96 protein-coding genes, 1 tRNA gene and 1 pseudogene are annotated in these 113,000 nt (G+C 35.6%); 32 read left to right on the top strand and 66 right to left on the bottom strand.

The genetic code is table 11. The features are described from left to right. The 3 genes and pseudogenes from DOS84_RS18205 to DOS84_RS18195 form a co-directional block, all read right to left on the bottom strand. Positions 1 to 1,631, bottom strand: a pseudogene (locus tag DOS84_RS18205) (hypothetical protein); the annotation flags it as partial. A 10-nt stretch (positions 1,632 to 1,641) separates the two neighbouring features. Beyond that, a complete protein-coding gene (locus DOS84_RS18200) occupies positions 1,642 to 4,839 on the bottom strand; it encodes an RHS repeat protein (protein ID WP_124020663.1) in 3,198 nt (1,065 codons plus the stop codon). A gap of 77 nt (positions 4,840 to 4,916) precedes the next feature. After that, positions 4,917 to 6,587, bottom strand: coding sequence for a T9SS type A sorting domain-containing protein (locus DOS84_RS18195; RefSeq protein WP_111411524.1), 1,671 nt, complete (start codon positions 6,585 to 6,587; stop codon positions 4,917 to 4,919). A 458-nt stretch (positions 6,588 to 7,045) separates the two neighbouring features. Here DOS84_RS18195 and DOS84_RS18190 point away from each other — a divergent pair, with 458 nt between their 5' ends. After that, positions 7,046 to 7,786, top strand: a complete 741-nt coding sequence (locus DOS84_RS18190; RefSeq protein WP_111411523.1) for a hypothetical protein — start codon at positions 7,046 to 7,048, stop codon at positions 7,784 to 7,786. 263 nt (positions 7,787 to 8,049) lie between these two features. Here DOS84_RS18190 and DOS84_RS18185 read toward each other — a convergent pair whose 3' ends face one another. The 8 genes from DOS84_RS18185 to DOS84_RS19005 all read right to left on the bottom strand — a co-directional run bounded on the left by DOS84_RS18185 (position 8,050) and on the right by DOS84_RS19005 (position 24,204). Continuing rightward, a complete protein-coding gene (locus DOS84_RS18185) occupies positions 8,050 to 10,581 on the bottom strand; it encodes a glycoside hydrolase family 31 protein (RefSeq protein WP_111411532.1) in 2,532 nt (843 codons plus the stop codon). 105 nt (positions 10,582 to 10,686) lie between these two features. Next, entirely contained in the window at positions 10,687 to 13,350 is a 2,664-nt protein-coding gene (locus tag DOS84_RS18180; RefSeq protein ID WP_111411522.1) for an alpha-L-rhamnosidase-related protein, read from the bottom strand. Between the two features lie 340 nt (positions 13,351 to 13,690). Then, positions 13,691 to 15,451, bottom strand: a complete 1,761-nt coding sequence (locus DOS84_RS18175) for an endo-dextranase (protein ID WP_111411521.1) — start codon at positions 15,449 to 15,451, stop codon at positions 13,691 to 13,693. Between the two features lie 68 nt (positions 15,452 to 15,519). Beyond that, a complete protein-coding gene (locus tag DOS84_RS18170; RefSeq protein ID WP_111411520.1) occupies positions 15,520 to 16,992 on the bottom strand; it encodes a SusE domain-containing protein in 1,473 nt (490 codons plus the stop codon). Between the two features lie 11 nt (positions 16,993 to 17,003). Continuing rightward, entirely contained in the window at positions 17,004 to 18,485 is a 1,482-nt protein-coding gene (locus tag DOS84_RS18165) for a RagB/SusD family nutrient uptake outer membrane protein (RefSeq protein ID WP_111411519.1), read from the bottom strand. A 12-nt stretch (positions 18,486 to 18,497) separates the two neighbouring features. Beyond that, positions 18,498 to 21,521 (bottom strand): SusC/RagA family TonB-linked outer membrane protein, encoded by a 3,024-nt coding sequence (locus tag DOS84_RS18160; RefSeq protein WP_111411518.1) that lies wholly within the window; start codon positions 21,519 to 21,521, stop codon positions 18,498 to 18,500. Positions 21,522 to 21,740: 219 nt separating this feature from the next. Then, positions 21,741 to 23,360 (bottom strand): DUF6377 domain-containing protein, encoded by a 1,620-nt coding sequence (locus DOS84_RS18155; RefSeq protein WP_111411517.1) that lies wholly within the window; start codon positions 23,358 to 23,360, stop codon positions 21,741 to 21,743. A 649-nt stretch (positions 23,361 to 24,009) separates the two neighbouring features. After that, positions 24,010 to 24,204 carry a hypothetical protein gene (locus DOS84_RS19005; RefSeq protein ID WP_124020662.1) on the bottom strand — a complete coding sequence of 65 codons (195 nt, stop codon included), beginning with the start codon at positions 24,202 to 24,204 and terminating at the stop codon, positions 24,010 to 24,012. Between DOS84_RS19005 and DOS84_RS18145 the strand changes: the two genes are divergently transcribed. Further along, the gene (locus DOS84_RS18145) at positions 24,194 to 25,003 is read left to right on the top strand and encodes an ATP-binding protein (protein WP_111411515.1); all 810 of its coding nucleotides are present in this window, start codon (positions 24,194 to 24,196) and stop codon (positions 25,001 to 25,003) included. The two genes, DOS84_RS19005 and DOS84_RS18145, sit on opposite strands and share 11 nt — an antisense overlap. A gap of 492 nt (positions 25,004 to 25,495) precedes the next feature. Here DOS84_RS18145 and DOS84_RS18140 read toward each other — a convergent pair whose 3' ends face one another. The 6 genes from DOS84_RS18140 to DOS84_RS19420 all read right to left on the bottom strand — a co-directional run bounded on the left by DOS84_RS18140 (position 25,496) and on the right by DOS84_RS19420 (position 28,710). Further along, positions 25,496 to 25,711, bottom strand: coding sequence for a type II toxin-antitoxin system Y4mF family antitoxin (locus DOS84_RS18140; RefSeq protein ID WP_111411514.1), 216 nt, complete (start codon positions 25,709 to 25,711; stop codon positions 25,496 to 25,498). Positions 25,712 to 25,931: 220 nt separating this feature from the next. After that, positions 25,932 to 26,777 carry a nucleotidyl transferase AbiEii/AbiGii toxin family protein gene (locus DOS84_RS18135; RefSeq protein WP_243636405.1) on the bottom strand — a complete coding sequence of 282 codons (846 nt, stop codon included), beginning with the start codon at positions 26,775 to 26,777 and terminating at the stop codon, positions 25,932 to 25,934. Between the two features lie 97 nt (positions 26,778 to 26,874). Next, entirely contained in the window at positions 26,875 to 27,459 is a 585-nt protein-coding gene (locus tag DOS84_RS18130; protein ID WP_111411512.1) for a DUF6088 family protein, read from the bottom strand. Between the two features lie 173 nt (positions 27,460 to 27,632). Then, on the bottom strand, positions 27,633 to 28,025 hold the full coding sequence (locus DOS84_RS18125) for a metallophosphoesterase (protein WP_111411511.1): 393 nt from the start codon (positions 28,023 to 28,025) through the stop codon (positions 27,633 to 27,635). A gap of 205 nt (positions 28,026 to 28,230) precedes the next feature. After that, positions 28,231 to 28,449 carry a helix-turn-helix domain-containing protein gene (locus tag DOS84_RS18120; protein WP_111411510.1) on the bottom strand — a complete coding sequence of 73 codons (219 nt, stop codon included), beginning with the start codon at positions 28,447 to 28,449 and terminating at the stop codon, positions 28,231 to 28,233. 138 nt (positions 28,450 to 28,587) lie between these two features. Then, positions 28,588 to 28,710, bottom strand: coding sequence for a hypothetical protein (locus DOS84_RS19420; RefSeq protein WP_279386393.1), 123 nt, complete (start codon positions 28,708 to 28,710; stop codon positions 28,588 to 28,590). Positions 28,711 to 28,973: 263 nt separating this feature from the next. Between DOS84_RS19420 and DOS84_RS18115 the strand changes: the two genes are divergently transcribed. Further along, positions 28,974 to 29,885, top strand: coding sequence for a helix-turn-helix domain-containing protein (locus DOS84_RS18115; RefSeq protein WP_111411509.1), 912 nt, complete (start codon positions 28,974 to 28,976; stop codon positions 29,883 to 29,885). Positions 29,886 to 29,937: 52 nt separating this feature from the next. On the opposite strand, the gene DOS84_RS18110 is transcribed toward DOS84_RS18115, so the two are convergent. After that, positions 29,938 to 30,354, bottom strand: a complete 417-nt coding sequence (locus tag DOS84_RS18110) for a hypothetical protein (RefSeq protein WP_111411508.1) — start codon at positions 30,352 to 30,354, stop codon at positions 29,938 to 29,940. A gap of 108 nt (positions 30,355 to 30,462) precedes the next feature. On the opposite strand from DOS84_RS18110, the gene DOS84_RS18105 reads away from it, so the two are divergent. Both DOS84_RS18105 and DOS84_RS18100 read left to right on the top strand, forming a co-directional pair. Next, positions 30,463 to 31,995 (top strand): DoxX family protein, encoded by a 1,533-nt coding sequence (locus DOS84_RS18105; RefSeq protein ID WP_111411507.1) that lies wholly within the window; start codon positions 30,463 to 30,465, stop codon positions 31,993 to 31,995. Positions 31,996 to 32,116: 121 nt separating this feature from the next. Beyond that, positions 32,117 to 32,356 carry a hypothetical protein gene (locus DOS84_RS18100; RefSeq protein WP_124020661.1) on the top strand — a complete coding sequence of 80 codons (240 nt, stop codon included), beginning with the start codon at positions 32,117 to 32,119 and terminating at the stop codon, positions 32,354 to 32,356. Between the two features lie 339 nt (positions 32,357 to 32,695). On the opposite strand, the gene DOS84_RS18095 is transcribed toward DOS84_RS18100, so the two are convergent. The 10 genes from DOS84_RS18095 to DOS84_RS18045 form a co-directional block, all read right to left on the bottom strand. Then, entirely contained in the window at positions 32,696 to 33,232 is a 537-nt protein-coding gene (locus tag DOS84_RS18095; RefSeq protein WP_111411505.1) for an alpha/beta hydrolase family protein, read from the bottom strand. Between the two features lie 619 nt (positions 33,233 to 33,851). Next, positions 33,852 to 33,939, bottom strand: a tRNA-Ser gene (locus DOS84_RS18085). Positions 33,940 to 34,318: 379 nt separating this feature from the next. Further along, positions 34,319 to 35,452, bottom strand: a complete 1,134-nt coding sequence (gene ribB / locus DOS84_RS18080) for a 3,4-dihydroxy-2-butanone-4-phosphate synthase (protein ID WP_111411503.1) — start codon at positions 35,450 to 35,452, stop codon at positions 34,319 to 34,321. A 1-nt stretch (position 35,453) separates the two neighbouring features. Then, complete coding sequence (locus DOS84_RS18075) at positions 35,454 to 36,905, bottom strand: LptF/LptG family permease (RefSeq protein ID WP_111411502.1); 1,452 nt, start codon at positions 36,903 to 36,905, stop codon at positions 35,454 to 35,456. Positions 36,906 to 36,913: 8 nt separating this feature from the next. After that, positions 36,914 to 37,579, bottom strand: a complete 666-nt coding sequence (gene lolA1, locus DOS84_RS18070) for an outer membrane lipoprotein periplasmic chaperone LolA1 (RefSeq protein ID WP_243636404.1) — start codon at positions 37,577 to 37,579, stop codon at positions 36,914 to 36,916. 441 nt (positions 37,580 to 38,020) lie between these two features. After that, positions 38,021 to 40,462, bottom strand: coding sequence for a DNA translocase FtsK (locus DOS84_RS18065; protein ID WP_111411500.1), 2,442 nt, complete (start codon positions 40,460 to 40,462; stop codon positions 38,021 to 38,023). An 18-nt stretch (positions 40,463 to 40,480) separates the two neighbouring features. Then, positions 40,481 to 40,855, bottom strand: a complete 375-nt coding sequence (locus DOS84_RS18060; RefSeq protein WP_111411499.1) for a diacylglycerol kinase family protein — start codon at positions 40,853 to 40,855, stop codon at positions 40,481 to 40,483. A 9-nt stretch (positions 40,856 to 40,864) separates the two neighbouring features. Then, positions 40,865 to 41,362, bottom strand: coding sequence for a thiol peroxidase (gene tpx, locus DOS84_RS18055; RefSeq protein WP_111411498.1), 498 nt, complete (start codon positions 41,360 to 41,362; stop codon positions 40,865 to 40,867). A 132-nt stretch (positions 41,363 to 41,494) separates the two neighbouring features. Then, the gene (locus DOS84_RS18050) at positions 41,495 to 41,884 is read right to left on the bottom strand and encodes an OsmC family protein (protein WP_111411497.1); all 390 of its coding nucleotides are present in this window, start codon (positions 41,882 to 41,884) and stop codon (positions 41,495 to 41,497) included. A 5-nt stretch (positions 41,885 to 41,889) separates the two neighbouring features. Next, positions 41,890 to 42,771, bottom strand: coding sequence for a pirin family protein (locus DOS84_RS18045; RefSeq protein ID WP_111411496.1), 882 nt, complete (start codon positions 42,769 to 42,771; stop codon positions 41,890 to 41,892). Positions 42,772 to 42,883: 112 nt separating this feature from the next. Here DOS84_RS18045 and DOS84_RS18040 point away from each other — a divergent pair, with 112 nt between their 5' ends. The 3 genes from DOS84_RS18040 (at position 42,884) to DOS84_RS18030 (ending at position 45,869) form a co-directional block, all read left to right on the top strand. After that, positions 42,884 to 43,084, top strand: coding sequence for a hypothetical protein (locus tag DOS84_RS18040; RefSeq protein ID WP_111411495.1), 201 nt, complete (start codon positions 42,884 to 42,886; stop codon positions 43,082 to 43,084). Between the two features lie 47 nt (positions 43,085 to 43,131). Beyond that, complete coding sequence (locus tag DOS84_RS18035; RefSeq protein ID WP_111411494.1) at positions 43,132 to 45,546, top strand: heavy metal translocating P-type ATPase; 2,415 nt, start codon at positions 43,132 to 43,134, stop codon at positions 45,544 to 45,546. 86 nt (positions 45,547 to 45,632) lie between these two features. Further along, positions 45,633 to 45,869 (top strand): heavy-metal-associated domain-containing protein, encoded by a 237-nt coding sequence (locus DOS84_RS18030; protein WP_111411493.1) that lies wholly within the window; start codon positions 45,633 to 45,635, stop codon positions 45,867 to 45,869. Here DOS84_RS18030 and flxY read toward each other — a convergent pair. From flxY to flxA, 30 genes are all read right to left on the bottom strand, one after another. Next, complete coding sequence (flxY, locus tag DOS84_RS18025; protein ID WP_111411492.1) at positions 45,866 to 47,164, bottom strand: flexirubin biosynthesis putative acyl-CoA ligase FlxY; 1,299 nt, start codon at positions 47,162 to 47,164, stop codon at positions 45,866 to 45,868. The genes DOS84_RS18030 and flxY overlap by 4 nt on opposite strands. Further along, positions 47,161 to 48,831, bottom strand: coding sequence for a C45 family autoproteolytic acyltransferase/hydrolase (locus DOS84_RS18020; RefSeq protein ID WP_111411491.1), 1,671 nt, complete (start codon positions 48,829 to 48,831; stop codon positions 47,161 to 47,163). Before DOS84_RS18020 ends, flxY begins: the two co-directional genes overlap by 4 nt. A 16-nt stretch (positions 48,832 to 48,847) precedes the next feature. Continuing rightward, a complete protein-coding gene (locus DOS84_RS18015) occupies positions 48,848 to 50,365 on the bottom strand; it encodes a phytoene desaturase family protein (protein WP_111411531.1) in 1,518 nt (505 codons plus the stop codon). Between the two features lie 5 nt (positions 50,366 to 50,370). After that, positions 50,371 to 54,024, bottom strand: a complete 3,654-nt coding sequence (locus tag DOS84_RS18010) for an MMPL family transporter (RefSeq protein ID WP_243636403.1) — start codon at positions 54,022 to 54,024, stop codon at positions 50,371 to 50,373. Positions 54,025 to 54,061: 37 nt separating this feature from the next. Continuing rightward, positions 54,062 to 55,243 carry a DUF2062 domain-containing protein gene (locus DOS84_RS18005; protein ID WP_111411489.1) on the bottom strand — a complete coding sequence of 394 codons (1,182 nt, stop codon included), beginning with the start codon at positions 55,241 to 55,243 and terminating at the stop codon, positions 54,062 to 54,064. 16 nt (positions 55,244 to 55,259) lie between these two features. Next, positions 55,260 to 55,742: a hypothetical protein gene (locus DOS84_RS18000; RefSeq protein WP_111411488.1), complete on the bottom strand. Its 483-nt coding sequence runs from the start codon at positions 55,740 to 55,742 to the stop codon at positions 55,260 to 55,262. A gap of 34 nt (positions 55,743 to 55,776) precedes the next feature. Continuing rightward, a complete protein-coding gene (locus DOS84_RS17995) occupies positions 55,777 to 56,148 on the bottom strand; it encodes an ApeI family dehydratase (RefSeq protein ID WP_111411487.1) in 372 nt (123 codons plus the stop codon). 4 nt (positions 56,149 to 56,152) lie between these two features. Continuing rightward, the gene (locus DOS84_RS17990; RefSeq protein ID WP_243636402.1) at positions 56,153 to 56,752 is read right to left on the bottom strand and encodes an outer membrane beta-barrel protein; all 600 of its coding nucleotides are present in this window, start codon (positions 56,750 to 56,752) and stop codon (positions 56,153 to 56,155) included. 5 nt (positions 56,753 to 56,757) lie between these two features. Beyond that, positions 56,758 to 57,393 carry a flexirubin biosynthesis protein LolB2 gene (gene lolB2 / locus DOS84_RS17985; RefSeq protein WP_243636401.1) on the bottom strand — a complete coding sequence of 212 codons (636 nt, stop codon included), beginning with the start codon at positions 57,391 to 57,393 and terminating at the stop codon, positions 56,758 to 56,760. Then, entirely contained in the window at positions 57,371 to 58,006 is a 636-nt protein-coding gene (gene lolA2, locus DOS84_RS17980; RefSeq protein WP_111411485.1) for a flexirubin biosynthesis/transport protein LolA2, read from the bottom strand. Before lolA2 ends, lolB2 begins: the two co-directional genes overlap by 23 nt. Next, positions 57,996 to 58,769: a polysaccharide deacetylase family protein gene (locus DOS84_RS17975; RefSeq protein WP_243636400.1), complete on the bottom strand. Its 774-nt coding sequence runs from the start codon at positions 58,767 to 58,769 to the stop codon at positions 57,996 to 57,998. Before DOS84_RS17975 ends, lolA2 begins: the two co-directional genes overlap by 11 nt. Next, positions 58,766 to 59,830 carry a beta-ketoacyl synthase chain length factor gene (locus DOS84_RS17970; RefSeq protein WP_111411483.1) on the bottom strand — a complete coding sequence of 355 codons (1,065 nt, stop codon included), beginning with the start codon at positions 59,828 to 59,830 and terminating at the stop codon, positions 58,766 to 58,768. Before DOS84_RS17970 ends, DOS84_RS17975 begins: the two co-directional genes overlap by 4 nt. Before the next feature lie 9 nt (positions 59,831 to 59,839). Beyond that, entirely contained in the window at positions 59,840 to 61,042 is a 1,203-nt protein-coding gene (locus DOS84_RS17965) for a beta-ketoacyl-[acyl-carrier-protein] synthase family protein (RefSeq protein WP_111411482.1), read from the bottom strand. 145 nt (positions 61,043 to 61,187) lie between these two features. Then, positions 61,188 to 61,445 (bottom strand): phosphopantetheine-binding protein, encoded by a 258-nt coding sequence (locus tag DOS84_RS17960; protein ID WP_111411481.1) that lies wholly within the window; start codon positions 61,443 to 61,445, stop codon positions 61,188 to 61,190. Between the two features lie 2 nt (positions 61,446 to 61,447). Continuing rightward, the gene (locus DOS84_RS17955; protein WP_111411480.1) at positions 61,448 to 62,065 is read right to left on the bottom strand and encodes a 3-oxoacyl-ACP synthase; all 618 of its coding nucleotides are present in this window, start codon (positions 62,063 to 62,065) and stop codon (positions 61,448 to 61,450) included. Continuing rightward, the gene (locus tag DOS84_RS17950) at positions 62,065 to 63,195 is read right to left on the bottom strand and encodes a beta-ketoacyl-[acyl-carrier-protein] synthase family protein (protein WP_111411479.1); all 1,131 of its coding nucleotides are present in this window, start codon (positions 63,193 to 63,195) and stop codon (positions 62,065 to 62,067) included. The genes DOS84_RS17955 and DOS84_RS17950 overlap by 1 nt, the downstream gene beginning before the upstream one ends. Beyond that, on the bottom strand, positions 63,192 to 63,644 hold the full coding sequence (locus DOS84_RS17945) for an acyl-CoA thioesterase (RefSeq protein ID WP_111411478.1): 453 nt from the start codon (positions 63,642 to 63,644) through the stop codon (positions 63,192 to 63,194). Before DOS84_RS17945 ends, DOS84_RS17950 begins: the two co-directional genes overlap by 4 nt. Next, on the bottom strand, positions 63,619 to 64,902 hold the full coding sequence (locus tag DOS84_RS17940) for an ABC transporter permease (RefSeq protein ID WP_165830467.1): 1,284 nt from the start codon (positions 64,900 to 64,902) through the stop codon (positions 63,619 to 63,621). The genes DOS84_RS17945 and DOS84_RS17940 overlap by 26 nt, the downstream gene beginning before the upstream one ends. Continuing rightward, positions 64,892 to 65,644 (bottom strand): ABC transporter ATP-binding protein, encoded by a 753-nt coding sequence (locus DOS84_RS17935; RefSeq protein WP_111411477.1) that lies wholly within the window; start codon positions 65,642 to 65,644, stop codon positions 64,892 to 64,894. Before DOS84_RS17935 ends, DOS84_RS17940 begins: the two co-directional genes overlap by 11 nt. Before the next feature lie 17 nt (positions 65,645 to 65,661). Beyond that, positions 65,662 to 66,660: a BtrH-related acyltransferase DarH gene (gene darH, locus DOS84_RS17930; RefSeq protein WP_111411476.1), complete on the bottom strand. Its 999-nt coding sequence runs from the start codon at positions 66,658 to 66,660 to the stop codon at positions 65,662 to 65,664. After that, positions 66,660 to 67,064 carry a flexirubin biosynthesis protein DarG gene (gene DarG, locus DOS84_RS17925; RefSeq protein ID WP_111411475.1) on the bottom strand — a complete coding sequence of 135 codons (405 nt, stop codon included), beginning with the start codon at positions 67,062 to 67,064 and terminating at the stop codon, positions 66,660 to 66,662. The genes darH and DarG overlap by 1 nt, the downstream gene beginning before the upstream one ends. A gap of 7 nt (positions 67,065 to 67,071) precedes the next feature. Further along, the gene (locus DOS84_RS17920) at positions 67,072 to 67,542 is read right to left on the bottom strand and encodes a hotdog family protein (RefSeq protein ID WP_341537938.1); all 471 of its coding nucleotides are present in this window, start codon (positions 67,540 to 67,542) and stop codon (positions 67,072 to 67,074) included. An 11-nt stretch (positions 67,543 to 67,553) separates the two neighbouring features. Further along, complete coding sequence (locus DOS84_RS17915; RefSeq protein WP_111411474.1) at positions 67,554 to 67,994, bottom strand: hotdog family protein; 441 nt, start codon at positions 67,992 to 67,994, stop codon at positions 67,554 to 67,556. Beyond that, a complete protein-coding gene (gene darB / locus DOS84_RS17910; RefSeq protein ID WP_111411473.1) occupies positions 67,994 to 69,127 on the bottom strand; it encodes a dialkylresorcinol biosynthesis protein DarB in 1,134 nt (377 codons plus the stop codon). Before darB ends, DOS84_RS17915 begins: the two co-directional genes overlap by 1 nt. Positions 69,128 to 69,133: 6 nt before the next feature. Further along, entirely contained in the window at positions 69,134 to 70,039 is a 906-nt protein-coding gene (locus DOS84_RS17905; RefSeq protein ID WP_111411472.1) for an NADPH-dependent FMN reductase family protein, read from the bottom strand. Between the two features lie 301 nt (positions 70,040 to 70,340). After that, a complete protein-coding gene (locus tag DOS84_RS17900) occupies positions 70,341 to 71,222 on the bottom strand; it encodes an LpxL/LpxP family acyltransferase (RefSeq protein WP_111411471.1) in 882 nt (293 codons plus the stop codon). Between the two features lie 54 nt (positions 71,223 to 71,276). After that, positions 71,277 to 71,528 carry an acyl carrier protein gene (locus DOS84_RS17895; RefSeq protein WP_111411470.1) on the bottom strand — a complete coding sequence of 84 codons (252 nt, stop codon included), beginning with the start codon at positions 71,526 to 71,528 and terminating at the stop codon, positions 71,277 to 71,279. Then, positions 71,521 to 72,756, bottom strand: a complete 1,236-nt coding sequence (locus DOS84_RS17890) for a beta-ketoacyl-[acyl-carrier-protein] synthase family protein (protein ID WP_111411469.1) — start codon at positions 72,754 to 72,756, stop codon at positions 71,521 to 71,523. Before DOS84_RS17890 ends, DOS84_RS17895 begins: the two co-directional genes overlap by 8 nt. A 15-nt stretch (positions 72,757 to 72,771) precedes the next feature. Then, a complete protein-coding gene (gene flxB / locus DOS84_RS17885) occupies positions 72,772 to 73,503 on the bottom strand; it encodes a flexirubin biosynthesis SDR family reductase FlxB (RefSeq protein WP_111411468.1) in 732 nt (243 codons plus the stop codon). Positions 73,504 to 73,639: 136 nt separating this feature from the next. Then, positions 73,640 to 75,160 (bottom strand): flexirubin biosynthesis tyrosine ammonia-lyase FlxA, encoded by a 1,521-nt coding sequence (gene flxA / locus DOS84_RS17880; RefSeq protein WP_111411467.1) that lies wholly within the window; start codon positions 75,158 to 75,160, stop codon positions 73,640 to 73,642. Positions 75,161 to 75,363: 203 nt separating this feature from the next. Between flxA and DOS84_RS17875 the strand changes: the two genes are divergently transcribed. Then, positions 75,364 to 76,428, top strand: coding sequence for a class I SAM-dependent methyltransferase (locus DOS84_RS17875; protein ID WP_111411466.1), 1,065 nt, complete (start codon positions 75,364 to 75,366; stop codon positions 76,426 to 76,428). A gap of 103 nt (positions 76,429 to 76,531) precedes the next feature. Beyond that, positions 76,532 to 77,767 carry an NAD(P)/FAD-dependent oxidoreductase gene (locus DOS84_RS17870; RefSeq protein WP_111411465.1) on the top strand — a complete coding sequence of 412 codons (1,236 nt, stop codon included), beginning with the start codon at positions 76,532 to 76,534 and terminating at the stop codon, positions 77,765 to 77,767. 57 nt (positions 77,768 to 77,824) lie between these two features. Here the strand turns inward: DOS84_RS17870 and DOS84_RS17865 are convergent, their stop codons facing one another. Next, complete coding sequence (locus tag DOS84_RS17865; protein WP_111411464.1) at positions 77,825 to 78,598, bottom strand: hypothetical protein; 774 nt, start codon at positions 78,596 to 78,598, stop codon at positions 77,825 to 77,827. Between the two features lie 246 nt (positions 78,599 to 78,844). Between DOS84_RS17865 and DOS84_RS17860 the strand changes: the two genes are divergently transcribed. The 5 genes from DOS84_RS17860 (at position 78,845) to arsB (ending at position 82,142) form a co-directional block, all read left to right on the top strand. Continuing rightward, positions 78,845 to 79,279, top strand: a complete 435-nt coding sequence (locus tag DOS84_RS17860; RefSeq protein ID WP_111411463.1) for a hypothetical protein — start codon at positions 78,845 to 78,847, stop codon at positions 79,277 to 79,279. A gap of 104 nt (positions 79,280 to 79,383) precedes the next feature. Next, positions 79,384 to 79,716 (top strand): ArsR/SmtB family transcription factor, encoded by a 333-nt coding sequence (locus DOS84_RS17855; RefSeq protein ID WP_111411462.1) that lies wholly within the window; start codon positions 79,384 to 79,386, stop codon positions 79,714 to 79,716. 61 nt (positions 79,717 to 79,777) lie between these two features. Then, positions 79,778 to 80,248: a DUF6428 family protein gene (locus DOS84_RS17850; RefSeq protein WP_111411461.1), complete on the top strand. Its 471-nt coding sequence runs from the start codon at positions 79,778 to 79,780 to the stop codon at positions 80,246 to 80,248. A gap of 72 nt (positions 80,249 to 80,320) precedes the next feature. After that, positions 80,321 to 80,953: an arsenate-mycothiol transferase ArsC gene (locus tag DOS84_RS17845; RefSeq protein ID WP_111411460.1), complete on the top strand. Its 633-nt coding sequence runs from the start codon at positions 80,321 to 80,323 to the stop codon at positions 80,951 to 80,953. A 118-nt stretch (positions 80,954 to 81,071) separates the two neighbouring features. Further along, entirely contained in the window at positions 81,072 to 82,142 is a 1,071-nt protein-coding gene (arsB, locus tag DOS84_RS17840) for an ACR3 family arsenite efflux transporter (protein ID WP_111411459.1), read from the top strand. A 199-nt stretch (positions 82,143 to 82,341) separates the two neighbouring features. On the opposite strand, the gene DOS84_RS17835 is transcribed toward arsB, so the two are convergent. After that, positions 82,342 to 82,572 (bottom strand): HTH-like domain-containing protein, encoded by a 231-nt coding sequence (locus tag DOS84_RS17835; RefSeq protein WP_111411458.1) that lies wholly within the window; start codon positions 82,570 to 82,572, stop codon positions 82,342 to 82,344. 272 nt (positions 82,573 to 82,844) lie between these two features. On the opposite strand from DOS84_RS17835, the gene DOS84_RS17830 reads away from it, so the two are divergent. Beyond that, positions 82,845 to 83,141 carry a hypothetical protein gene (locus DOS84_RS17830; RefSeq protein ID WP_111411457.1) on the top strand — a complete coding sequence of 99 codons (297 nt, stop codon included), beginning with the start codon at positions 82,845 to 82,847 and terminating at the stop codon, positions 83,139 to 83,141. Positions 83,142 to 83,262: 121 nt separating this feature from the next. Here the strand turns inward: DOS84_RS17830 and DOS84_RS17825 are convergent, their stop codons facing one another. Further along, positions 83,263 to 83,814, bottom strand: coding sequence for a DUF4494 domain-containing protein (locus DOS84_RS17825; protein WP_111411456.1), 552 nt, complete (start codon positions 83,812 to 83,814; stop codon positions 83,263 to 83,265). A gap of 476 nt (positions 83,815 to 84,290) precedes the next feature. On the opposite strand from DOS84_RS17825, the gene DOS84_RS17815 reads away from it, so the two are divergent. Next, positions 84,291 to 84,713: a VOC family protein gene (locus DOS84_RS17815; RefSeq protein ID WP_111411454.1), complete on the top strand. Its 423-nt coding sequence runs from the start codon at positions 84,291 to 84,293 to the stop codon at positions 84,711 to 84,713. 459 nt (positions 84,714 to 85,172) lie between these two features. Here DOS84_RS17815 and DOS84_RS17810 read toward each other — a convergent pair whose 3' ends face one another. From DOS84_RS17810 to DOS84_RS17795, 4 genes are all read right to left on the bottom strand, one after another. Further along, entirely contained in the window at positions 85,173 to 86,756 is a 1,584-nt protein-coding gene (locus DOS84_RS17810) for an efflux MFS transporter permease (protein WP_111411527.1), read from the bottom strand. Between the two features lie 4 nt (positions 86,757 to 86,760). Further along, positions 86,761 to 87,813 carry an HlyD family secretion protein gene (locus tag DOS84_RS17805; protein WP_111411453.1) on the bottom strand — a complete coding sequence of 351 codons (1,053 nt, stop codon included), beginning with the start codon at positions 87,811 to 87,813 and terminating at the stop codon, positions 86,761 to 86,763. Positions 87,814 to 87,849: 36 nt separating this feature from the next. After that, entirely contained in the window at positions 87,850 to 89,220 is a 1,371-nt protein-coding gene (locus DOS84_RS17800; protein WP_111411452.1) for a TolC family protein, read from the bottom strand. Between the two features lie 234 nt (positions 89,221 to 89,454). Next, positions 89,455 to 90,273, bottom strand: coding sequence for a helix-turn-helix domain-containing protein (locus DOS84_RS17795; RefSeq protein WP_111411451.1), 819 nt, complete (start codon positions 90,271 to 90,273; stop codon positions 89,455 to 89,457). Positions 90,274 to 90,579: 306 nt separating this feature from the next. Here DOS84_RS17795 and DOS84_RS17790 point away from each other — a divergent pair, with 306 nt between their 5' ends. Then, entirely contained in the window at positions 90,580 to 91,014 is a 435-nt protein-coding gene (locus tag DOS84_RS17790) for an acyl-CoA thioesterase (RefSeq protein WP_111411450.1), read from the top strand. A gap of 22 nt (positions 91,015 to 91,036) precedes the next feature. Beyond that, the gene (locus DOS84_RS17785; RefSeq protein ID WP_111411449.1) at positions 91,037 to 91,426 is read left to right on the top strand and encodes a DUF1398 domain-containing protein; all 390 of its coding nucleotides are present in this window, start codon (positions 91,037 to 91,039) and stop codon (positions 91,424 to 91,426) included. Between the two features lie 69 nt (positions 91,427 to 91,495). Here the strand turns inward: DOS84_RS17785 and katG are convergent, their stop codons facing one another. After that, positions 91,496 to 93,718 carry a catalase/peroxidase HPI gene (katG, locus tag DOS84_RS17780; RefSeq protein WP_111411448.1) on the bottom strand — a complete coding sequence of 741 codons (2,223 nt, stop codon included), beginning with the start codon at positions 93,716 to 93,718 and terminating at the stop codon, positions 91,496 to 91,498. A 230-nt stretch (positions 93,719 to 93,948) separates the two neighbouring features. Here katG and DOS84_RS17775 point away from each other — a divergent pair, with 230 nt between their 5' ends. From DOS84_RS17775 to DOS84_RS17710, 13 genes are all read left to right on the top strand, one after another. Continuing rightward, positions 93,949 to 94,317 carry an iron chaperone gene (locus DOS84_RS17775; RefSeq protein ID WP_111411447.1) on the top strand — a complete coding sequence of 123 codons (369 nt, stop codon included), beginning with the start codon at positions 93,949 to 93,951 and terminating at the stop codon, positions 94,315 to 94,317. A 92-nt stretch (positions 94,318 to 94,409) separates the two neighbouring features. Next, entirely contained in the window at positions 94,410 to 94,775 is a 366-nt protein-coding gene (locus DOS84_RS17770; protein WP_111411446.1) for a VOC family protein, read from the top strand. A gap of 147 nt (positions 94,776 to 94,922) precedes the next feature. Next, positions 94,923 to 95,168, top strand: a complete 246-nt coding sequence (locus tag DOS84_RS17765) for a helix-turn-helix domain-containing protein (protein WP_424320181.1) — start codon at positions 94,923 to 94,925, stop codon at positions 95,166 to 95,168. A gap of 397 nt (positions 95,169 to 95,565) precedes the next feature. Beyond that, positions 95,566 to 98,073: a nitrite reductase large subunit NirB gene (gene nirB, locus DOS84_RS17755; RefSeq protein ID WP_111411526.1), complete on the top strand. Its 2,508-nt coding sequence runs from the start codon at positions 95,566 to 95,568 to the stop codon at positions 98,071 to 98,073. Positions 98,074 to 98,173: 100 nt separating this feature from the next. Then, positions 98,174 to 98,551 (top strand): nitrite reductase small subunit NirD, encoded by a 378-nt coding sequence (gene nirD / locus DOS84_RS17750; protein ID WP_111411444.1) that lies wholly within the window; start codon positions 98,174 to 98,176, stop codon positions 98,549 to 98,551. A gap of 161 nt (positions 98,552 to 98,712) precedes the next feature. Continuing rightward, the gene (locus DOS84_RS17745; RefSeq protein WP_111411443.1) at positions 98,713 to 99,300 is read left to right on the top strand and encodes a DUF4202 domain-containing protein; all 588 of its coding nucleotides are present in this window, start codon (positions 98,713 to 98,715) and stop codon (positions 99,298 to 99,300) included. A gap of 124 nt (positions 99,301 to 99,424) precedes the next feature. Then, entirely contained in the window at positions 99,425 to 101,176 is a 1,752-nt protein-coding gene (locus tag DOS84_RS17740; RefSeq protein ID WP_243636399.1) for a sensor histidine kinase, read from the top strand. Between the two features lie 293 nt (positions 101,177 to 101,469). Further along, positions 101,470 to 102,129 carry a response regulator gene (locus DOS84_RS17735; protein WP_111411441.1) on the top strand — a complete coding sequence of 220 codons (660 nt, stop codon included), beginning with the start codon at positions 101,470 to 101,472 and terminating at the stop codon, positions 102,127 to 102,129. A gap of 256 nt (positions 102,130 to 102,385) precedes the next feature. Continuing rightward, positions 102,386 to 103,864, top strand: coding sequence for an MFS transporter (locus tag DOS84_RS17730; protein ID WP_111411440.1), 1,479 nt, complete (start codon positions 102,386 to 102,388; stop codon positions 103,862 to 103,864). A 370-nt stretch (positions 103,865 to 104,234) separates the two neighbouring features. Beyond that, a complete protein-coding gene (locus DOS84_RS17725) occupies positions 104,235 to 105,623 on the top strand; it encodes a CmpA/NrtA family ABC transporter substrate-binding protein (RefSeq protein ID WP_111411439.1) in 1,389 nt (462 codons plus the stop codon). A 587-nt stretch (positions 105,624 to 106,210) separates the two neighbouring features. Next, positions 106,211 to 109,726 (top strand): nitrate reductase, encoded by a 3,516-nt coding sequence (locus tag DOS84_RS17720; RefSeq protein ID WP_111411438.1) that lies wholly within the window; start codon positions 106,211 to 106,213, stop codon positions 109,724 to 109,726. A gap of 89 nt (positions 109,727 to 109,815) precedes the next feature. Further along, positions 109,816 to 111,243: a rubredoxin gene (locus DOS84_RS17715; protein ID WP_111411437.1), complete on the top strand. Its 1,428-nt coding sequence runs from the start codon at positions 109,816 to 109,818 to the stop codon at positions 111,241 to 111,243. 484 nt (positions 111,244 to 111,727) lie between these two features. After that, the gene (locus DOS84_RS17710; protein WP_111411436.1) at positions 111,728 to 112,771 is read left to right on the top strand and encodes a tyrosine-type recombinase/integrase; all 1,044 of its coding nucleotides are present in this window, start codon (positions 111,728 to 111,730) and stop codon (positions 112,769 to 112,771) included. Positions 112,772 to 113,000: the final 229 nt, after the last annotated feature.

The following is a 113,000-nucleotide window of genomic DNA, read 5'->3' as shown; positions in this document are numbered from 1 at the left end:
CCAAAGGTATCTTTGTCACCATCGAGATACCATTTTGTATTCGGGTTTATATTGATATTGTTATCAACACAATCGGTATTGTTAAGGACGTATTTCACGGTTGACGTACTGGGATCACTACACTGGGTTAGGAAAGTTGAAATTGTCCCAAAGGTATCTTTGTCGCCATCCAGATACCATTTTGTATTCGGGTTTATATTGATATTGTTATCAACACAATCGGTATTGTTAAGGACATATTTCACGGTTGACGTACTGGGATCACTACACTGGGTTAGGAAAGTTGAAATTGTCCCAAAGGTATCTTTGTCGCCATCAAGATACCATTTTGTATTCGGGTTTATATTGATATTGTTATCAACACAATCGGTATTGTTAAGGACATATTTCACGGTTGACGTACTGGGATCACTACACTGGGTTAGGAAAGTTGAAACTGTACCAAAGGTATCTTTGTCACCATCGAGATACCATTTTGTATTCGGGTTTATATTGATATTGTTATCAACACAATCGGTATTGTTAAGGACGTATTTCACGGTTGACGTACTGGGATCACTACACTGGGTTAGGAAAGTTGAAATTGTCCCAAAGGCATCTTTGTCGCCATCCAGATACCATCTTGTATTCGGGTTTATATTGATATTGCTATCAACGCAATCGGTATTGTTAAGGACGTATTTCACGGTTGACGTACTGGGATCACTACACTGGGTTAGGAAAGTTGAAACTGTACCAAAGGTATCTTTGTCGCCATCAAGATACCATTTCGTATTCGGGTTTATATTGATATTGTTATCAACACAATCGGTATTGTTAAGGACATATTTCACGGTTGACGTACTGGGATCACTACACTGGGTTAGGAAAGTTGAAACTGTCCCAAAGGTATCTTTGTCACCATCAAGATACCATTTTGTATTGGGGTTTATATTGATATTGTTATCAACACAATCGGTATTGTTAAGGACGTATTTCACGGTTGACGTACTGGGATCACTACACTGGGTTAGGAAAGTTGAAACTGCCCCAAAGGTATCTTTGTCGCCATCAAGATACCATTTTGTATTCGGGTTTATATTGACATTGCTATCAACACAATCGGTATTGTTAAGGACATATTTCACGGTTGACGTACTGGGATCACTACACTGGGTTAGGAAAGTTGAAACTGTCCCAAAGGTATCTTTGTCGCTATCAAGATACCATTTTGTATTCGGGTTTATATTGATATTGTTATCAACACAGTCGTTCGAATTACGAACATACTGTACTCCACCAGCTATACTTGGATCCAAACACTGAGTTTTATTGTTCGCTCCAGATATCCCAAAGCCATCCTGATCCGAATCAAGATACCAAATGGTATTAGGGTTTATTGTAGCATCACCATCATTACAGTCAGATTCGTCTGCCACATATCCAATAGGTTTTGTATCAGCAAATATAACTGCATTGGGATTGGGATTTCCAAATCCATCATGATCTCCATCCCTATTCCATTGGTAGCAATAAGTACAGCCACCTTCAGGCGGTATATTCATCGGAGTTATTTGCACTCCATTCTTTATTTGAGTATGCCCTATAATCCCTATCATTATCAAAATGAAGCTAAATATATTTTTTTTCATCATTCTCATATTAATTTTTATAGTGATATTGATTTTGAGACAATATATTTCCTTGTGAATCTTTAACGAGACTTAAACGATTAGATTCATCGTATTCGTAATAAATGGTATTTCCCTTCGGATCTGTAATACTGCTTACTCCAATAAGTGGCTTGTATGTATAAGTTGTCACCATGGCATTCGGTAAACTGTTTCTAAAAACATTTTCATTTGTCGAATAAACAGCATTCGCCTGCTCATATGTGGCATTCTCGATTTTAGCAATCGGCTCTGTCTGGTTATAACCCCAAATAATAGAAACGGGCGTTCCATTTTCTAATGTATACTGCAATATATTTCCTTTGTTGTCATACTTGTCGTAAGTGATTTTTTTTTCTAATTGATTCGCAGTAGCGATAGAATTAGGAAATTTTGCAGCATAAACAAACTTCGGAAGCACTAAGCTATTTGTAGAATCATCTTTTGCAAAAACTGTTTTATTTTTAAAAACTAAAGTAGTTCCAGTATACTCTTCTGTAATAACAGGATTTGATATTCGATTTCCGGAAGCCAGTTCATCCATAAATGCTTCTCCCAGTAAATCAGGAGGATAAACATATTTGGTTTCTAAAGTTTCATTTTCACTATTAATACTTTCTCTTCTGGTTAATTGCGCATGATTAGGATTATCATAAAAATAATTAGTTTTATTTACTATTGAATCTTTACGAATGTCATTGGAATCATAAAAATAATCTGTTGTTTCATTTGATGCAAGATAATTCCAGTGTGAAGATATTACATTGTGCATAATGTCTAAATTTTCTATACTGTCAGGCTGCCCAGAGGAAAAACAGTCTAACTGAAAATTCTTTCTTACCGGGTAACTATATACTTCTTTGTTAATTCTAGTATCAGAAAAATAGTCATTGGTACTTTCTTTTAGATATAAAAAACTATTCGGGACATTCCCTTTTTTAAAATAAATTATTTTACTTTCTAATCCATTATTCCAACCTGAGTTTGTCTTTGATGAGTGATTAAAATCGGTTCCCGACAAGACCTCACCTGGTAGATCAGGATTTATAATGAATTGGTGATTTTCTCCTCCATTCAAAAACGCATCATCTCCATAGCTTATCGTAACATCTTTATAGTATACATTAGCTCCTTTATCATATAATGATAAAATACTGCTCGAAGTCAGAACCAAATTATTAACGTCAACATGACTGCACTGAATGCCTGTTTCACCAGTGCCATTACATACTATTCTTTTTGTACTCTGTGAGATGTAATAGGGGTTTCCGGATGAAATTCCCGAGGAAATATTTAAATTGGATAATGAAGAATAATAAAATCGTTTATAATTACTTTTATCGGTTGAATTATTTTCAATAAGATCGTTAACTGATTTTATCCTTATTCCTCCCGTAACAATATTATCTGACATAACATACGGCCGAGAATTATAGTATTCAAATTGAACTCCGCCGGCAGTACATCTTAAACTTGCTTTTAAACTAATTTTATAATTTTTATTCGCTTCACCAAAAAAGTAAAACTGACTGATCGAAATATTCTCCTTTAATATAATAGAGGTTCCTTCGTCAACAAAACCTGCACTTTGTGTTTCACTAAACAAATGCTCTAGACTATTATTTTCTATGTTCGTAACTGATAGGCTAGCTTGTGAATGGTCTGTATTCATACTGGCATCACAGGCATCGAGATTAAATTCGCCATAGCCTCCAACATTAACCATTTGACTAAAGGGCAGGTATATTGTTTGTTCACTTATCTTAATGGCATCCGGGGAAGTAGTGGTAGGACCTATATAAACATTCAGGACGCCTTCAATTGGAGATGGAGTAATTGTTTTTTGGCCTCGAAATGTATTAGCTTCATATTCAAATTCCGAACATCCTTTTGTTGGATAGCATATTTTTTTTAACATTCCAATTTTTGTGAAATTTACATCTGCTTCTTTATTGGCTTTGGTAAATTGTATGTCAGGCATATTTGGAACTTCAGGTACCAGGGTAGAATTGCTTCTTCCATTGTAATAGCCCCAATGATCCTGGCTTTTATCTAATCGCAGTGGGAATAGTTCGGGAGTTATATATTCAAAATTATACTGTTTGCTTATATCTTTGAAAACAATCTGTTTTAAGAAACTGCGCTTGTTGGCAGTTACTAAATAATTAAAATTAATTTCTTCAATTGTATTGCTCGAATTAGCAATAAGTTGTACTTTATTGATTTTTTTATTACCTCCTATCGAAACCTCTGGATCATTATCTGGATAATATAAAAAATTCAATACTCCATTCATGGTATTATTTGAAAATATTCTTGTAATGTGTTTACCATTAATAGACATACTGTGCGAGGTTATGCTTGTAAGTACTGGACCGTACTGATATGTACCACCATTATTTTCTACACAGTTTTCCTGAGTATAAGGATTGGATACAATTAATGCTTGCGATTGAGATGCAATAAAATTATAGTCATTATTTTCGTATTCTAAATAAATCTCATCACCTAACGGATGTTTCACACTGGTTAAGTACCATGAAGTTGTAGAAATATTTGGTTGTGAAAAACCTGCATTCTGAGCCCTGAACATGGTAGTTTCAACAGCATCAAAATAATATTTAATCCCGTCATTTGTGGTTATTATAAAGGAAGTATTCCCGGAATTAGTGATTTTTTCAATTGTAACATTTTGATTTTCTATCAAAACCGGATTTTGATTTTTATCTAAAACAAATTTTCCGGATAAATTATTAAAATTAAAGGAGAAAATGTCGGCTTCTGAATCTGCCCCGTCATTATTTCCAATATTATAAAAATAATCAATATCAACAGAGGTAAGTGTTCCGTCGTCTAAAATTGCATCATCGGGTATACTGACCGGAGAAATATTATTTTTTTCGTCTGCAACATCATTTACATTTCTGGTAATAATACCGCCTGCCGTCATATTCCATCCCAAACCAACACTTGAGGAAATATCGTCAACTTTAATCCCATTTGACCCATAAAATAATTTGATAGGCATAGACAGATTCTTTGTCGTATAGGTTAATAATGGAATGTCTATATTAGAGGTCCCGTTTACTAAACCAACCGGCACATTACCATAATTTCCCAATGAATATGCAGATGGCGAAGGAGGTACTATATTGGGCAGAAACTTGGTGGAATCATCTTGAGCTTTCATTTTTACTGACATAAAAGTTAGTAAAATACAAAACAAGATTATAATTGCATTTTTATTCATAATATTAATTACTATCATTATTTACTCCCTTTTTTAATCACTTTAACCCCATCCGTATGCACATTGGTCTTTATGTTAACCACATAGATACCTTCAGGATAACCAGTCAAATCAATGGGAACCGTTCGGCTGTTTATTTCAAATTGCTGCAACTGCCTTCCTAGTAGGTCATAAACGGATGCTGTGCCCTGCTCAAAATCGTAACCGATAATAATATTAGTAAAAGTGCTAGTAGGATTAGGAAAGGCTTCAATATTCACTTTAACCTCTTCCGGTTTTTTCTTGTCTTTCAATTTTACAACCCAAAAATCATTTCCTCCAATGGTCGAATTTTTATCTTTAGAGGATTTCGAATTGGAGGTTCCTGCCAGCAAATAACCACCATCTCTGGTCTCAATGAGTTTCCTCAAAATGTCTTCTCCTTTGCTTCCTACTGTCTTTTTCCAGAGTTCCTCTCCAGTATCACTTATTTTCAAAGCGATGTAATCATTTATTCCTTCCTTGTCCCCACTCACTTTCAATAATTGCAAACCTCCTTTCGTCCCCTGATCACTTTCACTTTGGGCATACCCACCAATCAGGAAAGTATGATCTTCGTTTTCTATCATTGAGGTTAAAATATCTACTTTACCAAAGTTGTAGGTCTTACTCCAAACTACATCACCTTTCTCATCCATTTTCAAAACCCAATAATCAGTACCATTACTCACAGTGCCTCCCTTAAAACTAAGTTGAGTTGTGCTATTGGAATTCCCACCTGCTATATAGCCACCATCTGTTGTTTGGTGAATTACATACAACTGATTATCCCCATTTCCTCCATATGCTTTTTGCCATTCGATCGTGCCCAAATTGTCAATTTTCAGTATCCAATAATCTCCAATTCCATTATTTTCTTCTGTTTTGTCTCCAGATCTAGATGAATTAGAATACCCGCCTAGAATATAGCCGCCATCTACGGTTTGTTCCATACTTCTTAGTACATCCGCATATTCACCTCCATACGTCTTTTGCCATTGCACAGCCCCAGTATTGTCAAGCTTTACAATCCAATAATCCATATTACCTCTGCACTTTTCGATTTTAGCTGTTAAATCAGGTTTAACATCAATTGTGCCTTTTTCCGTAATGTCTGTTTTAGGATTTAGGGTACTATTGGATGAACCTCCCAGCATATAACCACCATCACTGGTTTGAAAGGCACACAGCAATTCATCCTGACCGCTGCCTCCAATAGTTTTTTGCCACTGTTCTTCACCCTTGGCGTTGAGCTTGATAACCCAAAAATCGGTTATCCCTTTGCAGTTTTCTTTTTTGTTACCAATGGCTCCTTTTGGGGTTTGGGGACTGTTGGATGTACCGGCTAAAATAAAACCGCCATCTTTCGTGTTTTTGATGCTTTGAAGTAGATCAAAACCACTGCCTCCAAGACTTTTTTGCCAATCGAGATCGCCTTTTTCATTCATTTTCCACACCCAGTAATCCAAATCGCCGTGGTTATTCTCGCTCTTGTTTCCTGTTTTATCTGACAAGGAGCTTCCTGCCAGAATAAATCCATAATCGGCTGTGGCTTGGGCATCAAAAAGATAATCGGCATGGAGTCCTCCGTACGATTTTTCCCAAAGAATATCTTGGGATTGGGTAAGGCACGAATAAAAAAGTAATAGTAGAAGTAGTTTTTTTTCCATTGACTTGAATTAGAGTGTGATAGGATAGTAGTAACCGGTTTTTAGCAGGATATAACTGATTTTATGTTAATTACTTGTTAATTTTTAACAGAATCGGTGCAATACTAAACCTTCCATTTTACATACACAATACCCACTTTTAGTGATATTTCACTTAATAAAAATGTACAAAAAATAAAAAAAAACGGATAAATAACAAACTATCTTACTGACTATCAAATACATCAAACAAAAAATTATAATTCAAGGTATTTTAATTATAGAAAAACGTCCAACTCAAAAAAACGCACCTCTGTTTACTTTAACAATTCCCTTACTCAATTCCCGAATCCAACACCACACCTTTAGTTTCTACAAAGGATATGATATAATTTTGTTCATCCCGACAACTAAACATGCCTAATCTTCATAAACCTCTCTAACCTCTCCTCTCCACACTTACCCATCACTGCAATAAGATGAACAGCCAAATCCAACAAAAGCTAAAAACCATCTACCATATGCTGTTCGAAATGGCAATGGGGAATCTTACATTCAGGATACAAGGGGAAACAGACAATAATCAGTTGGATGAACTGATAACAATGCTAAATACCACTGCCACGAAAATGGAATTGGTAATCTCTCACTTGGACCATATAAACCCACATTACACCTACCAAGACTTAGTTCAGACCACAATTATTCTCGACAAAAACTTCATGATCAAGAGCTTCAGCAAAAATCTACCTACCCTTTTAGGATACAACCCCGCCAAGCTTTTAGAATTAGACTTCCGCGAAATACTGGCCAAACAATCCATTCCATTATGGGACACTATTAAAGCCGCAGCATCAAATAATAAAACAGTATCAGCAACCGTCCAATTCATATTCAGTACACAAAGCCAGCATTTGGTTCCTTCCCATTGTACCGTTACAAGACTATTGTACAGCAATAGGATTATCATCAGTACCATTACAACGATCTTTCAAGATATACTACCAGAAACCATTGCCAAGCCAAATGCGACTAACCAACAACAATCAGATGCTGTCTTGATTCAAAATGTCCACACCTACATTTTAAAAAACTTGGAAAACCCTTTACCCAGCACAAACGAATTGTCAAAAATGTTCAATGTAAACGAATACAAATTGAAAGACGCTTTCAGACATTTTTTCAACACAAGTATATATCAGTTTATAGATTGTGGATAACAATGACCTTTAGCATTCATTAGTTTGTGATTTTAGGAAAGGTAAAAACTTAACTTTAGATGCAACAGAACAATTTGTTTAATAAAATAATAAGTAAATTAGAATAAGAAAAGGTGTTTAACCTACTAAATAGAAAAACCATGAATGTGCAAACAAATTGTAGCTTAACTTACTCCCTACTACTTTTTTGCTTGCACATCCAATAAACTTAAATAACAATTGCCTTAAAAATTACTTCCTTAAAAACCTTACTTGCAATTGGGCTAACTTTTATCTCCCGAATTAATATTTATTTGGTAATCTTGACCATTATCCGGTAGTTTCACATAAATTATTCCCTTTTCTTCATCCCAACTAAAAGATAAACTTTCATAATCAACGAATCCCTTTGCATTTAAAACTTCTGGTTTCTCTTTTTTAATTTTTATGGAATTTACAAATACACTTTTAGGCTTACTGTTAGTATGCAATTTTATAATGAAATTTCGAGATCCTAAAGGTTTATAGCCCTTATCCTCTCTGGCACTTATATGTATTGCATAGCTTAATGAATTAGCAATGGCGGTAATTTTTGTTTTGCAAAAAATGCCCTTTTCATAATCCCTACTTTCTCCATCATCTTCATACAAAACAAAGGAAGATTCTTTACCTACTTTATCAGGATAAACATCAAAACTAACATGGTAATTAGGTTTTTCATGTATATATTGCATTATTGGCATACTAGGAATAATAGCCCCTTTTTTTACAAATAGGGGTATAACATCCAAAGGAGCTTCAACGGTTATCCATTGTTTTCCTTTATAAACACTTTTACCGTCATTATAATTAATCCACTCGCCTTCTGGTAAATAGAGTTTTTTAGTTACCGCTCCTTTTTCAACCACTGGAGCAACCAATAATTCGTCACCAAACAAAAACTGACCATTCAAATCAAAAGTTTCACTATCATTAGGATATTCCAGAAATAAAGCTCTCATTAAAGGCAAGCCTGTATCATGCGCTACCCTTGCATAGGTATAGATGTACGGAAATAATTGATACTTTAATTCAATGGCAGTTCGAGTAATATTCTCTACTTCAGTTCCAAAAACCCAAGGTTCAACGGCATTTCCTCCTTCGTGATGTGCTCGACTCAGCGGGTTAAAAACACCAAATTGCATCCAGCGAACATATAATTCCGACATGGCATCATAATCTTTGATATCACCACAATAACCTGAAATATCTGAAGTCCAAAAAGGAATAATTCCTAATCCTGCCGATAATCCAACTGGTATTTGATTCGCAAATTGATTCCATCCCTCCAGCACATTATTGCCATTTCCTGAATCACCTGACCAACCAAACGTATATCGTTGTAATCCTGCATATGCTGCTCTTGTCATTTGAAATACACGCTTATTGGGATTATGCTTGTAAAATTGTTCCGTTACGACCTTATCCCATGTAAAACCATATACATTATGGATCTCGTCATGCATCCCTAAATAATGTTTCATACTAAGTCGATCAGTAGCATCCTCGTTACTCCAGGCTGGCTCTCCCATGTCGGTCCAAAATCCCCGAACACCATCATTCAAAGGTTTTTGCTGATAGTCTCCCCACCAATCAGCTACGTCTGGTTTTGTAAAATCAACTACTCCACAATTCCCACCCCAAGGCCATGGCATATCATAACTTTTACCTGAGCGAATATCTTTAGCAAAATATCCCTTAGAATTGGCCTCTTCCCATTGTTTTTTATTTGTTTGAGAAATAACGGGATCTTGAGAGATTATCATTTTAAAACCTTGGTCTCCCAATTCTTTAACCATTTGTTTAGGATTTTGATAGTTGCTTTTCTTCCAGTCAAAATCCTGAAGTCCTTCAACCCAACCTATATCTTGATATATAATATCACAAGGAATTTTCCTTATTCTAAACTCAGCAGCGATTTCCCTGGCTTGAGTCTCACTTGTATAATTACCGCGGCATTGTGAAAAACCTAAAGCCCATTTAGGCGGCATAATAGGGTTGCCGGTAAGCGCTATATAATTCTGGATGATTTGTTTATAATCATTACCATACATAAAATAGTAAATCATTTCTCCAGCAGGAGCTTCAAATGAATAATACTCATTTGATTCACTGCCAAATTTAAACTCTGTTTTATAGGTGTTATCAAAGAAAATTCCATAATGATTGGTACTCATAAAAAACGGGATACTTTTATAAAGAGGGTCTTCATTTACACCATAGCACGGCTGATCACTATTCCACATTTTATAACTCTTTCCACGTCGGTTAAGAGTTCCGGATTTTTCTCCCAAACCAAAAAATTGCTCATCTGATTTTAATGTTTTATAACTCGCAATATGCTTATCATTTTTTACGAATCCTTTCTCATTGTAATCGCCAAACAGCAACTTTTGATACTTATCAAATACTTGTAATTTAAATGGTTTTTTATTTACCCTTATTCTTAATTGTTCCGTAAAAATTTCATAGGCAGTGGTCTCTTCATTAACATTAACATTACCCAACCAACCAAGATCTTCATTGATAACAGCAAACGATTGGTTATTACGCTTAAAATTACCATCGGTAGAAATCCAAACTTTTATTACCTGACCACTGCAGAATTGTAAAAGCACTTTTGCATTGTTCTCACAATTAAAAATCACTTTATTGTTGTTTATTAAATAAGAGGAACAGCTGCCAAGGGTCTGTCCCATTTTTTCAGTATTTTGTCCTCTTAGATTGATCTGAATCAATAAATGAATCAGAATCAAATAAATTGATATTTTTTTCATAATTCTAGATGCCTGTTTTTTTTTAATTATTTGCTGTAAAAAACTATATCTTTTAATAGTTTTAACTTCCATAAATACTCCTTACTCCTGAAACGTGAATTTATTTTAATGCACTTTGTACAATCGAATGTAATCAATCATAGCGCGGTTGACCTCTATATTCATATTGTTATTCCATTCTTCTAATACCAACTCCAAATCATTTTTGCCTTTTGTCAAATTAATTTTATGCGAATTGGAAAAGCCCCAATCCGACCATTCATTAGTTCCTCTTTGCGGGAATACCATCACACCAACATAATCCTTATTCAAATACAGAGAACGGACAGCACATTTGTTATCGGTATTCCAAGGCCCACTTCCATTTGAATATTTGATATCCATAAAGTATTCGCCGCTTTCTTCAACAACAATCGGAATACTTATTTTTCTGTTTTTATCCGTCGCAATCTCAACAAAACCTCTTCCTGAATAATTTACAAAGTTCAAATCGGATTTAACAGCAAAATCCTCTGGTTCAATAATTAATGGTTTCATTTTACTATATATCAATGGCTCGCTCAGGAAAGACTCCTGCCCTGCTGCATCTACTGCACTAACCGAATATTCAGCATAGCTGCCGTCTGGAATTTGATAAGTTGAAACTGCTGCTGTTTCTATGAGCTTTCCATTTTTATAAACGTTATATGCTCTTGCACCAGCATCATTTTTCCAGCTTATTTTATCTCCATTGAGCGCTGTAATAGGATTAGCCAAAGTGAATTTATTTTCGACCAGATTAACAGCATCGGCTGAAAAATCATTATTTTTCATTTTGATGTTTACAATGTGTTTTCCAGTAAATGCTGCCGGAATAATAGCTTTGGCAGCTTCTTTTCCATCAATCGTCACAGCTGCTATCTGGTTCCCAAATCCTTCCACAGTAATATCCAGAGCGGCATTTCGGTATTTAAAATTAGTAAGGCTTCTGATGCCCCCATAGTTTTTTGGAATTACCGGTTCAAATATTAATTGGTCTTCTTCAAAATGCATCCCCATAAAAATGCGGTACACCATCGAAAGATTTCCGGCCATACTCCAAAGCATACGGTGCGAATTGATTTCGGTTCCTTTGAAATCACCATTGTCTGCAACCATATTTTCGTAGTTGGTCAAAAATAAACCTGCGGCTCTGTATATCGAGGCCAGTCCATGATTTAATGCTTTTTCGTTTCCAACTTTAGCAGCAGCCAAATTCCAATAGGATTGGACAAATGGCCAAATAGCATTGTTATGATAGGGAGGAATACCCGGAATTTGAGGATAGATACAGGTTGCCCCATATTCGGTCAAAGGACTTTGGGATATAATCATTTTGCTTTGTTTTGCATCGGCAACATCGAATAAAACAGCCAAAGCCTCACCCAAAGCTTCATAACGCTTGGATTGTGTAAAGAAGCTTTTTCCATACAAATATTGAGCATAATAGCCTTTGTCCTCCATCCATAACTGCTTATTTATAGCATCCTTAATTTGGGCAGCAATGATATCATATTGTCCATGCGGTTCTCCCAACAAGGTTGCCATCTTGGACAAAATTTGATGCGTTTGGTAATGCACTACATTCGTTCCTAAATTTTGTGACACATAAATATCCATATTAGACATCCATTTTGGATAGGTTTGCTCTCTCCAATCCAGAAAAGATGATTCTCCACAATACAAATTGGTTTGCTTATTGCGAATGGTTTTATAATCATCCGCTGCAGAATTCTTTATGATTGTATACGCTTTTTGCAACCATCCTTTGTCTCCTGTTACTTTATAAATTTCCCAAGCTGCCAACGCCCATGTAGTTCGGTCTGAAGAAACTGGCCAGGCACCCCCTGATCCCGTATCCTGGATAATGCGGTCTCTTTTTACTTTTTTTAACAAACTTATTTTGGCTACTTCAGGCTCCAAATAAGCAAACGACAACAGAATACTATAACTGATATCCCTCGTCCAAACACCTGACCATTTTGCACCAGTTCTAAATGTACTGTCCGGTTCAATTGCTAATTTTGCTTCTTCTAATGAAAGATTATATAAAGCATCTACGATAGGTTGCTCTGAAATATATGTGGCTTTAGTTGAAATATCCTGGGTAAGCTTCCATGTTTTGTCCTCTGCTGGAATTAATGGATTCAATTTTAATTTTATTTCAAAAATACCGTCATTATCGATATCATTCATTTGCAGTCCGCGCTCTTCCAAATTTACAAAATCCCAGCTAAGCGGTAATGCACCGCCTGCAATAAATACCCCTTTGAAATCAGCCTGGGCAATTTTGGATCCGTCCTGACATTCATAAAATCCTTTCTCCTTGAATTGCTGAAAAACCGCTCTCATATCCAATTTAAAAGTAAATTCGGTATCTGCTTTTAAAATCCCTTTGGGCACATCTGTTTTATTCAATTGTGGTTGCCCAAAAACATACACCTCTGACTCTTTTTGATTCGTTATCAAAACAGTACGATCTATTCCTTGACCCAAATCATTGTCCTTTTCATTGATACTGAACTTGAATGAAATCAAATTAGAATAGGTCTCGTTTTCGGTACTTTTATAATTTGATTTAATCAAGGTGGGTGAAACTACTTCGGCAACATTTAGGCCCTGGATTACTTTATTGTTGTGTATGCTAAAACTTTTGGAATCATATAAAACAGAAGAATCGCTTTTACACGAAGCAACAATAACGGCAACAGCTAGCATTGATGTCACCAAATAATTAATATTTGTTTTCATGGGGTATTATTGTATCTGTTATTTTTTATTTATTTATATTAATTGTAGTTAATTTCCAGCAAAATATTCATTTACAAAGTGGAATCCTAAACAAATCATTCTTTAATTTATAACCCAGATTCAGTACTAAATTACCGCATCTAGGTTTGATAAAAACTGCCCATCTCCTCTTCGTCTTTCCACTTCAGAAAATAATGCCTTTCAAGTGATATTCATCAATTCAAATTTTCCATCTTTTACCCAAAAAAACTAACTTAAACTTTTGAATTTGGAAAGCTTTACAAAAAGAAACTAATTCTAGAACTCGAGAAGACAAGCAGTAAAGAACAAAGAATTAATCTTATTGATACTCAACTACTATCATCCCCCAGTATTGCAGCGATGGGAGTTTGAAAACCAGATAATTACCCACTTGACTAAAACTAAGTTCTTTTGAAGCACCCCCATCCAAATCAGGTGAAGCGTACCATACTTTAGAAACTGTTTGATTATTCTGCATATTCATAGTCAGATTCTTTTTAACCACAGGAACAGCTTGCTCACCATTTGTATCTCTCCAGTTCAAACTGTTTGCATTGGAAAAATTGACCAGATGAATAATTTGCTTATTTCCCACTTTTTTACCAACAACAGATACACTTGAAGCAACAGGAGGCCAACTATTCAAATTTACTTTTCCGTCTCCTGAAATTAAAACAGGATTATTGAAAGTTCCCCCATCCCTTAATAAATTCTGATAACCGACCAAGAAGTCGTAATATTTTGGAAGCTTTTTATTCAACTCCCCATCCATTTGTAAATTGTTATTGGGAAAGTATTCTTTTGCCAACATATGCTCTCCTAATTCTAAATGAGAACCCCCAAAAGCAAAAATTACCGCATCAGTCAACAATACACCCGGAGTATTAAAAAAACCAGTTCCATTTGCTTTATCATAATCCATGTAGGCCGCCAAAACTGTATTGAGTTTATTATCTGAAAGTGTATTATTTTCTTGAATGATTTCTGCTAAATCCTTGAAACCGTCTCGTGGTCCCCAAACCTCAGTATAAGCCACATCAACCGATGCGCTTAAAATATTCGACTGTCCATATTGTGCCACAGCATTAAGCATGTTTTTCTTGTTCGGGAATTTAGCCTTCAGATTTTTCAGAAAAGGAGTGAACGTTTCATTTACGGATACTGGATTACCGCTGTAATCGTAAACAGTCCCCCTGTCTCCCAGCTGATCCAAGTGCCAGCCGTCAAAATTCAGATGCTGGTAAATTACATTTGTTTTTTCAAAAATATAATTCTGCCAATCTGTATTGCCAGGATTAGTTACCAATATGTCGCTTTGCCATGAATCGGGCAGATCATGTTTATTGATGTTTACATGATTCTTATCATTAAACAAAAACCATTGACTTGACACGCCGTCAGTATTGTAATCGTCCCAAGCTCCGTAAAGTAAATTATAACTCATGGATGCCATATTGATTGTGTGTGCTTTATCAATATAATTTTTAACCGTACCAAAAGTTATCTGTCTGCCTGCAATGTCTAACCAGTTTAAAGCTGGACTGCTTCCATTCATTTTTAAAGGTGAATGATGTTTGTGTCCCCAATCGTAATACTGCAAAGCGTTAATATGGTATTTTTTTAGGTTATCAATTGTTGAGGCGATCTGACTGTCACTTATAGTCCCAAATTCAGATAAAAAGCCATATCGTGGAAATTTGGTCCAATCTGAGGATACGTCAACGGCAACCGTACCTATAATAACTTCAGCGCCGTCAACTGTTTTATACAACTCCACCAAATATCCTCTATAATCATCCGCTGGAGGAGTCCATGTCCAAGTCTTCGTCGTCAAAGGCTGCTCTGACAGAATTTTGTTCAAATATTTATATCTGATTGTACTATTTTCAGATAATTTATCTATACTGAAAGCGACAGCGTCACCGGGAGCATATTTTGCTTTATCTGTTTTAATTACTGCCTGTGTCTCCACAGAAGTTTCTTCGGGAGTGTAATTAAAATCCTTATCCTTATTATCGCAATTGACAAAAAGCAAAGCCAATAATAGGGACTTTACTATACTTGCATTTTTTTGTTTCATCTTTAACTTATATTTAAATTTTAGAATAGACCGGATCATTACTCTAATGACCCGGTCTTAAACTTTTATTATTGATGCACAATAGTCATCGACTGCGTATCTAGGTTGATCGTCATCTGATACAAACCTGCGTTGCCGGTCTGTAATTTCCATTTATTGTCCGGGCCATCACAACCATGGGTAACAATATAATTCCCATTCGATAAAGATTGATTTGCTGTAGCAGCATTGATCCAATCACCATCACACCAATCACCATAGAATTTTGAAACTTTAAATTCTCCAGTGGCGTTACTTTCACCCAATGGTCCGTTATATGTAAAATTACCATTACTGTATTCCATTGCAACCGGACTCGCAATGTTCCATCCGTTTGGACCACCATCACCAACGATGTATAAATTAACTTTTTGTATATGGATAGTGTTCGCTTGTGTATCCAACGTTATTTTATACCTACCCACATCAGATGCTGCTATTTTCCACTTATTATCCACATCACAGCCTGAATTCTGAGCAACAGCCGTTGAAGACAAAGCCTGCCCATTTGTTAACGGCCTGAACCATTCTCCACACCAATTCCCTAACGGACCTGCAAAGATTTTGAAATCTCCCTGCACAAAATTGGCTTCGTAAGTAAACACAAAAGGATTATCCACACTCTGCGTAAATGCCTGCGGAGAATCTACCGTCCAACCACTTGGTGAAGCATCCCCAACCATCCAAATTTGTGTAAATGAAGGGCCACTTATTGCTTCAATGACAATAGTCAATTTCAACAAATCTGCCGTGATTTTATATTGACCTCCCTGTGTAATTTGCCATTGTAAATCATCTCCACTTCCACCAATATTATGAACCATCATTGCATCGTCTGAAGCGCTTTTGGTATAAAAATCCTGACACCAACAAGCATCCCTGTTTATCGGTAATTTAAAAGATCCAGGGCTTAGGATTCCCTGATAAACGAATTTCCCTGGAGAGGATGTGGACGGAGTGAGCGCTATTGCTTTGGTTACATCCCAACCAGCCGAAGTGGCACTGCCTACTATATACAGCTCTTTTGAAACCGGCAAATACGGCGTGATTAAGAAAGAGGTAACAGCTACTTGGGGTGCAGCTGTTGACTTTGTAACGGTAGCCTTAATCCTTGCCTCAAACTTTTGGGATGTACCCGGAGTAATGCCAAATGTGTTCAACATAATAAAGTTGAGAGTCACCGCATTAATGGAAAACGAGAAATTATTGGTTCCCATCTCATATTCTAATGGCGTTGCAAAATTATTTCCTTCTTTATCAATCTGTAATACATAACTAATGGAAGCACTTGTCCCATAGTTGGTTCCTGTGGTCCAATTAAAAGTGAGGTTCTCGTTAGGTTTGCTTTCATCTAAAACCATTTCTGGACTGGAAACAGTCAATGCCAATTCATTATTGTTATTCAAAATAGGATCGTTAAAGGAATCCTCACAGGATGTATTCAGCAATGCTATAAACATAGCACCAAGAATGGTCAGCGTTCTTATAAATTTTTTTCTCATAATACTGTTTTTTAATAACCTGGGTTTTGGGTTAATTTTGGATTCTTATCTATTTCTATTTGAGGAATTGGAAACAATAAATGTTTTTGGATCGCATTGGTTTTTCCAATGGAATGAAGAAAATCAAGTCCATATTTGCCTTTATTCACACGGATCAAATCAAACCATCTTTGTCCTTCAAACGCAAATTCCATTCTTCGTTCGCGCAGAACGGCTTCCCTAAAATTGGCTTGACTTAGACCAGTTGCTATATCAGCCAAACCTGCTCTTTTCCTTACTCGGTTTAATGGAGCTTCAGCCAGTGCGGTTTGTCCCAACTCATTCAATGCCTCTGCTTTCATTAGCAGAATATCGGAAAATCGCAATATTGGAAAATTCAAAGGATTATTATCATAAGAAGGTGAAACACTTAGAGGAATCAAAAATTTTCTGACGTTATAACCAGTATACGAATAAGAAGCACTGTATGCCTTTCCATCAAATGAAGGTGATCCTTCATACAATACCGTTACATCTTTTCTATTGTCATTAGGTTCATACGAATCAACAAACTCCTGTGTAGGTTGATTCCAGCCGTAACCTCCTCCTACGAAATTACTACCCCTGGGCCCCATAAAAGTACTAGCCCATGATGCCTGATTTTCGTCACTCCAAAAACTGTAACCTCCATCACCTTCATATTGAACCTCAAAAAGAGACTCACGCGAATTTTCGGTAGAAGGATTAAAATTATCTCCATAATTAAGATTTAAATTAAATCCTAAACCTTCAATTTGTGTGGTTAAATCAACTACTTTTTGCCAGTTGTTGCCGAGCGTTAGATATACTTCGGCTAATTCCCCTAAAGCGGCTCCTTTATTGGCTCTTCCTATATCACTTCCACTATACTCACTTTTATTCGGTAATAATTCAGCGGCCTTTTCTAAATCGGCAATGATTTGCTGATAAATTAAATCTTTGGAAACCCTAACTGGAAATAAATCATCATCCGAACTTTGGGGTGCTGTGATTAAAGGCAAGTCCCCAAAATAACGCACCAAAACAAAATAATAATGCGCTCTCAAAAAATGGGCCTCTCCCAAACTACGATTCTTTATGTTTTTATCTATTGCTAAATCTGGAGCCACTTTTAAAACAATATTGGACATCAATATCCCCGGCCATGGCCCTCTCCAAATATCCAATACTCCCGCATTATCTGTAGTAGTGACAAAGTTGGACATGTCCTGAGTTTCAATTCCGTCAGATCCTCCTCCTGCACCCACGATGCTGTTACCTGCCATAATATCAGAAGTCCACATTCTAAGATTATATAATTTTGGTCTTTGCATCGGCTGATAAGCACCATTCACCAATGTGATCAACTCTTCTGCATTGGTTGGATAATTTGAAGTGTTTATCGTATCCAAAGGTGCTTTTTCCAAGAAATCATTGGAACACTGTGTACAAGCAAATATTACTAGTGCAAAAGCTATTTTTTTTAAAAATTTCATATTTTTTATTTATTAAAATCCAACATTTAAACCAAGTGAGATAGTAGTTGTCAATGGATATACATTATTATCAATTCCATTAGTAGAAACCTCAGGATCAAATCCCGTATAATCAGTGAATGTGTACAAATTCTGTCCTGACACATATACCTTTACATAATTAAAGATTTTCTTTCCTTGCAAATCCATCGGTATGTTATAAGAAAGAGTTACATTTTTAACTCTCAAATAAGAACCATCTTCAATGTATCTTGATGAAGCCCTGTTGTTGTTATTTGGGTCTCCATATACGGCTCTTGGCATACTGTTACTGGTGCCCGGGGCTGTCCATCGATCTAAAACAGCTACAGACTGGTTGGTGGTAATTGACATTGCCTCAGTGTAAAGTCGGTTGGCATTGAATATTTCATTACCATATACTCCTTGTAGATAAATACCAAGACTTAAACCTCCATAAGTAAAAGTATTATTCAATGATCCCGCAAAATCAGGATTGGGATTCCCAATAAAAGTTCGGTCAGCATCGGTAATTATACCATCATTATTAAGATCTTTGAATCGAATATCTCCGGGAGAAGTACTGTTACTTGGAGAAGTCCCTGGTACTTGAACTGCATGATCATCAATTTCAGTCTGCGTTTGGAAAACGCCATCCTGAACAAAACCATAGAAAACATTAACTGGATATCCTTCCTGAATTCTGGATACATTATAATTCAATCCTAAGCTTCCAGTAATCAAAGGCACATCGCCATTTAAATCAATTACTTTGTTTTTGTTAGTTGATAAAACAAGATCGCTAGTCCAAACAAATTTATCTTTTACAATATTCTTGGTATTAATTACTAGCTCAATTCCCTTATTTTGGATTTTCCCTGCATTAATGTAAGGCACATAAATATCTGAATAACCAGATGTAACTGGAACTGCTTGTGGAACCAACATACCATTGGTGTTTTTTATGTATCCATCCAAAACCACATTAATTCTATTGTCAAAAAAATTAGCGTCAATACCCACATTGAATTGCTCCTGTTCCTCCCATTTCACATTAGAATTTGGTAAAACAGTTGGAATGGCAGCACTTACATAATTGCCATTAAAATTATATTTGTACGTATTGTAATTGGAAGAAAAAGAATAATTACCTATTTCCTGGTTCCCTGTAATTCCATAACCCAATCTTAATTTCAAATCATTAACAACTTTTGATTTAAAAAAACCTTCGTTTGAAATCCTCCATGCCAACGATCCTGATGGGAACGTACCATATTTATTTCCTTCCCCAAATCTCGAAGAACCGTCTCTTCTAATAGTTGCAGTTACATAATACTTGCTTTTATAATCAAAATTTCCTCTTGCAAATGCAGAAAATATAGCCCATTCAGAACCACTTCCATGCAAAGTTGTTTGGTCAATTCCGTTGTTTAAAGTTTGCGTGCTCTCACTAGGAAAATTTTGAACTGAACCATTGATGTATTCAAATTTATTTTCTTGGGCGCTTGTTCCAACTACTCCCGTAAGATTAATTCCATTTTCAAAATTTTTATGATAAGTCAATGTGTTATCCCAAAGAAGAGTAACAGATTGGTTAGCCGATTCAAACAAATAGGCATTTTCACTACCTTTGGTGTCCCATTGATATGATGGAGCCCATGTTCTATTCTTCCAAAAATTGGCCTCTCCCCCTAAAAGTGTCTTAAACTTTAGGTCTTTCAAAAAAGTAAGCTCTCCAAACACATTCCCTTGAAAATTATATCCTTTGGTGTCATTATCAACTATTGTGGCTTTACCGATTGGGTTATCTACATCACCAGAGTAAAGCGGCTGCCCAACAGGACCGGAAAAATCACCGTCTTCTCTATAAATAGGCTGCGTAGGTAAAGAAGATAACGCGTTTTGAATACTATAATCCCCTTGCTTTTTCAAGTCATAATTTAATTTAATGCTACTCCCAAACTTTATATTCTCAGAAATTTTAGTGTCGCTATTGAACTGAGCAATGTATCTTTTATAATTTGTGTTCAAAATGATACCTTTCTGGTCAAAAACATTAAAGGAAGTGTACACTTTAGATTGATCATTTCCTGACATATAGGATAATGTATAACTATTCTGAAATCCTGCATTGAAAAATGCATCGACCCAATCGGTTCCTTTGCCCAAAGAACTAGGGTTTTGAAAATTCGGATTAGGGGTTAACCCTGCATTGGTAAGAATTTCGTTGTGAAGACTAGCAAATTGGGACGCATCCAAAACTTTCAGCATTTCCGTTGCTTGAGATACACCGGAAGACACATCAAAAGTTACCGATGCTTTTCCTATCACCCCTCTTTTTGTGGTGATAATAACCACACCATTAGCACCTCTGGAACCATAAATAGCTGTAGAAGAAGCATCTTTTAATACTTGCAGACTCTCTACGTCATTCATGTTGACCTGATTCAATCCACCATTTAAAGGCATTCCATCAACCACGATCAAAGGATCATTATTACCTATAGTCCCTGTCCCACGAATTCGAAATGTTGGATTGCTTCCTGGCTGACCTGAAGAAATAACCTGAACCCCAGCTGCACGCCCTTGAATAGCTTCTCCAATATTAGCTACGGGTTGTTTGGTTAAATCGGCCATTTTTACTGTGGATATCGATCCGGTGATATCCTTCGACTTCATTTGTCCGTACCCTATTACCACCACATTGTTCAAGGTTGTTGATTCTGGTGACAATTTAATCTGCAAAACATTTTTTCCTTCTGCTTTTACTTCCACAGATTTATACCCCATATAAGATACAATAAGAATACCATCATTCCCAGGAACTGAAAGAGTAAAACCTCCATCGAAATCAGTAAAGGTATTTACACTGGTGTCTTTGAGTGAAACGGTCGCTCCGGGAAGTGGCTTACCGTTTTCATCCACCACTTTACCGGATAGTTTAATTTTTCCGTCCTGGGCCATCATTAGAAATGATGAAAAAAGAAAAATTAAGGGCAATAGAACATTTTTTGTCCTATCAAATGAAATAATTTTCATAATACATTAATTTTGAGTTAGGTTAAAATAGCATTTGATTGTGTTAATAGAGAACACATTCAGTACAAAAATGCATAAATAACCTAGTGGGAATACCTTTCAAAAAAAACGTATAGAAAAACATGGACTGTTTTGACTTAAATTAAACAGTAGTTTATTGATTTATAGATATTTAATGTTTTTTAGCTTAAAAATATCATATAGAAAAAAGGGCTTTTTTTATAGTTTTAAAGTGGTGTTTTTGATTAATTTTTGATCAAAATCGTCCTTATTTATTACCGAATTGTTTCGGATTTTAGTTTTATATGCATAAATTGAATTTATAGAATACCCTAAAATCTGCGCTATAATTTCATTATGCGTAATTCCAAGTCGAATTAATGCATAAATTCTTAACTCTTTTGTCAAAAACTGTTCCTTGCTTAATTTAATTTTGTGCTCTTCTTTCATTAAGGAATTAAATTCTTCAATAAAATTTGGAAAAAGATTGATAAATGCCGTATCAAAATTTTCTAAAAGTTTTTCTTTTTCCCTTTTTAAATTATAATTGGAAATGCTACGTTTTACTTTTTCATAGTTTTCCTCTTCAACATGTTTTTTTACACTGGTCATAAAAGAATTAAACTTCTCAAAAATTCCGTCATACTGTGTAAAAAACAACCCCAAATATTCTTCCTTAATTTTATTTGCTTCCAAAAGCTGCTTATTTACTTGCTTTATTTCAACATTTTTAGATTTAATTTTCTCATTCACATTTCTTAATTCTATATTGGTGCTTTCGAGATTTTGGTGCGCATTTGCAATAATTTTCTTTGCTCTGTTTAGTTTTCTATTTTGTCTGTAGATAATAAAAACCAAACAAATGGCAAGAACTAAAAAAATGCTCACAATAATATACTGCCAATAAATTCGTTGCTTTTCCTTCTCCACAATTTGAAGAATTTGCTCTTCAATAAGTGGCAAAATAGCGCCCACTTGTATTTTACGCTGTTGCGCTCCATAAAAAATAGCATCTTCATTGGCTTTTTTAATAAGTAGAGATGCATTTTGAAGATCCCCTTTTTTAAATAACAGTTCGGAAAGCTTAATAATAGCAAGAGATTCTTTAGTTGCCGTTTCAATATCAAAAATTACCGCCTTCTTAAAATGAAAAATAGCTTTGTCATCTTTTCCTAGTTTCTTATACAAATCCCCCAACATATAATGAACCAAGGCTTGATCATGGGGTATGTTCTTTTTCTTTAAAAGAATATTAAACTCGTCAACAGCTTCTTGTAACTGGTTATTCATGGATTTGTTAAATGCTTTTAAAAAGTAATGAAAAAAATAACCATCTTCTGTTAAAGAAAGTGCTTTTTCTCTGTACTCATGCGCAAGTTCAACGTATTGCCTCTGAAAATAAGGAGTATTACTGTATTCAGCCATATCACCATAACAACGTCCTAATACCCCATAATAAAGACTACCATATGTTTGATCTCCAACACTAATTTTTAAAGGCTCTAAAAAATCCAATGCCTCTTTATACATACCTGAAGACACACAAATATCTGCTAAATTTATATTAGCCGTGGATATTAATGATTTATCCTTAATTTTTAGTGCTAAATTTTTAGATTGAATACCATAATAAAAAGCCGAATCTCGTTTAAAAAATTTAAATTGATAAAACATTTCTTCATTCAAACGATAACGAGACAACAAGTCATTTTTTTCTGTTTTCTTTAAAAGATTTTTGACGCTGTCAATCTCAAATATTCTTCTCTGATCAAATTTTGAAGAATTCTTTATAATTTGATCTAAATTTTTAAAAATGTTTTTTGTTTGACTAATTCCCATTGTCGAGGTCAAAAAGCAAACAATTATTATTTTTTTTAATAGGTACGATTCTCTCATAGCTTTATTCAATTAACAGGTAAATTAAAAATGAAATCCATTTATACGAACTTTTGAAAAAAAAATATAGCAACATTAAAGTACTATTTTCCTTTTAAATTCTAAAGCTTTATATTTATTAAACCAAAATTGACTTATGCCAATTTTAGTAGTGAAAATGAAAAAAATTAAGTTTATTGTATTTACAATTGGTTCTTTTAAAATACAGTGTGATTCGGGATATGGAGCAATCACGTTCTTTTTTATTTTAAAATATCGTATTGCCTTGTCTGCATCATAAATCAAAAAGTGAAAAATGGTTGGAGATAAAGTTCCTCTTTAAATTCCGTTCTTATATAAAATTTGTCAAGATACGATGCTCCGCCGTCAGACCATAAATAGTGATAGGTATCAATGTAGGTCTGTTTTGCAATTGCAAATCAAGTTGACTAGTTAGGCCTTCTTTTATAATAATCAATTGTCATTTTTTTTTGTTCAGTAAAGTTAATCAGGGTGTAAATTTATAACAATACTATTTGTCAGCTAAATCTATTTATAATAAATGATTTCAAAAACCAATAAATTTATACGATGAATAAAATAGCGTTAATAACTATTTCCTTCTGCTCACCATCATTACGAGGCACGAAGCAACCTCACTATCATCTGCTTTTTTTCTATTTGCTTCTTTCTTCTTGATTCTTTCCTCTTGATTCTTTCCTCCTGCCTTCTTTCCTCCTGCCTTCTTTCCTCCTGCCTTCTGCAATCGGGAAGGAATTTCTTTGGAATTTGTAGAAATGAAAGACAAACGATTAATTTATTCTGACCAAATTCTAAAACGGAATTTGCTTTATAATACCTCCGAAGCATTACAATTGGAACCTATAAAAAAAAGTCTTTCAAACACTGCTTTTTCTAAATTACAAAGTCGATTGAAATCCAAAAATATGAGTACAGGCATCACTGCTCTTTTGTATGGAGCACCTGGGACAGGCAAAACAGAAACCGTCTATCAATTGGCTAAAAAATTCAATCGCCCGGTTTTTAAAGTAGAAATTTCGGAAACCAAATCGATGTGGTTTGGCGAAAGCCAGAAATTGGTCAAAAAGGTTTTTACCGATTATTATAATTTCAAAAAAAAACACAAAACATGCCCGATTCTTTTGTTTAACGAAGCTGATGCTATCATTGGTAAAAGAAAAAATACAGGTTCTTCCCCAATAGCCGATACCGAAAATGCCATTCAAAATGTGCTGTTGGAAGAATTAGAAAACTTTGACGGAATTTTATTTGCTACTTCAAATTTAGTAGCCAATTTAGATGCTGCATTCGAGCGACGTTTTCTATTCAAAGTAAAATTTGAAAACCCAAATACAGAAAATGCTGCCGAGATATGGAGAAACAAATTACCCATTCTTTCTGTTAGTGAGGCATTTAAATTGGCATCGCAATTTTCTTATTCCGGAGGAGAAATGGAAAATATTGCCCGAAAATCATTAATGGATGAAATTATTTTTGGCACCAAGCCCGACTTTAAACGGATTCTTTCTTTTTGTGAAAATGAAAAATGGCGCAGTAAAAGCAGTGGAGTGCGGATTGGGTATTAAGTTTAGTTAAATCAATAGATGCTGCATTTTTATTAGCTAAAGGCTACCTTTTTTTAAACCTATAAATTACATTTTATCTCTTTGCTTTTATTTATGTGATTCGATTACCTATGGCTTCGAGGTCAGGAGACCTCGAAGAGCCAAAATTTTCCATTAGTATCGCTTTATTGAAGCAATAATTATGCTTTATTTTCCACTAAAAGACGATTATTGGGCGTTTTTTTCCATTATAAATGAATATTGGATAAATAGGGGCGTTTTTTCTATTAAGATATTTGATTCAACTACTTATTTTCACGGATTCACTTTTACTGTATTTCTTCATCTGAAATACTTGTGTAGATGTGGCCAATGGATGAACGATTCCGCACTGACCTATTGAAGGTTATAAATAAATCGGGATTGTTTTGAATGTGATTTTCATCGTACACCAATTCATATTCTCCACTATCTCACTCTCTTAAAGTGCCAGATTTAATGTTGTTTTTTTTACTATGGCTTGTCGCATAATTGTTTTCCGCTTATGGGACCTAAAACGTGCCCGAACATTTTCAGTACTTGATTTACTCTAGATAAACTTAAGTTGTCCTTACCTTGTTCAATCTTTCTGATAACCGTTAATGCTACACCAGCTTTCATGGCAAATTCTTCTTGTGTGAGCCCTGCTTGTTTTCGTCTCTTTTTCACAAAATCTGCTATTGCATTCATCTTATATGATTTTGCATATAAAAAAGAATAAAAATTGCAAATTATATGTAATTGCGTATAAAAATGTATATACTCGGCTTGTGTAGAAGTAGAACACATTGCTCTAGTACTCGTTTTACTTAATTCTCAACCTAGCTGGGGGAATGAATCCTATAACACAGTTAAATGTTAACTATTTATAATTCAGATGTGAATTACTATGTTTTTTTTTTTCGCTTTATTATAGCTTTTCAACCCACTTGCCAATCTCAGCAAGCATCTCGTCAAAATCCGGTTGCCCATTATAATAAAGTGCCGCTGTTTTTTCATATCGTTGTCTAAAACGATTCTTACGTTCCTTATCAGTTAATAGGAATGCCTCATTTTCTGCAATAGGAATATTGTAATCTGTTTTGGGAAACCTAGCCCTTTTGTGTATTTGGTATTCTTCTGTACCAATGAAGGTCTGAACCTGCTTATTTCCTAATAGGCTATATACGTCATAATATTGACGCATTAAGTTTTGGCGTTCTTCACCAGTTTCCTGTTCCTGCCTGAATTTAGTAGCTATCGTTTGTAATTTTTCTACAAAAGTATAACCAGGATGGTAACATGCGATCTCTTTTGCCCGATTGTCAATTATATCGACCTCTTGCTGAACAGCTTTATTGTAAGCCCATGAAGAAATAGTGAGACTATTGTTGGGAGTTACTGTATCAAAACCTGCCTCAAGTAAAATTCCTTCCTTGACACCATCTATTACTTCCGATATATCATCATAATACAACCTGATACCTCCACTGCGATAATATCTGGTATCGTCAAAGGCAGTGTCTCTTTTTACAGCTACAATCCCGTCTATTTTTATGTTAGCTGCCAGCCAATCATAGAAGTGTTTTTTAGCTTTGATGTTTGGTTCCTTCTCTTTTTTTGGATTCTCGTCTATACCCATTTCCGCAGGAGGTTTTATATGGATGTCGATATCTTCGGAAAAGCGTTGGATTATTTCGTAGCCTTTGGAGAGGGAAGTACCCCCTTTGAGTTCAAATTCATACCCCTGTTTTTTTAGTCCATATAAGGTATGCATTATCCAATAATCTTTTTCTATAAGACCAGGTTCAATGCCCAAGTCCTTACCTACAATTCGCAGCAATGCAGCGAAATCTTTATGGTTATGAAGGTAATCAGGCATAGTGGACTGCTATAAATGGTTCTAACAGTCTTTTTGTTTTGGCGTTCCCGTATTCCCTGAGCGAATACCTCAGTTTTTTAGTATCCATGGTAGTAGCCTTGAACCGTACTTTTTCGAGTACTTCTTTTGAATCTTCGGCGAGCTGATCCAAATTGTTGAGCAGGTCTACCAACAGAAATTCGGGTGTGGTCTTAAGTGGAAAATGTGGTTTTATCCTAAAAGAAAATATTTTCCCACCGAGATTGAAATCGCCATGGCGTTTGTGGTTATAAACGGTTTTACGGTTGTAGAGTTGTGTGGTTCCTACACCCAATGCATTATAAGCATTTAAGGAAGTAACCAAAAAGCGCTTGTCTTTGAGAAATGAGCGCACTAGCACTTCCTCTTCGGGAGGTGTTTCACCAAAGACGGTTAACTCAGGATAAAAGTAAAGTCCCTGCGAAAGCTTCTGCAAAGTCCCGTCCTTTACAAGCTCTTCAAGATGGCGGTCAACCGATTTGGACCATTTAGACAAATCAGCCCTGCGGTATACTTTTCCTCGTTTTAAATGTTTTTTTAATTCCTGTAACTTATTCATGGTTACAAAGTTAGTGAAATACCATTTAGTTGCAAGTATTTTTATTAAAAATTCATGCAAAATGTATTTTGTAAACCCTATGTGCTTGTCATAAATTCAGCATAATAGATGATTTTTTGTTTCATGCAGTGGGAGATTTTGAAGAGCAGATTATTATATTGGTATTTAGTAGTTTATATTGAAATCAAACGACTGTTATTGAAGTTTTCATTCTCCTTGTATTTTACATATCCCAATTGATTGGTTCTCAATTTTGTTTTGCCAATGCCAAAATCTTCTACGTTACAATGATGATGACCATAGATCCAATAATCGATTTCATTGTTTTCTATAACGGATGACATTTCAGTACCAAAAGCTTCATTTATGTCGGTATGGGCATATTTGACCGGATAATTGATAAAAGTGGGTGGGTGGTGGGTAACAACAATAGTTGAATTATTTGTTTTAGTTTGGAATGTTTCTTCTAGAAATAATCTGCTTTCCAGATGTAATTGATTGCAATCTCGGACGGTTAACACTACCAATGTCAAGAATCCTTTGGGTCTTAGGATCAATCTCGGCATCAACGAATGCAATAGAATCCACTGCTTTTGTTTTAAAAACTGGATTATATTTTTTTTCTCTCGTTTCTAAGTCAAAATTAAGATTTTACTCTTAACTCTCACTGTAAGCTAAATTGGTATATTGTAAAGTTAATCGGTAACCTTTTGATTTTGTGTAAATTTATGAAAAAAATTACTATTTAATTGACAGCAATGGTCAAACTCCTTACTCGCCATTTTTGAATAATTCTCTCTCATTTACGGGACCTAAAACGTGCCCAAACATTTTAAGTACCTGATTTACTCCAGATAAGCTTAAATTTTCTTTACCCTGCTCAATCTTTCGGATAACCGTCAATGCTACACCAGCTTTCATGGCAAATTCTTCTTGCGTAAGCCCTGCTTGTTTTCGTCTCTTTTTCACAAAATCTGCTATTACATTCATTTATATGTTTTTGCATATAAAAGTAATAAAAACCGCTTAATTATATGCTTTTAAATATAAAAAAGAATCAAATGCCTAATTATGTACTTGTATTTAAGTTGCTCGGGCCTAATAAAAACGCCATTCGCTACTTTTATCTTACCCTTCTTTCCTCTTTCCTTTTGCTTCCTTCCTCTTTCTTCCTTCCTCTTTCTTCCTTCCTCTTTCTTCCTTCCTCTTTCTTCCTTCCTCTTTCTTCTTTCCTCTTTCTTCTTTCCTCATTCAAAATTTAAACTCGAGCGACAGCGAACAGGCGAAGCAATTCAAAATAAAACACTTCCTTCCTCTTGCTTCCTTCCTCTTTCCTCTTGCTTCTTGCTTCTTTACTCTTGCTTCTTTACTATTCAATTCCCGAATCCAACACCACACCTTTAGTTTCTACAAAGGATATGATATAATTTTGTTCATCCCGACAACTAAACATGCCTAATCTTCATAAACCTCTCTAACCTCTCCTCTCCACACTTACCCATCACTGCAATAAGATGAACAGCCAAATCCAACAAAAGCTAAAAACCATCTACCAGATGCTGTTCGAAATGGCAACGGGGAATCTTACATTCAGGATACAAGGGGAAACAGACAATAATCAGTTGAATGAACTGATATCAATGCTAAATACCACTGCCGCGAAAATGGAATTGGTAATCTCTCACTTGGACCATATAAACCCACATTACACCTACCAAGGCTTAGTTCAGACCACAATTATTCTCGACAAAAACTTCATGATCAAAAGCTTCAGCAAAAATCTACCTACCCTTTTAGGATACAAGCCCGCCAAGCTATTAGAATTAAACTTTCACGAAATACTGGCCAAACAATCCATTCCATTATGGGACACCATTAAAGCCGCAGCATCAACCAATAAAACAGCATCAGCAACCGTCCAATTCATATTCAGTACACAAAGCCAACACTTGGTTCCTTCCCATTGTACCGTTACAAGACTATTGTACAGCAATAGGATTATCATCAGTACCATTACAACGATCCTTCAAGATATCCTACCGGAAGCATCAACTACTTTAAATTCGACAGTACACCATCAATCAGATGCAATCCTGGTTCAAAATGTCCACACCTACATTTTAAAAAATTTGGAAAACCCATTACCCAGCACAAACGAATTATCAAAAATGTTCAATGTAAACGAATTCAAATTAAAAGACAGTTTCAGGCATTTTTTCAACACCAGCATCTACCGGTTCTACACCACAGAAAGACTCAAAAAAGCACATCTTCTAATCCTTCAAACAAACATCCCTCTAAAAGAAATCGCCTTTATCAGCGGCTACAATGACTACACCAACTTCTACAAAGCATTCAAAAAACGCTTCAGCTATTCCCCTAGCGATTTAAAACGTGAGAACATCGAGGGTAACAATATCATTTAGAAATATAAAGCCTGCAGCAGTAATAACTTATAAAAACGTCCTCTTCCCGCCCTTATATTTTTGCATTAAAAATCACGGTAAGGATTTGCGCGTTGGCCGCCGGGAGTGCCCCCCTAGCGAAGCGGCTGGGGGCGCGATAAAGAAATCCGTCCGATGATTTTTTGTGCAAAAATATTAAGGCTTGATCTTTTGTTTCTTTTGTATCAAGACAAAAGAAAAAATCCTCTTCAAATAAAGCAGAAATAAACAATTGAAAACGTCTTTTGGTCGCCCTTATATTTTTGCACCATAAAATCACGGTAAGGATTTGCGCGCTGGCCGTAGGGAGTAACCCCCGAGTGAGTGCCCAGCACGAACGGCTGGGGTTGCGATAAGGAAAATCCGCCCGATGATTTTTGGTGTAAAAATATTCAGGCTTGATTTTTTTGTTACTTTTTTCATCAAGGAAAAAAGTAAAAATGCTCTTCAAAAATACAAACTCCTAATCTAACTCCACATTTGCATACTGATATTCCCAATACGCAAACAACTATCACTTTAACAAACAGACCTTTACACAAAACCAAAAATCACGATTATGACCTCATCAGTATCACAAACCAATAAAATTACAGTATCCATCTGCTATCTCTACATACTCCTCTTTACCTACGCAGCCGTAAGCAAACTCCTTGATTTTGAAAATTTCAGCGTACAACTGGGACAATCCCCTTTACTGAGTGCTTTTGCTGATATTATATCATGGTTAGTTCCATTAATAGAACTCCTCATTGTACTAATGTTAGTGTTCCCTAGATTTCGTCTTGTGGCACTCTTTGCTTCTTTCAACCTGATGCTAATGTTTACGGCCTACATTTTTATCATTTTACATTTCAGCTCCTTTATTCCTTGCTCCTGTGGTGGAATCCTCGAAAAATTAGGATGGAAAGAACATCTGATATTCAATATAGCATTCATTCTATTGGCCATAATGGGAATTCTAATAATACGTAATTCAGCAGCAGAGAAACTTCTAATTTCAAAGCCTCATAACCTCATCATTATTTTTGTGTTGTCAACTGTATTAAGCGTTGGAATTGTTGCGGGACTGTTCTTAGCCTCCGAAAACATAACTCACTACCATAATAAATTCACAAGACGCTTTCCGCATTTTCCCGCTGTAAAAACGAGGGAATCCGACCTTCAATTAAACTCGTATTATATCGCTGGTGTCGATCAAAATAAAGTGTATCTCGGTAACACCACAGCCCAACTACTGGTAACGATGCTAGATTCTACCTTAAAACAAAAAACACAATACCAAATTGAATTGGATCACAAAAATCTACCGTTTAAATCAGTAAAGATAAAAGTGTCAGCACCATATTTTTACGTATACGATGGCACTGTACCCTCCATATTCAAAGGAAACATCAAAGACTGGAAAGCAAAACTGGTAAAAAAAGGAGGCGAATACTTTTCACTTGCAGAACCGATGGACTCAACTATAATGGCGGTCCGCACACAAAAGCGAGGCAGTGGCGAAAGCGTTATGGCTACATTGGATTTGCGTGATACGGCCAAGACACAACTGAATCCTGCAATTTTGCAAAAACAAATCGACGGTCTTTTTGATACAGATGGTCAAATGGTCTACAGTAAACAGTTAAACCGACTTATTTATTTATATGCCTATCGCAACCAGTTCACGGTAGCCGACGAGAATCTAACTATCGATTACAGAGGAAATACGATCGATACAATGAGTCATGCTAACCTCAACATAGTGAACATCAAAAGCCACAATCAAAAGAAACTTGGAAAGCAACCTCTTATTGTCAATAAAAATTGCGCGGTATTCAATAACCTGTTCTTTGTCAATTCTGGAATACCGGGTCGTTATGAAAATATAAAAATGTGGGAACAGGCAAGCATTATAGACCTATATGACCTTTCAGGAAACAGCTATACCCTAAGCTTTTATATCTATAATGAAGAGAATAATAAAATGAAAAACTTTATTGTACAAGATTCAATACTATATGCATTGATTGGCAATCGCATCGTCAGGTACAACCTTAGCAAAACAATAACCAAAAATTATCAAAACAACAGCAAGCATACAAAATAAAAAACATAAAAATCTATTGGCCAAATAGCAGGACTAAGATCGAAAACCTGTAAAAAAGAGTAGATCATAAATTCTAAATTTTTTACTCATGAAAACTACATTTTTAAATTTAGTGATACCAATGGCTGTGGTTGCAGTAGGATTGGTAGGAGCATTGACAACCAATGCTATGGAAAAAAGCAATAGTAAATTAGCTCCTGTAATGGGCTACAAACATGCTAGTATTGCCATACCTTGTCAGCAAGTACAACTATGTTCCAATAGCGGTACCTTTGTCTGTACGTCAGATAGTGATGGTGCTAATCTTTATGCAAAAACAGGTGCAACCTGTCCGAATCAGCTTTTTAGAGATACACAATAGCTAAAAGCTTTTTTTATTACAATGCCGTCTAAATTCAATTTAGGCGGCATTGTTTTTCATATATTCTAATGGTAACCCGTTTGGTGAAATTAAATTAAAAAATGAACCACATAGACAAATAGATTTAATATAAAATCATTTAAGAACGAATAGAAATAGCACTATTTTTACTTCGTCAGTTCGCCCTTCGGTCTCGGGTCACATAGATTGACTATGTGAATAGTAAAACGTCTATCAAGTTCTTTTTTAAAACTATAAATTCTATGTTTCTATGTGTTTAAAAAATAATTACACCCAACGAGTTATGGCATTATATCTTTTCGATTTCGATCTAAATCATTACTTAGAATCTGCACCCATCCACGACTTCAAAGGTTCATTTTTCAAATAATGTCCAAACCACTCTTCGGTGCGCTGCGTCAGGTCTTTTTGATGTGATCCATCCATCAACACATGACCTTCTCCGGGATAAATCAGCAACGTATGCTTTTTTCCAAGCCTTCTTAAAGCAAGATAGAATTCAATACTTTGGTAGTAATTAACATGTCGATCTTCAGCGCCGGTCCAAGCTAATAAAGGCGTATGAACATTGGTAGCTTGTAACACGGGTGAATTTCTAAGATAGCTGTCTGTATCTTCAAACAGCGATTTCCCAACCCGCAACTGGTCATATTCCGACCTCCAAAAGTCTGGTTTCTGGTAATTTCCGCCTATATACAAATAGGTGCTGACCAAATCAGTCCATGCCGCTCCGGCTATAGCCGTGGCAAATCGATCCGTTTGCGTTATGATGAAATCCGTTTCATATCCGCCAAAAGAATGCCCAATCAGGCCTGAATAATGTATTAAAAGCACTAGTGTGATAACAGGAAACATCAGGGTATGTATTTATCCAAAAGATGTACAACGTATTACCGGTAAAACATACAGACAGGCAAGGTTGTATTTAAACAAAATTAAAGACAACTTGAATAAAGAACCGCATCAATTAATTTCGATAGAGGAATTTTGTTCGTATTCAGGCCTTCAACTGGAACATGTTTTACGTTGTATAATCGGATAGGAATCCTAGAATTAAAAGTCTATCACTCACCTTTAACATAACAATACCTGTTCACCAAGCAGTTCAAATAGGCATGCCAAGTATATTTGGGTTTACTTATCGTTATAGTAAAACTGGCTAATCAACTTCAATCTCACCCACAGCAATCACAGCCAAAACCACATTGACACTCATCTCCAATTGAAACCAACGTAGTATCTTTTTCACCTGCTAATCTTAAAAACGGGAATGAATTTTGGAGCAAAACAGAATTCAAAGCAAAATTAGCTTATATACCTTCATCCATTGGCAAATATGTTTTTTAATAAATGCAAAAGTTCTGATACTTCTTTTGCTTTTAACGCACAAGACAAAGTAATCGCCTGTGTAATATTGCGCGTTAATTAGGCATAAAAACAAAAAACCCTCAACGTTTGTTGAGGGTTTAAATACTGGCGGAGAAAGAGGGATTCGAACCCCCGGACCTGTTACAGTCAACAGTTTTCAAGACTGCCGCATTCGACCGCTCTGCCATTTCTCCAGTATGTCGCTTTCATTACCTGATTGCGAGTGCAAATATAAGAACCTTTTTTGGTTATGCAAATGTATTTTTATAAAAATCACCCTTATTTTTTAAGTATTTTTTTAATTGTTTCATTTACTTTGTTTTAGATTAGAAATATTTTTAAAAAAAGTTTTTGCAATAGCGCTGTGATTTATAAATAGTAAATAATAATTGACTTCAACCCCTTATACAATTGCTCATTCAGAATAAAAAGGATCAAAAAAAATCCTTCGAAAATATTTCCGAAGGATTCATTTAATTACTTTTCACTAATCACTCTTTACTAATCACTAATCACTAATCACTAATCACTCTTTACTAATCACTAATCACTACTTTACTAATCACTAGCCCACTAATACTTCACATATTCTTTAATTTCCAAGCCATATCCTATCATACCAACGCGTTTGGTTTGCTCGGTATTCGACAATAATCGAATTTTGGAAATGTCAATATCATGTAATATTTGGGCACCAATACCAAAATCTTTGTTATCCATCTTGATTTGTGGCGCTTTAAATTCACCTTTTGCTTGCAATTCTTTCAATTCAACAATGCGATTCAATAAATCTATAGATTGCAATTCTTGATTAATAAACAATACAGCACCTCTGCCCTCTTCATTGATTATTTGAAACATATCATCCAACTTTTTATGCGCATCGTTAGTCAATGTACCCAATATGTCATTATTCACCGACGTAGAGTTGATACGTGTTAGAATTGCTTCACCGATATTCCAGGTCCCCTTGGTCAACGCAATATGTATTTGCTTATTCGTAGTTTGTTGATACGCTCTTAGCCTAAAAGTGCCAAAACGGGTTTCAACATCAAAATCTTCTTTCTTTACAATCAAACTGTCGTGTTGCATTCTATAGGCAACCAATGCTTCGATTGAAACCAATTTTAAGTCAAATTTCTTGGCCACTTTCACCAATTGTGGTAATCGCGCCATAGAACCGTCTTCATTCATGATTTCGACAATTACTCCGGCCGATTTAAACCCTGCCAAACGTGCAAAATCAATAGCAGCTTCGGTATGTCCCGTTCTTCTCAAAACGCCTCCTTGCTTGGCTATCAATGGAAATATATGTCCAGGACGTGCCAAATCATGCGGTTTTGTATCTGAATTCACTAACGATAGTACTGTTTTTGCTCTATCAGAAGCCGATATTCCTGTGGTTACTCCATTACCCCTTAAATCCACCGAAACCGTAAAAGCAGTTTCCATAGGATCAGTATTATTAGTTACCATCACATGCAATCCAAGTTCTTTACAACGGCTTTCCGTTAATGGTGCGCAAATCAAACCGCGGCCGTGTGTGGCCATAAAGTTGATCATTTCGGGTGTTACTTTTTCGGCAGCAGCTAGAAAATCACCTTCATTTTCACGGTCTTCATCATCAACCACAATAATTACTTTGCCTTGACGAATATCTTCAATAGCTTCTTCTATTGTGTTGAGTTGTATTTTTGTGGTAGACATCTTATTCTTTATTTTGAGATGGAATTATTTTTTGAAACAATTTTTGAAATACTTTTTGTACAGGTGCCAATAGTACATCCATATTGATTAAACCAATATCATTCGTGGCACGATAAGTCAATAAAACAGCCAACGGCGTCAGAATCATAGACGACATCCAGGCCCCAAAGAAAGGAGGTATACCATCTTCCTGAGAAATCCTTTTCCCAAAAGTATTGATAAAATGGAAGGATATAAAAATTAAAACGGCAAATACGATAGGCAAACCAAGACCTCCCTTTCGTATAATCGCTCCCAACGGCGCTCCAATAAAGAACATTAGAAAACAAGCATAAACAATAACAAATTTATCATAAAGAGCCAAAATATGACTGTTTATGTTTTTCTTTTTATTGTCCAGTTCGCTTCTGGTGGCATCAATAGTATACAATGTGCTTTGCGCATTACTGCTGGCAGCTTTTAAAATTTCAACTTTTTGCTTGTTGTTGTAAATAGACAACAAATTTTTAACCAAAGCTTTTTTCTTTGAAACTTGAGGAGCATTATTATTGCTTAGGGTAGCTATTCTCGATCCGCTGTTTTCAGAGAATGAAACAATTTCAGTATTCCTGTTCTTAGTCAGGGAATCCAGTGTATACTTCAAATCATTCACGGTCAACATTGTACTGGTATTGGATACGCTCTCATCTTTTGTGTCCACTTTATTCAATTGGGACAAATCAATATTGATGCGGTATTTCTTAAAGGAACTTTTTGCAAAAGGAAGTTTATCCCGATCCTCGTATTTTTTAGGCACGATATCCTGATAATAATTACCGTCATTCAAAACCAACTGAAGAATACTCGTTTTGTCACTACTGATTAATTCTCCGTCCGTGGCGCGAATCGCCGTTTTGCTACCGTCGCCATTTAGGGATTTTTGATGAATGGTAATTCCAGTAAGGTGATTTCCATTCTCACCCGATTTTTTATTCACTTTAATATTGTATGAGCCAACGTCGCTAAATTGTCCTTCCGTAATGGCAAGTGCCGGTTTGGCCTGAGCAATATTTTTTCTGAAATTGACAAATCTAAATTCGGCATACGGAATCACATTATTGGCAAATAAAAATGCGACTATACTCAATATTGCAATAGCAATAGTCAAGCTTCGCATCGCTCTTTGCAACGAGATCCCCGAAGATTTCATAGCCGCAAATTCATAATGCTCAGATAGGTTTCCAAAAGACATTATCGATGCCAATAAAATAGATAACGGTAAAACCAAAGGCACGATTCGGGGCATAGAGAACGCCAAAAATTTGATAACCATTACGAAATCCAAATCTTTACCGGCCAATTCGGCAATAAACAACCAGACCGTTTGCAGGATGAACACAAAAAAAAGGATAACAAATACCGTAGCAAATGTACCCAGAAATGTTTTTAATAAGTATCTGTCTAGAATCTTCACCTAAATAATTAGTCTAATTTATTGATGTAATAATTGGGATATTTGCTTGCAACAAAGGTAAACTGATTTTTCGGCAATGTCTGATTTGTTTTAAAAGAATTAACCGTCAATGTTGTTTTCGTTCCTTTTTTGGCAATTTCTATTACATTGTAAATATTATTGGTTTTAGAATCAATACCCACCAAAATCTCTTTTCTTTGATCTTTGGCATTGGTAGGAGTCAGTTTTATGTATTGTATTTTTTTACCGCTTACATTCTGGGCAATATCCATTGAGAATTTATAACCCGTATTGAAAAAAGTCAGCATTTTTGATGGTGTGATAGCCGAATCGTCTTTCTCATCCACTTTCGAAATAGTGATTTCCTCATCTTCAGGAACGATAGTATAATTCTTTTTACCGTCAAAAATCTTGGTGATTCCCATAAAATTCAACACATACTGATTTCCTTTCATCACCACAGTTCCTTTACTGTCCTGATTGATATTTTCTTTGGCATTATTCAAAGAGTATTTAAAATCGATTGTGATATTCTCGTAGCTTTTTACTTTGGCAGTTACTTTATCCAATAAAGCTTTTGCTTTTTTATCTTGTGCCTGAGCCGAAAATCCAATAAAAAAGGCAACCAAAAGTCCCATTACCATTCTCACTCCTATTTTGTGTTGTAATCTCATTTGTTCTGTGTTTTGTTGTATGCTTATTAATGTTTTTTGTAACTAATTGAATATTGTTATCACTTGGGCGTGCCCCCATTGAGAAAAGGGGCTTACTGATAGCACCGCTTACAAAGCCCCTTTCCTCAACGGCGTCGGGCTATCCGCGCTACTTCGGTAGCTGGCTTCTATCCCTCACGCATCCGTCTAATATCATATTTGGTGCAAATGTAAAGACCTAAAAAATGAAAAGCATCTAAAAAAAAGCTAAATTTCTGTTATCAACGCTATTCCAAAGTCTAATTATCCAAAATCTGCAATCTGAAACACCCAATCTAAATTCTAAATTCTGAAACCTGCAATCTAAAATCTAAATTCTGAAACCTGAAACCTGCAATCTGAATTCTGCAATCTGAAATCTAAATTCTGCAATCTGAAACCTGAAATCTGCAGTCTAAAATTCTAACTTTCGTTGCTAAAAAACTGATCCAGCCCCGTCATATCCTGTATATTCACGCTTCTGGCTTTACTTCCTTCAAAAGGACCAACAATTCCGGCAGCTTCCAGTTGATCAATCAATCGACCAGCTCTGTTATACCCCAGTTTCAGTTTTCGTTGCAATAACGAAGCCGATCCTTGTTGTGCATTTACGATTACTTCGGCAGCTTCTCTAAACAAAGTATCTCTTTCAGAAATATCCATTTCCAAACTAATTCCTCCATCTTCTCCTACGAATTCAGGAAGTAAATAAGCTGTAGCATACGCTTTTTGTGAACCAATAAACTCGGTTATTTTTTCTACTTCTGGAGTATCTATAAAGGCACATTGTACACGAACCACATCATTTCCGTTCGTATATAACATATCTCCCCTACCAATCAATTGATCCGCACCCTGTGTATCCAAGATCGTTCTGGAGTCAATTTTAGAGGTTACCCTAAAAGCGATTCTCGCAGGGAAGTTGGCTTTGATCAAACCTGTAATTACATTCACCGATGGTCTTTGAGTTGCTATAATCAAGTGAATACCAATAGCACGGGCTAATTGTGCCAAACGCGCAATAGGTACTTCAACCTCTTTACCGGCTGTCATAATCAAATCGGCAAACTCATCAACTACCAATACGATATAAGGCAAAAATCGGTGTCCATTCTCTGGATTTAATTTTCTTCCTTTGAATTTTTCGTTGTATTCCTTGATATTTCTTACCATCGCATCTTTCAATAACGAGTAGCGGTTGTCCATTTCCACGCAAAGTGAATTCAATGTTGCCACAACCTTGGCATTATCGGTGATAATGGCATCTTCGGTATCAGGTAGTTTCGCTAGATAATGTCTTTCTATTTTATTGAAAAGAGTAAGCTCTACTTTTTTAGGATCCACCAATACAAATTTTACTTCGGCCGGGTGTTTTTTGTATAAAAGCGAAGTCAACACCGCATTCAATCCTACCGATTTCCCTTGCCCTGTAGCACCCGCCATCAATAAGTGGGGCATTTTGGCCAAGTCAACCACAAAAGTTTCGTTCGAAATAGTTTTTCCAAGAGCAATAGGCAATTCCATTTCAGCTTCTTGGAATTTGGCCGAACCAATAACGCTTTTCATAGAAACCATCGTTGGATTCTTGTTCGGAACCTCGATACCGATAGTTCCTTTTCCCGGAATAGGCGCAATAATACGAATCCCTAATGCCGAAAGTGACAAAGCAATATCATCCTCTAAACTCTTGATTTTGGAAATACGAATTCCTGCCTCAGGCACAATTTCATACAAAGTTACCGATGGCCCTACAGTCGCTTTGATTTGCGCTATTTCTATTTTGTAATTACGAAGCGTATCTACAATTTTATTTTTATTCTCTTCCAGTTCTTCCTGGTTGATAGTAATACCGCCAGTCGAATATTCTTTTAATAAATCAATGGTTGGAAACTTGTAATTAGACAAATCCAAAGTAGGATCAAATAAACCAAAATCCGACACCAGACGTGAAGCCAGATTGTCCTCGATAATATCTTCCTCTACAGCTTTTTCAATTACAAATGCTTCTTCTTTTACCGGTGCTACCGTAGGCAAAATTTCCATTGGAAGCGGTTTAAGAGTGGGCTCCAAATTAATTTCGGAAGCATTGGAAATTGTTGGTTTCAAAGCTTCTTTATTGATTTCAAACTGTGACCCTGATGTTTTTAGATGGATATCATCCAATTCTTCTTCTTCAGTTTCCTCAACTGCAAATTCCTCAAGATTATACACACTGTCATTAGGCGTCAATATTGGGCTTGTAGCCAAGTCCTCTTTAATTTCTTTTTTGGTGCTTTCAAAAAAGGATTGCACTTTTTCGGGTGATAACTGCAATTTGAAAATCAAATAAACAATCAGCCCAAAAACCAACACCAAAAGTGTTCCTGTTTTACCAATATAATCTTGTGAAAATAAATTCAATTCATATCCAATTGTCCCACCCAATTCAGGTATTGAAGTGGCAAAAAAACCAAAAAGGACAGACAAAACGACAACAGCAAATAAATCCCAAAACCAAATTCCTTTTAGTTTTTTAATTGACAGACTCAAAACCAAATACATTCCAGTCAGAAAAAATAAACGCACAAACAAAAAGGAAGCAATTCCAAAGCCTCTGTACACGAATAAATCGGCGAGATAAGCACCAAATTTACCAAGCCAGTTTTGAACCACTTCTTTGCGGTCTGTCAATTCGGAAACAGCGCTTTGGTCGATTTTTCCATAAATAAAAAAGGAAACAAATGCGACTAATAAAGCGATTGAAAATAACACCAAAAGAGACCCCAAAACAATTTTGTGCTGTTTGGTGAATTTCCATGATCTTATGCCTTTAGATTCCGATTCTTTTTTTGTATCTGAAGATTCTTTTTTTGTAGATTTTGCCATTCTTGAATTTAATTGAACCTATAAAAATTTTGGGATATAAATAATTAGACCAATTGCGATTGCTGTTAATGCAGCAAAAAATACTGCTCCAGCAGCAATATCTTTTATAAAACCTATTCTTTCATGATAATTAGGGTGAATAAAATCAGCTATTTTTTCAACAGCGGTATTCAATCCTTCAATGCTCATAATTAAACCAATGGCCATCGTTTGGAAAAGCCATTCGGTAGTCGTGATATGAAAATAAAAACCGGCAATAGTCATTAATATTCCAATTGAAAATTGAACCATAATACTGTGCTCGGTAGTAATTAATTTTACGGCACCAAGAAAAGCGTATTTCACGCTTTTCAATCGGCCCGTAAGTAATGTGTTGTCTTTTTGAAATTCCATTATATTCTATTAAAGTGCGGCTAAAGCGGCTTCGTAATTAGGTTCGTTTGCAATTTCACCCACTTGTTCCGTATGAGTCACCACACCATTCTCATCAACAACGATAATCACTCTTGAGTGCAATCCAGCCAATGGGCCATTAACAATTTCTAAACCGTTATTTTTCCCAAAAGCACCATCTTGAAAATCAGATAAGTTTACAACATTTTCAAGTCCTTCAGCACCACAAAAACGTTTTTGGGCAAAAGGTAAATCTCTGGAAATGCACAAAACAGTAGTGTTTGCCAAATTACTTGCGCTTTCGTTGAATTTTCTAACTGATGTTGCACAAGTTCCTGTATCGATACTAGGGAAAATATTTAAAACTAATTTTTTACCTGCAAAAGCGCTTAAATCAGCAACCGATAAATCGTTTTGAACTAATTTAAAATCAGCCAGTTTTGAACCAACTTTTGGTAATTCACCTGAAGTGTGTATTGGGTTTCCTCCTAATGTTATAGACGCCATAATGTTTGTTTTTTTTAATGAGGTTCAAAAGTAAGGATTAATATTTGAATCTAAAAGGATTTGTTTTTTGAGTTATGGCTTGATAGCTCTGCCAAATCATTATGCCATTTTAGATCAAAATAGTATTCTCTATTATATTAATTCCGTTTCGATTTCAATGGTACCAGATAGTATCTTATGCACAGGACAAGCGTTGGCAACTAAAATCAAACGCTTTTTCTGATCTTCATCGACCGTACTCAAAAACTCCAATTTTCTGGCGAAAAGCGTTTTGCCATCCATTTCGATTAGTTCTGTTTCTACTTTTATTTCGGGTATATTCCAGCCTTTCTTATTAATATACATCCGCAGTGTTGCCAATGTGCAGGCGCTTAATGATGCCGTAAGTAATTCTTTGGGTGAAAATCCTGTGTCCTTCCCTCCTTTCTCAACCGGTTCGTCAGCAGTGATGATATTTCCTGTAGGCGTTTTTATTTCGATTTGAAAAGGAACTTCTTTAATATGAGCGATTACTTTTGCCATGATAATTATTTAAATTTAGGTTGTGGTAAGGGTACAAACTCGGTTTCATTGGGCACCTTCGGAAACTTTTGATCGATCCAATCCTGCTTGGCTTTTTCAATTACGACTTTATCCGAATGAACAAAATTCCAATAGATAAAATGCTCTTCCGGAAAGGGTTCTCCCCCAAAAATATAAACCGTACAGTTTTCGCTCATTTCAAACTGACAAAGACTGCTTTCCTTGGCCACCAAAATTTGCTTTGAAGTGTAAGTGTTGCCATCATTTTTAATTTCTCCTTCCAAAATATACAAAGCGCTATCCCCAAACAGGTCTTTACCAATATTCAGTGTGGCTGGGTTGGTGCTTTTAATTTCGATAAAGTACAAAGGGCTGTAAACGGGAACAGGCGATTCTTTACCGAAAGCTTTGCCGGCAATCAGTTTTATGGAAACATTATCTTGTTGCCATTCGGGTATGTCTTTGGCTTCGATATGGAAGAAAGAAGGTTCTATATTTTCCATTGCTTTGGGCAAGGCTACCCAAATTTGTAAACCATGCAGACTTTTATCAGTAGTCCTCAAACGCTCGGGTGTTCGTTCCGAATGAACCACTCCTTTTCCGGCGGTCATCCAATTTACGGCACCTGGCGTAATTTCCATTTCGGTACCAAGGCTGTCGCGATGCAATATTGCACCCTCAAACAAATACGTAAGCGTCGATAACCCAATATGAGGATGTGGACCAACATCTAGGTTTTGATAATCCTTAAGTTTTGCCGGCCCCATATGATCCAAAAACACAAAAGGTCCTACGGCACGCTTTTCGCGAAAGGGTAACAATCTTCCCACTAAAAAATTACCGATATCGGCAGCTCTTTCTTCTATAATTAATCCAATGTTTGACATAGTATATCGTTTGTAAGTTTAAAATCTTAAGAAATCAAAAGACAATCTAAATTAATTAAAAAAAACAGGTATTGGGAATGAAATCAAAATATTGTTATGCAAACACATTTGCATGAGGGATCGAAACGGCATCTCCCGGTTTAGAAAAACAAGGCTTTTTGCCGTAGTTTTTGTTAATCGGGAATACAGTGTAGAGCCCGACCTCGTTGCCAAAATTGGTGTTATGAAAACAACTGTTGTACAACGAGGTCATGCCCAAACTGAAACTTACCAAAGTCTTGCAACTCTTTCACAAGAATCTGTAATTTATTAAAAGATTATCTGCTGAACTTTGTACTGTAAATTAAAAGAAATACAAAAATGGCAACTACTATAAATAATACATTTTACATTCCACTGGAAGATGTCGAGAGCGAACATTGTGCGCTTATCGTCGATAACGGCTTAGGAAAAATAAAAAATATTGATTCCCATAAAGTGGAACTCAACAACAACAGAGCCGTGATTACGACTTCGAAACCCGAAGCATTGCCGGAAGCTGTCAATGCGATTCGGGATTTGGGTTACGGCGTAACAACGGTAAAGAAAACCTTTCCCGTTCTGGAGATGAGCTGTGCTTCGTGTGCAATTGGGGTGGAAACCGCTATTCAAATCCAACCCGGAATTGTTAGCGCGTCGGTCAATTTTGCGACCGCAACTGTGGCGATAGAATACTTACCGAATATGATTTCTGTAGATGAAATCAGGAAAGCAGTTCAGCTAGCTGGTTATGATCTGTTTGTAGAAGAGGACAATAAAGAGCAAGAATCGCTGGAAGAAATACACGAAAAAAAATTCAGTCAATTGAAACTGAAAACGCTATGGGCAGGATTGCTTACAGTTCCTGTGGTCATCATTGGGATGTTTTTTATGGATATTCCCTACGCCAATGAAATCATGTGGGTTTTATCGACTCCTGTGGTAGTTTGGTTTGGTCAAAACTTCTATATTAATGCTTGGAAACAAGCCAAACATCATTCGGCCAATATGGACACGCTGGTGGCTTTGGGAACAGGAGTGGCGTATGTTTTTAGTGTATTCAATACTTTATTTCCCCATTTTTGGCACGAAAGAGGGTTGCACTCCCATGTTTATTTTGAAGCAGCAGCGGTAATCATCACGTTTATACTGCTTGGGAAATTATTGGAAGAAAAAGCCAAAGGAAACACTTCGACTGCCATTAAAAAACTAATGGGGTTACAACCCAAAACCGTGACAATAATTACAGGTGATGAACAGCAATCCACAATACCGATCGATACAGTTAAACACGGAGATATCATACTTGTAAAACCGGGAGAACAAATTGCAGTGGATGGAGCCGTTACCAAAGGAAACTCCTACGTAGATGAAAGCATGCTGAGCGGCGAACCTGTTCCGCTCTTGAAAAAAGAAAACGAAAAAGTATATGCCGGAACGATTAACCAAAAAGGAAGTTTTCAATTCCGAGCCGAGAAAGTAGGTTCCGAAACAATGCTGGCCAGCATCATCAAAATGGTTCAGGAAGCCCAAGGAAGCAAAGCCCCAGTCCAAAAATTGGTCGATAAAATAGCGGGCATTTTTGTTCCAATAGTAATTGTGATTGCGATTATTGCGTTTGCTTCTTGGATTATTCTGGGAGGCGAAAATGGTTTTTCCCAAGGATTGATAGCCTTTGCCACCGTTTTGGTGATTGCTTGTCCATGCGCCTTAGGTTTGGCGACTCCCACTGCGATTATGGTCGGAATTGGTAAAGGTGCCGAAAACGGAATATTAATTAAAGATGCCGTAAGTCTGGAATTAGCTCAAAAAGTAAATGCCGTTGTTCTGGATAAAACGGGTACCATTACGGAAGGAAAACCTGTAGTTACCAATTCATATTGGACAGACGAAAGTGACCTTCTAAAACAAATCTTGGTCACTATAGAAAAACAATCCGAGCATCCTTTGGCAGAAGCCGTAATCAAACATTTTGATGACAATAACAGTATTGCCTTGGACCATTTTGAAAGTATTACAGGAAAAGGGGTTTCGGCAACCGTAGCAGGCAAAACGTATTTAGTCGGAAACCAAAAACTTTTGCTTGAAAGGAAGATAATCCTTTCGCAAATGCTTATTGAAAAAGCCAATCAGTGGAGTGCCGAATCGAAAACGGTTATCTGGTTTTCGGACGATACGCATGCGATAGCAGCCATTGCAATTGCGGACAAAATCAAAGAAACATCTATTGAGGCCATTCAGCAATTAAAGGAGTCAGGGATTGCGATTTATATGCTTACCGGCGACAATGAAACTACAACTGCATCCATTGCCAAAAAAACTGGAATAACCAATTACAAAGCCGAAGTCTTACCTGAACAAAAAGCAGTTTTCATCAAACAATTGCAAAGTGAAGGAAAAATTGTGGCAATGGTCGGAGACGGAATCAATGACAGTACCGCTTTGGCGCAAGCCGACGTGAGCATTGCGATGGGAAAAGGTAGCGACATTGCTATGGATGTTGCCAAAATGACCATCATTTCATCTGACCTCAGTAAAATTCCAGAAGCCATTACACTCTCCAAACAAACTGTGGCGACAATAAAACAAAACCTGTTTTGGGCCTTGTTTTATAATGTCATTGGTATTCCGGTAGCCGCCGGTGTCTTGTATCCCATCAACGGATTTCTGCTGAATCCCATGATTGCCGGAGCGGCTATGGCATTGAGTAGCGTAAGTGTGGTGAGTAACAGCCTTAGATTAAAATGGAAAAAATAATTTAGGTAGGCTGAATCGCTAATAGTAATTATCATTCTTAAAACTGAACAATTAAAACAACAAATAAAACAACAAATAAAACAAAAATGAACACTAATTTAAACGAAAAAGAAACTACATTTTATTTCAAAACAAATATAAAATGTGGTGGTTGTGTTGCCACAGTAACACCTTTTCTAAATGCTGTAAAAGGTATCAGTCTCTGGTCTGTAGATACCGAAAATAATGACAAAATTCTATCCGTAACCTCCAATGGTAATATAGAAAGCGAAATTATAGATGCGGTTCAAAAAGCGGGTTATAAAATTGAAGCGGTAGATTAAAAACCCGTTTTTCTGTTATCAAAAAAATGAATCGGTTTTCTGCTCATTGGATTGAAAATAATAGGTCTTAGCGCTTCATTCGTCGTGAATTCAATTTTGGGAGTTACACGCAATTTGGCTCTAAAATGATCTTTTAATTCCTGTAGAAAAATGGGTGTAGGGTCTTTAACCGCAAGTTTTATCAGAATCTCATCTGTTCCCAAATCATTCGAAGTAATTTCGATGATATAGCTTTCGATTGTATCGAAATCATTTAAAACATCGTTCATAGCAGGCGGATACAAAGTAGTTCCTTTGTATTTTATCATTTGCTGTTTCCTGCCAATAACAGGGCCAACACGCAATGTGTTTCGACCACACAGACAAGGATCAGTATGCAATTGTACAATATCCCCCGTTTTGAACCGAACTAATGGCATGGCTTCAATTCCCAAGGTGGTAAAAGTTAATTCTCCTGATTCACCATTTTTTACGGGATTATTATTTGAATCCAATACTTCCACAATAATCAATTCTGGGTGATGATGCCCTCCTACTCCATGATCACATTCTGTAAAGGCAGTGCTCATTTCGGTCGAAGCATAAGTGGAGAACAACTTTATTTTCCATTTGTCCGTTATTTTTTTGGACAGTGCATTCATTGTGAAATCTTGGTTCCTAAGAGATTCGCCGATACAAATAGCACCTTTAACACTGGAATTATTGAAATCAATGTTATGATTTTCGGCATATTCAATCATTTTTAGCAAAAAGGAAGGAACCGTAATTAAATAAGTCGGTTTGTATTTTAAAATAGAATCCCATTGCAATTCCGGAATTCCGGCACCAACACGAATAACACCCACTTTCATCTTTCGAAGACCTAAAAAATAAGCCAATCCTGCCATAAAACGACGGTCAATAGTGGTCATTAACTGCACAATATCACCTTCTTTTATGCCTGCACAATCAAACGAAATAGCTTCATTATAAGCCAATCTGTCCAAATCACTGTCGGTTAACCCAAAAGTTACAGGATCTCCCAAAGTCCCGGATGTAGTGGTGTAATCAATAATTTTATTCGCAGGAACACATAAAAAATCATCATTGTATTTTTGTAAATCTTCTTTGGTGGTAACAGGCAACAGAGTCAAATCCTCAATTGTTTTTATATTGGCTATATCAATATTTTTTTTAAAAAAAAGAGAACTGTAAAAAGGGGAATTGACATTCACATAGCGCAAAAGTTCTGCCAATTTTTGTTCCTGAAACGATTTTATTTCGGCTGCAGTGGCGATTTCTATCTTTGGAATCATTCTCGTTTTCTTTTAATTTTCTTTAAATAGTTGGTAATCTCCTGTTTCTCAGCAAGAGTACTAATTTCTTTGGTCAATGCTTTTTCAAACTGCTCTTGAGCCAAAGCGTATTTTTTATTTTGATAAAAGTACAATCCTGCATTATAATAAACAACCCAATAATCTGGATTTAAAGATTGATAATATCCAATGAAATCGGAAGGTAATTTTTCTTTCTTTTTTAAAAACAAATCCATTTTTTTATTCTCTATCCTAAACTGCTCATAGTTTTGATACGCAACCGTTTCCAGAAATGGATCCTTGGGAATATTTCTAGTTTCATCTTCCAAAGAAATTATATTGTCATTCCTTTTTCTGTTTATAAAAATGGTATTCAAGTCATAACAGACAAATTCACCCAATTGATAGGGACTTGCCGATACCCAAACCAATCGTTTCGAAGGTTGAAACACAATTCCGTGATGAGCCAATAAGTGATTTAATGCCTTATCATTTCCAAAACCCAAAGGTATATTATTAAGCCCCTCTTTATTCCGAAGGATATCAACAGCGATTTGAGGTGTAATTATTGGATTTTTATCCAGTAATTGGGTCATTCGATCAAAACGATATTGCGAATGACTGTTTTTAATTTGGTCTCTATTTCGTTTGTTTTCTTTTAATGCATCACTTTGAAAATGATTGGTACAAACCAACTGATTATCGTTTGAAACTTCAAAAATGCCTAAATTATCTGGTGCAATTTCTATCAAAACGGCTTTATTGTCATTGGCACTTCCTATCATAATTGATTCGGATACAAATACTTTCTTCTTTTTGGCAATTGCAATTGCTTCGTCAATAGTTCTTGCATATTGCAATATTTCCCGTGTCAATATAGAAATTGGTGTTTTGGCAATTAACGGGATTTTAGACTTGCTGGCATTGATTGTCAGTGTCAGACCTTCAGCATTCATTCCTGAACAAACGCCGATCATTCCCGGCCAGGTTACCATCATGAAAGGATATCCTTCCTTTGGGTTTATAAAAGCCACTATCTTATCTTTTGCGAAAGCGTCATCAACATAGAAATCGAAATTTCGACCAAGGATTAAGTTTCCATCTTCTGTTTTGTTTCCCCAAGCTGCAAAAGAGGTACAACCTACCAAAGCTAAATCTTGAACAGCATGACCAATATCATGGGCACCATGCAAATACATATCTCTCAAAAAACTGGGCGCTATATAACTTAAATCTTTTGGTGCATATTGCGAAAGTCCATAAATTTCGGTTTGATACTCATTGTCCACATTCAAATACAATTTTCGATTATACCAATTTAAAAAGCGCATCATCACGTTCCTTTTAAAATTGGATGGAATCAAAACATCTACTCTATCAAAAAAAACATATTCTTGCTTTTTTAACAAAGAATCTGTCAAACTACCGATTGCTAAACCTCGTTCCAACGGATCGCCTTCAACATAGAGTTCCCATAGGTTTTGTTTATTCTTAAGTAAAAAATTATTTCCAGTGTAAAAAATAGTGCTGGATTGTTTTGTGACAACGGAAATGGTGTTGTTAAAACTTTTTATTTCTGGTTGATGGCGCATTGATTTTGAAGTACCGCATGAAGCAACTACAAAAGCTAAAACGATGAAAACAATATGGACAATATGTTTCTTCATACACCTCAATTTATCATCAATCCGTATTTTGATTAATTTTGTTGACTAAATATTCTCTGCCCAAAATCTCTGAGCAGGTAACAACAGCGCCAATAGTTACCCCTAAAACTCCATGCATATTAATGCTCTGACCGGTCAGATAAAGATTATCCAACTTTGTTTTGGAGGGAATAAATGTTTTCATTGGGTTATTGGAATCTTTCTCATAACCATACATATTCCCATTATGCCCTCCAATATAATCCCTGTAAGATAGTGGAGTCGATGTATGTACTGATTTTATGCATTCTTTAATCCCTGGGAACTTGAGTTCTATTTCTTCCAGAAAACGGTCCGTTTTGCGCTTTTTGAAAGCTTCGTAACTTTCTCCCCTCTCCTTTTCATCTGCAATTGTGTTATAGGTATCTTTCCAAGCCTCTACATCTGAAAATTTCATATAAGCGATAAAAGTCATTCCTTCAGCCCATCCATCTTCCTTTTTAGTGGCATTCATTGAAGCCAGAAATGCTTTTGGCCAAGTTTCCTCAGTATAATCCTGAGCAGTCCAAACCACGTCACTATTTTTGAAGTGGTAGTAATTTCGGTTCAAATATTTAAACTTCTTTGGCTTAAAAACAATATACAAACTGAATGCCGAAACTCCTCCCTCTAAACTTGAAACCCTATTGACAAAAGCTTTTCTAAAATTGCCATCCCCTGCCATTTTCAAAGTGGTCTTAGGCTCAATATTAGATATAAAATATTGGGCCGACACAGTTGTATCGTCTTTCAATCTTACATTTGTAACAGCATTCTCCTCAACGATTAACTGAATAACCTCTTTGTATTTAAAAGCAACACCACCGTGTTTCTTCAATTCTTTTATCAACTGCTTTGTTATTTGGCTTCCACCATTGATACATCGCCAAGCACTTTGCATATAAGTATTCACCGTCAATGCATGAACATAAAAAGGCGACTTATCCCCCAGTCCCGCATATAAAAAATTACTTCCCGCAAAAACAGCCCTCAATATTTTATTTTCTGTCAATCCATCGATGAACTCTTTGGCATTTATTGTCAAAATATCGCTGTCATATTTCCCTTCCAATCTTAAATTATAAAGCGGAAATCGATCACAAGTTCTTAGTATTGCCTCACAATATTTTTCAATAGCTTCTCTTTCCTCGGGAAAAAATTGGGTCAGTTGTTTTTTAAAATTATCATATCCTTGTGCATGTGGAAATTCCTGCTCATGATTCTCGAACGAAATCATATCATAGCCATCTTCATCCATTTTCTTGAGATTCAAGCCATCCATAATGCCAATATACTTGAAATATTGATGCAGATTCTGCCCCTCACCCAATCCTCCGATATAATGAATTCCGGTATCAAAAATTGTTTTGTCACGCACAAAGGTCTGCAGATTCCCTCCGTATTGATTGTTTTTTTCCAACACACAAACACTATAGCCTTCTTTGGCCAAAATGACAGCTGAAACGAGTCCGCCTAAACCGCTTCCTATTACAACTACGTCATAGCGTTTTTTCATTTTCATTATACTTTCTTCTTTATTACAATTAAATCTTCAGTATCAAAAACAATTTCAAAATCTAACAACGGAATTTCACCTTTCAATCCAATAGGATTCAATAAAATAATCGTTGTAGCCAAATTACAAATTGTTTCCATATCAACTATTGCATTTTCATCCGAAATCAAAACAACATCATATTTATTTGGAGCAATCGGTTTACTTGTATCTAAATACTGAATCTTCCTTTTCTTTATGATATAATTTGTTTGGGCCACCGCTCTGTTTTCATCCAAAAGGACTATGGATTCAATTTTTCTTTGCGGTTCCTGCAAAACCAGAAGCATATCCAACTGTCCAAAATCATTAGCAAAATGCAATATTCTAGCTTTGGTGCCGATCCATTTATTCAGGCTGTAGTATAAGTCCGCATGTTGCTGTATATCTTCTTGTACGGCTTTTATAACTTGTGGTTCTTTGAATGCATAACTGTTCATCAGTTTTGCTTTGAAATAATCAGGACCTTCTAAATCCAAACGCATCTTTCTGTATTCCTGCTTGAAGAAAACACTTATTTTTTTTGTCCTCTCAGCTACATTGTTTCCAAAATCAAAATTATCAGGTGAAATTCGGTGCAAAATAGCCGTGGTGGTATTCCCACCATTGAGTATAAAATCCCCTTTTGGGCAAACCTCGGAATAACCATGAATAACAATCGGAACGATGTCTAAATGCAATTGTTCAGCCAAATAAAAAGCACCTTTATGGAAACGCTTTATAGAATTATCTTCAGATCTTGTACCTTCAGGGAAGACCATTATAGAAAATCCTTCTTTCACTTTGGTACGCAAATGATCTACACCATTATCCATCCCGCTGGAAACTGGGTAAAAACCAGCCAAACGAACTCCTTTCCCAAAAACAGGGGAATTATAAACCCAATCGCTAACCAAAAAAATAATTTTGGGGCTCAACAATCCAACAGCCAAAATATCCAAAAAGGAACTATGATTGGCTATAATTACGGCTGGTTTGTCAAATCTTTCATTGGAAGTATTTACGATTTTTCGTCTTATCGAAGGATAGCTCATCAAGACAGAATGCATGAACTTTGATAAAATAAAATGAAACACTTTTAGTTTTGACTTTTTTGAAAAAGGCATGATTTTCATCAAAATCCCACTAACTATTGACAATAAAAATCCTCCTAAACCAAAATACGTAAAAGAAATAACCGAATGCAACAATCGCTTGATTTCATAAGGTGCTTTTCCTTTTTTTACTCGATTGGTAACAAAGAAATGAAATACTAACGGCTGTAAAATAAAAGTTATCATCATTGCCGAAAATATCCCGATAATGGCAATTAAAGCTATTGATTTCAGAGCTGGATGTTTGGCGAAAATAAGCACTCCAATTCCTAAAATTGTGGTTGCAACCGACAATAAAATAGAGGTTCTGTAACTTGGTAATTCTATTTTCCCAAATGTATATTCTTTTTGCAATGCCGATGTCATAAAGATACTGTAGTCCACTCCTATACCAAAAATCAAAGTACAGACAATAATGTTAAACACATTAAATTGCAATCCGAACATTCCCATAAGACCGATAGTAAAAATCCAACTTATGAATATTGGGATAATGCTGATAATGGCCAATTCTATTTTTCTAAAAGCAAATAACAGTACAAAAAATACCGCTATAAAAGAATAATTGACAAGATCTTCAAAACTTGTTTTTAGTGTTCCAAGAAAAGTCTCATTCGTTTGTTGCCTGTCGATAACAACCAAATTGGATTGTTTTTTTATTTGATTCACAAAGGAATCCCTGCGATCTCCTGGTACTTTTACCAAGGTAGAAATGGTGTAAAATCCATCTTTTTGGGCGACAAATTCATCAAGAAAAAAGGATTTTACCTTCAGATATTCTTGAATGGATATTGGGCTAAAGTTTTTATCCAATAACTTATAAAAGCCATTAAAAGTAGTCGCCTTAAAACCATACTGGCTCCCTTCCCTGATTAAGGACTGCGTCAGATTTGATTTCTTTTGGGAACTCCAAAAAATATTCCATTCTGCTATTTTTTGTTTTTGAACCTGTTCAGAAAAAACAATCCCTCCGATAGAACTGAAATTCAAGATTCCTTTGGTGTTTTTATCCTTCTGAAGTGTCTTAAAAAGTTGATTATTATTGGCTACAACTTCATCATAACTTTTGCCGTAAGTCACCAAATAAATGGATTTTGACGAGTCATTATTAGCAATATGCTCCAACTGTTTCTCGGCCATTTTCAACTTGGGAGTCATAAAATTTAAAGCCGAAAGATCATTATTGAAAGTAACCTTAGAATAGGTAAAAAGAGAAACGACCAACAACAATAACATTGATCCAACCAAAAATTTATTTTTATGATAGGAATAAGCACCCAGTTTGTCAATAAGATTAGGCTTTGGAATGAATAATTTTCCATTCGACTTGTACAAGATCGGAATTAAAACCAAAGAAAAAACAGATGTCGAAACCACACTCAAACCCGCAAAAATTCCTAAATCCTGCAAAGCTTCCGATTTGATAAAAAACAGGCACAAAAAGGTGATGGATGTTGTCACACCACAAAGCAACAACGGTTTTGTGATGTCTCTATAGAGTAATTTCACATTTTTATTATTCCTTAAATGTGTTAAAACATATATCGAATAATCTGTGGTTTCACCCAACAAAATAGAACTAATTCCCAAAGAAATAGCCGATATACTCCCTTTACAAAAATATAAAACAGCCAAAGAAAAAAGAGCGCCGAACAAAGAAGGAATAAAAATAATTATTGGTGTTGACAGATTTCTATAGAAAAAAGCCAAAATTATAATCAATGTAACTCCCGCAAAAATAGAAGTATTTTGTACATCGGATTTAATTTGGGTAGCATTGGCAACTGCAACAGGCGTAGCTCCAAAATAGGTCATCTCAACTTTACCTTTAAATTGCTGATTCAGATTGGTTCTGATTTTTTCCAAATTATGGACAAAACTGGTATTCTTATCCGTTTCATTGGCAGGCAATTTTGGAGTCACAAAAAGCAATAAATTCCTCTTGTCTTTGCTTAGTATGAATCCGTTTTGAATTTCAAAATCGTCGCCAACACTCAATTGTTGCAATTTCTTCAAGGCAATAAACGAAATGCCAAGCGGATCCTGAAGAATAAAATCTTTGGAAACCAATCCCGCCGGAGAAATTATCGATTTATAATCCGAGGCAACGCTGTTTGCAATGCTGTCCTTTTGTAATTTATTCTGAATTTGCTCATAATCCTTTTGATCCAAAAAAAGAGGCAAATTGGCATATACAAAATCGAACGTCTCCTGAATATTTTCTTCTTCAATTTTGCCCTGCACTTTTGCCACAAACGGCTTGCAATTCGCTTCCAAACTATCGATAAAGATATCGGCATATTCCGTGAGATTATCGGCTGAACCTTTGTCTTTAGTCGAAATAATAATAGTTATTTTATCGGCAAAATTAACCTGATCCAATACTTTTGAAGTCACGCCCGATTTATCATTGGAGGGAATCAATTGATTTATATTTTCCTCAAACGTTATTTGGGAAGCAAAGAAACCTAAAAACAAAGCTATAGCAATAACTATACCTGCAGAAAGGGATTTTCTCTTTGTCATGAACGAATATAAACCGAATAGATAATTGTGCATGCTGCTACTTTTTGTTTTTTAAATTATCTACCCAAGCGAGAAGCAAATAGCTAGTAAGACCAAATAGAATAGCCATAAAAGTCGCTAAAATAAAACTTCCAACAACATATTGGGCTATATTTTTTTGAATATCGGCAATAGTCATATCCGAATTCAAAATCAAAGATTTATCGCTAGTGACAAAAAAACTACCAATTTTTAGCGAACCATAAATAATAAACGGAATGAAAGGCGGAAAACTGATATTGGAAAAGGCAAAAGCAATCGCTTTATTCAGTTTCAGTAAAACTGCCAAAGACAAAACAAGAATAGTTTGAAATCCCCAAAATGGACAGATTCCGATGAAAACCCCGAGCGCGATTGAAGACGCTTTTCGGGCATTCGAATCACTGCTTTCTAATATATTTTCAAGGAAAAATTTCTTAAGTCCTTTTTTTTTTAGTTTCAGAAAAAAATCTCTCGGTTTAATATAAACTATGGCAATGGTGACCAAAACGGTGTTGAGAATGCTGATTCTCGTAAAATCTTTGAAAGGCCTAAAATGGGAAACCCGCTCTTCCGGATCATACAAAACTTGAACCGGAATGTTTCTGACCGGAATGCCTTTCCAAGCTGACCGAACGATAACTTCAATTTCAAACTCAAATTTATTGGTAAAATAACGTCTCGGTATTTTTCGTAAAGGATACATCCTGAAGCCTGATTGGGTGTCTTCGAGCTTATTTCCGGTTTCAAACCAAAACCAAAAATTAGAAAATTTATTCCCGAAACTGCTTTTTTTAGGCACATTCTCCTGTGTCATATTTCGGCAACCGATTAATAATTCGTCGGAATTCGTTTCCACAGCTTCAATAAAAACGGGAATATCGGAAGCAAAATGCTGTCCATCAGAATCTATCGTAATCGCATAATTATAATTTAGTTCTAATGCTTTTTTGAAACCGTTACGTATCGCCATTCCTTTTCCTCTATTTTTGGAATGATGAATTTGTACCAAATTGGGATACGTTTCCAGAATTTGGGCGGTAGTGTCCGTAGAACCGTCATTGACCACAATAACATTGAAAGTATATTGCAAAACCGAATCTAAAACCCGCTTTAATGTTTTGTGATTATTATACGTGGGTATAATAACACATACTTTATATTGTTCTATGGCTTCAATCACTGGTAAACTTATACTCATTTACTCTATTCTTTAACTATTTAATAGATTGTTTTTCTGTTGCCGTAAAACTTTTTGATTGCAAAATAAAATCACCAATATAAGTTTTCAAAGCTCCAGTTTGTTCCTTATAATGATCCAATAAAAACTTTTTGTCTTCCTTTTTATTAGCTCTATAATTAACAATCTTTGGAACGTTTTCCTGAATACTCAATCTAATCATTCTTATTTCTATAGCGTTGGGTTCATTTGTGATAGCATACTCAATTAAACTGGAACCTTCTTTGAATTTTTTGGATTTATCTGATCCTTTCTTTTCCAGTTTTGAAAGAATTGCCAATGAAGCACCTTTGTAGGCCACCAAAGTTTTATTATCCTCTTTAGTAACCTCATGCAACTTGGCGGCAAACTCTTTGGCATTGCTTTCATTATTGTTGGCCGTAGCATACAATTTTCTTATTTCAGTAATGGAAGGACTACTGAAATAGAATAAAAAAAAGGCTAAAAAAATAGTTTTCATTTCGGTAAAATTAAAAAATTAATACGTTATCAATCTAAACTTTTCTGTAAACACTGCTCAGTTTTAAAGCAATGGTCTCATCAAAATAGCTCACATTTTTAACTTTAACCAAATTATCCTCGGTTGTGGTAACATCCAATTCCAAAAGTAATTCTGGTGTTTGAAATGGATTAATCAATGCCATAAATTTCACATTGGATAATGATTGCATAAACAAAGAACTGCCAGTAATTTGCTCTGTCAACTCTTTTATGATTTGCATCATGCAAACTCCTGGCATTATTGGGTTACCCGGAAAATGCCCTTTAAAAACATCGTGCTTTTCATTGACTAAAATCACCGCCTTATACTTAGAATCGGCAGTGTTTTCCAATGAAGTTATTTTATAAAAATCTTTTAATAACATAGTTCTATTTTACGTCAAAAGTATAAGTTCCACCTATCGAGAATACAACATTGGTGTGATTTTCATCAAAATCCAAAACTGGAATGATTCCTTTTTTAACTCTTCCTTCAATTCCAAAATTAGGCGTTAAATTGAATCCCAAACCCAAAACAAAAGCCATATCAACATTAGTATCCGTATCGAAATTTTTATTGGTGACAAAATCAAGGGTTGGACCAAAATGAACATTCAACCTATCGGCAAAAGTAAATTTATTCAATACTTCAAAAGACAAGTAATCCACATCCAAATCGACATTGTTAGTTGCTGATCTATATTTTGAACCTTGACCGGAATAATCAATTTCGGGCTGTAAAGTATAAAATTTAGATAACTTTATGGCACCATAAAAGCCAATATAAAAATCCGTTTTGGATTCATAGTGAACATTCGGGATACCAGGATTAGGATCATAAGGATCTGCATAATAATTATTCCCTTTTGTAAAATGACTGAAATTAGCTCCTCCTCTAAATCCTGGTTTAAAACTTACCTGAGCTTGTGCTTGGAGTGCTCCAAAAATCATAAAAAATAAAATCAGTATTCCTCTAGTTCTTTTATTCATAGTGGTTAATTTTCTTGTTGGTTAAAATAATTCAGTTCGATTTTTAGTTTTATGTTTTGATGCTGAATAACAATTTTCTCAGCAAAAGTATCTTTTTCCGAAGTATAAAAGAGGTTTATTATTTCTTTTCTTTTAGAAGCATGTACAATTTTACTTAATTTATTTGTTGATTTTGATACAAATAAAAAATTCATTCTGTCTTTATCTAACGCCATATAAACTTTACTCTCGTTATTCTCATACTGTTCACTTATGGCATAATGTTTTCGCAAAAGCAATCTAAAATCGTTAGTCAAAGTGTTAATCACTATTTTTCTGTCCAATTCTTCCTGAATAAAGTTTACTTTGAAATCAGTCTCTGAAATTTCAAAATCCATTAATTTATTTCCAAATTCAGTCGTAAACACTACTCTATGCAAGGTATCATTTATTTTCTTGGCAATAAAAATACCAGTTAGCTCATTACCATAAACTGTAATGTTTGCTTTATAAACATAATCCATTGTGGGATTGGCAAAATAAGGCACTTCCAAAGATGTTTTTTCTAAAGGTGCACTTTTATAATCTTGTACCACTTTATTGGTTGAACAGGATGACAAAACAAGAACCAGAATAATGCTAATTCGTAAAAGAAGTTTCATCGACTTTGCCATTGATTACTTTGTTTTTTAATACAATTCGGGTAAAATCTGCAGATGATTCCAATAATTTGACCTGAACAACTGTAGCATCTACTTTGTCAAATGTCAATTCAATTTGCTTGATGTATTTCTTTAGAGTAGCATCTTTTGGAATAAACTTGGTAATATTTTGATCTTTGTTTTTAAAATAAGAAATAGAAAACTCCTTGTCATCAAATAAATCGCCGCTCACGCTTCCGACAATCAGTTTGTTAATTTTTCCAAATAATTTGCTGTTCCCAATATCTACAGCACTTTTCTTTCCTTCGTCATTAATCAATATTTTTCCGTTTTTAAAAACAATCGAATAGCTGTATGGTTTTTTATACTGCCACAGCAATAAATTAGGTTCTTTGAAAATCATTTTTCCAGAAGTCTCAATGTCCTTTGACAGAAAATCAAGATGTTTGTATTGTACAAAATCAGTGCTTAGTGTTTTTATTTTTTTTGACACTATAGCAACAGATTGTTTAAATGCAACAATGTCATTTTCACTCATTTTTTGCTCTTGAGCCAATGATTTAAATTGAAAAACAACTAAAAACAAGACCAGTATATAATTTTTAATCCTCATAAGCTTTTATATTCAGAAGTTCTTCTAACGGAACAATGGCATAATTATTTGTTTGTAAAAACGATACTAATTGCTCTAACACATTTACCGTTTGAATCGATGTATCGTGCAAAAGTACGATTCCTCCAGGTTTAATCCTTTTAATAATTCTATCCAAAAGAAAATCTTCTTTTTTGACAACTCCATCCAAAGATCTAATATTCCAACCAATCGTCTTGTGCTTCGTAACTGCTAGTGCTCTACGAATTGAAGGATTCGTAACACCATAAGGCGGTCTGAACAGCGTTGTCTTTTTTCCTAAAACAGATTCAATCAAAGCATCCGTTTGCTTAATTTCGGCAATCACTTGATTTTTTTTGTAAAAATCAAAAAAAGGAGAATGACTAAAAGAATGATTCCCAATCGTATGTCCCTCCTCTATTGTTCTCTTTAAAATTTCAGGATGTGTTTCTATATTTTTGCCAATGCAAAAAAAAGTGGCTCTAGCGTTATATTTTCTCAAAACATCCAAAACCAACAACGTCATTTCGTTCGGCCCATCATCGAAGGTAAGAGAAATTTTTTTTTCGGTTTCCAATGGATTACTGCAAAATGTTTTGACATGATAATTGGAAGCAATAAACGTCGATCCCCAAAATATAATCAAAAACCAAAGAAAAGCAACAAGCACGAAATACTTGATTTCTACCACTGCAAAAAAACTTACCAAAGCGAGTAGCATTAGAACCAAAATAAAAAAAGCAGTTACTATTTTATGTTTCAACAGCTCGAAATTAAGGTGAAACTATGGTCAATACCGTTGCGTTGATTGTATAAAAGAATAGTTTTATACGACTGTTTATCCAGCGCATTTAGCTTTACAATATCAGGAATACTTTGAGTTTGGATAATTTTGGATCCAACCCATAACCCAAATGCTGAAGCTGTATCGTACTCCCCACTCAAATGTTTGTAATATACTTGTGGTACGTTTATAAAAGTTGTATTAGACAGATTTTTATAATATAAGTCAGAATCCACATCACCATTATAACCTAGCAAAACAGCATCAATATCGCTAATTTCTAAACTGTTGACAGCAAGAAAAGAAAGGATTTTATTTTCAACTTCAGACACATTCAATTTATTAAGGATTTCTACATCCAAAATTTCTGCAATTGTATTGTTTTTTATTTGGTTTTCTAAAGCAAAAAAAGTGGCTCCTTCACCAAAAACGACTCCTTTTGTAGTTGACCCTAAAATCGAATATGGCCCTTGATTTTCTTTCTTTATAAATCCTGCCAATTTAAACAATGACATGGTATAATCGGCCATTTCATCAATTCCTCCAACCAATATGCTTGAAGCTTCTTCTTCCTCAATCATCATTTTGGCATCAAAAAGTGCCGATTCAAAAGAAACAGAACCATTTACGTACGTTAAATTATACGCTTTGCATTGCAATCCTAATGCAATTTGGCCCCCAACAGTGTTGTGCGTTGACTGAATAAATGAAGTGGGCGTGAGGAATTGTTCATCATTGTCCAATATGGCTTTCAAAAACTTCTCAGAGTCTTCGATGCATCCCATTCCAGTTCCTGTAATTATTGCATCAACTGTTTCCAACTGTGCTTCTTTAAGAGCAAGAGCAGAAGCTACAATTCCGTTTTTTACTCCCTTTGCCATTCTTCTGATAGCTACCGGCGGAATAAAATCTTTGTAAACAGGAGCTTTTAACGATAAGATAGTACTATTTTCGTTTAATTCTGCTTCTTCCAAAAAAACAGTGTCAAACGTTTTTTGAGCTGAAATACAACCTAATCCATTGATATATGTCTTTTTCATACGTTGTTCTTATTCGCTTTTAGAAAATATAAGAGTTGAACAATTTCCTCCAAATCCAAAAGAATTAGAAAGTACGTGTTCTATGTTTTTATGTTTTAGAGTCGTTTGTGGCAAAAGATTAAATTCTTCCATTGGTGTTTTAAAATTCAGATTTGGGAAAACCACATTATTCTGAATTGCCAATACACTGTAAACCGCTTCAATAGCGGCGGCGGCCGCCAAAGTATGCCCCGTAAAAGGTTTGGTTGAACTAAAATCAGGTACTTTACTTTCGCCAAACAATCGAGCTATGGCTCTACCTTCGGACAAATCATTATTGGGAGTAGCCGTACCGTGGACATTGATATAATCGATTTGTTCTGGTTGCAATTTGGCGATTTTAAAAGCTTTTTCCATTGCCAAAAAAGCGCCATCTCCGTTTTCTGAAGAAGCAGTCTGATGAAAAGCATCATTTGCATTTCCATAACCGGAAACTCGTGCCAGTACTTTTTTATTTTCTTTTTTGACCAATTCCTCTGATTCCAAAACCAAATAAGCGGCAGCTTCACCAAGATTCAAACCGTTTCGGTCATTATCAAATGGTTTATTGTAGCCATCAGATAAAATCATAAGTGTTTTGAAACCATTAATGGTAAACTTGGACAAAGCATCTGTTCCGCCCACAATAACACGATCCAATTTACCCGATTTTATCAATCGCGCACCCAACATAATAGCATTTGCCGCAGACGAACAGGCAGTACTAATCGTAGTTACCATGCCTTTCAGTCCTAGTTCACTGGCAATTTTTTCGGTATTATCTCCGGCATTATGACTGCTAATATATTTTACAACTTCGGGATTATCAAAATATTCGTGGTAATAGCGTTCCGTCATATCCATTCCACCAACACTCGTCGCCGAAATTAATCCAGTTCTGTATTCATTAATTGAAGTTATTCCCGCATTTTTTACGGCTTGTTTAGCCGCAATCGTACCGAGCATAGCCGTCCTGGAAAAATTATTATCTTTCCCTAATTGCAACTCTTCAATTAACTCCTGATTGGTTTTCTTTATTTCGCCAACCTTTATTACATCAACATGTACTGTCGCAATATTTTCGATAGTTGTAATTCCAATTTGACTATTCCGTAATGCATTGTAATTTTCCTCAACCGAATTCCCGATTGAAGAAATAATACCCATTCCCGTAATGGCGATGCCTATATTCATTTTAGATTTCTTAGATTTTAGAGTGCAGATTTTAGAATGTGTGAATGTTAAAAAGGCACAATTAATTTTAGATTTTAGAGTGAGTGAATATCATAATTTTAGATTCCAATTAAATTTAAAATCTGCACTCTAAATTCTAAAATTATTACTTAACTCTATTTTCAGCGATATATCCGGCCATAGTTTCTATAGATTTAAAAATAGTTTTCCCTTCCTTTGGATCCACTAATTTAATTCCATAATCTTTATCCAGCATCACAATAAGTTCCAATGCATCAATAGAATCCAGTCCCAATCCATCGCCAAATAAGGCATCATCATCATTTATATCCGCTATTGCTATATCTTCTAAGTTTAAAACTTCAATGATTTTACTTTTTAATTCTTGCTTTAATGCTTCCATAATTATTGTTTGTATAGTTTTTTTAATATTTCTTGATTGTGTTCTATTTCGCCTTCCTTATCCACTAAATACAGAAAAGCTTTGTAATTCTCATTATAATATTCAACCCATCCACATAATACTTTATCCGCCTTTAGGGTTTCCAAAAGTATATTGCTGTATTTCTCCATAAATTCAGGGTTGTAATCCGCAAATATAAAGAAAGAATTTTCGCTTTTCAGTTGATGTTTGATACTTATTTCGCCCAAACATATATTAGGCAGCGTATAAACAAAAACGGCTGGACTTGGATAATAATTTTCTGCATCAGAAATTGAATTTTGATATTTCACATCGGTATCCAAACTCGATGACTTGTTTGCAAATACTAATGCCGTATTATTTTCTTTTGAAAAATTGCTTTCTGATTTCAAAAGAAATTCCGCTCCCAAAAAAGCTAATTTACTCAAATTATCCATTTTGAAAAACTTAGGATAATTCATTTCCAAATGCTGATACGTTTTCTTTGAAAAATCAGAAAATGCGGTTGGTTCCGTGCTAAAAACGACTTCACCATTCATTAAAATTTGATTATTCTGAATCGTACAAAAGGATTGTATATAGGTTTTCTTTGCTGTCATTAGTTAACTTTTTCGAATACAACCGCCGTATTACAGCCGCCAAAACCCGATGCTGTCTTTAGGAAATAATGAATATTCCTGTTTTCATTTTTTTCAATAACATTAATCGGCTGACTCACTCCAATGGTATCAAAACCCAGTGAAACAAATAATTTATTTTCCAGCGCCGATTGAATTCCAATAACGGTTTCCAACAATCCCGAAGCCCCTAATGTATGTCCATAAAATCCTTTAAGACTATTCATTGGAACATTTTCAAGACCTAATCTATTCAATGCTATGGCTTCCATTTCGTCATTAAAAGGGGTTGCCGTACCGTGAGCCGAAATATAATCAATTTGATTGCTTTTTATTCTGGCTTCCGCCAAAGCACTTTGAATGCTTCTATAAAGTCCTTCACCGGTTCTTGACGGTCCTGAAATATGATTTGCATCATTGATGGAACCATCCCCACGAACTTTTATTTTTGCATTTTCTTTATTCGAAGAAACTAAAACTGCAGCTGCAGCTTCTCCTAAAGTTACTCCGGTTCGATTTATTGAATATGGTTTACATGGTAAATCACTCATCGCTTGAAAAGAATTGAAGCCCGACAAAACAAACTTCGAAACTTCGTCCCCTGCCACGATGAATATGTTGTCATACATCTCAGCCTGAATTAACCTTTTGGCAACAGAAACCGCTAATATTCCAGAAACACAAGCATTTGAGATCACTATAGGTTCCGTTTTAAATTCAAAAAAATTAGCAATAATTTTAGCTAATTGATCCAAATAAGCAGGCTCTATATTGTGATTTTCTAATGCGGTAACATTTCCTTTAGTGGTAGAAAGTATAAATGCAGTTCGCTCATTTAAAATAACTTTAGACTTTTTGATGATTGGTTCCAAAGCCAAAATCATCATTTTTTCCAACCTTGAATAGTTCGTGGCCGAAGTCACTTTGGCAAAAGCCAAATCCAAGTCGACATCATTAATTATAGAAGCATAAAAAGGCACACTAAACAACATTGGTTTATCGTGCAATTGAATCCCAGAAACTTCTTCACCAATATTTTTTATATTGGAAGCCACATCAAACCCAATGGGTGTAATGCAATTCGTTTCGGTTATATATACTTCTTTTATCATTCTTTAATCAAACCAACTTTTCGCTTCCATTCTTCAAAAAACGGAGGATTCGTCAACATTAATTCACCTTGGCTATCCAAAAAAACTTGAACGGTTTCTCCGGTACAGGCAATTTCATCTTTGGTATCAAATATTCTGTATCTAAAAATCATTTTGGCTGCTGGCGTATCAACAATAGTAGTTTCTATGCGAATTACATCGCCATAACGCAACGATAATTTATGTTCACAAGACGATTTCACAATGGGAGTAGTATAACCGCTATCAGCAATATCCAAATAAGAAATTCCATGATGACGGCCAAAAGCTTCTCTTCCATCTTCAAAATAGGTAATATAATAGCCGTGCCACACTATTCCAAGCGGGTCAGTTTCATTGAACCGCACTCGAATCTCTTCTGAAACGGTCAAATCGGTCGCCTCTTTATACAGCTCTTTTCTTCTTATCATACAGCAATGCTAGTGTTGTGGTAACTACGAAAAATAACAATAATAAAAATAATTCTGGAACCAAGTCCCAAAATGTTCCATTACGCAAAAGTACATCATAAAATGCTTCCAGTCCCCAGTTCATAGGTGAGGATTGCGCAACGATTTGCATTATCTTGGGCATTGCAAAAACAGGAACCCAAACGCCCCCTATTGCCGCCAAAATAATAACCGCAGTAGCACCAAAAGGAGCTGACTGCTCTTGTGTTTTGGCAATGGTTCCCAATAAAATACCAAAGCCTATTGCCGCTAAACCTGAAAACAAAGCAACAATACTCATCAAAATAAGATGCCCTTCTACATTAAGCGACGGTAACCCTAAATGTGGAAACAAAAATATGGCAACAGCAACCATCATGTAAAACTGAATCAAGCAAATAATTAAATACATAAGTGTTTTGCCTGCCAAAACTATTTTATTGGATACAGGATTGGTACGCAATCGAATAAAAGTACCTTGTGTTTTTTCCTTCACCATATTGATTGACAAAGGAATTACAATGAAAAATATTGCGAAAAGTGTCCATGCTGGAACATTATGCTGCACCGAGTTTGGAGTAATATCTTTGTTGTTGATTTTAGGAACAATTTCTTTGAACGTAATAAAACTTTTTTGCTCAAATTTAGCGTCATCCTCCCCTAATTGCTCTTGAAAAGTAGTATAGATTGATTTGGTTTCTATTTGAGAAATCATTTTGTCAATCCCATTCATCACACTGCTTTTAAAACTCAATTGTACAGCAGGGTCAAAATAGAGCTTAACTTCTTTTTGACTAACCAATTTAGCATTTGATTTTGTTGCCAAAGAATCAGCGAAGCCCAGACTACTAACAATCTTTTGTACATTTTGGTCAATCTTAGCTTGTAAATCGGTACTTAAATGAGACGGAATAATAATAGCCAACTGATATTTCCCTTTGAAAACGGCCTCTTTGGCTACAGCCTCCGTAATTGGTGTATTGTCTATAGTGGTAACAACACTAAAAACGTTGCTCTTATTTAAATTATCAAAAATCGTTTTTGAAACATTGCCTTTGTCATAATCCACCAAAAGAATTGGAATTTTGACATCATTTCCTTTTTTATAAGTACTGTCTTGAATGAGCGTAACCGTTATAATTAATACCAGCGGCATTAAAAATAGCGTCACTACGCCTCCCATATCTCGTTTCAGCAACAAGAATTCTTTATAAACAGACATCCAAAGTTTATATAACATCTCTCAATTCTTTTCCGGTTAATGAAATAAAAACATCTTCCAGATTTCTGGCATTTGCAGTAGTGGAAATTAAATCCTTTGGTGTTCCTTCGGCATGTATGATTCCCCCATCGATGATAGCTATGTTAGTACAAAAATCCTGCGCCTCCGACAAATGATGTGAAGTATAAATAATGGTAGTCCCTGTCTTGTTAAGTTCCTTAAGATAACTAATAATAACATTTTTTGAATGCACATCAACACCTACGGTTGGCTCATCAAGAAAAAGTATTTTGGGATTGTGCAATATTCCGGCAATCAAATTGACACGGCGTTTCATACCTCCCGAAAAAGTCTCGATACGCTTATCCGCAAATTTCAACAATCCCAAAAAATCAAGGCTATCAATAACTTTTTCTTTAAGATCATTACCTTTTAAACCGTACATACTTCCAAAATACAGTAAATTTTCTCTAGCAGTTAAAGTCGGATACAAAGCGTATTCCTGCGGCACTACACCAATTATTTTTTTGATTTCATTTGCGTTTTTAGCATAAACCAAATTATCAATTGTAAAAGAACCCGAAGTAGGTTTTATCAATCCGCAAAGTATCGAAATCAAAGTGGTTTTCCCAGCACCGTTAGGGCCTAATAAACCAAAGATTTGTCCTTCTTTTATATCCAAAGAAAAATCATCCAAAGAATACACTTCGGCATCTTTGTATATTTTAGATAGATTTGATATTTGGATAATGGTTTTCAAAATAGTAGCATTTTTTTTTAGCTAATTGCTTTTTTTAACTTCTTAAAAAACACTTCTTCTCTATCGGCAATAACCAAAAGATCGTCTGAAAGGGTATTGTATACATCCACTTTGGTACTTCTGTTTTTATAAACACGAGAAGCTTCTACCGCAAAGTCTCTCCATAAATCACCAATAGTCGTCATTTCCAATGATAGCTTTTGCAATTCATCATTCTCTAATATAACCGCAGCTTCTTGTAAAAATGCAGCATATATAAATCGGAAACCACCGCCGCCTGTTCCTATTTCTTCCTGCATTCTAACTATTTGAGCCAAATAATGATTGGCTTTCTTAGTTCCCTCTTTTACGGGCCATTTTTTAATTAGCTTGGCTACATATCGAATACCTCGTACACCAATTATTGGCATTGGAGCCAACATATCCCGACAGGTATTTTTTATTCCTTTGATAATCGCTCCTTTCAAATCTACATTGGCAGGAACCTGAATTGGATAATACATTTGACCTCTTGGAGCAAAAGCACCTTTGGCAAAACGAACTTTATTTAGCTCGGCATGAGTCAGTGTCGTTACGTTTTCCATAACGGGATCACTAATTAAATAATCTGTTTCCGTTTTTCCATAAACCACCAAATTATGGGCATTGAAGTGAAAACGATACTCATCTGGAAAATACGTTAAGTTGTATACTCCTACTTGTAATCCGGAGGGAATATTATTTTTTAAGTTTTCGTCCAATGCTTTAATGGCATTAGCTTCACTGGAAAATTTTTGTCTTTTTATTTTTAACCCTAAACGTTTGGCCAACTTATTAAAAATAGAACCTGGCATGGGTCTATAACTAATCGCAGGCGCATAATTCACTTTCAGAAAAGGCAAATAAACAAAGAAAAGCCCTGAACCAATTCCGAAAACCATTGGTTCACTAATATTCAATCCGTTATGTTTTAACAAATTGGAAGCAACTCCATTCTCACAATGAGCCGATTGATGATGTGCAAAATTTGTTTCCATTAATTTGTTTTAAAATTTTTCAACTCTTCGATAGTAATATTGAATGATTCCGCATATTTTTCCAAAATGGAATCGCTTAATCTTGCAAAAACTCTAGGTTTGAAGTGTCTTTTAACTCGCCATTGCCACATTCCTACATAACTGGAAAGCACTCCAATATCCATTCTGCAAAACTCCATATAATAACAAATGGGACTCACCTCGTTATTCTCTACTTGCGCTTTTGCAATAGCAATTCGTTCGCTAATTTCTTCAATAGAATTCGATAGTGCAATAGTTTTAGGCTCCCAACCAGTGCTCAAAGCAGTTGTATAATTGCCTTTTTCATCTGTGGCATAAACCAACTCTTTCATATTTTTATTAGAAAGATTGCCTTTATCTTGAGGAACTTCGTCTTTTTTCATACTATTACTATGATTTATTTTCTTGAATAAATAATGTAATCTCACCTTCCAAGAGCAATTCATCGGCTCTAAAAGTTTGACATTTCATGGTACACAAACTATAGGATTCAGTAATAAATTTGGAGACTAACAAAGCTTTTGTATAAATAACTTCACCAATTTGTGGCAAGGCATGAATTTTCAATGTTTTGATACCGCTAATAAAACCAACGACATTCACATCCTCCTTATCATTATAATTTTCATCGATAAAATAATCTTTGGCCACTACAGATGAGCAAGTTTGAGCCATATTTTCAACTAAACCTGATTCTGTAAAAAAACCATTTTCCAGAAATATATTGTCTATTTTGATTTCAAAAAAGGTTTCCACATGTTCGTCATCCATTTCCAAAATCAAATCCACCATCAGCATCGGAGCGCGATGTGGCAGATACTTTTTTATATCAACTGGATTTGAAGTTTCTTTTTTACTCACGGTGTTCTAAGTTATTTAGCCAAAACAGTCTTCATTTGACCTTTTGCTATTTCAACATCGTTCAATTTGGTCACAACATCAACCAAAGTAATTCCTCCAAATTCCTGTAATATCGAAACTGTTGTTCTTATTTCGTCATGAAGTTTGGGCAAATTGTGTATTTTAATATCTTTTACGGAACCAATATAACCCGTAGGAGCTTGTTCATTTCTTAAATAAAATTGATATCCGGTATGTAATGCCACTGATTGCGCCATGTGTTCTATTATTCCTGACTCAAGAAAATAATTATTTTCCAAGAAAATAGCATCACTTTGTATTGTAAATCCCGAAACCAATTCCGTTTCTGAATACGAATACAATTTATCAACCATTACAAATGGGAATCTTTGGGGAATTAAAGTTTCGACAAAATCTTTACCTCCTAATGGATTATTTTCAAGCACTGCCATTAACAGACCGTTAAATAAGCATAGGCATAAGAAAAACGACCACTCTCAGGAACAGATAAAAGTATTTTATTCCCTTTTTTCAATTTTCCGGAACCCATTAATTCTTCTAAAGCCAAATAAATTGAAGCGGCACCTACATTCCCTACATAAGCCAAATTCATAAACCATTTTTCCATCGGTATCACCATACCTCTTTCTGCCAATGCCTTACTCAATCCATCCACAAAATAATGAGAAGAAACGTGAGGCAAGAAGAAATCAATTTCGTCTGCCGATATATTATTTTTGGACAAAGCGTCGCCCATACTCTGAGAACCTTTAACCAAAATAAATTCGTCCAATAATTTAACATCCTGTTTGAAAGCAAACAAAGATTCATTCAGCCATTGGTCTGGATTGTAATCGTTCCAAGGTTTTATTTCACCGTTTTCCATTTTATCTCCACCAGCATACATACAAGTTTCCAGTTCGTATGCGTACGAGAAAGCTTCCATCCATTCAATTTTTAAAGAGATTGGGCCGTTTGGTTTATTTTCTAATAAAAAAGCTCCAGCACCATCAGACAACATCCAACGCAAAAAATCTTTTTTGAAAGCCAGAATCGGCTGCTCTTCAAGATTCTTTAAATTAACAACTTCATTTTCAAATTTATTAGCCAACATCCAAGTGGATAATTTTTCGGAGCCTGTACAAACTGCATTTTTAGTATTACCTGATTTTATAGAAAGATAACCAAATTTCAAGGCATTCATACCCGCACAACAAACGCCCGATGAAGAATTTAATTCTAACGATTTATTCTTCAATAATCCATGTACCATTGATGTATGGGAAGGCACCAAAACATCTGGAGTAGTTGTTCCGCAAGACAATAATTCCATATCTTGAGCCGTGAAATTTTCATCAAATAATCCTTGAATGGCATTATTTGTCAATTCAGCATTATTATGAGTGCTTTTCCCGTTTTTGTCCAAAGCGTAATACCTACTAACAATCTTATTATTTCTTAAAATCAGTCTTCTGGCTTTGGATGCGGTTTCATTTATTAAACCCAAATAATCTTCCATTTCGTCATTAGAAACAGCTTCATTTGGCAAACATTTGGCCGCTTTTGTAATATATACATCAAACATAATAATCTAATTTACTCCTTTATAATATTCTAATTCTTTCCTTATTTTTTTAATCTTTAACGGATAAGTAAGAACGTGCAAGATATAAACTATTGGTGAGATTAACCAAATAGCCAATAACAAATAAACTTTAAAAACTTTAAGCCAAGACTTTCTGGATTCTCCTTTACCAATAATCAAATTTGACCATTTTGTAAAAATCTTATTGGCCGTTCTATCAACAGTGACTAAATACGAACTAACCCTAACCGCATCAATATCAACCAATTTAGATTGCAAATTATCTAAATTATTATCTCTCAAACTGGAAAAAATTACTTCCCCAAATTTTGTGGATTCATTAATATCCTTCTCTGAAACACCAGGCAAAGGAAAAATTCCAAGATATTTTTTTTTCACTCCCGAAAACATCCATTCTACAATTGTAATAACACTTATTAAATTTCCTACTCGATCAACTAAAGCGATATTTCCTTTTAACAATGCATTATTTTGTTTCAATAACACTTTTACTTTTTCTTGTGCCATCACCCACATATTCCTGGAACCAGTTATGGTTACTACTGGAGTATTATTCAATAACACTTTCGCTTCAGGACTTTTCAAAAAAGAATTTACGGGAATTGAAGGGGTTAAATACCAAACTTGGTAGTTCAAAAGAATCAAATCGAATTTGGTATTCATTATTTCTTCTGAAACAGGCTTCAATGCTGTTGGAATCTGCAAAAAGGATTCTGGAAAAGCTCCGAAAAATGCCTCATTGTTCCAAGGAAACGGAAACGGTTTCTCTAACTGAATCTCATGAAATAAAACATTTATACTATCTGAATTCAAAAGTGGTTTTGCAATATTTCTCGCAATGGACTCTAATTGTCCCGATTGAGAATAGTAGATTACAAGGACGTTTTTCATTGGGGTTGTTTTTTTACAAAAGCGAATTTAACTTAAATTTATAATTTATGCTAATGGTGGTTTATTTGTTTAAAACGAAATATAGTCTTGTAACCAAACAGGCTATTCTAAACAAAAATCAAACCTTTAATAATAAGAATGTTAGGTCCGTAATTTCAAAAATAAAAAAAACGCCTGAAATTCATTTTTCTTAGTCTATTCGCTGTTAAAGAGACCACAGCTCAAAAACTACAAAAACCATTTTGCTTTAAAAAATAAAAAGTGTGAGGTAAAAACAAAATAACAGTGTAAATAATTGTTATTATTTATTGATCTGATTCCAGAAATCAAAATAGTTAAACCATTGTAGAGGATATTTTTTAACCATCATTTCCACGCTTCGGGCATATTCTTTCAACAACCCCTTTTCGTCACGATGCTTTACCGTAGCTTCTCTGGTATAAAGATGGTAATGTAAATTAGGCTCTTTCATCACATAAACAAAAACAACCGGGACTTTTAAACGAGAGGATATAAGAAATGGTCCGGCCGGAAAAAGCGCTTCTTCTCCCAGTAATGTTTCACTTAATGACTTTACGCCCTCAAAATATCTATCTCCTGTAAAACAAACCAGTTCATTCCTAGCTAGAGCCGAGTTAATCTCGAATATATGTGACAAATCATCACCAATCAATATGAAATTTATTGTTGGTTTTTGGGTAATACTTTCTAGATATTTTTTTATGGCAGAATGTTCTAAATCGGTGGTGACAAGGTTTATTTGAAAATTAATATCTATCTCACTAAAAAAATGTTCGGCAATTTCAAAATTCCCAATATGCGCGCTAATAAGTACTCCTCCCTTTTTTTCTTTCAAAAGTTTGATTATAATTTCACCACCATCATGTTCATATGTGAAATTCTTTTTTAGTCCGGCCCCAATGGCAATTTTATCAATAATGGTCTGTCCAAAAGTATAATAACTTTTGAAAACCATTCTTTTGGATTTGAAATACGAATACCCCAATCTTTTTCTAAAATAATAAAAGATTGAGGTATTACTTTTTTTTAGGAAAATAAAATAATAAGTTGCTACAAAATAAAGGACAAGATAAGCTGCTTTAATCCCTACTTTTTTAATAAAAAAAACAAAAATTTTGTATCCTAGAACAGTCCCTTTAGATTTCCCATCCCATTGACTCATTTTAAATTGTAGATTTTAGATTTTAGAATGCTTGTGACACCTAAAAAATATAAATTATGCTTTTGCTTTTAATTTATTTTCAATTAGATCATAAAAATCTTGGAATGTATCTATTCCTACAAAATCTGCTTCAACTAATTTTACACCAAAGTTTGATTCGATAGAAACAACTAAATCTACATAGTCTAAACTATCCAATCCCAAAGTGATTTTCAAATTCGCATCTGATTGAATATCATCTCCATCTACCTCAAACTCATCAATTAAAAAATCATTAATCTTCTCTGTGATTGCTTCTTTATTCATTCTTTTTTTTATACTTTTTGACTACTAATGCTGAATTCGTCCCTCCAAAACCGAAGGAATTCGACAAAAATATGTCAAATTTTTTATTTAAAGTGGTTTTAACCAAATTTAATTTTGCAGCATCATTATCTGGCGTTTCCAAATTAATGTTTGGCGCTATGAAATCGTTTTGCATCATCAAAATCGAATAAATGACTTCACTGGCTCCAGCCATCCAACATTCGTGCCCCGTCATTGACTTTGTAGAACTCACATAAGGATTACTCTCGCCAAAGACTTTAAAAATCGCTTTTGCTTCATTATCATCTCCTACTGGTGTTGATGTTGCATGGGCATTTATATAATCCACTTCACTTGCTTTTATTCCTGCTTCATCGAGCGCTCTTTGCATGGCTATAGATGGTCCTTCAACATTTGGAGTGGAAATATGACCGCCATTCGACGAGAATCCGTAACCCACAACTTCTGCCAGAATAGGAGCGCCTCGTTTTATAGCTGATTCATACGATTCTAAAACCAAAGTAGCGCCGCCACCACTAGGAATTAAACCATCGCGATTAATATCAAAAGGCCTTGAGGCTTTGGTTGGTTCGTCTTCCCTCGGGGAAAAAACACCTAAACCGTCAAAACTGCACATGGCATATTTGTTAATTTCCTGTGCTCCACCGCAAATGATTACATCCTGAAAACCGCTTTTGATTAAAAAATAGGCCAATCCAATAGAATGAGATCCGCTTGCACAGGCCGCACTTACGGTTAAATTAATCCCTCTCATTTTAAAAATAGTCGACAAATTCATCGTAACCGTTGAATTCATCGATTTGAAAATAGCTCCGGAACCAATTAAGGCAGAATCTTTTTTATCTCGGATAATATCAGTCGCCTCGATAACAGATTTCGAAGCGCTATCATTACCATACATGATCCCAACTTCATTTTCATCAAAGAAAGTATCGTCAATATTGGCATTTTTTAAGGCTTCAACCGTAGCCATGTAAGCATACTCCGTTTCTTCCCCAAGACTTATTCTTTGCCTTCTGGTAAGCAAATTTTTTAAATCTGGTCTAGGAACCATCCCAGTCAAGGCTGATTGAAAACCAAATTCTTTTCGTTCCGGATCAAATGAAATACCAGATTTTCCTTGATATAATGAATCTTTTACCTCGTCTAACGATGTTCCGATACAGGAATAAATTCCCATTCCCGTGATGACAACTCTTTTATTCATTTTCTTTTATATTATTTATGAATAAATCCCACCATTTATATTGATAACCTCTCCAGTGATATAGCTTGATTTCTTGGAAACCAAAAAGCTAACCAGATCGGCAACTTCTTCGGCTTCACCAAAACGATTCACGGGAATCATTTTAATTAGTTCTTTTTCATCAAGATTGCTAGTCATATTTGTTCTTATAAAACCTGGAGCCACTGCATTTACTGTAATATTTCTTTTGGCAACTTCTTGTGCCAAAGCTTTAGTTGCTCCTATCAATGCACCTTTTGCCGCAGAATAATTAGTCTGTCCTGCTGTTCCTTTTACACCCGAAAGCGAAACGATATTCACAATTCGGCCGTATTTATTTCGCAACATTTTTTGCATAAAAAAGTTAGTCACATTAAAAAAACCATTTAAACTGGTGTTAATAACACTGGACCAATCTTCCAAGCTCATCCACATGAACAGACCGTCTTTGGTAATTCCTGCATTATTTATAATTGCTTCGACAATTGCTTCTGGATTTGCCTCTTGCCATTGCGTCAATACCGATTTCACTTCATCAAAATTGGCAACATCAAATTTTAGAATTTCTCCCGTAGCCCCGTTTGCAATTACTTTTTCTAATGTATTTTCGGCTTCTTCTTTATTCGAATAATAATTAATCAGAATATGATAACTGCTGTCTTGTGACAATTTTTCACAAATAGCGTTACCAATTCCTCTAGAACCTCCTGTTACCAATGCACATTTCATATATAAATACTATTTAAATTTTGGAAATATGGTATCGCCAGATCTTTATTGGTGTTTACGACAAATGGTGTCATGGCGATTTCATACTTTTATTTTAGATTGCAGATTGCTGATTTTAGATTTAAAACTTTTGACTTTAGTTATTGATCAAATAATCTTTCACTTTTTGCACAAAAGGATACATTACCTGATCTTTTTCGAATCTTGGAATAATGACACGAATATCATCATATATTTTTCTGGTTACAGATGAAATTTGGTCTTTTTGTTCCAAATAATCGATAGCCTGAACAATGGTAATTAATTCGATAGCTAATACTTCAAATGAATTTTCAATAACTTTTGATGTAATTACGGCAGCATTAGTTCCCATACTTACAATATCCTGATTATCATTATTATTTGGAATACTGTGAACGTACATAGGATTCGATAACATCTGACTTTCAGCAGTTGTAGAAGTCGCAGTAAACTGCACTCCCTGCATTCCAAAATTGAAACCCAAAGTTCCCAAATTTACAAATGGAGGAAGGATTTCATTTATTTTTGAATTCAATAAATAATTCAACTGACGTTCGGCAAGCATTGTTAATTTAGTAATTACAATCTTTAATTTATCCATTTCCAAAGAAATATAATCCCCGTGAAAGTTACCACCATGATATACATGCTGGTTTTTTACATCTATGATTGGATTATCATTTGCTGAATTAAATTCTTCTTCCAAAATAGAAGAAACATTGCTTATGGTTTCAAGTATTGGCCCCAAAATTTGAGGAACACAACGTAAAGAATAATATTCCTGAACTTTTTCTTTGAAAACATCTTCTGTATTTTCTCCTGAATATAAATGATCTTCTCTTTTTCTGATTAAAGTACTGTCCTCAAGATTTGTTCTCATTCTCGAAGCAACTTCTCTCTGTCCTTTATGACGTTTTGTATTGTTTAATTCTTCAGAAAAATGGTCGTCATATGCTTGCACAATTTCATTTATTGCACAAGAAAACTTAATCGACCAATCCAATAACTTACTGGCATGATGCACATTGACAACACCAATACCTGTCATTACCGAAGTCCCGTTCATTAAAGCCAACCCTTCTCTAATTTCTACTTGAATAGGTTTCAGTTTTTCTATTTCAAAAACCTCTTGGGTAGGTTTTCTTTCTCCTTTATAGAAAACCTCTCCTTCACCAATAAGAACCAAAGCCAAATGAGCCAATTGCACTAAATCACCACTCGCTCCTACTCCACCATGTTCAAAAATTAAAGGAGTAATATCTCTATTGATCAATTCTTTCATCAAATGAATCACTGAAGAATGAACTCCAGAATTACCTAAAGAAAGTGTATTTAGCCTAGCCAAAATTGCTGCTTTAACACAGGTCGCATTCAACGGTTTTCCTGTACCAGAGGCATGACTTCGTATTAAATTATATTGCAATTGTATACGATCTTCGTCTTTAATACGATATTGAGCCATTGGTCCAAATCCCGTATTTACGCCGTAAATAATTTTATTAACTGAGAACTCTTTTAGAAAATCAAAACTTTCATTAACTCTATCTAAAACAACTTGGCTAATATTTATTTTGTCATTATTAAAGATTACAGATTTAAACTCTTCTAGACTTAAAAATTCATTTATAGTATTCATTCAATTTGTATTATTTTTTTCAACTAAATATATTAAAAATTAGTTTTTATTTAGAATTTAATGTGGTTAATTTGAATAAACAAATGTAGCACAATATCACTAAAATTAGTAAACCTATATTTTTTTTGTTTTACAAATCAGCAAAACAAACTTAACTAATATATTAACAAGCACTTACAATGCCCTTTTAAATAAAAAAAAGAATGAAAGATTTTGGTTCTGACAAGAAAAATGTTGTTCAAGCGAATCTAGACGCCCAAAAAATTGCTTTTGCCCCAATTATGTTTCAAGCAGCAAAATCACTTCGGAATTTAGGAATTTTAGAATACTTATTTAATAAGGACAAAGCAAGTATAGAAACTATAGCCGCCGATTTGAATTTATCTGTCTACGGCGTAAAAGTTTTACTCGAAGCAGGTTTGAGCTTGGAAATGGTTTATTTAAAAAGCAATGAGTTTATACTTACAAAAACTGGCTATTTCATATTAAGGGATAAAATGACCAATGTAAACATGGATTTCACCCAAGATGTAAATTATTTGGCGATAAACCATTTGGAGCAATCCATAGTAAATGGAAAACCGGAAGGACTAAAAGAATTAGGAAATTGGGATACTGTATATATCGGTTTATCTGAACTACCTGAAAAGATCAAAAAAAGCTGGTTTGATTTTGATCATTTTTACTCCGACTATACTTTTCCTGAAATTATGCCTATTTTATTTGATAATAAACCTAAATCATTTTTGGATGTTGGAGGCAATACCGGAAAATTTTCTTTGCAATGCGCAAAATACGACCCAGCGGTAAAAATCACCATTTTGGATTTACCAGGACAGATTAAAGTGGCACAAAAAAACATAGGAGAAGCTGGTTTTGAAGACCGGATTTCTACGATAGGCGCCAATTTATTGGACGATTCAATTACTTTCCCAAAAGGTTTTGATATCATCTGGATGAGTCAATTTATAGATTGCTTTTCTTTGGAAGAAGTATACAGCCTCTTCAGACGAGCCTATGAAGCAATGACAGACGATGCCAGTTTTTATATTTTGGAAACGTTTTGGGATTTGCAAAAATTCCAAGCATCAACATACAGCTTACATGCCACTTCTTTATATTTTACAGCAGTTGCAAATGGAAACAGCCAAATGTTTCATTCAGAAGACATTTTGAAAGTAATAGAAAAAGCTGGATTTGTAGTGGCTGAAATGCATGAAATGATTGGAATGAGCCACACCTTGATTAAATGTAAAAAAAGAGTTTAATAACTCGATAAATCTTTAATTTTGTATTTTGTGCTATTACAGCGTATTTTAATATTATAAACCATTATGCACTCTTTACAAAAACTTTAATTGCAGTAAATAAATGTTACAAGAATTCGTAGATGTTTTAATCATAGGAGCAGGACCATCCGGATGCGTATCTGCTTCATATCTTCATAAAAAAGGAGTCAAAATTAAGATTGTAGAAAAAACAAAATTCCCTCGAATAGTCGTGGGCGAAAGTCTTATTCCAAGGGTTATGGATCATTTTGCAGAAGCCGAATTATTCGAATGTTTGGACGCCATGAATTTTGAAAAAAAATTGGGCGCCCGTTTTATCCGTGGAGAAGACATTTGTGTTTTTGATTTCAGCAATAAATTTTCCGAAGGTTGGGATTGGACTTGGCAAGTGCCCAGAGCTGATTTTGACAACACTATGGCTCAGGAAGTGATTCGAAAAGGTATTGATTTAGAATTTGAATCGGAGGTAATTTCGGTTGCTTTCGAAGGAAAAAATTCGACTACCGTTGTAAAAGATAGGGACGGTAATCTAAAAGAAATTCACGCCAAGTTTATCATCGATTCCAGTGGTTATGGAAGAGTTCTACCAAGACTTTTGGATTTGGATACGCCTTCCAAATTAGACCCGCATTCCTCTATTTTTACACATGTTGTCGATATCAACCGGCCTGAAGGCGAAGAAGGAACCATGATTTCATTTGATATACTGGAAACAGAAGTTTGGTTGTGGGTTATTCCTTTTTCAAATGGCAATACAAGCCTTGGTGTTGTAGGGCCAACGGATTTTATTAATTCTCTTTCAACCAATAAAGACAACGCCGAAGCATTGAAGAATGCCATCCAGCTTTCAGATTTTTATATCAAACGATTTGCAGGAGTGGATTTTATATTCGAACCTATCAAATTAGAAAATTACTCACGATCCGTCAAAAAAATGTACGGAGATGGTTTTGCACTTACCGGAAACAGTTCCGAGTTTTTGGACCCAGTATTTTCTTCTGGTGTTGCATTTGCTACCGAATCGGGTATGCTTGCCGCCAAATTATACCTCAAAGAATCACAAGGAATTACAGTTGATTGGGAAGAAGAATTTACGGCCTATATGAAACGAGGAATTGCCGTGTTTACCACTTATGTAAAAGAATGGTATACTGGAAACCTACAAACCTTATTTTTCCATCAACCTGAAGATCCAGATGTGAAAAGAAAAATATGTGCAGTATTAGCTGGTTATGTTTGGGATGAAGAAAACCCATTTGTAAAAAAGCATGATAATCTTATCAAAAATATGGCACACATAATTGAAATGACAAAATAGAATATAAAAAAAACCTAGCTCTCACTAGGTTTTTTTTATATTCTATTTTGACTAAAACTATGCTTTAGCTTCTTTTAATCTTGTGTACTCAAGAACTAGAAAACTAAAATAATCCCATTCTATTGAGTTAAGAGGATATTGCTTAACAAATTCTTCATTATCACCAAATAATTCAGTGTAAGCTCCTTCAAAATCATCTTTATGCAACCAAAATATTTTTTCTCCCTTTTTTACATAATATGATTTTGTTACACCCCCACCAAATGTAGCTCCTCCTACACCAAAACCAGATGTTTCTTTAGCATTTGGATCACCATAAACTTCAATGACAGTACTAAAAGTAGGATTAATTATTTGCATTAAATATTCCGTTTGTTCTTTTTTATTCTTCAAAGAAACCAATTGGTTTTTAAAATGAACATCTTCTTTGTTAGTTGTTTTACTTAAACTTTTTGTTCCCCAACTTGTTGAACTAGAAAAATATTTATTCATTTTTCCAAACTTCTCAAATCCACTTGGAAACAAATACAATTCTGCAATTGTAGTAGCTTCAAATTCTACTTTTTTTCCAGTTACACTATCTTTAATTTCAATAGAGCTAATTTGTCCTTTTTTTCTACCTACATCTTCACAATATCCTTTATATATTTTTTGATCTTTTAAAATAACAGTCGAAGTTTTTTTAGATGAAACCGAAACGAAAACTTCCTCAAAATAGTAATGTTCCATCTCTTTTAATTTCTCTTTTTCGTATTTAATTTTTTCTGCCTTTTGAGCAAAAGACAAAAATGAAGTAATGAACGCGACCATTACAAAAACAATTTTTTTCATTTATTTAATTTTTAGGTTAGCCCCAAATGTAGGAAATATTGAAATTGTTTTTTTTACAATTACCACAAAATAATAAAAATAATTTCCTGTTAATTTATTAAATAAAAACATCAGCACACTACCTAATTTACCACTTAACCCACACATTGCTGATTACTAAATAGTTAAAAAATAAATTCATTAAAAACTTACACTTTTTTTCTTATCTTTAGGTTACAATAAAAAACAAATCAAAAAAAAGCAATTATGAAAAAGAAACTCATTATCACAGCTATCCTTTTTGGAACATTTACATTTGTCAATGCACAAAGTATGGGAGATATTACAAAAGCAACTAACACTGCAAGTAAAACCGCCGCTGCTGCCTCAGCAACTTCATTTGACATAGCGAGTATTTCCAATCAAGTAATGGGAATATTATCCCCTAAATTAAAACTAACCGATGCCCAAAAACCAGCAGTAAATTCGCTTGTGAATGAAATGCTAAACAAAAAGAAAAAACTTTTGCCAACCATGGCAACCAACAAAGCAGGATATACATCCAAAATGACTGCCAATAGAGAATCTTTCATTGCTAAAATGAAAAAAACGGTCAGCAAAGAACAATTTACTACACTTACCGCTTTATTGCCAAAATCTGCTGCCTCAGTGGCTTCTCCACTGGTACAAATGTTGTATTAAGATAACAACAAACAATTAGTTATTTTTTTTAAAAGCAAAATTCATTCGATTTTGCTTTTTTATTTTAAAACTATATCGTAATATTGCAATATAAACATATAACGATGGGCGCAACTAAAACAGAAAATTTTACAGACGAGCAAAACGAATTGGCTATCTTGACCAAAGCATTGGGCCATCCCGCACGTATTGCCATAATTGAATACCTAATCAAAGTAGAAAGTTGCATATGTGGTGACATTGTAAACGAACTGCCGCTCTCGCAACCAACCATTTCCCAGCATCTTAAAGAACTCAAAAACGCCGGTTTGATAAAAGGAAACTTCGAAGGAAATGCCATTTGCTATTGCCTCAACGAAGTGGGATTCGATAAAATAAAAGGCTTTTTTCAGCATGTCAACACTTACCTTGATAATAGAAAAAATGGTTGTTGCTAATTAAAGCATAACCTAACTCTTTTAAACTTCTAAACTTTCTAAACTCTTAAACTTTTTCACCATGAAACTATCAGAAATTAAAAAACACTTAAGCACTGCAAAAGGAGTGGCTTTCCAATTGCCCAACGGCACATTCGTACCCGAACATTTCCACGTAACTGAAGTGGGAATGATTACCAAAAACTTTATTGATTGTGGAGGTACCGTTCGTAAAGAATCGGTTGTGAATTTTCAATTATGGGATGCCAATGATTTTGACCACCGATTGAAAGCCCAAAAATTACTGAACATTATCGCCCTTTCCGAAAAAGTACTGGGACTTGAAGATCTTGAAATCGAGGTCGAATACCAAGACAACACTATCGGGAAATACGATTTGGGTTATAATGGAGAGACCTTTTTACTATTGAACAAACAAACTGCTTGTTTGGCATTAGACCAATGTTGCCCACCGCAAGAAAAACAAAAAGTAAAATTATCCGAAGTTGGAAACCAAACCAATTGTTGCACACCCGGTGCTGGTTGTTGTTAATACATTGAACATTTTTATCCTGCAAGGTCTTTTTCCTGACCTTGCAGATATTTAATCAAAATACCTATCCAAATGACAAAAAACCAAAACTCATTATTTACCGACATCAACAACACCATAGACACTTTTAATTTTGAAAGCATTTCTGCCGAACGCAAAACCATTTTGCAACCTCTTATCGATTTCATTCAATCAAAAGTAGCGACAAACCAAGACATTCGCCTCAATTTCATTTGCACGCACAATTCCCGCAGAAGCCATTTGTCCCAAATATGGGCGCAAACCGCAGCAGCCTATTACAAAATCAAAAACGTATTCAGCTATTCGGGCGGAACCGAAGCCACTGCTTTATTTCCCATGGTAGCACAAACATTATCGAAAAACGGTTTTCAAATCAACACACTTTCTGAAGGAAACAATCCCGTTTATAGTGTAAAATACAATGAAAACGATCATCCGCTGATTTGCTTTTCTAAAACTTACGATGATGCTTTCAACCCACAAAGTGAGTTTGCCGCAATCTTAACTTGTTCCTCGGCCGATAACGGCTGTCCGTTTATTTCCGGAGCGGAAAAAAGAATCCCTATCACCTTCGAAGACCCAAAAGCCTTTGACAACAGTCCGCTACAAGCCGAGAAATATCAGGAACGAAGTATCCAAATCGCAACGGAGTTATTTTACGTATTCTCCCAAGTAAAAAAATAAGTTTCAAACCTTTTTAAACCATTAAGGAATTAAGAAAATGAAGTTTAGAAACTAAAAAAAGCTTAATGAACCTTAATTTCTTAATGGTAAAAAAACAATGGTAAAAACCAAATAAAGTATGTCTGCAAATAATTGTGCTCCCGCTTTGGAGCGAAAAAAATTAGGATTCCTCGACCGCAACCTTACCCTTTGGATATTTCTGGCCATGGCTCTAGGCGTTTCCATAGGCTTTTTTATCCCGTCAAGCAGCGGATTTATTAACTCCTTTTCAAGTGGAACCACCAATATTCCTCTGGCCATCGGTTTAATTCTGATGATGTACCCGCCATTGGCCAAAGTCAAATACGAACAAATGAGCGAAGTATTCAAAAACACCAAAGTATTGGGTGCCTCCCTATTTCTCAACTGGATTGTCGGGCCAATTTTAATGTTTGCCCTCGCCCTATTATTCCTGAACGGCTATCCCGAATACATGATTGGCGTAATCCTCATCGGACTTGCGCGTTGCATCGCCATGGTCGTGGTCTGGAATGACCTAGCTGATGGCAATCGCGAATATGCAGCAGGATTAATAGCCCTAAACAGCATCTTTCAAGTGTTGCTATACAGCGTTTATGCTTATGTCTTCATTACCATACTCCCGCCCTATTTTGGGTATCATGGCTTTGAAGTTAGCATCAGCATTGGACAAATTGCCGAAAGTGTGGGTATATACCTCGGCATTCCATTTGCCCTGGGCATCATCTCTCGTTATGCTTTGATTGCGACCAAAGGAACAGAATGGTTCGAGACAAAATACGTTCCTTTTATATCCCCCATCACCTTAATTTCTTTGTTATTCACCATCATATTAATGTTCAGCCTCAAGGGAGAATTAATCATTCAAATACCAATGGACGTCCTTCGTATCGCCCTGCCACTGGTGATTTATTTCGTCATTATGTTTGTCATGAGTTTCTTCATCGGAAAGTACTTTGGTGCCGATTATTCCAAGTCGACCGCCATTGCCTTTACCGCCACTGGAAACAATTTTGAGTTAGCCATCGCCGTAGCCATTGGCGTTTTTGGTATCAACAGTGGTCAAGCATTTGCAGGTGTTATAGGTCCATTGGTAGAAGTTCCCGCATTAATCGCCTTGGTCAATGTCGCCTTTTGGTTCCGAAAAAAATATTATAGTGATAAAGAGTAGTATTATTGGGAGCTAATCCTGCTGTCCACTATATCTGTTGTCCCGAACACCGGGACAACAGGATGCCGTTTCCATCAGGGCTAGGCACCCGTTTTCATAAGAAGATTTGTTTTCTAAAACAACTTAAGCTGCAATACTATAAAGTTTAGAATTGCAGCTTATTTATTTTCTTAAAATTTAAACCCAAATAATATTTCGGTTATAATTGTTTCGAGCTAACATATACAGACAGTTTCACTCCTTTTGACAATTCATTAATATATGCTTCCGAAATTCCGGATGCTTTCATAATTTCTTCATTAGAGTAATTATCCTTTTTAATTTCAGCAGCATATCTTATTCCAAATAAACGTACAATTAGTGCTGCATCTTCTTTTGGAGAATTATTATACATATCACTCAATATTGCTCCTAATTCTGCTATACTCATAATTTACATGTTTTATTAGTTACTGATACTTCTTTTCAACATCCATGCCAAACATCTAACAATAAACATATTACAACATTATATTAACAAAAAATCTGCACGCTTAAAATTCAACCTCACAAAGTGTAGCTTTTGGATAAAGCAAACTGCACTTTAATTTCTATTTTGCTTATAAACAAATGTTTATCAACACATTAACATCTAGTCAATTGTATTATTTCTTAACTTTATACGAGTAAAATCATTTTGTTTAACACCTAAATTTTGTACTCATGTATATAGTTCGCGAAATTTTTTATCTGCAATTTGGCCGTTATAAAGATGCCAAAGTTTTGATTGATGAAGCCACACAAGGCGGATTGTTCCCTCAGACAACCGGAAATCGGGTTTTAACCGACTTCACCGGAGAAAGCTACCGACTGATTTTTGAATCATCTTATTCAGCACTTGCGGATTTTGAAAAGGAACTTGCAAAAGACATGGGTGCCGCAGATTGGAAAGGGTGGTATGAAAAATTCAAAGTCTTAGTTCGCCATTCCGAAAGGGAAATTCTCAAACAGATTTCCTAATTTATATAGGCATCTCTCATTAACCAATAAAAAAAACGCTCCACAGCCGAAAAGTTTTTCGGTTGCGGAGCGAAGCATTTAAAAATGTTCCCACATAAGTCATGGGCAATAACTACTTGGATTAAACGCTTTCCTCCAAATAAGCAGGATCAAACTCCATAGTATCCTGCACTTCAGCTGCTACAGGTCTGGATGCTTTCAGTGCATTGAATCTTTCCAATTGTTCCGTCTCTCCTTCTTCCCCACTAAAATAAGGGAAAACATCCATAATTGGAGATTCTGAAATAGCGGGAATCGTATATTCTCCCATCGTGGTACTCATTACATGAGTGGTGTTATCGAAAGCTTCTTTTACATCATTGGCCTGTATTAACAAATACATATTCGACTTTCGTTCTTTACCGCTTTCTTCATCATAAGCCATTAAGGAAACTCTTGATTTAAACCAACGGTCGGCATTTTCAAAAGGATGAATCTCAGCATAATTAGCCACTTTTATATTCGTGATTTTAAATTCCTCACTTACATACGCAGACATCTCTTCATTAATTCTGCTTTCTGCTTCGGTATAGGACAAAGCATCAACCAAATAAGGTTCTGTTACAACCTTTTGTCCACCAGTTTCATCCGTTTTTCTATATTTTACTTTGCATTCGTACCAAATTGTGCTCATATATTTTTTTTAAGGATGCCAAAGATAGATTTTAAAGAAAATAAAAATCACAATTCAGAAAATAGATATTCACAATTTCGAATAACTGATGGAATTGCAGTTTTTTGAGTCATTTTTGCTATTTTAGCTTTATCCAAAAAGAGCAACGCAAATCGAAAATTGGGTTCCTTTCTCTGCTTCCTGCTCCAACAAGACGTACACTTGAAAACGTCGATATTACTACTTTGGAAAAACTATCCAAACACAGCGGAAAAGATATTTTAAAATTACACGAAATCAGGAAAACCACGATTCCTAAATTGCGGGAAGCTCTCGAAGCAGAAAATCTCATATTTACAAAGCTAAACACATAGAAAACTTTTGATAAAAAAACACAATCAACTATATTACAGTGAATTAACTATTTATTTTTCTTAACTTCGTTAGCCCTAATACAGACATTTTTTGGATTAATTAAAATTTATAAATGGTATAAAATGGCAAATCAAATTTATCCTTGCTTGTGGTTTGACGGACAAGCCAAAGCAGCAGCAGAGCATTATTGCTCCATTTTCAAAAATTCGAAAATCACTTTTGAAAATCATTTTATAGTCAATTTTGAATTGAACGGGAACAAATTTATGGCCCTAAATGGCGGTCCCATGTATAAATTATCTCCTGGCAATTCCTATGTCATAGAATGCGAAACACAGGAAGAAATTGACCATTATTGGGACAAACTAGGCGAAGGAGGAATCTATAATAAATGCGGTTGGCTTGATGATAAATTTGGGGTTACGTGGCAAATTGTTCCAAGGATTTTAGGAGAACTTATGGCTGACCCTGAAAAAGCACCTAGAGTAATGCAGGCATTTATGCAAATGACTAAATTTGACATACAAGGATTACTTGATGCATAAGAAATTTTTTTTTTAACCAGCTTTGCATGGGAAAACTACCAACTGATTTTTGAAAAGGCTTATACTACTCTTTCAGATTTAAAAAAACTTGCAAAAAATACAGCAACAACGGATTGGTAACTGTAATACAAAAAATCTAAAGCCTTAATTCGTCATTATGAAAAGGAAATCCTCAAACAAATTTCCTGATATTGGTTTGATGAATCTTGTATTTCATTTTTTCACTTTCATATAAACACTATCAATCCCTTATTGTACAACTACCTCTCTGTTGCAAGGATATACCTCTACAATTGACAGCTGACTAATGAAATATAACTTTCAATACTACCCAAGATATTTTTATATTTGAGTAATCGGAGCCCTTTGCTTGCATGAATAAAATATCCTATTAACCCAATTACAATTGAGAATGCTTTATGCTAATTTTGTAAGTACAAAAGATGGCATAAACCGCTCTTAATTATCCCAAATTCTATTTTTAAAAATATCGAATGTTTGTTTTAAATGTTGATTAATTAATAAAAAGAAAACAACTATAAGCATTATACTTCCCATAACCGTAAAGATTTCCATATTCGACAATAAAACCGATTGTTTTGAAACAGAACCGATAATTTGTTTCATGCCCAATTTAGTCGCATCATCAATATTGTAACCTTTAGTCATGAAACTTTTAGTCATTTGCTCGACACGCATTTGAGTCTCTGGACTCTCCGAAAGAACAAATTGCCTGAATTTTGTAAAATGTTTTCTTTGCAAAAAAACAGTCGTATTTTGAATTAGTGCAAACCCCATGACACTTCCCCAAAATCTTCCTGCAACCCCTGCAATTCCAGCAAACGGGGCGAAATGAGTAGGAACTGCAGAGACTGTAAACAATACCAATGGAACAAACAGAATTCCCACTGCCACTCCTTGCAACATATACGGAATCGCAATATCTGCCAAACTTATATCTGGAACAAAAAGAAAAGTAAACCAGAAATCAAACACAGCAAAAAGCAAAAACCCAATCACAAAAATAGTCTTAGAAGTGACAGATTTAGCCAAAAAGAGACCCGAGATAACCATACCAATAACATTCCCAATTACATTCAAATATTGAACATGCGCTACTCGGGATGGCTCCCAATTCCAAACTGTAAACATCGTACTGTGACAAATATTCAAAGTTGATCGAGCAATATAAAAGAGCACAGACAATAACAATCCAGTTCGAAAATTATCATAACGAAATACTCTCAAATCAAAAGTGGGTCGGCTAACATGTAATTGTCGGACAATAAAAAGACCTCCTGTTATTAGGGCAAAAATCAATGCCGCAATAATTTGAAAAGAATCAAACCAATACTTTTTTTCACCATAAACCATAAAAAAAGCACCACACAAAATAGCTGTAATCAAAAGGATGTAACTCGTCCAGTCTATTTGATACAATGGGATTTTTTTATGAAGACGACTGTCTTTAAATGTAAACATAATAAGAGCTACAGATATAATTTCAAATAAAGCTGATCCATACGCCATGTATTTCCAATCATAATTTTCAAGAAGCCAGACCGCAATATTCATTATAAAAGGAGAAGCCAACATCAAAGCTCCATAATTAATTGTAAAACCAATAATTAAGGCATTTTTGGACTTAAACCTCGAAATTAAAAATTGCCTTAATGAAACTACAGGTAAGGCCATTACGATTCCTTCTACAATCCTTAAAATAATAAATAAAGAAAAATTTTCTGTGTAAGCAGTTAAGATAAACGTTAAGGCTGCCAAGCTATAGATCACCAGAAAATATTTTTTGGTTGGAAAAAAATTAAAAAAACGACTTTCAATCAATAACGTAGCCAAAAAAGTCCCATACGTTACACACATCGAAAACTGTAAATCTTCAACTTCTACATCAAGAAAACTGGCAGCATAGGTCACATTGGAAGTATACACTCCCAATAAAATCATGGATTGCAACAAACAAAAAAATAAAATCGCTATAATGGCCCAATTGGGAACCCAAGATTTAAAAACAGTTACTTCTGACATCTGATTATTGGTGTTCGGCAATAATAGAAACATTCATACCAGCCCTAAGAAAATCTGTTTGCTTATCTGTTTCTATCAGCTTTATTCGAACAGGAATTCTTTGCTCTATTTTAATGAAGTTACCCGTTGCATTATCAGGAGGCAATAAGGAAAAACGTGCTCCACTGGCAGGAGATAATGATTCTATTTTTCCTCTAAATTTTCTTTGACTTATCGCATCTGCATTCACTACAACTTCCTGACCAATGGACAAATATTGCACTTGGGTTTCCTTAAAATTTGCAGTAATCCACTTTTCTTTACTAACGATAGAAACTAAGGTCTGTCCTTCTTTTATCATTTGTCCTGGCTGAATTATTTTTTTCCCAACCCAACCGTCGTAAGGAGCTGTGATTACGGTATAAGAAAGAAAAAGAGATGCATTATCGACAATAGCTTTTTTGGACTGAATCACGGTTTGTGCTGTCGAAATTTTTGCCGAAGCTTCGGAGGTATTCAATGCCGCCGATTGAATTGTGTTTAGTATTTCTTGATAATGGGCTTTGGCTAATTCATAATCTGCTTTTACTTTCTCCAGCTGTTGTTCTGTCGCCGCTTTCTGATTTAACAATCCTTGATAACGATTGTATTCTAATTTAGTTTTCCATACTTCTGTTTTAACAGCTTCCAATTGAGCTTGTCTTACCGAAGTTGTATTAGAAGTTGTTGCAACATTTTTTTGTATAACATTGATACTGCTTTTGGCATTTTCAACATCTGCCAATGCCATATCCAAATGGGCTTTATATTCTCTTTTATCCATTACAATTAAAGTATCGCCTTTGTGCACAAACTCATTTTCATCATAGCGTACTTCCTGAACATAACCCGTTATTCTGGCCATAATTGGGGTTACATATTGATCCACCTGAGCATCATTCGTTTCTTCATGATTTTTATTAAAAACATAAAACCAAATACCTAGAACAATTCCGCCTAAAATCAAAGTACTTGCAATTGCTGTGGTTAATCTATGAAATGTTCGATGAGCATTTGACGTATTTTTTACTTTTACCATATAAACTTAAAACTAAATTATATTAAACTGAAATTATTATTTATTGAATAACCCTGCTGTATGAAGCAATTCATAGTGTTTCATAACAGCATCTATTCTAGTGGAAACTTTATTGAATTTCGCTCGAAGTAAAGCATTATCCGCATCAACCATTTCGGTAATTAACACCAATTGATTAAGATATTTCACTTTTATAATTCGATAATTCTCCTTTGCCAATTCCAATGCTTTCTCGGTAACCAAAAATTTGTCCAATATCTCCTGATATTGGGTATGAGTTCTAAACACTTGATCTTCCATCTTATTTTTGACTCTCGTCGATTCATTTTCCTGTAATTCCACTTTTAATTTAGCAGCCTCTACCCGTGCTTTATTTTTGTATAAACCTGATAAATTATAAGAAGCTTCAACTCCAATTTGTCCAATGGTGTAGAGATAAGGACGATTCAAAGTAAATAACATATAGTCGGGATATTTTAAATTGTAATTCCCAAAGAAACCCACCTTAGGATAATAATTCCCTTTTATCATATTCAACTCCGTTTTTTTAACCTCTACTTCCCTACTTGCTATGCGCATTTCTTCATTTTGCATAGTTTCCTTTAAATAAAAACCGTAGTCTTTCAAAAGATTCGTTTCATCAAGAATAGCAGTTGTGTCAATACTTATTTCCTGTTCTTCTGGCAACTGTAATAGGGTTTTGAAGTCCTGAAGCGCAATTTTTATATTTTTTTTATTGGTCAAAGAATTCAATTCTCTGTCCGAAAGCTGTAATTCCGAACGCAGCACTTCATTTTTGGTTACAGTTCCAAAAGTCTTGAATGCTCTTACCTCCTTCAAGCGTTCCTGCTCTTCCTTAATGCTCTCGTCAATGATTTTTTGAAGTTCCATCATTTTGTAAATACCCAAGAATGTAGCTGCAACATCCAACTGAATGTCATTTTCGGTTTTTTCCAGTTTGATTTTGGCAATCTCGTTTTCCTGTTTCGCCTTACTGATAGCATTATTTATTTTGTTACCTGCATAAAGTGGCATATCAAATTTGGTAACCGCATCATATATTACCGTTCCGGGTTCTGGAGTATAGGTATGCTTATCCGTAAAAAAAGCACCTTCGTATTCTGTTAAATCAGATAATCGAGAATACATTGCAGTAAAATTAACCTCAGGCAAACGAAGGTTCTTTGTAACATCAATCTCTTTTTCGGAAATACGCTGTTCAATATGAGACTTCTGAATGTCCATATTGTTTTCTTTTGCCATTTTTATGGCATCATTCAAAGAAATAGTCTGTTCTTTTTGTGCCTGGACAGATGTAACCCATTGAAATAAAAGCAATAAGAATACTAATTTTTGAGGGAATTTAATTTTTGATTGATCTGAAAAAGATCTTTTTTTGAGAAACATAAATTGAAATAAAGAATATTTTGCAAAGTTCTCTCATTTAATCCATGATGTAAAATCAACGAAAGCCATAAATTTATTCATTTCGGACAAATTCAAATTCACTAAAAAAGGGCTCTTTTTTATCAAAATTACTGATTCGATAAAATAAAGTTTATTTTTTTCTCAATTCATTATTTTATCCAAAACAAAAAAATACTTCTTCAATTTTATAGAAATTTTGGAACAAATAACTTTTTATTTTTTTAATATTTCGACTCCATTTATGTAATCAGATGGGCGTGCTCCTAAAATCTTTAAAAAAGTATTACTAAAGGTTGGAACACTATTATACCCAACGGCACGGGCAACTTCATTTACGGATAGTTTTTTTTCCAATAACAATTCTATCGCCTTTAATATTCTTCGAATGGTAAAATATTGAATAAACGACATTCCCAAATCTTTTTTAAACAAACGAGACAAGGAACGCTCACTAAATCCAAACCGTTCTGCCAAATCAGAAAACAAAATAGTTTCGGTCAGATTTTCATCTAAATGAACAATAATTTTATTAAGGCGAATATCTTTTGGAGATGGCAAAGCCAAAGGTAAATCGGTCAGACATACTTCAGGCAAAAGCGCTTTAATTCCATTAGCGATGACAAAATTTCTACTCCCCTTTTCTAAATTTCCATTCCATCGGTTCGTGAATAACATTATCTGCAGTAATAAATCATTTACGGGGTAAATTCCTTCCTTGTCATAAAAAGGATCTTCGTTCGAATCAATTGGAAAATACAAATTCCTCATCATAACATTTTCAGAACTAGTATTAATGCTATGTGCTATTCCTCGCGGAATCCATATAAAATGTCGAGCAGGAAGAAAATAGGTTTTAGTTTCAGTAGTAACATAGACAATTCCTCCTTCTGAATATAACATTTGAGCTTTATCATGCTTGTGTGTAGGAATCAACAATTCCCCCATAAGATCATGATAACAATAGATACTTTTCCCATCAGTATCAACCTCTTTAATATAATATTTATCCTCTAAATTTTTAGATGAATCCATTGCAATCGATTGGTTGTGTTTTTACTAAAAAATATAGTTGAGTAGAAATAACTTTCAAAGTTACAAAAACAAAGTTATTTCTGGACAAGAATACCTTTTATTATTCCAATATAAAATGGCTGTGGCAACCGACGGATTTGCGAAAGCTTGAGACAGAACAACTCCCATAAATTTGCAATCAAAAAACAACAAAATAATTCATAATCATTCGTGCGTTAGAAATTATTTTAGTCAATCGCTATGAGTAACAATTGAAAATCCTCTCTATCTTTGCTTACAGAAACATACAAATAAATTAAAAACCCCATGGCTACATTTAGCAAACAACTGTCCTTTCGCTGGTCTGATTTAGACCCTAATTTTCATTTACGCCACAGTGCCTATTATGATTTTGGAGCACAACACCGTGTTGAAATACTAGCACAATTAGGATTAACATTAAGAGTAATGCAATCGGAACATATTGGCCCAATATTATTTAGGGAAGAATGTGTCTTCAGAAAAGAAATCAATCTCTCGGACGAGATTATCATGCAAACCAAAATGGCAAAAATGAAAGCTGATGCTTCACGCTGGTCAATTGTTCATGAGTTTTACAAAGAAGATGTATTGTGTGCCGTTATTACTGTTGATGGCGCCTGGATGGATACCAAAATCCGTAAATTAGCTACTCCAACTCCACAAGTTGTTGTTGATGCCCTAAGTATTTTTCCAAAAACTGCTGATTTTATCTCGCTATAATTAATCAAAAAAACATCTAATTATGTTCACAATAGCCCAAATAAAAGAAGCCCATTCTAAAGTAAAAAGTGGTGCCGATTTCCCAAATTACATACAAGATTTAATCATTTTAGGAGTAAAAGGATACGATACATTTGTAAATGATGGCAATGTTCAATATTATGGAGTAAATAATTACTCAGTTGCTTCTGATGAAAAATATGATGAAATAAAAATTGCCCCATCAGCCAATAAAGAGCGATTTATCGAATTTTTAGTGATGCACCAAGAAGGCCAAACCGATTATTTAACGTTTTGCAATCATGCTGGTCAATGCGGTATTGCAAGATGGAGAGTTGATATTATTGAAATGACCTGCACTTATTTTGATCAATCAGGTTCCGAAATTTTAATTGAAAAAATTTCGGTTTAAGTTTTATGATAAAATTAAAAAAGTGGTCTGAAAACAGACCACTTTTTTAATTTTATACAATGCAATTCTTTAATTCAAATCGAAACGATCCAAATTCATTACTTTATCCCAAGCGGCTATAAAATCGTTTACAAACAATTCTTTAGAATCGTTGCATCCATAAACCTCAGCTACAGCACGAAGCTCTGAATTAGATCCAAAGATAAGATCCACACGAGTTCCTGTCCACTTCAATGCACCCGTCTTGCGATCACGCCCCTCAAATACTTCTTTGGAATCAAGGGAAGCTTTCCAAGTCGTGCCAAAATCGAGCAAGTTTACGAAAAAATCATTAGTCAATGATTCTGGGCGGTTTGTAAATACTCCATGATTAGATTGGTCAAAGTTGGCATTAAGAACACGCAAACCACCAACAAGAACAGTCAATTCGGGTACAGTTAGCGTTAATAATTGTGCTTTGTCAATCAGCATTTCTTCAGCTGAAACAGTAAATTGGGTTTTTATATAATTTCTGAAACCGTCTGCTTCAGGTTCTAGAACTGCAAAAGATTCCACATCCGTTTGTTCTTGTGAAGCATCAGCTCTTCCGGGTGTAAAGGGAACAGTTAGGTTTTGACCAGCTTGTTGAGCTGCTTTTTCAATTCCAACACCTCCAGCCAGAACGATTAAGTCGGCTAATGATACTTGCTTTCCGCCAGACTGGGCGCTATTGAATGCTGTTTGAATCTCTTTAAGAGTAGCCAACACGTTCGAAAGCTGAGTTGGATTATTGACTTCCCAATCCTTTTGCGGAGCAAGACGAATACGTGCTCCGTTTGCACCTCCACGCTTATCTGATCCACGGAATGTTGATGCCGAAGCCCAAGCGGTAGATACCAATTGCGATACAGACAATCCTGAAGCCAGTATTTTTGATTTCAAACCATTAATATCATTGTAGTCAATTAATTGATGTGTTACCGCTGGAATGGGATCCTGCCAAATCAGTTCTTCTTTAGGTACCTCTGGTCCCAAATAACGCGCAATTGGTCCCATGTCACGATGTGTCAGTTTAAACCACGCACGAGCAAAGGCATCGGCAAAGACATCTGGATTTTGATGAAAGTACCTAGCAATTGGCTCATAAATAGGATCAACCTTCAAAGCAAGATCAGCTGTCAACATGGTTGGAGCGTGACTTTTTGAGTGATTGTGAGCATCAGGAACTGTACCGGCCCCAGCTCCGTTTTTTGGTTTCCATTGATGTGCACCAGCTGGACTTTTCGATAATTCCCATTCGAATCCAAACATATTCTCGAAATAATTGTTACTCCACTTATTGGGTGTTGTTGTCCAAGCTCCCTCAAGACCGCTACTAATGGTATATTCCCCATTTCCGGTACCGTAGGTATTTTTCCAGCCAAGTCCTTGCTCCTCAATCCCTGCAGCTGCAGGTTCTGGACCAACATACTCGCCTGGATCAGCAGCACCATGGGTTTTACCAAAAGTGTGTCCTCCGGCAATAAGTGCAACGGTTTCCTCGTCATTCATAGCCATACGAGCAAAAGTTTCCCTAATATCACGGGCAGATGCAAGAGGGTCCGGGTTACCGTTAGGCCCTTCGGGATTCACATAAATCAAACCCATCTGAACGGCTGCCAAAGGGGTTTCCAATTCCCGGTCACCGCTATAGCGTTTATCTTCCAACCATTTCCCTTCGGAACCCCAATAGATATCTTCATTCGGTTCCCATACATCTGCACGACCTCCTCCAAAACCAAAAGTCTTGAGTCCCATGGACTCAAGTGCACAATTCCCAGCCAGAATCATCAAGTCTGCCCATGAAATTTTTTTGCCATATTTCTGTTTGATTGGCCATAACAGCAAACGCGCTTTATCAAGATTCACATTGTCTGGCCAACTGTTGAGTGGAGCAAATCGTTGGGTACCAGCCCCACCACCTCCGCGACCGTCTGCAATACGATAAGTACCTGCACTATGCCATGCCATTCGAATAAAGAACGGTCCATAATGGCCATAATCGGCTGGCCACCAGTCCTGAGAATCGGTCATTAAATCGAAAAGATCTTTTTTCACGGCTGCCAAATCAAGGCTCTTGAATGCTTCGGCATAATTGAACGTCTCTCCCATCGGATTGGATAGCGATGAGTGTTGACGAAGGACATTTAATTTCAACTGGTTGGGCCACCAATCATTGTTTCTCGTACCTGATCCGGCACTTTGTTTTGAGCTGGCTCCAGAGAATGGACATTTCCCTTCGCCGCCAGAATTTTGATTTTCGTTATTTTCCATAATGTGATGATTTTTAAAAACTTACCAACGAATATACCAAAATTATTTTTATCTAAATTATTTTTTCAATAGATAAAAATTATAGTTGTAATACAGAATTTTAGTTTAGAATAATTCTGAATTTGATCCAAGCAGCTTTTTTATTTGTAATTTAGCCTTTCAAAAAATCTCATTTCTTGACAACTATTTAAATTGGAAGTTGATAACTAATATACTTAAAAACAATAGCTATGAAAACTGATTTCAAATCTGTTGACGAATACATTTCAACTTTCCCAAAAGACATACAGACTCTTTTGCAAGAAGTTCGAAAGACCATTATCAAAAAAGCGCCAGAAGCCGTTGAGAGCATATCTTACGGAATGCCCGCCTACAAGACATACGGAAAACCCCTGGTCTATTTTGCGGGAAATAAAAAACATATCGGCTTTTATGCCACACCAACTGGACACACTGAGTTTTCCAATGAACTTTCCAATTATAAACAGGGAAAAGGATCCGTTCAATTTCCTATTGACCACCCAATTCCATATTGGCTGATTGAGCAAATTGTTACCTTTAGAGTAAAAGAAAACGAACAAAAATTCAGTAAAAGCTAAGTGGCTAAGTTTCGAAGATTAAAGCCGATAATTTAAAAACCTCTTTTTACTTATTATCTTAGCATCTCATAAACTTAATATCTAAAAAAAATATGGAACACAAAGCCAAATCTATAAGACCATTTATAGGTTCCAAAAACTTTGGAATATCACGACGCTTTTATCAAGATTTGGGTTTTACGGAAATTATATTGGCTCCCAATTTCTCTTATTTTGAAACCAAAGGCATTGGGTTCTACCTGCAGGACGCCTATGTGAAAGACTGGATAGACAATACCATGCTCTTTTTGGAAGTCGAAGATGTAAACCAATTTTGGACTGACCTTTTGGAATTGAACTTGTCCGCCAAATATGAAACTATAAAATTAGTTCCGATCCGCGAAATGGATTGGGGCAAAGAATGTTTTATCCACGACCCTTCAGGTATTCTCTGGCACATTGGGGAGTTTAAGAAATAATTAGGAGCTTGTACCTGCTGTCATTCCAATCTTTTTTTAGGCTAAAAAAAATAGCCTGAAAAAAGGATTTTCCCTTCCATCAGGGCTAGGGCTGTGGTTTTTATAAGAATAATTTTCATTTCATTTAAAAATCCTTACTAGGAATGAATAAATGTCACTCTTAACCTCTTTCAAATTATAGTAAGTGATATAATTAAGAAAGAAACCGGAAAAACAGCTCAGGAATACATTCAAAACAAAATTATTAATGTCGCCAAAGACAAAATATTTGATACTACCAAAACCATCAATGAAGTTGCTTATGAATTGGGATTTAAATATCCGCAGCATTTCACTCGTTTCTTCAAACAGCATGTAGGCAATACCCCTAATGAATATAGAATCTTAAATTAGAGGAATATTGTTAATTTAACATACATCCAATTTTAATATCCCTAATTCTTCAACCCACAAAGTCCCCTTATATGCAGAAATTGCGTGAAGGATGGAAGCGGCATCTCCCGATTTAGAAAAACAAGGCTTTTTTGCCGTAATTTTTATTAATCGGGAATACAGCGTATAGCCTGACCCCGCAGGAGCAAAAATGTACTTAGGAATTAAAATGTTGTACAGCGGGGGCACGCCCACACAAGCGATAGCGAACTGACGAAGTGAATCAAACTACATATTTATTCTAAATTTAGGTGATTGCAATTAAAAATGATTCTATTTTAGAAAAAAAATAAAAAAATAAGTATTTAAATTAAGTATTTATACGTATGTTTGCGTAGTAATACTTAATTAAATGATTATGATTAATGTGATAGTAGTCGGAAACGGCATGGTAGGTTATAAATTTTGCGAGAAATTCATTTCGAAATCTGGGCAAGAAAATTATCAAATTACAGTATTTGGAGAAGAACCAAGACGCGCTTATAACAGAGTTCACTTGAGTGAATACTTTGCAGGCAAGACCGCTGACGATCTGTCGCTCTCAACAACAGCGTGGTATAAAGAAAACAATATCCTATTAAACACTTCGGAGTTAATTACTGATATCAATAGAGATCAAAAAACAATACATACGCACTTAGAAAAAACATATGAGTATGATTACTTAGTTTTGGCAACAGGATCAGCCGCTTTTGTACCGCCAATAGATGGCGTTGAAAAAGAAGGAGTCTTTGTTTACAGAACTATAGAGGACTTAGATGCCATAATGAGTTATGCAAAAAAAATAAAAGCCAACGGCGCTACCGAAGCCGCTGTTCTTGGTGGCGGATTATTGGGATTGGAAGCTGCAAAAGCTGTACGTGACTTAGGTTTAAACCCTCATGTAGTTGAATTTGCACCACGCTTGATGCCCAGACAATTGGACCAAGGCGCTAGCGATATGCTTCAATCCAAAATAGAAGAATTGAATATAGGGATCCATCTCAATAAAGCAACCCAATATATAGATGGAGAAGAGAGCATAAAAGGAATGATGTTTGCCAATGATGAATTGTTAAAGGTAGATATGTTGGTTATATCGGCCGGAATAAAGCCCCGCGACGAACTAGGAAGAGTTTCCGGACTTGAAGTAGGCGTTAGAGGCGGTATTGTGGTAAATAATAAAATGCAAACATCAGATCCTAATATTTATGCCATTGGTGAGGTTGCCTTATACAATCAAATGATTTATGGTCTTGTGGCTCCTGGCTATGAAATGGCCGATGTTGCCGCCGAGCAAATCCTCAAAGGGGATAAAACGATGAGAGATACCATCGATATGTCTACTCAATTGAAATTAATTGGAGTTGAAGTTGCGAGTTTTGGTGATCCTTTTATCGAAAATGAAAATGTTACTGCTATTGTTTACGAAAACAAATTCAGTGGCATTTACAAAAGAATCAATGTCACCAAAGACGGAAAAACATTATTGGGAGGAATCCTTGTAGGAGATTCATCAGATTATAATGGGCTATTCCAAATTTACGCTAACGCTCTAGCGTTACCTACAAATCCAGAAGATTTAATTCTAGGTTCTCGTGGTGGTGAAGGATCTACATTGGGAAGTGCAGCCGACTTGCCTGACACGGCAGTAATCTGTTCCTGCGAGAACGTAACCAAAGGCGCACTTTGTTGCTCGCTTATCGATGGAACTGCAAGTACTTTTGCCGATGTGGTGAAATTGACCAAAGCAACAACAGGCTGTGGTGGTTGCAAGCCAATGGTTGTGGATATTGTAAAAGCCACTCAAAAATCACTTGGAAAAGAAGTCAAAGATACCATTTGCGAGCACTTTCATTACACCAGACAAGAATTATTTGATATCGTAAAAATCAATAAATACACTAACTATTACGAAGTAATCGATCATCACGGAAACGGTGATGGCTGCGAAGTTTGCAAACCGGTAGTCGCTTCTATTTTCTCAAGTATCTACAACGACACAGCCAACAAACACGTTACCACCCAAGACACCAATGACCGATTCCTGGCTAATATCCAAAGAAACGGAACCTACTCGGTAGTGCCAAGAGTTGCCGGTGGTGAAATCACTGCCGAAAAACTAATCGTGATTGGTGAAGTCGCTAAACAATTTGACCTATACACAAAAATAACCGGAGCACAACGTGTGGATTTATTCGGCGCCCACTTAGATGATTTACCAAAAATTTGGAAAGTACTAATTGACAATGGTTTTGAAAGCGGTCACGCTTACGGAAAATCGTTAAGAGCCGTAAAAAGCTGTGTCGGTAACACTTGGTGTCGTTACGGAATGGATGATAGCGCCGGTTTTGCCATCGAACTTGAAAACCGTTACAAAGGTATTCGTGCCCCTCACAAAATAAAAGGCGGAGTTTCGGCCTGTATCAGAGAATGTGCCGAGGCAAGAGGAAAAGATTTTGGTTTAATTGCTGTAGAGGGCGGATGGAATCTTTACATCTGCGGAAATGGCGGTGCCAATCCAAAACACGCCGTTTTATTGGCCGAACAAATCGACAAAGCAACTGTCATCAAATACTTAGACCGTTTCTTGATGTACTACATCCGTACTGCAGGACCACTGGTTAGAACTGCCACTTGGCTTGACAAACTGGAAGGCGGAATGGATTACCTAAAAGAGGTAATCATATTTGACCGTCTGGGAATCTGCGAAGCGCTGGAAACAGAAATGGAATCTCTTGTTGGCACTTTTGAATGTGAATGGAAACAAGTATTGGAAAAACCAAGATTATTGAAACGTTTCAGCCACTTTGTTAACACTGATGAGAAAGATGATAATATAGAGTTTGTTCCGCTAAGAGAACAAAAAATGCCGAGACCTTGGTAAAACACAAATTAGCAAGAATTAAAAAAACAAATAATATTTCTAATCTTGGCTCCGCTACTCCTCAGAGTGGGGCTGGGATCAGAAAACAAAACTAAATCCCATGGAAGAACTATTAAGCCAATACGAAACCGTAAACCTAAACGCAGTAAAAATTTGGTTCAAAGCCGGAAGCATCAAAGATTTTCCAAGTAACAGAGGCGGTTGCATCAAATACAAAAACAAACAAATTGCTATTTTCAATTTCGAAAGAAGAAATGAATGGTATGCTTGTCAAAATGCCTGTCCACACAAAATGGAAATGGTTTTATCAAGAGGAATGACCGGCTCTGCTGATGGAGTTCCTAAAATTGCCTGTCCGATGCACAAAAAAACATTTTCATTGGTTGATGGTTCCAATCTAAACGGTGACGATTACAAAATTGCGACCTATCCGGTAAAAGTGGAAGGAGATGAAGTATTCGTTGGGTTTTTAGAATAATGTATATGCGTAAATGTTTCGAAATAAACCATACAATTACTTAACTATATTTCTATAGTTATTCAATTATTTTCTACCTTGAAAAAGACTAAAATAACTTCGTTAAATTTTGCATACCTTATTTCAAAACCTTTACTATCTTTGAATATATACTATTCCAAATGAAAACTATCCCATTCCTAAACGCCAGTGCTTGGATTGATGCCGAAAACGAAGCCGATCCAAACAGCGAAATTTACCAAGACGTAACCTACCCAAAAGAGTTATTATACTCCGATAGAATGTATGAAAGACTGATGGCTTTTCAGCCCGATGCGTCAGAAGCCGTTCAAATAGCAGCCAAAGCACAACACATTTGCCGTTGGAAAATAGCAAGAGAATCCTATCCCATGGATCGTGTGGGGTATTTGAAATGGCGAGAGGATTTAAAAAAATTTCATGCCAAACTAACTTCCGAAATCTTAAAAAAAGCAGGCTACGAAGATACCTTTATCGACCGCGTTTCCTTTTTGATCGAAAAAAAGCTACTCAAAAAAGACGAAGAAACTCAACTTTTGGAGGACGTTATTTGTTTAGTGTTTTTAGAATTTTATTTTGATGCTTTTGCCTCCAAACATGATATCGAGAAAATGAAAAATATTATTCTGAAAACCTGGAACAAAATGTCTGACAAAGGACATCAGGAAGCGCTGAAAATCAATTATACCCCAGAAAATCTTCAACTAATTAAAGACTCTTTGGGATTGTAAATTATTCTTTAAAATTGGCAAATAAAAAACTGAAACTCGGATTTAAAAAACAGTTACAGTATTTCACATGAAAAAAAAATCCAAAGTCTCTTTAGATAAAATTTCATTTATAAAACTAAGGCGAATGTATCTATTCGCCTTAGTTACTATTGCTGTAACAGTACTTTTGAGCCAGCTCCTTATTCAATACAACCTAAATAGTCAACTCAGCGATTCCCGAATAATAAACATATCCGGAAAGCAAAGAATGCTAAGCCAAAGATTGACTAAAGAAATTTTGATTCTTAATTTCATTACCGATTCTTTGCAAAAAAAGAAACAAATCGATAAAGTTTCTGAAACTATATCCGAATGGAAATCCAATCATTATTCATTGGTAAACGGAAATGACAGCTTGGGTTTTCCAAAAGAAAAAAATCCCATCCTAGTCCAATATTTTGAAAATCTAAAGCCTAATTTTGATACTTTACTTGAGGCAAGCAGTACTTTTTTGGATAATAAAAAACAAAATAAAAACGAGCAGCAAAACAAAAAATTAGTTAAGACCATACTCGACAATGAAGCTGTTTTTCTATCGGAAATGAACCAAATTGTTGGCGAATACGATAAAGAAGCTTTAGAAAAAGTAACCCGACAAAGCAAAACTGAATATGCTATTCTCGCTTTTACCCTATTGGTTTTATTACTGGAATTTATATTCATTTTCAAACCAACCAACAAGAAAGTGGAATCGCTAATTTCCAACCTCCTATCTTCAGAAAGAAAAGCAATAAAACTTGCCCAGGATACTGAAATCATCAGCGAAGCCAAAGAAAATTCCGTAAAAGAATTGAAATCGCTCAATTATGCAATGGAAAATACCCTACTCTATTGCCGAATTGCCACAGATGGAACCATCATCCACATTGGCGAGAAATTCTCCAAATTAATACAATACAATCCTTTCCTTTCGGATAAAAAATTCGGACAGGTATTGACTCCTGTTGAAAAAGAACAACTTATCATCGACCGAATCGTACTCGAAAACCATCGCAGAGGTTGGCAAGGAGAATTGAACATCACCACTCGTAACGAGCAATCACTTTGGTTGGATTTATCGATGGTGCCGGTAACGATAAAAAAAGATGAATCGGAACTATTAATTATTTGTTTCGATATTACCGAACGTAAAAAAGCGGTACAGGAAGTGGAACGCCTGAATGCGGCCAATGTTGCCGACAAACTAAGCCAACAAAAAGTTATTTCGAGCAAGATTGTCGAAAATCAGGAAAACGAACAAAACCGAATCGCAAGAGAAATTCACGATGGAATAGGACAAATGCTAACTGGATTAAAATTTAGTCTCGAAAGCATCAATCTGGACGACAAGGAAAAATCCACCGTAAAAATAGAATATCTAAAAAAACTAACCCTTGACATCATCAAAGGTGTTCGCACTGCCACATTCAATTTGATGCCTCCGGAATTGAGTGACCACGGAATCAATTCGGCTCTTGCTAAACTCACTTTGGAACTTTCAAAACTTACAGGCAAGAACATTCTCTTTTACAACAAAACAGATTTCAACAGCCGATTGGATTCTTTAATCGAAATTAATATTTATCGATTGACACAGGAAGCAATCAACAATGCGATCAAATATGCCGATTCTACACATATCATAGTGCAGCTTTCGCATAGTGCCACGCTATTGAGTATCACTGTTGACGATAACGGAAAAGGATTTGATATTAATGCCGTCGAAAAAAAGAGAAACAGCGAATCCGGAATGGGCATGCTCTTTATGAAAGAAAGGATACAATATATTAACGGTCGCGTTTTCTTTAATTCTATTCCAAATGAAGGAACTAGGATTACCTTTAATGTTCCAATATAAAAGAAAATTAGGGCGTGCCACCATAAAGAGAAGGAACCTGATTTTGAAACCGCATATTCGGTTCCTTCTCTTTATGCTGTCAGGCTATCCGCGCTACTTCGGTAGCTAGCTTTTATCCTTCACGCAACTCAGCGACTTAAAACAACTATTTCCAACAAAGAACCTTATAAAGTTTTGCTTTTTTAAAATTGTTTTTTGCTATTGAAATTGTTATTGAAATTGAAAATTACGTATCTTAGCGTCTTAAATTAGATGAATCTACGTAAAAAATAGGATTGAACAATAAGTACATTATGAGTGATAAAATTCGAGTAATTCTTGCAGACGACCACGTATTTGTGAGAGATGGCATAAAATCTTTATTGGAAAACGAAGCAAACATCACTGTTGTAGGCGAAGCTACAGACGGTCTGGAAGCATTATCCTTAATAGACAATCTCCAACCCGATTTACTTATTCTTGATATTCGGATGCCAAATATGACCGGTATTGAAGTCGTAGAACAACTAAGAAGCAAAAACAACTTGGTGAAAATTGTAATGCTTTCCATGCATGAATCCGAAGAATACGTATTGAAATCTATTCAAGCCGGAGCCGACGGATACTTACTTAAAGGATCCAGCAAAGAAGAATTTCTAAAAGCACTTCATACCGTTGCCAATGGCGGGAAATATTTCAGTGGTGACATTTCATCTATATTAATTGGTCAATTAACCAATCCTGTACTTACTGCAGAACCCAAACAATCTTTAGGAGAAGACCAAGTAATTACAAAAAGAGAGAAAGAAATTCTAAAACTTTTATTGACAGGAAAAGGAAATAAAGAAATTGCAGAAGCCTTGGACATCAGTAAAAGAACTGCTGAAGTACATCGATTCAATTTGATGAAAAAATTAAAAGTAAAAAACCTGATGGAACTTTCCAATAAGGCCGCAGAATATTCGCTTCTTTAGAGATGCTAAGAATCTGAGATACTAAGATTCTAAGATTTTTTTTTAAAGTTTAAAGGTTTAAAAAATATAGACGCCAGATCAGTACTTAGAGATTTGGCGTTTCCTATTTTATAAACTTAGCAACTAAGCTTCTCATCAACTTAGTTACTTTAATTAAAAATATACGTATAAATACTTAATTATTTTTCAAAAACTGCGAAAACGCAATTTTTTATTAGAACATACTACTTAGTTTTGTATAAAAATAATAAGTATTATGTCAACAACAAACTCCCTCTCACAATCGCACCGTATTTTATTTTTAAACACATTAGCCTTTACGGTGTGCTTCGCCTGTTGGACTCTCAATGGAGTTCTTGTCACTTTTTTGGTAGATAATGGAATCTTCAAATGGGATGTAGTCCAAGTAGGATGGCTTTTAGGAATTCCAATTTTAACGGGATCTGTAATGCGTTTGCCAATAGGTATGCTAACCGATAAATTTGGTGGTAAATACGTATTCTCTTTATTACTTCTGCTCTGTTCTATTCCTTTGTTTCTGTTGCCTTTTGCAGATAGTTTTTTCATGTTTGCATTGCTAAGTTTTTTATTTGGCATGGTTGGAACCAGCTTTGCAGTAGGAATTGGCTTTACTTCCATTTGGTATCCAAAAGAATGGCAAGGAAGAGCATTGGGAATTTTCGGAATGGGCAATGCCGGTGCTGCTATCACCACGTTTTTGGCACCTTCTTTATTAAATGAATTCTCTATATCAGACCCCCAAAATGGATGGAAACTACTTCCAGTTATATACGGAACGGCATTGGTCGTAATTGGTATTGTCTTTTTGCTTTTTACCAAAAACAAAAAAAATGAAAACCAAACCAAAAGTGTACCCCAAATGCTACAATCTTTAAAAAACACCCGAGTTTGGAGATTTGGAGCCTATTACTTCTTAGTATTTGGTTGTTTCGTTGCTTATTCACAATGGCTATTGCCGAACTTTATGAACGTATATCAAACTAGTTTGGTGATGGGCGGAATGTTTGCAACTATGTTCAGCTTACCGTCAGGGGTGATTCGTGCTTTTGGTGGCTTTTTATCCGATAAATTCGGAGCCCGAAAAGTAATGTATTGGGTATTGAGCTCGTCTGTAATTCTAAGTGCCTTACTAATGATCCCAAAAATGGACATTACCACATCCGGTCCAGGAGTTATGGCAACCAAAAAAGGAATCATCACAGCAGTTTCAAATACTCTTGTTAAAGTAGGCGAAAAAGAATTCCCTATCAATCTGAAAGTAAATAAACCATTAGAAAACACCATATTCCCAACACGTAATTCTTGGCAACAAGTGGTTGTGGCCGAAAATCAAGAAGTAAAGAAAAAAGAACTTATTGCCAAAGGAGTAACAGCCATTCATTTTAGCGCCAATATGTGGGTGTATCTCGTATTGGTCATCCTTATCGGGATTTCATGGGGAATTGGTAAAGCCGCCGTTTACAAACACATCCCAGAATATTTCCCTACCGAAGTAGGAGTTGTAGGTGGTATGGTTGGAATGATCGGTGGACTTGGTGGTTTCTTTGGACCAATCATCTTTGGATATCTATTGACCGCTACCGGAATTTGGTCAAGCTCCTGGATTTTTATATTACTATTATCTGCAGTCTGCTTGATATGGATGCACATGACTGTCACCAAAATCATGAACGAAAAACAACCTATCTTATCCAAAGAAATGGATAGAAAATAATAATTTCCATTTTAATTACTTGTGTATAGCTGCTTCCAAAAAAATTGCCATTTTGGAAGCAGCTTTTTTTTATAAATAAAGAAAAAGTCTAGTGAAAAATTTTCAGAAGACTAAAAAACAATATTTCGATTAAAAACCACAATTAACTACTAATCAACACTTTTTTAAATAATTACCAAACTTTAGATTACTAAAATCACTTCTAAAAATAATGATTTTCATTTTTTAAAAACCATTTTTTAAGATTTAAACATAAAGAACAACCTATAATTTTAATTTCCTCAAAAATCACCAACTACGTAATTTAAATTTTACAAAATAAGTACTATTACGTATATTTACTAAAGTATTAACAGCCAAACCAATAACCATGAAAAAACTATCCTTACAATTAACAGTTATACTATTAATAGCATTCACTGTTACCAGCTTTAAAAGTGTAATACCCGGTAATCCCACTTTAAAAAAAAGAAGTATAGGTCCACCGAAAACAAAAAAACTACAATTGGAAAAACCAAACGTAACCATTGGATTCATAAAACTAACCGATATGGCACCGCTCGCCATTGCTAAGTTTTTAGGTTATTTTGACGATGAAGGACTTGCTGTAACCTTAGAAGCTCAAGCCAACTGGAGAGATATATTAGACAAGGTGGTTGACAATCAACTTGACGGAGCCCAAATGCTAGCTGGACAACCTATAGCAGCAGCCGTGGGATGTGGAAGACAAGCTCAATTGGTCACCACCTATTCCATGGATTTGAACGGAAATGCCATAACAGTATCCAATTCTATCTGGTCCAAAATGAAAGATAGTATACCAGAAGAATATGGCAGACCTGTACACCCTATTCCATCTTATGCTTTGAAACCAGCCTTGAATTTTTACAAAAAAATGAACAAACCTTTTACTTTTGGTATTGTTGCGGCTTATTCAACGCATAATTATCAATTGCGATATTGGTTGGCTGCCGGCGGTATTAATCCTGGTTTTTACAACAATAATAACATACAAGGAAGCAAAGGAAATACTGATGCAGATGTTTTGCTGAATGTTACGGCTCCGCCACAAATGCCTCAAACCTTAAAATCAGGAACGATTGACGGCTACTGCGTTGGAGAACCATGGAATCAGCAGGCGGTTGAAGAAACCATCGGTGTTCCCATTGTAACAAGCAGAGAGATATGGAAAAATCATCCTGAAAAAGTATTTGTAATGACCAAAGAGTTTGTTTCAAAATATCCAAACACCTCCATAGCCATCACAAAGGCATTAATCAAAGCAGGGAAATGGCTGGACAATCCCGAAAACCGAAAAGAAGCCACCCGTATCTTATCAAAATCGGCTTATGTGGATGGAGACAAACACGTAATCGACAATTCGATGCTTGGAACTTTTGAATTTGAAAAAGGAGATGTGCGCTCCATACCCGATTTTAATGTTTTCTTCAAATACAATGCTACTTACCCATATTACTCTGATGGAATTTGGTTCATGACCCAAATGAAACGTTGGGGACAAATCACGGAATCAAAGCCTAACGATTGGTATTTGAGCAAAATTAAAGAAGTTTACAAACCGGATATTTGGATTCGTGCCGCAAATCTATTGTTGGAAGAAGGATTTATCACAGAAACTGACATACCATATACTGATGGATTCAAACCAGCAACAACCGAATTTATTGACAATATGTCCTATGATGGAAAAAAACCCGTCGAATATATTAACGGTTTTAAAATTGGCTTAAAAAATTAATAATTGATCACAAACTCTCCTTAGTAAAAAGTAAATTAATACCACAAAAAACAAATTTCCTATTCCTTAAAAACTTGATGTATTTTACAAATACATCAAGTTTTTTTTAGTTTAGAATTTCTTATAAATAAACTGAATATGTTCTTATTCCGCGTGAGTGATGGCAGTGGAGCTCTTTTTTCTTTATCAATTGCCACGGATTAAAACCCGAGGCAATTTATAAAGAAAAAAAGCGGGAACGTACAGCACGACCTGTAGTCTCGTCTTTTGGGACGAGACTACGGGGCACGCCCAAAGTAAGATTGCAGATTTCAGATCACAGGTTCAGATTACAGCTTTTAGTTTTCAATTCTCTGTCTTCTCCCCACCAAACTTGCAAAAACACAATTATTAATCTGCTATAACACCCAATACTTTTAATAATTCAAAAAAGACAACTGATTTTTACCATTCTAATTTTATTTGGCTTAAGATCGAAATAAAATCAACTTTATACGTATTAATACGTATTTATTACTTATTTTTGTTTGTGTAATATCATCTATAATGATTCTTACAAGGCTACTTTATAAACGAAGACATACATAATGCAAAATACAGAAATCAAAACTACGTGTTCCTATTGTGGAGTAGGATGCGGAATTATTGTAAAAAATGATTCTAAAAATGGAGTGACGGTTACAGGCGACAAAGACCATCCCGTAAACAGAGGAATGCTTTGTTCTAAAGGAATGAACTTACATTATGTGGTTAATGATACTTCGGACAGAATACTGTATCCAGAAATGAGATGGAGTAAATCACATCCAAAAGAAAAAGTAAGCTGGGATGTCGCTCTTGACCGTGCAGCAGCTGTTTTTTCTTCAATTATAAAAAAACACGGACCAGACAGCGTAGGTTTTTACATATCTGGACAATGTTTAACCGAAGAATATTATTTAGTCAACAAACTAGTAAAAGGTTTCCTGAAAACCAACAACATAGACACCAACTCCAGACTTTGCATGAGCTCGGCAGTGGCAGGTTACAAAAAAACCTTTGGCGAAGACTCCGTTCCGATTGCTTATGCCGATATAGAACTTGCCGACACTTTCTTGATAACAGGTGCGAATCCAGCTTTTTGCCACCCGATTCTATTCAGACGAATCGAACAACACAAAGAGAAAAACCCAAAAACAAAAATCATCGTTGTCGACCCGAGACGAACTGACTCGGCCATCGCAGCCGATTTGCACTTGCAGATACTCCCGGGAACTGATATCGTTCTATACCACGCCATAGGAAGACGTTTAATAGAAAAAGGACACCTCGATTTCGATTTCATAAGTAACCATACCGAAAACTTTAAGGCTTACAAAGACCTGGTAATGGGTAGTTCCTATGAAAAAGCATCCAAATTATGTGGGGTTTCCGTAAGTGACATTCACCTTGCTGCTGATATTATTGGCAAAGCCAAAGGATTCATATCCATGTGGGCCATGGGATTAAACCAAAGTGCCATTGGTGTTGATAAAAATACCGCTTTACTAAACCTTTCTTTGGTAACGGGACAAATAGGAAAACCAGGTTCAGGACCTTTCTCTTTGACGGGGCAACCCAATGCAATGGGAGGTCGAGAAGTGGGCGGAATGGCCAATTTACTGGCAGTTCATAAAGAATTAAACAATCCAGAACATCGTAAGGAAGTTGCTGATTTTTGGGGAGTGGAATCCATTTCCGAGAAACCGGGATTGACAGCTACCGAAATGTTTGACGCCTTGGAATCCGGAAAAATGAAAGCTATTTGGATTATTTGTACCAATCCAATGGTGAGTTTACCCGATGCAAGAAGAGTTGAAAAAGCATTGCAAAATGCAAAATTTGTAGTCGTTCAAGACATCTCCCACAATGCTGATACTGCAAAGTTTGCCGATTTATTGTTGCCTGCCGCAGGATGGCTAGAAAAAGAGGGAACAATGACAAACTCGGAGCGTCGTATTTCGTATTTACCTAAAGGAATCAATGCCCCAGGTGAAGCTTTATCGGATGTGGAAATCTTACTGAATTTTGCAAAAAAAATGAAGTTCTCTGGTTTCAACTTCAACAACACTGAAGCTGTTTACAAAGAATACTGCCTAATGACCAAAGGCACCAATATTGATGTTTCCTATTTAAACTATTCCCGACTAAAAAACGAAGGTACTTTTCAATGGCCAGTTCCGGATTATGGACATCCAGGAACTCCAAGATTATTCGCCGATAAAAAATTCTTTACGCCTTCGCAAAAAGCAATTTTCAATATTCCCACGAGTATTGAAAACACATCTCCACAGCCTTCAGAAAAATATCCATTTATATTGACTACGGGACGAATTCGTGATCAATGGCACACTATGACCAAAACGGGTAAAGTGTCCAGATTGATGACCCACACTCCTAGCCCAGTTCTCGAAATCAACCCGATTGATGCTTACAAGTCTGAAATAAAAAATGGTGACATTGTTGTTGTAAGCAGTAAAAATGGTGAAGTTCGGGTGAAAGCAAAAGTGACCGACACTATCAAAGAAGGTGTTCTATTTTTGCCAATGCACTGGGGGAAACAACTGGACAACGATTTGAACAGAACCAACAATCTGACCAATACCATTGTAGATCCCATATCCAAAGAACCGGATTTTAAATACACCACAGTATCGGTAATAAAATATGTAAAACCGTTCCAGAAAATCGCCGTTGTAGGTGCCGGAGCCGCCGCTTTCCGTTTCATCCAAAATTACAGGGAAATCAATACGACTGACGAAATCATCGTTTTCTCCAATGAGGAAAATCCATTCTACAACCGCGTTCTACTACCGGAATATGTGACTGGAGAATTTACTTGGGAAAGCCTTTTGAAAATAAAAAGCGATGGTATGAGCCAATTGAATATCACGATGAAATCGGGTGTGGCTATCGAAAACGTAAATACTACCGACAAAACCATAACCGACAGTAACGAAGTTGTTCATCAATTTGACACCTTGATTATGGCAACAGGAAGCCGTCCTTTCATCCCTGAAAATGCTCAACTGCATCTTCCCGGGCGCTTTACCATCCGAAAGAAAAACGATGCAGACAAGCTAAAAAACTATCTGGATGGAACTAATTTACCGACTGAAGAACAACACGTTGTAATTGTTGGCGGAGGATTATTAGGATTAGAATTAGCTGCAGCGCTGAAACACAAAAAAGTAAAAATAACGATTATACAAAGGGCTTCTAGATTAATGGAACGTCAATTGGACAGAATCTCGAGTAAATTATTGGCCGAAGAAGTACAGCAAAGAGACATTCAAATCTATTTTGATAACGAGGTAAGCACCGTATTTGAAACTGATAATGCCAACGAATTGGAAATCGCTTTAAAAAGCGGTCGAATCATTACCGCCAATGCTATTGTTTACACCATTGGAACCATTCCAAACATAGAATTAGCCAAGGAAACGGGACTCGCTTGCGGGCGTGGCGTAAAAGTTAACCAGTACTTACAAACTTCCCATCCCGATGTATTTGCGATTGGAGAAATTGCCGAATTCAATAATATGTTATTCGGAATCACTTCTGCCGCCGAAGAACAGGCCGATGTTTTGGCTAACTTTATTGCCGGCGACATCAGCAGTTTTTACAAGGGATCAGTACTAATGAATATCCTGAAACTGGAAGACATTAATCTGTGCTCTATCGGTGAAATCGAAGTACCTGAAAACGACGATTCTTACGAAGAAATTGTTTTTGCCGACTTAGGGAAACGCTACTACAAAAAATGTATCGTCAAGAACGATTTACTCATAGGTGCTATCCTAATGGGTGACAAAAATGAGTTTGCCGAATTCAAAACAATGATTGAAAGCAAAATCGAATTGGCCGACAAACGTAACACCTTATTAAGAGGAAGCAGCTCCGAAGCCAAACCCGTAATAGGAAAACTCGTTTGTTCCTGCAGTCAGGTAGGAAGCGGAAATATTGAAGAATGCATCAAAAGTGGTGTTACCAACTTTACCGAACTTTGCAAAACCACCGGAGCGGGACTCGGCTGTGGCAGTTGTAAAACCGAAGTGAAAGAGATATTAGCTAAATGTAAATAAATTGTAGTAACTAGTAATTAGTGAATAGTCCCAAGCACTATCAGAGACTAATAACTAATTACAAGTCACTAATCACTAAAAAAGACAAAATGGAATTAACAAGACTCATAGTAAAAGGGGGAGTATTATCTCCGGGGGAATTACGAGAAATTGTAAATATGGCACTCGAGCAAGGTCTTGAAGCCATCTCTTTTGGTTCCAGACAAGACATTATATTCCCAAAAGGGTTCAAAAATAACACTCCCGAAAAAATAGGGAAACATCATTTTGTTTTGCCCAACGAAAAAAGTGGCAACAACATCGTTTCCTCCTATGTATCAACCGATATTTTCAGGAATACACCTTGGCTTACCGGAAACAAATTCCTTTACATACTGGAACAATTCAAAGAACAGCCGAAACTCAAGGTCAACATAACCGACCCAAAACAGCAGCTCGTTCCTCTATTCACGGGACACATCAACTTTATAGCTTCGCATCACGAAGACTATTGGTTCCTGTATGTGCGTTTACCAAAATGGGACAAAATGGAACTTTTCCCCGTATTGATCTACAGCTGGGACATTGGCAAAATCTATTACGAAATAGAAAAAATACTTCAGGAAGAACCCGATACTGTCGATATGATTTTTCAGCTCATAAGCGACTTGGACACCAACAACAGAACCATCGACCAACCGCTGAACATCCCGTTCTACCCCTTCCCCTATTATGAAGGCATGAACAGACTCGGAATCGACCAATACTGGCTCGGACTCTACTGGCGCAACAATCTCTACGATCTGGAATTCCTAAAAGAAATGTGTGATTTGTGTTTCGACTGCAAAATCGGAAAAATATGTATCACCCCTTGGAAATCCTTCATCGTGAAAGGAATCCCAAAAGAACGCAAACTCGATTGGGAAAAATTTCTGGGCAAAAAAGGAATCAACGTCCGTCACTCCTTGTTGGAACTTAACTGGCACTTGCCTGTAGCTACAGAATGGGCTTTGAACCTAAAAACTTTTCTGGTGCGCACCCTTGACCAGTTCGACATCAGTACCTATGGGCTTACCTTCGGGCTATCCGACTATAATCGTGACGGACATTATTTCACCTCGGTGGTCATCGAAAAAAATGAATCGCCAAAGGACCTCGAATCCATCAAAATCCGAGATACTTTCAACATTTTGTATGCCAAAAACTTTGACCCCAACACCAAGGAATACATCGTACACGCACAAGATGTTGACAAACTCGAATTGCCCAATATTCTAATCGAATTGAGTAAAAAATACTTTAGTGAACTAGGTAACAGCGTACTTGAATTCCAAAACACCAGTACCAAAAAAGAGACCAAAGCACAGGACATCCACCAATGCCAAGAATGCCTAACAGTCTATAATTCGGACTACGGAGATGTCATTCAAGGAATCGAAAAAGGCACGCTTTTCAAAGACCTACCAGCTGATTACTGCTGTTCGTTATGCGAAGCCCCAAAAAGCAGTTTCATCCCATTGATAGAAACTTCGGTTTAATCAAGACTATCTGGGCGAGCCACCATAAAGATAATGGGCCAACTCATCATTGCGGTGAGTCGGCCCATTTTCTTTATGCTGTCAGGCTGTCCGCGTTACTTCGGTAACTTGCTCCCATCCTTCTCGCGGCTTCCCGTTATTGCAAGAACTGAATTCGATTATTAGAGTCTTTCCTTTTTCGGATAATCGCAAAATTGCAAAATACCTCCCTCTAGCCCCGATAGAAGTAAAAATCCTTGTGAACTGGGGTTCAGTTCACAAGATTACTTCGTCAGTTCGCTATCGCTCGTGTGTAGCGGATAGCGGGACCAATGCTTCCTAAAAATGCCTCATCTTTCTGCTTCAAAAAATACTAATCACGTTCAGGTTAAAACCTTCAAACTGAAATCTTAATTCGGCAACCTGCTATCTAAATTGTAAAATATGCAATCTTTTACTTATCTTTATCATTCAACTAAACGCCTTTACATTAACTATACGCCTTATGAACTGGACAGCCAAACTCATCAAACGCGGTGGCGAGAGCCGTATCGCCATTTATTTCGAAAAAAATCAAGATTGGATTGATCGCATTAAGCAACAAGAAGGATCCAGATGGAGTCAAACATTAGGCGTTTGGCATTTGCCTGACACCTTTGAAAACCGAATGTTATTTCAAATTGTCGAGACGCCAATCAAACTTCCTTCGACTGAGGGAATCGCGCAAATAGAAAAATTCAAATGCTGGTTATTGTCCCGCCGTTACAGTGATAGCACCATAACTACCTATACCGAAGCATTAAAAACCTTTCTGACCTTTTACAACGACAAAACGGTAGCCGAAATTAACAATGACGATGTTATTCGGTACAATAACGAATACATTTTGAACAATAATTTGTCCGCTTCGTATCAAAACCAAATCGTCAATGCTGTCAAGTTGTTTTTCTCCACCATACGAGAAACTAAGATCGAAATCGAGAAAATTCATCGTCCGAAACGTGAAAAAACACTCCCCAATGTTTTGAGCAAAGAGGAAGTAAAACTGATTTTGAATGCCCATAGTAACCTCAAACACAAAACGATGCTGAGTTTAATTTATAGTTGCGGACTACGTTGTGGTGAGTTGCTGGCGTTGCAACCCGTTCATATCGATTCCAAAAGAAATCTGGTGCTCTTAAAAAGCGCAAAAGGAAAGAAAGACAGAATAACGCCCTTAAGTCCGAAGATATTGGAAATGTTGCGAGATTATTACAAAGTTTTCAAACCCACCACATATCTGTTTGAGGGACAAATTCCCGGTTCTCCCTACGACTCCAGAAGTTTGCAGCTTGTATTAAAACAAGCTTTAAAAAAAGTTGGGATTCAAAAACCCGTTACATTGCACTGGCTTCGCCATAGCTTTGCCACCCATTTATTGGAAAGCGGTACCGATTTGCGCTACATACAGGAATTATTGGGCCATAACAGCAGCAGAACTACCGAAATCTACACTCATGTAAGCACGAAAAGTATCCGACAAATAAAAAGTCCCTTTGACGATTTGTAATCATTTTTTGCTATTTTTGAAAAACAAAAAAACGAAATAAAACTTCGTATATACACCTACCAGTTTGGTAGATAGGCGAAAGTTTGTTTCGCATATATACTAGTTATGGGGCAGTTGTGCCGAAATTACGCAGGTAATTCCGATTTGAAAATGAAGTTTGTAACTCGCAGAAAATTTACAAAGCAGAAGCGTGAAAATTGGAATCGCCAGCAGAAGTCGGAAAGTTGGA

The sequence above is a fragment of the Flavobacterium aquariorum genome (genome assembly GCF_003254745.1).
Lineage (GTDB): Bacteria > Bacteroidota > Bacteroidia > Flavobacteriales > Flavobacteriaceae > Flavobacterium > Flavobacterium aquariorum.
Note: the sequence above shows the minus strand (reverse complement) of the source record. Positions and strands in the feature narration are given on the sequence as shown.

Coding starts and splice junctions, on each gene's coding strand:
- DOS84_RS17950 (WP_111411479.1), bottom strand. CDS start 63,195: ATGATAAAAGAAGTATATATAACCGAAACGAATTGCATTACACCCATT.
- DOS84_RS17800 (WP_111411452.1), bottom strand. CDS start 89,220: ATGTTTCTCAAAAAAAGATCTTTTTCAGATCAATCAAAAATTAAATTC.
- DOS84_RS18105 (WP_111411507.1), top strand. CDS start 30,463: ATGACCTCATCAGTATCACAAACCAATAAAATTACAGTATCCATCTGC.
- DOS84_RS17900 (WP_111411471.1), bottom strand. CDS start 71,222: ATGAGTCAATGGGATGGGAAATCTAAAGGGACTGTTCTAGGATACAAA.
- ribB (WP_111411503.1), bottom strand. CDS start 35,452: ATGTCTACCACAAAAATACAACTCAACACAATAGAAGAAGCTATTGAA.
- DOS84_RS18195 (WP_111411524.1), bottom strand. CDS start 6,587: ATGGAAAAAAAACTACTTCTACTATTACTTTTTTATTCGTGCCTTACC.
- nirB (WP_111411526.1), top strand. CDS start 95,566: ATGATTAATGTGATAGTAGTCGGAAACGGCATGGTAGGTTATAAATTT.
- DOS84_RS17855 (WP_111411462.1), top strand. CDS start 79,384: ATGGGCGCAACTAAAACAGAAAATTTTACAGACGAGCAAAACGAATTG.
- DOS84_RS17735 (WP_111411441.1), top strand. CDS start 101,470: ATGAGTGATAAAATTCGAGTAATTCTTGCAGACGACCACGTATTTGTG.
- DOS84_RS17895 (WP_111411470.1), bottom strand. CDS start 71,528: ATGAATAAAGAAGCAATCACAGAGAAGATTAATGATTTTTTAATTGAT.
- DOS84_RS17970 (WP_111411483.1), bottom strand. CDS start 59,830: ATGAAAAAGACATATATCAATGGATTAGGTTGTATTTCAGCTCAAAAA.
- DOS84_RS17805 (WP_111411453.1), bottom strand. CDS start 87,813: ATGGTAAAAGTAAAAAATACGTCAAATGCTCATCGAACATTTCATAGA.
- katG (WP_111411448.1), bottom strand. CDS start 93,718: ATGGAAAATAACGAAAATCAAAATTCTGGCGGCGAAGGGAAATGTCCA.
- DOS84_RS17965 (WP_111411482.1), bottom strand. CDS start 61,042: ATGAATATAGGCATCGCCATTACGGGAATGGGTATTATTTCTTCAATC.
- DOS84_RS17835 (WP_111411458.1), bottom strand. CDS start 82,572: ATGAGTATAGCAGAATTAGGAGCAATATTGAGTGATATGTATAATAAT.
- DOS84_RS18115 (WP_111411509.1), top strand. CDS start 28,974: ATGAACAGCCAAATCCAACAAAAGCTAAAAACCATCTACCAGATGCTG.
- DOS84_RS17955 (WP_111411480.1), bottom strand. CDS start 62,065: ATGACAGCAAAGAAAACCTATATACAATCCTTTTGTACGATTCAGAAT.
- DOS84_RS17815 (WP_111411454.1), top strand. CDS start 84,291: ATGGCAAATCAAATTTATCCTTGCTTGTGGTTTGACGGACAAGCCAAA.
- DOS84_RS17875 (WP_111411466.1), top strand. CDS start 75,364: ATGAAAGATTTTGGTTCTGACAAGAAAAATGTTGTTCAAGCGAATCTA.
- DOS84_RS17945 (WP_111411478.1), bottom strand. CDS start 63,644: ATGATAAGAAGAAAAGAGCTGTATAAAGAGGCGACCGATTTGACCGTT.
- DOS84_RS18020 (WP_111411491.1), bottom strand. CDS start 48,831: ATGAAGAAACATATTGTCCATATTGTTTTCATCGTTTTAGCTTTTGTA.
- DOS84_RS17995 (WP_111411487.1), bottom strand. CDS start 56,148: ATGTTATTAAAAGATTTTTATAAAATAACTTCATTGGAAAACACTGCC.
- lolA2 (WP_111411485.1), bottom strand. CDS start 58,006: ATGAGGATTAAAAATTATATACTGGTCTTGTTTTTAGTTGTTTTTCAA.
- DOS84_RS17785 (WP_111411449.1), top strand. CDS start 91,037: ATGTTCACAATAGCCCAAATAAAAGAAGCCCATTCTAAAGTAAAAAGT.
- lolB2 (WP_243636401.1), bottom strand. CDS start 57,393: ATGAAACTTCTTTTACGAATTAGCATTATTCTGGTTCTTGTTTTGTCA.
- DOS84_RS17725 (WP_111411439.1), top strand. CDS start 104,235: ATGAAAAAACTATCCTTACAATTAACAGTTATACTATTAATAGCATTC.
- flxB (WP_111411468.1), bottom strand. CDS start 73,503: ATGAAATGTGCATTGGTAACAGGAGGTTCTAGAGGAATTGGTAACGCT.
- DOS84_RS18040 (WP_111411495.1), top strand. CDS start 42,884: ATGAGGGATCGAAACGGCATCTCCCGGTTTAGAAAAACAAGGCTTTTT.
- DOS84_RS17860 (WP_111411463.1), top strand. CDS start 78,845: ATGAAAAAGAAACTCATTATCACAGCTATCCTTTTTGGAACATTTACA.
- DOS84_RS17830 (WP_111411457.1), top strand. CDS start 82,845: ATGTATATAGTTCGCGAAATTTTTTATCTGCAATTTGGCCGTTATAAA.
- DOS84_RS17960 (WP_111411481.1), bottom strand. CDS start 61,445: ATGGAAGCATTAAAGCAAGAATTAAAAAGTAAAATCATTGAAGTTTTA.
- DOS84_RS17890 (WP_111411469.1), bottom strand. CDS start 72,756: ATGAATAAAAGAGTTGTCATCACGGGAATGGGAATTTATTCCTGTATC.
- DOS84_RS18015 (WP_111411531.1), bottom strand. CDS start 50,365: ATGAAAAAACGCTATGACGTAGTTGTAATAGGAAGCGGTTTAGGCGGA.
- DOS84_RS17915 (WP_111411474.1), bottom strand. CDS start 67,994: ATGGCAGTGCTTGAAAATAATCCATTAGGAGGTAAAGATTTTGTCGAA.
- lolA1 (WP_243636404.1), bottom strand. CDS start 37,579: ATGAGATTACAACACAAAATAGGAGTGAGAATGGTAATGGGACTTTTG.
- DOS84_RS18120 (WP_111411510.1), bottom strand. CDS start 28,449: ATGAATGTAATAGCAGATTTTGTGAAAAAGAGACGAAAACAAGCAGGG.
- DOS84_RS18165 (WP_111411519.1), bottom strand. CDS start 18,485: ATGAAATTTTTAAAAAAAATAGCTTTTGCACTAGTAATATTTGCTTGT.
- DOS84_RS19420 (WP_279386393.1), bottom strand. CDS start 28,710: ATGAGGAAAGAAGAAAGAGGAAAGAAGAAAGAGGAAGGAAGAAAGAGG.
- DOS84_RS18130 (WP_111411512.1), bottom strand. CDS start 27,459: ATGAATAAGTTACAGGAATTAAAAAAACATTTAAAACGAGGAAAAGTA.
- DOS84_RS18160 (WP_111411518.1), bottom strand. CDS start 21,521: ATGAAAATTATTTCATTTGATAGGACAAAAAATGTTCTATTGCCCTTA.
- DOS84_RS17730 (WP_111411440.1), top strand. CDS start 102,386: ATGTCAACAACAAACTCCCTCTCACAATCGCACCGTATTTTATTTTTA.
- DOS84_RS18095 (WP_111411505.1), bottom strand. CDS start 33,232: ATGTTTCCTGTTATCACACTAGTGCTTTTAATACATTATTCAGGCCTG.
- DOS84_RS18190 (WP_111411523.1), top strand. CDS start 7,046: ATGAACAGCCAAATCCAACAAAAGCTAAAAACCATCTACCATATGCTG.
- DOS84_RS17720 (WP_111411438.1), top strand. CDS start 106,211: ATGCAAAATACAGAAATCAAAACTACGTGTTCCTATTGTGGAGTAGGA.
- DOS84_RS17715 (WP_111411437.1), top strand. CDS start 109,816: ATGGAATTAACAAGACTCATAGTAAAAGGGGGAGTATTATCTCCGGGG.
- nirD (WP_111411444.1), top strand. CDS start 98,174: ATGGAAGAACTATTAAGCCAATACGAAACCGTAAACCTAAACGCAGTA.
- DOS84_RS18180 (WP_111411522.1), bottom strand. CDS start 13,350: ATGAAAACAAATATTAATTATTTGGTGACATCAATGCTAGCTGTTGCC.
- DOS84_RS17775 (WP_111411447.1), top strand. CDS start 93,949: ATGAAAACTGATTTCAAATCTGTTGACGAATACATTTCAACTTTCCCA.
- DOS84_RS18035 (WP_111411494.1), top strand. CDS start 43,132: ATGGCAACTACTATAAATAATACATTTTACATTCCACTGGAAGATGTC.
- DOS84_RS17845 (WP_111411460.1), top strand. CDS start 80,321: ATGACAAAAAACCAAAACTCATTATTTACCGACATCAACAACACCATA.
- DOS84_RS17905 (WP_111411472.1), bottom strand. CDS start 70,039: ATGAAAAACGTCCTTGTAATCTACTATTCTCAATCGGGACAATTAGAG.
- DOS84_RS17810 (WP_111411527.1), bottom strand. CDS start 86,756: ATGTCAGAAGTAACTGTTTTTAAATCTTGGGTTCCCAATTGGGCCATT.
- DOS84_RS17795 (WP_111411451.1), bottom strand. CDS start 90,273: ATGGATTCATCTAAAAATTTAGAGGATAAATATTATATTAAAGAGGTT.
- DOS84_RS18135 (WP_243636405.1), bottom strand. CDS start 26,777: ATGCATACCTTATATGGACTAAAAAAACAGGGGTATGAATTTGAACTC.
- DOS84_RS18050 (WP_111411497.1), bottom strand. CDS start 41,884: ATGGCAAAAGTAATCGCTCATATTAAAGAAGTTCCTTTTCAAATCGAA.
- DOS84_RS17790 (WP_111411450.1), top strand. CDS start 90,580: ATGGCTACATTTAGCAAACAACTGTCCTTTCGCTGGTCTGATTTAGAC.
- DOS84_RS18030 (WP_111411493.1), top strand. CDS start 45,633: ATGAACACTAATTTAAACGAAAAAGAAACTACATTTTATTTCAAAACA.
- DOS84_RS18005 (WP_111411489.1), bottom strand. CDS start 55,243: ATGAGTATAAGTTTACCAGTGATTGAAGCCATAGAACAATATAAAGTA.
- DarG (WP_111411475.1), bottom strand. CDS start 67,064: ATGAAAAAAGACGAAGTTCCTCAAGATAAAGGCAATCTTTCTAATAAA.
- DOS84_RS17870 (WP_111411465.1), top strand. CDS start 76,532: ATGTTACAAGAATTCGTAGATGTTTTAATCATAGGAGCAGGACCATCC.
- tpx (WP_111411498.1), bottom strand. CDS start 41,362: ATGGCGTCTATAACATTAGGAGGAAACCCAATACACACTTCAGGTGAA.
- DOS84_RS17745 (WP_111411443.1), top strand. CDS start 98,713: ATGAAAACTATCCCATTCCTAAACGCCAGTGCTTGGATTGATGCCGAA.
- DOS84_RS17990 (WP_243636402.1), bottom strand. CDS start 56,752: ATGAATAAAAGAACTAGAGGAATACTGATTTTATTTTTTATGATTTTT.
- flxY (WP_111411492.1), bottom strand. CDS start 47,164: ATGATTCCAAAGATAGAAATCGCCACTGCAGCCGAAATAAAATCGTTT.
- darH (WP_111411476.1), bottom strand. CDS start 66,660: ATGGAAACAAATTTTGCACATCATCAATCGGCTCATTGTGAGAATGGA.
- DOS84_RS18060 (WP_111411499.1), bottom strand. CDS start 40,855: ATGGAATTTCAAAAAGACAACACATTACTTACGGGCCGATTGAAAAGC.
- DOS84_RS18045 (WP_111411496.1), bottom strand. CDS start 42,771: ATGTCAAACATTGGATTAATTATAGAAGAAAGAGCTGCCGATATCGGT.
- DOS84_RS18065 (WP_111411500.1), bottom strand. CDS start 40,462: ATGGCAAAATCTACAAAAAAAGAATCTTCAGATACAAAAAAAGAATCG.
- DOS84_RS17940 (WP_165830467.1), bottom strand. CDS start 64,902: ATGTTATATAAACTTTGGATGTCTGTTTATAAAGAATTCTTGTTGCTG.
- DOS84_RS17770 (WP_111411446.1), top strand. CDS start 94,410: ATGGAACACAAAGCCAAATCTATAAGACCATTTATAGGTTCCAAAAAC.
- darB (WP_111411473.1), bottom strand. CDS start 69,127: ATGTTTGATGTATATATTACAAAAGCGGCCAAATGTTTGCCAAATGAA.
- DOS84_RS18170 (WP_111411520.1), bottom strand. CDS start 16,992: ATGAGAAAAAAATTTATAAGAACGCTGACCATTCTTGGTGCTATGTTT.
- DOS84_RS17740 (WP_243636399.1), top strand. CDS start 99,425: ATGTATCTATTCGCCTTAGTTACTATTGCTGTAACAGTACTTTTGAGC.
- DOS84_RS18140 (WP_111411514.1), bottom strand. CDS start 25,711: ATGAATGCAATAGCAGATTTTGTGAAAAAGAGACGAAAACAAGCAGGG.
- DOS84_RS17825 (WP_111411456.1), bottom strand. CDS start 83,814: ATGAGCACAATTTGGTACGAATGCAAAGTAAAATATAGAAAAACGGAT.
- DOS84_RS18200 (WP_124020663.1), bottom strand. CDS start 4,839: ATGAAAGCTCAAGATGATTCCACCAAGTTTCTGCCCAATATAGTACCT.
- flxA (WP_111411467.1), bottom strand. CDS start 75,160: ATGAATACTATAAATGAATTTTTAAGTCTAGAAGAGTTTAAATCTGTA.
- DOS84_RS18155 (WP_111411517.1), bottom strand. CDS start 23,360: ATGGGAATTAGTCAAACAAAAAACATTTTTAAAAATTTAGATCAAATT.
- DOS84_RS17865 (WP_111411464.1), bottom strand. CDS start 78,598: ATGAAAAAAATTGTTTTTGTAATGGTCGCGTTCATTACTTCATTTTTG.
- arsB (WP_111411459.1), top strand. CDS start 81,072: ATGTCTGCAAATAATTGTGCTCCCGCTTTGGAGCGAAAAAAATTAGGA.
- DOS84_RS18010 (WP_243636403.1), bottom strand. CDS start 54,024: ATGACAAAGAGAAAATCCCTTTCTGCAGGTATAGTTATTGCTATAGCT.
- DOS84_RS18185 (WP_111411532.1), bottom strand. CDS start 10,581: ATGAAAAAAATATCAATTTATTTGATTCTGATTCATTTATTGATTCAG.
- DOS84_RS18175 (WP_111411521.1), bottom strand. CDS start 15,451: ATGAAACAAAAAAATGCAAGTATAGTAAAGTCCCTATTATTGGCTTTG.
- DOS84_RS18000 (WP_111411488.1), bottom strand. CDS start 55,742: ATGAAAACTATTTTTTTAGCCTTTTTTTTATTCTATTTCAGTAGTCCT.
- DOS84_RS18145 (WP_111411515.1), top strand. CDS start 24,194: ATGAAAGACAAACGATTAATTTATTCTGACCAAATTCTAAAACGGAAT.
- DOS84_RS17710 (WP_111411436.1), top strand. CDS start 111,728: ATGAACTGGACAGCCAAACTCATCAAACGCGGTGGCGAGAGCCGTATC.
- DOS84_RS18125 (WP_111411511.1), bottom strand. CDS start 28,025: ATGCCGAGATTGATCCTAAGACCCAAAGGATTCTTGACATTGGTAGTG.
- DOS84_RS18100 (WP_124020661.1), top strand. CDS start 32,117: ATGGCTGTGGTTGCAGTAGGATTGGTAGGAGCATTGACAACCAATGCT.
- DOS84_RS17850 (WP_111411461.1), top strand. CDS start 79,778: ATGAAACTATCAGAAATTAAAAAACACTTAAGCACTGCAAAAGGAGTG.